Source organism: Marinifilum fragile, assembly GCF_963677365.1.
GTDB classification, from domain to species: Bacteria; Bacteroidota; Bacteroidia; order Bacteroidales; family Marinifilaceae; genus Marinifilum; species Marinifilum fragile.
This window is the reverse complement of sequence record NZ_OY781962.1, coordinates 1-115343: the sequence shown is the minus strand read 5'-3', so window position 1 is coordinate 115343 and position 115343 is coordinate 1. Positions and strand designations below refer to the sequence as shown.

General features: G+C 36.2%; 91 protein-coding genes (1 of these 91 running past the window's edge). 32 read left to right on the top strand and 59 right to left on the bottom strand.

The annotated features are described in order from the left end of the window. From ilvN to ACKPCA_RS00375, 17 genes are all read right to left on the bottom strand, one after another. Window positions 1-76, bottom strand: partial view of an acetolactate synthase small subunit gene (gene ilvN / locus ACKPCA_RS00455; RefSeq protein ID WP_054718418.1) — the 5' end (the start) only. The gene continues 440 nt to the left of window position 1, outside the view; 76 of the gene's 516 nt are visible here — the first part of the coding sequence; it begins with the start codon at window positions 74-76; its stop codon lies off the left edge, out of view. Between the two features lie 89 nt (window positions 77-165). Beyond that, window positions 166-1902: a biosynthetic-type acetolactate synthase large subunit gene (gene ilvB, locus ACKPCA_RS00450; RefSeq protein WP_321280698.1), complete on the bottom strand. Its 1737-nt coding sequence runs from the start codon at window positions 1900-1902 to the stop codon at window positions 166-168. A gap of 23 nt (window positions 1903-1925) precedes the next feature. Further along, complete coding sequence (gene ilvD / locus ACKPCA_RS00445) at window positions 1926-3761, bottom strand: dihydroxy-acid dehydratase (protein WP_321280697.1); 1836 nt, start codon at window positions 3759-3761, stop codon at window positions 1926-1928. Window positions 3762-4505: 744 nt separating this feature from the next. Beyond that, window positions 4506-4880 carry a NifB/NifX family molybdenum-iron cluster-binding protein gene (locus ACKPCA_RS00440; RefSeq protein ID WP_306741132.1) on the bottom strand — a complete coding sequence of 125 codons (375 nt, stop codon included), beginning with the start codon at window positions 4878-4880 and terminating at the stop codon, window positions 4506-4508. Between the two features lie 204 nt (window positions 4881-5084). Beyond that, on the bottom strand, window positions 5085-7490 hold the full coding sequence (locus ACKPCA_RS00435; RefSeq protein WP_321280696.1) for an ABC transporter permease: 2406 nt from the start codon (window positions 7488-7490) through the stop codon (window positions 5085-5087). 530 nt (window positions 7491-8020) lie between these two features. Continuing rightward, on the bottom strand, window positions 8021-8509 hold the full coding sequence (locus ACKPCA_RS00430) for a putative molybdenum carrier protein (RefSeq protein ID WP_321280694.1): 489 nt from the start codon (window positions 8507-8509) through the stop codon (window positions 8021-8023). A 309-nt stretch (window positions 8510-8818) separates the two neighbouring features. Then, window positions 8819-9388, bottom strand: coding sequence for an HAD family hydrolase (locus tag ACKPCA_RS00425; RefSeq protein WP_321280693.1), 570 nt, complete (start codon window positions 9386-9388; stop codon window positions 8819-8821). A gap of 110 nt (window positions 9389-9498) precedes the next feature. Next, entirely contained in the window at window positions 9499-10938 is a 1440-nt protein-coding gene (locus ACKPCA_RS00420; RefSeq protein ID WP_321280691.1) for a M20/M25/M40 family metallo-hydrolase, read from the bottom strand. Window positions 10939-11063: 125 nt separating this feature from the next. Further along, entirely contained in the window at window positions 11064-12452 is a 1389-nt protein-coding gene (locus tag ACKPCA_RS00415) for an alpha-L-fucosidase (RefSeq protein ID WP_321280690.1), read from the bottom strand. Between the two features lie 293 nt (window positions 12453-12745). After that, window positions 12746-13069, bottom strand: a complete 324-nt coding sequence (locus tag ACKPCA_RS00410) for a hypothetical protein (protein ID WP_321280688.1) — start codon at window positions 13067-13069, stop codon at window positions 12746-12748. Between the two features lie 100 nt (window positions 13070-13169). Further along, window positions 13170-15056, bottom strand: a complete 1887-nt coding sequence (locus ACKPCA_RS00405; protein ID WP_321280686.1) for a DUF262 domain-containing protein — start codon at window positions 15054-15056, stop codon at window positions 13170-13172. Between the two features lie 395 nt (window positions 15057-15451). Beyond that, window positions 15452-16378 carry a carboxypeptidase-like regulatory domain-containing protein gene (locus ACKPCA_RS00400; protein ID WP_321280685.1) on the bottom strand — a complete coding sequence of 309 codons (927 nt, stop codon included), beginning with the start codon at window positions 16376-16378 and terminating at the stop codon, window positions 15452-15454. Between the two features lie 1516 nt (window positions 16379-17894). Continuing rightward, window positions 17895-20072: a S9 family peptidase gene (locus ACKPCA_RS00395; RefSeq protein WP_321280684.1), complete on the bottom strand. Its 2178-nt coding sequence runs from the start codon at window positions 20070-20072 to the stop codon at window positions 17895-17897. A gap of 387 nt (window positions 20073-20459) precedes the next feature. Beyond that, entirely contained in the window at window positions 20460-21008 is a 549-nt protein-coding gene (locus ACKPCA_RS00390; RefSeq protein ID WP_321280682.1) for a transposase, read from the bottom strand. Between the two features lie 116 nt (window positions 21009-21124). Continuing rightward, window positions 21125-21634 (bottom strand): flavodoxin, encoded by a 510-nt coding sequence (locus tag ACKPCA_RS00385; RefSeq protein WP_321280680.1) that lies wholly within the window; start codon window positions 21632-21634, stop codon window positions 21125-21127. A gap of 23 nt (window positions 21635-21657) precedes the next feature. Continuing rightward, complete coding sequence (locus tag ACKPCA_RS00380; protein ID WP_321280679.1) at window positions 21658-23748, bottom strand: alpha-ketoacid dehydrogenase subunit alpha/beta; 2091 nt, start codon at window positions 23746-23748, stop codon at window positions 21658-21660. A gap of 2 nt (window positions 23749-23750) precedes the next feature. Continuing rightward, complete coding sequence (locus ACKPCA_RS00375) at window positions 23751-25046, bottom strand: dihydrolipoamide acetyltransferase family protein (protein ID WP_321280678.1); 1296 nt, start codon at window positions 25044-25046, stop codon at window positions 23751-23753. Window positions 25047-25326: 280 nt separating this feature from the next. Between ACKPCA_RS00375 and ACKPCA_RS00370 the strand changes: the two genes are divergently transcribed. Then, on the top strand, window positions 25327-25710 hold the full coding sequence (locus tag ACKPCA_RS00370; protein ID WP_321280676.1) for an SRPBCC domain-containing protein: 384 nt from the start codon (window positions 25327-25329) through the stop codon (window positions 25708-25710). A gap of 89 nt (window positions 25711-25799) precedes the next feature. Here the strand turns inward: ACKPCA_RS00370 and ACKPCA_RS00365 are convergent, their stop codons facing one another. The 7 genes from ACKPCA_RS00365 to recQ form a co-directional block, all read right to left on the bottom strand. Beyond that, entirely contained in the window at window positions 25800-26006 is a 207-nt protein-coding gene (locus ACKPCA_RS00365; protein ID WP_054722958.1) for an RNA-binding S4 domain-containing protein, read from the bottom strand. Window positions 26007-26153: 147 nt separating this feature from the next. Beyond that, window positions 26154-27386 carry a nucleoside recognition domain-containing protein gene (locus tag ACKPCA_RS00360; protein ID WP_321280674.1) on the bottom strand — a complete coding sequence of 411 codons (1233 nt, stop codon included), beginning with the start codon at window positions 27384-27386 and terminating at the stop codon, window positions 26154-26156. A gap of 31 nt (window positions 27387-27417) precedes the next feature. After that, window positions 27418-31356 (bottom strand): hypothetical protein, encoded by a 3939-nt coding sequence (locus ACKPCA_RS00355; RefSeq protein ID WP_321280673.1) that lies wholly within the window; start codon window positions 31354-31356, stop codon window positions 27418-27420. Between the two features lie 231 nt (window positions 31357-31587). After that, a complete protein-coding gene (locus ACKPCA_RS00350; protein WP_321280672.1) occupies window positions 31588-34140 on the bottom strand; it encodes an NACHT domain-containing protein in 2553 nt (850 codons plus the stop codon). A gap of 121 nt (window positions 34141-34261) precedes the next feature. Beyond that, a complete protein-coding gene (locus tag ACKPCA_RS00345; RefSeq protein WP_054714910.1) occupies window positions 34262-35029 on the bottom strand; it encodes a LytR/AlgR family response regulator transcription factor in 768 nt (255 codons plus the stop codon). Window positions 35030-35117: 88 nt separating this feature from the next. Continuing rightward, window positions 35118-37235: a S9 family peptidase gene (locus tag ACKPCA_RS00340; protein ID WP_321280669.1), complete on the bottom strand. Its 2118-nt coding sequence runs from the start codon at window positions 37233-37235 to the stop codon at window positions 35118-35120. 98 nt (window positions 37236-37333) lie between these two features. Beyond that, window positions 37334-39448: a DNA helicase RecQ gene (recQ, locus tag ACKPCA_RS00335; protein ID WP_321280668.1), complete on the bottom strand. Its 2115-nt coding sequence runs from the start codon at window positions 39446-39448 to the stop codon at window positions 37334-37336. 230 nt (window positions 39449-39678) lie between these two features. Between recQ and ACKPCA_RS00330 the strand changes: the two genes are divergently transcribed. Continuing rightward, a complete protein-coding gene (locus ACKPCA_RS00330) occupies window positions 39679-40860 on the top strand; it encodes a CD0519/CD1768 family membrane protein (RefSeq protein ID WP_054714904.1) in 1182 nt (393 codons plus the stop codon). 151 nt (window positions 40861-41011) lie between these two features. Next, the gene (locus ACKPCA_RS00325; RefSeq protein ID WP_321280666.1) at window positions 41012-41953 is read left to right on the top strand and encodes a hypothetical protein; all 942 of its coding nucleotides are present in this window, start codon (window positions 41012-41014) and stop codon (window positions 41951-41953) included. A 507-nt stretch (window positions 41954-42460) separates the two neighbouring features. Here the strand turns inward: ACKPCA_RS00325 and ACKPCA_RS00320 are convergent. The 5 genes from ACKPCA_RS00320 to ACKPCA_RS00300 form a co-directional block, all read right to left on the bottom strand. Then, window positions 42461-44968 (bottom strand): endonuclease MutS2, encoded by a 2508-nt coding sequence (locus tag ACKPCA_RS00320; protein WP_321280665.1) that lies wholly within the window; start codon window positions 44966-44968, stop codon window positions 42461-42463. Window positions 44969-45085: 117 nt separating this feature from the next. Next, entirely contained in the window at window positions 45086-46519 is a 1434-nt protein-coding gene (locus ACKPCA_RS00315; RefSeq protein ID WP_321280664.1) for a hypothetical protein, read from the bottom strand. 78 nt (window positions 46520-46597) lie between these two features. Then, window positions 46598-47266, bottom strand: a complete 669-nt coding sequence (locus tag ACKPCA_RS00310; RefSeq protein ID WP_321280663.1) for a hypothetical protein — start codon at window positions 47264-47266, stop codon at window positions 46598-46600. 211 nt (window positions 47267-47477) lie between these two features. Continuing rightward, complete coding sequence (locus ACKPCA_RS00305) at window positions 47478-48071, bottom strand: hypothetical protein (protein ID WP_321280662.1); 594 nt, start codon at window positions 48069-48071, stop codon at window positions 47478-47480. A 191-nt stretch (window positions 48072-48262) separates the two neighbouring features. After that, window positions 48263-50695: an alpha/beta hydrolase family protein gene (locus tag ACKPCA_RS00300; protein WP_321280660.1), complete on the bottom strand. Its 2433-nt coding sequence runs from the start codon at window positions 50693-50695 to the stop codon at window positions 48263-48265. 256 nt (window positions 50696-50951) lie between these two features. On the opposite strand from ACKPCA_RS00300, the gene ACKPCA_RS00295 reads away from it, so the two are divergent. Then, the gene (locus ACKPCA_RS00295) at window positions 50952-52622 is read left to right on the top strand and encodes an alanine/glycine:cation symporter family protein (protein WP_321280659.1); all 1671 of its coding nucleotides are present in this window, start codon (window positions 50952-50954) and stop codon (window positions 52620-52622) included. 123 nt (window positions 52623-52745) lie between these two features. Here the strand turns inward: ACKPCA_RS00295 and ACKPCA_RS00290 are convergent, their stop codons facing one another. The 7 genes from ACKPCA_RS00290 to ACKPCA_RS00260 all read right to left on the bottom strand — a co-directional run bounded on the left by ACKPCA_RS00290 (window position 52746) and on the right by ACKPCA_RS00260 (window position 56384). Further along, window positions 52746-53312 (bottom strand): pentapeptide repeat-containing protein, encoded by a 567-nt coding sequence (locus ACKPCA_RS00290; protein ID WP_321280658.1) that lies wholly within the window; start codon window positions 53310-53312, stop codon window positions 52746-52748. Continuing rightward, window positions 53312-54106, bottom strand: coding sequence for a PhzF family phenazine biosynthesis protein (locus tag ACKPCA_RS00285; RefSeq protein ID WP_321280656.1), 795 nt, complete (start codon window positions 54104-54106; stop codon window positions 53312-53314). The genes ACKPCA_RS00290 and ACKPCA_RS00285 overlap by 1 nt, the downstream gene beginning before the upstream one ends. Continuing rightward, entirely contained in the window at window positions 54103-54483 is a 381-nt protein-coding gene (locus ACKPCA_RS00280) for a nucleoside triphosphate pyrophosphohydrolase family protein (RefSeq protein WP_321280654.1), read from the bottom strand. The genes ACKPCA_RS00285 and ACKPCA_RS00280 overlap by 4 nt, the downstream gene beginning before the upstream one ends. A gap of 96 nt (window positions 54484-54579) precedes the next feature. Beyond that, window positions 54580-55296 (bottom strand): hypothetical protein, encoded by a 717-nt coding sequence (locus tag ACKPCA_RS00275; protein ID WP_321280653.1) that lies wholly within the window; start codon window positions 55294-55296, stop codon window positions 54580-54582. Between the two features lie 273 nt (window positions 55297-55569). Then, window positions 55570-55767: a PspC domain-containing protein gene (locus ACKPCA_RS00270; RefSeq protein ID WP_054714879.1), complete on the bottom strand. Its 198-nt coding sequence runs from the start codon at window positions 55765-55767 to the stop codon at window positions 55570-55572. An 11-nt stretch (window positions 55768-55778) separates the two neighbouring features. Then, on the bottom strand, window positions 55779-56033 hold the full coding sequence (locus tag ACKPCA_RS00265) for a hypothetical protein (protein ID WP_054714877.1): 255 nt from the start codon (window positions 56031-56033) through the stop codon (window positions 55779-55781). A 105-nt stretch (window positions 56034-56138) separates the two neighbouring features. Continuing rightward, the gene (locus ACKPCA_RS00260; RefSeq protein ID WP_321280650.1) at window positions 56139-56384 is read right to left on the bottom strand and encodes a hypothetical protein; all 246 of its coding nucleotides are present in this window, start codon (window positions 56382-56384) and stop codon (window positions 56139-56141) included. 730 nt (window positions 56385-57114) lie between these two features. Here ACKPCA_RS00260 and ACKPCA_RS00255 point away from each other — a divergent pair. From ACKPCA_RS00255 to ACKPCA_RS00230, 6 genes are all read left to right on the top strand, one after another. Further along, window positions 57115-57345: a DUF2061 domain-containing protein gene (locus ACKPCA_RS00255; RefSeq protein WP_054714950.1), complete on the top strand. Its 231-nt coding sequence runs from the start codon at window positions 57115-57117 to the stop codon at window positions 57343-57345. 12 nt (window positions 57346-57357) lie between these two features. Continuing rightward, window positions 57358-57834 (top strand): precorrin-2 dehydrogenase/sirohydrochlorin ferrochelatase family protein, encoded by a 477-nt coding sequence (locus ACKPCA_RS00250; protein WP_321280647.1) that lies wholly within the window; start codon window positions 57358-57360, stop codon window positions 57832-57834. Between the two features lie 3 nt (window positions 57835-57837). Further along, window positions 57838-59613 (top strand): assimilatory sulfite reductase (NADPH) flavoprotein subunit, encoded by a 1776-nt coding sequence (locus tag ACKPCA_RS00245; RefSeq protein WP_321280646.1) that lies wholly within the window; start codon window positions 57838-57840, stop codon window positions 59611-59613. A 16-nt stretch (window positions 59614-59629) separates the two neighbouring features. Beyond that, window positions 59630-61336 (top strand): NADPH-dependent assimilatory sulfite reductase hemoprotein subunit, encoded by a 1707-nt coding sequence (locus ACKPCA_RS00240; protein WP_321280645.1) that lies wholly within the window; start codon window positions 59630-59632, stop codon window positions 61334-61336. Between the two features lie 10 nt (window positions 61337-61346). Beyond that, the gene (gene cobA / locus ACKPCA_RS00235; protein ID WP_321280643.1) at window positions 61347-62165 is read left to right on the top strand and encodes a uroporphyrinogen-III C-methyltransferase; all 819 of its coding nucleotides are present in this window, start codon (window positions 61347-61349) and stop codon (window positions 62163-62165) included. Between the two features lie 179 nt (window positions 62166-62344). Further along, window positions 62345-63070: a head GIN domain-containing protein gene (locus ACKPCA_RS00230; RefSeq protein ID WP_321280642.1), complete on the top strand. Its 726-nt coding sequence runs from the start codon at window positions 62345-62347 to the stop codon at window positions 63068-63070. A gap of 41 nt (window positions 63071-63111) precedes the next feature. Here ACKPCA_RS00230 and ACKPCA_RS00225 read toward each other — a convergent pair whose 3' ends face one another. From ACKPCA_RS00225 to ACKPCA_RS00190, 8 genes are all read right to left on the bottom strand, one after another. After that, window positions 63112-63345 (bottom strand): hypothetical protein, encoded by a 234-nt coding sequence (locus tag ACKPCA_RS00225; protein ID WP_054714858.1) that lies wholly within the window; start codon window positions 63343-63345, stop codon window positions 63112-63114. Between the two features lie 343 nt (window positions 63346-63688). Then, complete coding sequence (locus tag ACKPCA_RS00220; protein ID WP_321280638.1) at window positions 63689-65818, bottom strand: Tex family protein; 2130 nt, start codon at window positions 65816-65818, stop codon at window positions 63689-63691. A 27-nt stretch (window positions 65819-65845) separates the two neighbouring features. Beyond that, window positions 65846-67036, bottom strand: coding sequence for a protoporphyrinogen/coproporphyrinogen oxidase (locus ACKPCA_RS00215; protein ID WP_321280636.1), 1191 nt, complete (start codon window positions 67034-67036; stop codon window positions 65846-65848). A 19-nt stretch (window positions 67037-67055) separates the two neighbouring features. Continuing rightward, window positions 67056-68279, bottom strand: coding sequence for a DEAD/DEAH box helicase (locus tag ACKPCA_RS00210; protein ID WP_321280634.1), 1224 nt, complete (start codon window positions 68277-68279; stop codon window positions 67056-67058). A gap of 76 nt (window positions 68280-68355) precedes the next feature. After that, window positions 68356-69543 (bottom strand): class I SAM-dependent rRNA methyltransferase, encoded by a 1188-nt coding sequence (locus ACKPCA_RS00205; RefSeq protein WP_321280633.1) that lies wholly within the window; start codon window positions 69541-69543, stop codon window positions 68356-68358. Between the two features lie 92 nt (window positions 69544-69635). Beyond that, complete coding sequence (locus tag ACKPCA_RS00200; RefSeq protein ID WP_054714842.1) at window positions 69636-70226, bottom strand: 3'-5' exonuclease; 591 nt, start codon at window positions 70224-70226, stop codon at window positions 69636-69638. A gap of 33 nt (window positions 70227-70259) precedes the next feature. Then, entirely contained in the window at window positions 70260-70889 is a 630-nt protein-coding gene (locus ACKPCA_RS00195) for a DUF5063 domain-containing protein (protein ID WP_054714839.1), read from the bottom strand. 131 nt (window positions 70890-71020) lie between these two features. Beyond that, window positions 71021-72928: a RecQ family ATP-dependent DNA helicase gene (locus ACKPCA_RS00190; protein ID WP_321280631.1), complete on the bottom strand. Its 1908-nt coding sequence runs from the start codon at window positions 72926-72928 to the stop codon at window positions 71021-71023. Window positions 72929-73109: 181 nt separating this feature from the next. Between ACKPCA_RS00190 and guaB the strand changes: the two genes are divergently transcribed. From guaB to ACKPCA_RS00160, 6 genes are all read left to right on the top strand, one after another. Next, on the top strand, window positions 73110-74579 hold the full coding sequence (gene guaB, locus ACKPCA_RS00185; RefSeq protein ID WP_054714836.1) for an IMP dehydrogenase: 1470 nt from the start codon (window positions 73110-73112) through the stop codon (window positions 74577-74579). 81 nt (window positions 74580-74660) lie between these two features. Further along, window positions 74661-76307, top strand: coding sequence for a peptidylprolyl isomerase (locus tag ACKPCA_RS00180; protein WP_321280630.1), 1647 nt, complete (start codon window positions 74661-74663; stop codon window positions 76305-76307). Next, on the top strand, window positions 76300-77139 hold the full coding sequence (locus tag ACKPCA_RS00175; RefSeq protein WP_321280629.1) for a hypothetical protein: 840 nt from the start codon (window positions 76300-76302) through the stop codon (window positions 77137-77139). The genes ACKPCA_RS00180 and ACKPCA_RS00175 overlap by 8 nt, the downstream gene beginning before the upstream one ends. 10 nt (window positions 77140-77149) lie before the next feature. Then, entirely contained in the window at window positions 77150-78502 is a 1353-nt protein-coding gene (locus tag ACKPCA_RS00170) for a peptidylprolyl isomerase (protein WP_321280628.1), read from the top strand. A 79-nt stretch (window positions 78503-78581) separates the two neighbouring features. Beyond that, on the top strand, window positions 78582-79547 hold the full coding sequence (locus ACKPCA_RS00165) for an AAA family ATPase (protein ID WP_321280626.1): 966 nt from the start codon (window positions 78582-78584) through the stop codon (window positions 79545-79547). Window positions 79548-79552: 5 nt separating this feature from the next. Then, complete coding sequence (locus ACKPCA_RS00160) at window positions 79553-81127, top strand: OstA-like protein (protein WP_321280625.1); 1575 nt, start codon at window positions 79553-79555, stop codon at window positions 81125-81127. A gap of 62 nt (window positions 81128-81189) precedes the next feature. On the opposite strand, the gene ACKPCA_RS00155 is transcribed toward ACKPCA_RS00160, so the two are convergent. From ACKPCA_RS00155 to ACKPCA_RS00145, 3 genes are all read right to left on the bottom strand, one after another. After that, window positions 81190-81411 carry a DUF2795 domain-containing protein gene (locus tag ACKPCA_RS00155; RefSeq protein ID WP_054714819.1) on the bottom strand — a complete coding sequence of 74 codons (222 nt, stop codon included), beginning with the start codon at window positions 81409-81411 and terminating at the stop codon, window positions 81190-81192. Window positions 81412-81468: 57 nt separating this feature from the next. Then, window positions 81469-82029 (bottom strand): cob(I)yrinic acid a,c-diamide adenosyltransferase, encoded by a 561-nt coding sequence (locus ACKPCA_RS00150; RefSeq protein ID WP_321280623.1) that lies wholly within the window; start codon window positions 82027-82029, stop codon window positions 81469-81471. 97 nt (window positions 82030-82126) lie between these two features. Further along, window positions 82127-82855 (bottom strand): hypothetical protein, encoded by a 729-nt coding sequence (locus ACKPCA_RS00145; protein WP_321280622.1) that lies wholly within the window; start codon window positions 82853-82855, stop codon window positions 82127-82129. Window positions 82856-82947: 92 nt separating this feature from the next. Between ACKPCA_RS00145 and recG the strand changes: the two genes are divergently transcribed. From recG to proC, 10 genes are all read left to right on the top strand, one after another. After that, entirely contained in the window at window positions 82948-85053 is a 2106-nt protein-coding gene (gene recG / locus ACKPCA_RS00140) for an ATP-dependent DNA helicase RecG (protein WP_321280620.1), read from the top strand. Between the two features lie 521 nt (window positions 85054-85574). Then, window positions 85575-86003, top strand: coding sequence for a SoxR reducing system RseC family protein (locus ACKPCA_RS00135; RefSeq protein WP_321280618.1), 429 nt, complete (start codon window positions 85575-85577; stop codon window positions 86001-86003). A 4-nt stretch (window positions 86004-86007) separates the two neighbouring features. Next, entirely contained in the window at window positions 86008-86958 is a 951-nt protein-coding gene (locus ACKPCA_RS00130; protein ID WP_321280616.1) for a Fe-S cluster domain-containing protein, read from the top strand. Window positions 86959-86973: 15 nt separating this feature from the next. Beyond that, complete coding sequence (gene rsxC / locus ACKPCA_RS00125; RefSeq protein ID WP_321280615.1) at window positions 86974-88302, top strand: electron transport complex subunit RsxC; 1329 nt, start codon at window positions 86974-86976, stop codon at window positions 88300-88302. 71 nt (window positions 88303-88373) lie between these two features. Next, window positions 88374-89369, top strand: coding sequence for an RnfABCDGE type electron transport complex subunit D (locus ACKPCA_RS00120; RefSeq protein WP_054714796.1), 996 nt, complete (start codon window positions 88374-88376; stop codon window positions 89367-89369). A 2-nt stretch (window positions 89370-89371) separates the two neighbouring features. Continuing rightward, the gene (locus tag ACKPCA_RS00115) at window positions 89372-89980 is read left to right on the top strand and encodes an RnfABCDGE type electron transport complex subunit G (protein ID WP_054714793.1); all 609 of its coding nucleotides are present in this window, start codon (window positions 89372-89374) and stop codon (window positions 89978-89980) included. After that, complete coding sequence (locus tag ACKPCA_RS00110) at window positions 89980-90564, top strand: RnfABCDGE type electron transport complex subunit E (RefSeq protein WP_054714789.1); 585 nt, start codon at window positions 89980-89982, stop codon at window positions 90562-90564. Before ACKPCA_RS00115 ends, ACKPCA_RS00110 begins: the two co-directional genes overlap by 1 nt. Window positions 90565-90575: 11 nt before the next feature. Further along, window positions 90576-91148 carry an electron transport complex subunit RsxA gene (rsxA, locus tag ACKPCA_RS00105; protein ID WP_054714787.1) on the top strand — a complete coding sequence of 191 codons (573 nt, stop codon included), beginning with the start codon at window positions 90576-90578 and terminating at the stop codon, window positions 91146-91148. 205 nt (window positions 91149-91353) lie between these two features. After that, entirely contained in the window at window positions 91354-94188 is a 2835-nt protein-coding gene (locus tag ACKPCA_RS00100) for a PAS domain S-box protein (RefSeq protein ID WP_321280611.1), read from the top strand. A gap of 509 nt (window positions 94189-94697) precedes the next feature. Beyond that, entirely contained in the window at window positions 94698-95504 is an 807-nt protein-coding gene (gene proC / locus ACKPCA_RS00095) for a pyrroline-5-carboxylate reductase (RefSeq protein ID WP_054714781.1), read from the top strand. A 24-nt stretch (window positions 95505-95528) separates the two neighbouring features. On the opposite strand, the gene ACKPCA_RS00090 is transcribed toward proC, so the two are convergent. The 8 genes from ACKPCA_RS00090 to ACKPCA_RS00055 all read right to left on the bottom strand — a co-directional run bounded on the left by ACKPCA_RS00090 (window position 95529) and on the right by ACKPCA_RS00055 (window position 106059). Then, window positions 95529-96479 carry an adenylate/guanylate cyclase domain-containing protein gene (locus ACKPCA_RS00090; protein WP_321280608.1) on the bottom strand — a complete coding sequence of 317 codons (951 nt, stop codon included), beginning with the start codon at window positions 96477-96479 and terminating at the stop codon, window positions 95529-95531. A gap of 109 nt (window positions 96480-96588) precedes the next feature. Beyond that, window positions 96589-96771 (bottom strand): hypothetical protein, encoded by a 183-nt coding sequence (locus tag ACKPCA_RS00085; RefSeq protein ID WP_157471262.1) that lies wholly within the window; start codon window positions 96769-96771, stop codon window positions 96589-96591. A 197-nt stretch (window positions 96772-96968) separates the two neighbouring features. Beyond that, the gene (locus ACKPCA_RS00080; RefSeq protein ID WP_321280607.1) at window positions 96969-98345 is read right to left on the bottom strand and encodes a TolC family protein; all 1377 of its coding nucleotides are present in this window, start codon (window positions 98343-98345) and stop codon (window positions 96969-96971) included. 10 nt (window positions 98346-98355) lie between these two features. Next, window positions 98356-101418 (bottom strand): efflux RND transporter permease subunit, encoded by a 3063-nt coding sequence (locus tag ACKPCA_RS00075; protein ID WP_321280606.1) that lies wholly within the window; start codon window positions 101416-101418, stop codon window positions 98356-98358. Beyond that, window positions 101415-102485, bottom strand: a complete 1071-nt coding sequence (locus ACKPCA_RS00070; protein WP_321280605.1) for an efflux RND transporter periplasmic adaptor subunit — start codon at window positions 102483-102485, stop codon at window positions 101415-101417. Before ACKPCA_RS00070 ends, ACKPCA_RS00075 begins: the two co-directional genes overlap by 4 nt. 191 nt (window positions 102486-102676) lie before the next feature. Then, a complete protein-coding gene (locus ACKPCA_RS00065) occupies window positions 102677-103252 on the bottom strand; it encodes a TetR/AcrR family transcriptional regulator (protein WP_321280604.1) in 576 nt (191 codons plus the stop codon). A gap of 82 nt (window positions 103253-103334) precedes the next feature. Then, window positions 103335-104678, bottom strand: coding sequence for a sensor histidine kinase (locus ACKPCA_RS00060; protein ID WP_321280603.1), 1344 nt, complete (start codon window positions 104676-104678; stop codon window positions 103335-103337). Window positions 104679-104682: 4 nt separating this feature from the next. After that, window positions 104683-106059 carry a sigma-54-dependent transcriptional regulator gene (locus ACKPCA_RS00055; RefSeq protein WP_321280602.1) on the bottom strand — a complete coding sequence of 459 codons (1377 nt, stop codon included), beginning with the start codon at window positions 106057-106059 and terminating at the stop codon, window positions 104683-104685. A gap of 228 nt (window positions 106060-106287) precedes the next feature. Here ACKPCA_RS00055 and ACKPCA_RS00050 point away from each other — a divergent pair, with 228 nt between their 5' ends. Together ACKPCA_RS00050 and ACKPCA_RS00045 are read left to right on the top strand one after the other, a co-directional pair. After that, a complete protein-coding gene (locus tag ACKPCA_RS00050; RefSeq protein WP_054714752.1) occupies window positions 106288-106998 on the top strand; it encodes an ABC transporter ATP-binding protein in 711 nt (236 codons plus the stop codon). 11 nt (window positions 106999-107009) lie between these two features. Then, entirely contained in the window at window positions 107010-109358 is a 2349-nt protein-coding gene (locus ACKPCA_RS00045) for an ABC transporter permease (RefSeq protein ID WP_321280601.1), read from the top strand. 279 nt (window positions 109359-109637) lie between these two features. On the opposite strand, the gene ACKPCA_RS00040 is transcribed toward ACKPCA_RS00045, so the two are convergent. The 3 genes from ACKPCA_RS00040 to ACKPCA_RS00030 form a co-directional block, all read right to left on the bottom strand. Beyond that, the gene (locus ACKPCA_RS00040; RefSeq protein ID WP_321280600.1) at window positions 109638-110684 is read right to left on the bottom strand and encodes a hypothetical protein; all 1047 of its coding nucleotides are present in this window, start codon (window positions 110682-110684) and stop codon (window positions 109638-109640) included. 164 nt (window positions 110685-110848) lie between these two features. After that, window positions 110849-111394 (bottom strand): PepSY-associated TM helix domain-containing protein, encoded by a 546-nt coding sequence (locus ACKPCA_RS00035; RefSeq protein WP_054714743.1) that lies wholly within the window; start codon window positions 111392-111394, stop codon window positions 110849-110851. Beyond that, window positions 111378-111902, bottom strand: a complete 525-nt coding sequence (locus ACKPCA_RS00030) for a hypothetical protein (RefSeq protein WP_321280598.1) — start codon at window positions 111900-111902, stop codon at window positions 111378-111380. Before ACKPCA_RS00030 ends, ACKPCA_RS00035 begins: the two co-directional genes overlap by 17 nt. A 468-nt stretch (window positions 111903-112370) precedes the next feature. Between ACKPCA_RS00030 and ACKPCA_RS00025 the strand changes: the two genes are divergently transcribed. The 4 genes from ACKPCA_RS00025 (at window position 112371) to ACKPCA_RS00010 (ending at window position 114362) form a co-directional block, all read left to right on the top strand. Further along, window positions 112371-112565: an ATP-binding protein gene (locus ACKPCA_RS00025; RefSeq protein WP_407660169.1), complete on the top strand. Its 195-nt coding sequence runs from the start codon at window positions 112371-112373 to the stop codon at window positions 112563-112565. Between the two features lie 10 nt (window positions 112566-112575). Then, window positions 112576-113034, top strand: a complete 459-nt coding sequence (locus tag ACKPCA_RS00020; protein WP_054714738.1) for a response regulator — start codon at window positions 112576-112578, stop codon at window positions 113032-113034. A gap of 278 nt (window positions 113035-113312) precedes the next feature. Beyond that, window positions 113313-113855 (top strand): class IV adenylate cyclase, encoded by a 543-nt coding sequence (locus tag ACKPCA_RS00015; RefSeq protein WP_321280595.1) that lies wholly within the window; start codon window positions 113313-113315, stop codon window positions 113853-113855. Between the two features lie 63 nt (window positions 113856-113918). Further along, entirely contained in the window at window positions 113919-114362 is a 444-nt protein-coding gene (locus ACKPCA_RS00010; protein ID WP_054714734.1) for a hypothetical protein, read from the top strand. A gap of 55 nt (window positions 114363-114417) precedes the next feature. On the opposite strand, the gene tsaD is transcribed toward ACKPCA_RS00010, so the two are convergent. Continuing rightward, a complete protein-coding gene (gene tsaD / locus ACKPCA_RS00005; RefSeq protein WP_321280593.1) occupies window positions 114418-115332 on the bottom strand; it encodes a tRNA (adenosine(37)-N6)-threonylcarbamoyltransferase complex transferase subunit TsaD in 915 nt (304 codons plus the stop codon). Between the last annotated feature and the right edge of the window lie 11 nt (window positions 115333-115343).

Genomic DNA, 115343 nt, shown 5'->3' with positions numbered 1-115343 from the left:
GAGAGAAAACTATTGTTACCTCATTCAACAATCCTATATTATTTTCGGAAAAAACCGTTATTGTATACTCTTTCATTTTCTTTAGTATTTAGTAACTAGTATCAAGTAGTTAGATTATTTACCGATTGTATAATCACTCTTTTAGTACTCATTATTAATTCTTAACTATTCGAGTCTCATTTCAGATACTGCGGCTCCCGGAGCAATCATTGGCAATACATTGCTTTCCGTTTCTACAACCACTTCAAGAAAGAAAGCTCCCGGAAAATCAAGCATCTCCTGAATCGCATCCTGTAATTCTTCGCGTTTGCTTACCCTTTTTGCTTTAATGCCATATCCTTCAACAATTTTCACAAAATCAGGATTGTCCATCTCTGTGTATGAGAATCGCTGCTCGAAGAATAAATCCTGCCACTGGCGTACCATTCCAAGGAATGAGTTGTTCAATACAATCGACTTCACCGGCAACTTGTACTGGCGAATTACCGCCAATTCCTGTATGGTCATCTGGAAACCACCATCGCCCGAAACCGAAACAACGGTTGCATTTGGATCTGCAATTTGAGCTCCAATTGCTGCCGGCATTCCAAAGCCCATGGTTCCCAATCCACCAGAGGTAACCTGTGTATTTGGATTCTTGAACTTGTAATATCTTGCACTTGTCATTTGGTGCTGCCCTACATCTGTACAAAGTACTGCCTCACCATTTGTTTTTTCCGACAGACAATCAATTACCTCCGCCATATTAATTCTCTCACGAGATGAGTGCGTTTGTTTTTCAATCACCTTTTCATACTCCAATCGGTAATAATCTTTGAAAGACTGCATCCACTCTTCACGTTCAGAACCACTTACCACTTTATTCAGTTCTGTTAATGCCTGCTTGGCATCTGCCAATACCGGAACATCAACTCTAATATTTTTGTTATGCTCAGATCTATCAATATCGATGTGAATGATTTTTGCTTGCTTGGCATATTTCGATGTATCCCCAGTTACACGATCATCGAAACGCATCCCAATAGCGATCAAAACATCACATTGGTTGGTGTTCATATTAGGACCATAGTTTCCATGCATTCCCAACATTCCAACATACAATGGATGATCAGTAGGGAATGAAGACAAGCCCAATAAAGTACAAGCAACTGGTGTATTTGTCTTTTCCGAAAACTCCATCAACTCCTGCTCTGCTCCCGACAATAAGATTCCCTGACCGGCAAGTATCATAGGTTTCTTGGCAGAATTAATGAGCTCAGCTGCTGCGGATATCTCATCCATATTTAGCTTTGGTACCGGCTGATACGAACGAATCCCTTTACATCTTTCATACTTGTATTCAGCTTTTTGAACCTGTGCATCCTTTGTGATATCAATCAATACAGGTCCTGGTCGTCCTGTGCGAGCAATGTAAAATGCCTTCGCCATTACCTCTGCAATCTCTTCTGCTTTCGTGATTTGGAAGTTCCATTTGGTAACTGGCATCGAAAGTCCAACCATATTTGTTTCCTGAAAGGCATCTGATCCCAATAAACCACTAGGAACCTGTCCTGTAATTACAACCATAGGAGTCGAATCCAAATAAGCATCCGCCAAACCAGTTATTAGATTGGTAGCTCCTGGTCCCGAAGTGGTAAAGCAAACGCCTGGTTTTTTTGTCAATCTGGCATAAGCCTGAGCACTGTGAGTTGCACCTTGCTCATGACGCGACATATAATGTTTTAGTTCTTTCTGATAATCATACAAAGCATCGTAAACAGGCATAATGGCACCACCTATGTATCCAAACATGGTATCAACACCTTCTTGTATTAAACTACGAACCAATATTTCTGCCCCGGATAAGGTTTCACCTGTATTATTCATCTCCTTGATATTTTCTGCTTTTGTTGCTGTTTCCATTTTGTTCGTTTTTTGCTGTTCCATTACAATTGTCGTATCGCTCCTTTGTCTGCCGAGGAGACTAGTTTTGAATAAGCCTGCAGTGCTTTCGAAACAACTCGACCTCGGCCTCTTGGCTGATATGCCTCTTTTCCGAATGCTTCCTCTTCGGCTTTTCTTTCCTGTAGTTCCTCATCCGAAATACAAACATTGATACTTCTGTTTGGGATACTGATTTCAATTTGATCTCCATCTTTAATGAGTGCGATAGATCCTCCCGCTGCTGCTTCCGGAGAAACATGCCCAATGGATAAGCCTGAGGTTCCTCCTGAAAATCTTCCATCTGTAATGAGTGCACATTTGGCTCCGAGGCCCATGGATTTCAAATAGGAAGTTGGGTACAGCATCTCTTGCATGCCTGGTCCTCCCGATGGTCCCTCATAACGAATCACCACTACATCACCTGCTTCTATTTTTTTGGTAAGGATCGCTTCACAAGCATCACGTTGTGATTGAAAAACTTTTGCCGTTCCTGTAAAGTTGAATACCTCTTCGGCAACTCCTGCTGTCTTCACAACACAACCATCCGGTGCAATATTTCCAAACAGTACAGCCAGTCCACCATCTTTGGTGTAAGCATTTTCCATGCTTCGGATACATCCCTTTTTACGATCTGCATCCAAATCAGCATATACTTCATTCTGAGATGCAAAACTCAAGTTTCTTCCCTTTTTACCTGGGCTTGAATGGTAAGTAGACAAAGCTTTATCGCTTACCGTCTTCGAGTTTAGATTGTAATCGTTCAAGGCTTCCTGCAATGTAGAGTAATCCACTCTACCAACATTGGTATTCAACAATCCGCCAGCTGCCAACTCTCCAAGAATACTCATGATTCCACCAGCACGATTCACATCTTCGATGTAGTATTTATCCGAGTTTGGTGCTACCTTACAAAGGTTTGGTGTCTTGCGCGAAAGCTCATCCATGTGATTCATGGTAAAATCAACTTCTGCCTCGCTTGCAATTGCCAACAAATGCAGAACCGTATTGGTTGATCCTCCCATTGCAATATCCAAAGTCATTGCATTCTTAAAGGCTTCGAATGTTGCAATTGATCTAGGCAAAACGCTCTCATCTCCATCCTTGTAGTAGGCATTGGTAATCTCGACAATGCAGTTTGCAGCATCCATAAACAGGCGCTTGCGATTGGCATGAGTTGCCAAAACAGTACCATTTCCTGGCAAAGCCAATCCCAGTGCTTCATTCAAACAGTTCATCGAATTGGCTGTGAACATTCCTGAACACGATCCACAAGTTGGACAAGCAGATTCTTCAATCTCCTGCAATCTTTCATCGCTTACGCTGTCGTCTCCGGCTTTTACCATGGCATCTACCAAATCCAGCTTTTCACCTTTCGATTCTCCAGCCTCCATTGGACCTCCTGATACAAACACAGTTGGAATGTTCAGTCTCATTGCTGCCATCATCATTCCTGGCGTAATTTTATCGCAATTCGAGATACAGATCATAGCGTCTACCTTGTGTGCATTACACACATACTCCACACTATCAGCAATTACTTCTCTTGATGGAAGTGAATACAACATGCCATCATGTCCCATGGCAATCCCATCGTCTATGGCTATGGTATTGAACTCGGCAGCAAAGCAGCCCGACTTCTCAATCTCCTGCTTTACCATCTGGCCAACATCCTTTAAATGAACGTGTCCGGGTACAAATTGCGTAAAAGAGTTTACTACAGCAATTACAGGTTTGCCAAACATCTCTTCCTTCATTCCGTTGGCACGCCAAAGGCTTCTGGCTCCCGCCATTCTTCGGCCCTGTGTGGTTTGATTACTTCGTAACGGTTTCTTATACATTTCGGTTAATAGTTAAATCGTTTATCTTGTGTTTGTTCTCACTTACAGATCAAAAAAAGCGCCCTTCCTTTTGGGAAGAGCGCTCATAAATTCGTTTGTTTCGAAGTTATTGTATATGCACGTCTTCCCTGATCCTCATTCTAATAATGACGATAGAAATAATAATGACAATAATGATTACGTTAAATGATAACATACAATAACCTGATCAAAAAAAAGCCCCTTCGTTTTGAAGAGGCTTTAGATATTTTGTAACAATTAAATTCGTTTACTTAAACATGCAAAGCCCCGTTCTGTGTCCTAGAAGGACAAGAATAATGACGTTAATAATAATGACTGTGCTTAAACGCATGTTGTAATTTTTTTTGTTTGTTTTTAATTTTGTCAACGAACATTTACAATCACTTTCGATCTGATTACGCTGACAAATCTATGCGACAAATGTATGTGAAAAAATCTTTTTTTTCCAAATCCTACGATTCCCAATTCCTGTTTTTACGAAAAATTAATTCTAAATAAAATTCATAACTAGCTGATTTTCTGTATTTATTATTTTTATAGGTTTTTTCTGAAAATGTTAGCTTCAATTCAATTTTATTACTCCAAACTTATTTTTCGCAAAGCTTTGCGCTGATATTTTCTCATCCAAAATCAATAAAAAAAGAGAATCACAATACAATTTTTTTGATGTATCCACTATTCGATTTAAACAAATTAACACATCAAATTTGGCTTTTTCTTTTTTTAGTGATTGCATGAGTGTCCATCAGCTCCATGTTGATGATTACATGTTTCTCCACTATCTTCTACCATTCCTGAAATAAATTGTTGAACCAATTCATCGGCATTACCAGAACATCCTCGAACCACTTCAATACCATTGTTGTAAAGTACATTAATGGCACCTTGACCAATCCCTCCTGCAAGCATTACCTTTACGCCAGCTTCTGCCAATAATGGTGCAATATTCGACTTACAACCACAACCTTGCGGCGAATCCATGATTTCACTGCCTACAATCTCGTTTTGCTCTGAAATCGTATAAATATTATAAAATTCACAATGTCCGAAATGGCCATCAACCTGTTTGTTACTGGTAACTGGTACTGCAATTTTCATATTTGTTTTATTTTCTTTTGATTAAGTATTACTAAATGAGAATATACTCATTTCAGACCTCAAAAGTACAAAACAATAATAATCGTGCAAACTTCTGTGCTTTCTATTTGTATTTTACCGATTAATAAGATGATTGAGAATAGGTTTCTGCATCACATTACCTTTCTACTATTCTACCATTTTACTTTTCAACCTTTGTTCCTTTTATTCATATTTTATCGAATCCACAGGGTTTAAATTGGCAGTTTTGTAGGACTGGTAACTTACCGTTAAAATAGCAACGATTCCCACTACAAACACAGGCACAATAAACAGCAATACTGATATTTCCATTTGTGAAGCAAAACCATTCAACCAATAGTGAATGCCAAAGTAGAACAATGGTAACATTACGACTGTTGCAATAATTAAAAGTCTAAAATATTCCTTTGAGAGCATCAGTAATATGGTTTTAACACTTGCTCCCAAAACCTTACGAACTCCGATTTCTTTTTTGCGCTGATTGGCTGTAAAAGCTGACAAACTCAACAAGCCCAGAGTGGTGATGATAATCCCCAATAAGGCAAATATTCCAAACACTTTCCCAAATCTGATATCATCCTGATATTGTGCTTCGTAAGCCTCATTCAATACATAATAGTTAAAAGGATTTCCCTCAAATAAAGTCTGATATTGATCCTCAATAAAATGGATCAACTTCTTGGAAACAGGAGCCTCTAGTTTTACAGACAGACTGCCCAAAACACCAGGTTGAGTAAGAAAAATAATCGGCTCATATTCTTCCTTTGGAGTTTGGTGTGCATAGTCCCTGATCACACCAATCACTTTTTTCTTTTCCCTACTCAGAAATATATTATCTCCGACTGCATCGGATGGATTATTGTAACCCAAATGGTAAGCTGCTTTCTCATTTATTACCACAGCCTTACTATCCGAAAGATGCAGTTTCGAGAAATTTCTTCCTTTTAACATTTGCATTTCGTACAAATCCAAGAACTCCTCGTTTACCTGGATCAACCTGTAGTTTTTACTGGCTGTGGGTTCATCGCCTTCGCGGTAAATACTTCCCAAATTCGATTTGATATCCTCTCCCGGCACATAAGAAGAATAGGAAACCGATTTAATTTGCGGGTGGCGTTCAAGCTCTTCCCTAAAGGCATCTCTTCGGTGAATTAAAGTAGAATCGCCCACCATTGGCGTACTCAACACAATGATATCATTCTTGTTAAAACCCGGATCCAACTTGTGCATATGGTTCAACTGCATCATCACACTTAAGGTTCCTGCAATCAATACAATCGAAATGACAAATTGCAACAGTACCAGACCTTTTCGAAGTACCAATCCCGCCTTACTTCCCTGGTATTCTCCTTTCAGCATTTTATTCATATCCGTAAAGTTCAATCCCCAAACCGGATACATTCCTGATATGAATACCCCAATAAAGAGCATGGCAAGTAAATTCCAGTAAAACCAATTCTGATGCCAAATGCTGTATTCTACAGGAATGGCAGTCAAGTTTTTAAATCCAGACATGAAAAGCTCAATGAATATCATAGCCAGACCAACAGCGATCAGGTTGATGAGCAAAGACTCCATCAAAAATTGCAATATCACTTTGGTTCTGGAAGCTCCTACTACTTTTCGTAGGCCTACTTCCTTGGCTCTTCCAATGTATGATATGGTAGACAAGTTTAGGAAGTTAACCCAGGCAATCAGAATGATAAAGTAAGCAATGATGTATAGAAAGCTTACTGTTTTTTTATCTCCATTGGTTTCCAACTCCTGCATATAGTGAGAACTCAGATGGATATCCTTAACGGGTTGCAAGTAGAAAAACATTTCCAATTGGAATTTCTTTAGCACCTCACTGATTTGATTCTTGAGCAAAGCTGGAACCTTGGCCTCAACCTGCTTGGGATCGCTTCCTTTTTTTAATCTTACGTAAGTATAAAAACCACTGTACAGCCACGATTTCATTACCCTGGGCCCATAAAGTCGAGCCAAAGTTTTGTAAGAGAGCAAAACATCTGTTTTACAGTGTACATTCGCAGGTCTATCCCTAAAAACCCCATTCACTTCCAAAGTCAAATCCTTATTCATCTTCAGAAGTTTACCTACAGGCTCTTCATTTTGGAAATACTTTCGGGCGATACTTTCCGAAATTACTACTGAATTTTCGGCAATCAATGCAGTCGCTCGATCTCCTTTCACAAACTCGAAGGAAAACATGTTTAAATACTCATTGTCTACCCAATAAGCTCTGTCTTCCTGAAAAACCTTATCCTCATATCTAAAAACACCATGGGCATTGTAACAATGAGCAAGGGCTTCAACCTCTGGAAATGATTCTTTTAACGCTTCTCCTACAGCAGGACAAGCTGATGCAAAACGAATCTCATCTCCTTTTTGAGAGTGTCGTTCCCATCTCACACGGTAAATATCATTTACATCATCATAAAAATTGTCGTAACTGTTGTGATAATTCACATACAAGGAAATGAACAAACAAGCGGCTATACCAATGGCGAGTCCAAGTATATTTACCAAGGTAAACACACGGTTCTTTAACAAATTGCGCCAGGCAATCAGGAAATAGTTTCGTATCATAAGTTTGGGTTTTGATTCGTAATCGACATCAAATACCACACCAGTAATTACTTAGCATTAAATATCAATAAATTGTAAAATACCATCTTTGAATTCCTACTTAAAATCTGTTCACTAACGAACAATAAACTGTACGGTTTTCAGCATTCTTCACATTTCAACTCAGGTTCTTACACATACTTCCCGACTCCTAATGCATTCCCCTATTTAGACCATTTGACTGTTCGACTATTTGACTGTTCGACTGTTGGACAGTTGGACTGTAAAAAAAAAAGAGCCCCCAACGAGAGCTCCTACAACAACAATAACCTAAACTAATGATTCATCTGTTTTATAATCAGACATAAGTACATTGCAAATATGGTTTTTCTTTTCTCTTGCAATGTTTGCTTAGTGTGAAGTCTGCTTTAAGTTTATGGGATAAAAACGAACAATTTATAACATGAGGGTTTCACTGGAAGGAAGGCCTCATTTATCTTGCAAGGATACCCTCACTTTGAGCGAGAGCATCAAAGAGGCACTCCTAACATTTACAATGAAAACAGACTTTGCAAAAGAGCTTTTGCAGCATCCTGAATTCCCGGAGCATTTGATTCACTTGGCCCTGCTACATTCAAAACAGATGGTCTGTGCTCTTTCAACCAGTTTTGAATAATGTGCTTGCTCCCCTTTTCGTGTGGATCACAAATCAGATAAGCCTTATTCATTGCAGTACAACAATCAATGGTCCATTTCGTTCCAGAATCAATAAGATGTGAAGTTGGCATCAAAATCAAACTGGCATCCGCATCTCGCACATTCCATTCGGTTCGCAGGGAACGTGCTACATGACTTGCTGCATTGCTGCGCTCATATGGACTTTCCTTCAAGTCTAATTCTATGGGAATCTTTCCATCTTCCGCTTCCCGATTGGGCGGACACCACCCACCAATAGAAATTCCCAATTCCCGTGCTGCCTGCAAAGCACCACGATCAACCCCAGTTTGACCTCCTGATATGATTTGTTTGGGAATGTGCATCTAATGTGTGAATTGATTCTTTACCTACAAGATAGCACAAAAAAGCAATGAAGTTTGTAATTCATTTTCCATTACCATTGGGAAACTTTGAGAAGGAATCTAAACATGCTTAGCATCTTTGAGATGCTTAGCATATAACAAACACAAACTTATCCGACATAAAATATGATGAAATTTGAATTTATTGATAAAGAAGAATAGTTTATGATATAAGGGTCTCACTCAAAGTGAGGCTCTCATTCATTGTGTACTGATCCCCTCAATTGAAGTGAGAGCATCAGATCTTTTTTATTCATTTCTCAACAACAATCACCCAATTCGCTCCAAGATGATCTCCTTCACCTCATCAATATTGCTGCCATCATACACCACCACATTCTCATGGGTAAATCCCTTGTTGTACTCATTCAAAGGCATTACAACCAAACCTCTTGGGCGGTGCTTTAGCCATGGCATGATGTAACCAGGATAGTCATCCACCAATATCTTTCCGTAATGCCTGCTTTTATTTCGGGTCATGGTAAACTCTATTTCTCCATCTATGTGATTGATGATCCATTGTAGTTTACCCGCCAAGGCTGCCGGATTCCTCCTTGGAGCCTGGGTTAAAATCTCATTGTGATAGCCCAACTCTTTGGTCAGCTTAAAAATATCAAAGCCCAATTGGTATTTCGGAAGATTGGCCCACCACTTCTCATCCGATTTGATCAACTCCATTCTGTCCCATAGGTACTGATATTCGGGTGCATCACCCACCACAAACGGATCTACAAATGGCTCATTGGGTGCTCTCAATTTTTCCAATTCCAATTTCATCGAACCAACATAGTCACAAATGGTTCCGTCCATATCAAATAAGGCTATTTTTTCGCTATCCATAACTTCATTCATTTTGCATGTAACATGAGGGTCTCACTTCAAGTGAGGCTCTCATTCATCTCATATTGATACCCTCACTCTGAGTGAGAGCATCAAAGTATATTTATTCATTAGTTCTTACTAACAAGCGCATTTCTCCAAATGCATTCAAAAATCATTCTGCTTATTTTCTCCATCCTTTTGTAATTGACTTTATTCACTGTATCCGTTGGCTTGTGCAAGTCATGGTTTTTACCATCGAAGAAGAAAATACTTGGGATTCCTATTTCCGAGAATGATTTATTATCTGAATAATCTGTAATTGATGAATAGTTAGACGTTAGCTTGTATTTTTTACTAAGCTGCTTCTCTTGAGTATAAAGAGAGTCTGCCAAATGTTTACCAATAAAATAGAAATAGCCCGGATCATTCTCATGATGATAATCCGCACGTCCGATCATATCGATATTGATCATGAGCTTCACCTGCTCTTTATTTTCAAGTCGATCTGCAAAATACTTAGAGCCCCATATCCCACCTTCTTCTGCCGAGAAAGCAGCAAATATGATGTTCTTTTCAGGTTTGTATCCATCTTGATAAGCTTTCGCGAATGCTTTGGAAAGTTCTATCAATGCTGATACCCCAGAAGCATTATCATCAGCACCATAGTATATTTTATTGTCTACCGTGCCCAAATGATCGTAATGAGCTCCTATAATAATCGATTCATTTGCATTTTTTCCCGGAATATATGCCACAACATTGTTTTCTACAATGGTATCCACCTTCATTGGCTCAACCGAAAGTTTTATTTCTCCAATAGGCTCATTTCCTACTATAGCTTCATTTTTCCAATGCTGTATACTTTTGCCTGTTAATTTCTTTACACTTTTAGAGCTAATGGTCATATACCTGTGATTTGGCAAACCGCTCATAGCATCCTCCATATCAATAGTATTGGGCAATCTGCATTTCTTAAACCTGTTAAAATCTTCGAATTGCAAGGCAATGCTTTCAAATTGATTGCTGCTTTTCGGATTGGCTACTATCGTAAGTTCAGCACCATATTCTTTAGCTATTCTGGCATTTCTGACTGCTGCTCTCAGATTATCATTCAAAGTGAATACCGCTTTTCCTTTCACGTCCAGATTTTTGTAGTCTTCCTCTCTGCCATAACCAGCAAATACAAGTGGAAGTTCTTTGTTGAAATCATCAAACCAACCTGAATACATAAAGTCTTTCTCAGAGAAAAGCTCTGTGTTGTTGGTTTGTAAGTGGGGCACTTTCTTTTCAAAAGTGAGCAAAGGGAAAGCTTGTAAGCAAGTCTTTTCAAAATAAGCTTGAAGTACGTCATTTTCTTCCCACTGAGAAACAATATAGTCGCGAGCAATTTTAATTCCCAAAGTTCCAACCTCTCGGCCAGCACACGAATCCGATGCTAAAATGTAAACATGCTCTTTCAAATTTTTAGCCTTAATGTCTTTGCTATACAAATCAGCATGGCTTTGCGCTCTGATGGCTGTAAATGATAAAATGATTCCAATAAATGCTAACAATATTTTCTCTTTCATTGTGTATTAATGATTTCATTTTCATTCATTTCATCCTATCTTTCCAATCACGAATGCTTTCTCTTACCAGTGAAAATTATAAGCTAAAATCCGCAAGTTCTCTCTATCTGGGGTAACCAATTACACTATTGATCCGATTCCACATTTTTCAGTTCCAGTCTAAAAACCGTATCAATATCATCAGGCAACTGATACGCAAAATGAGGATAGGCTTTTACATTGATGAAGAAATTATCCTTATTCTGATTTCCCCACCAAGAGGTAAATGTGTGTGCCTCGGAACCATCATGCAACAATATTACCTGCTTTGTTTTTTCGGCATAGCCTTTTATATTTATTCCTCCCAGGTGCGGATACATCCAGTGTGCATACAACTTATTGCCATTTTGTGTATAACGCCCCCAATCGGTTTTAGGCAATTCCGGTATTCCGCAAGCATATATACTTTCTCCATTTTTAGACATCCATTTGCCCACTTCCTGCAAAATTTTCACTGATGGTTCAGGAATAACACCTTTGGCATTCGGCCCCACATTCAGCAGCAGGTTACCGCCTTTGCTTACGCAATTTACCAGCGTGTGAATAACAAGTTGTGGACTTTTCCAGTCACTGTCAGTGGCTTTATATCCCCAACTATTATTCAGGGTAAGGCATGTTTCCCATGGAATCAAATTTCCGTATTGATCTTTTATAGGAGCCTCAGGAATTTGTTGTTCGGGTGTATTGAAATCGCCCAGCGGATATTCTGCATCAAAAATACTACTCCCTCCATCTCCTACCAATCTATTGTTTAGTATGATATCAGGCTGATGCTTACGAACCATTTCAATCAGTTCACGCGATTTCCATTTCTCACCTTTGTATTCGCCAAACGAATAATCGAACCACATGATGTCTATATTGCCATAGTTTGTAACAAGCTCTTCAACCTGGCCGTGCATGTATTTTAAATAATTGTCCCAATCGAATTTTTGCTTGCCATATCCTTCATCCTCTCTTTGAGGATGGTTCCCAACATTTGGATAATCTTTGTGATGCCAGTCGATTACCGAGTAATACAAACCCACTTTCAAGCCTTCGGCCCGAAAAGCCTCCAAATACTCCCGTACCAAATCTCGTTCGGGCATGTAAGTTGAGATTTTATAATCTGTTAATTTGCTATCGAACAAACAGTAGCCATCATGATGCTTGGCAGTAAGCACGGCATATTTCATTCCGGCTTCTTTGGCTAGCTTTGCCCATTTCCTGGCATCAAACAAATCAGGATTAAAATCATCGATATATTTCTGGTACTCCTCCGTAGTCAATTTTTTATTGGACTTAAACCACTCGCCACTTGCAGGAACTGCATAGGCTCCAAAATGAATAAACATCCCGAATCGTGCTTGTCGCCACCATTCCGTACGATTCATAATGGTTTCGTAATTGCTTTGATAGCTCTTGTTTGGAAAATCCTGTGCACTAGCAGTATTAACCACAAAGCAAGTTAGAATAACTAATAGGTACTTTTTCATTCGCTTCGTTTTTTCATTCTAAAATTTCCTACCATAATGAGGAGTAGGTTTATTTTTACCTGGTGGTTGATATGATAATCAATCCTTGCTGGTTCGAGTTTGCAATTCGGATTTTGCCCAATGCAAAATATACCTTCTTCTTCATAACAGAACTCAAGCGAAACACTCTCGCCATCAGAGGCAGTCAAACATGCTTAGCATCTTAGAGATGCATAGCATATAGCCATCTGGTGTAATCCTTATTCAATTTTCACCTTGTTGTCGATATAATGATCACACCATCTTCAGCACGATTACCATACAAAGCCTCTCCCTTTTTCCTTGGCAAAGAACCTATGCTTACTTATGGTATCTGCGTAAACTTTAAGAGTCTTTTCTTTCTTCAAATCATCATATCGATACGGCTTACCATCCAACACAATCAGTGGATTTTCTTTAACCCTTGATTGCCCCTTATACTGACTAACCTTTTCATCAATAATCCTCTCGTATTTGTCAAGCTGAAAGTCAATTAATTTGGGCATGGGTTCTGCTTCTTTTTCCTGACTGGCTTTATTCTGACAAGAGAAAAGTGAACTTAGTATTAATAGGAGTATGAGTTGTGATATGATTCTCATGTTTACAATCTTTGGAAGTAATTGCTAGTTTTTGCATTCGCAAAGCACGAGCTGCAAGCTCGCGCTATCTGGGTTTATGAGCCATTGTTGTATACCGTTATTAATTAAAGGGCATGACTATTTTTGAATTATCATATTTTGACACTTTATCCTTAATCGCAATTACAGCCTTGACACTATTACCTAAATAATAATCTTTCAAAATTTCAAGTACTCTATAATGGTTTTGTTTAACTGCAAAAATGTTCCAGACACTATTATTCATAAATACAAAATTTGTATTCGCCCTAGTTTCAATAGCCCCTTGATAACGAATTTTCTTTTCATCAAAAAGTCTGTTACTTAAGGACGCATTTTTTCGTCTGTCAATAAGAACAAGGTTACCTAGTCTATGTAACCACTCCATATGTTCTTGCGAATCAATATCCCAAGATGTATCTTGTATTTTTCTAGGTATTAAATGCTCAACAGAAGAATTATTTTTGTTGAACTGTATACTTGTATTAAAATTCCCTAACAATAAGTCAAGTTTTAATAGAAGATACCTTGTTTTATTAATTCTTGTTCCAGCATAACTCCCCCAATTTTCCTTATCTAGGATTGCAAATAGTTCGTTAATATCTAATTCTGTGGACGCTTTTTCGTCTTGGTAATCATATTTTAAATATTCACTTTCAAGAAAATTATCAGCTGCAGTCTCAATTGATGCAGTATCATAATTACTTCCTTTAAATTCATTCATTTTTCTCAGAATAATAAAAACCCTTGTTTGAGAAGTTCGTTTTCCTGTCAACCATGGGATTGAAAGTAAATTATCAAGTTTGATGATAAAATCTATAATACGATATTCTCCAAAACATTCTCTATAGTACATCAATGGTGTCATATATTGGTTACCAAATACTGAAGTCAGAATCATATTTAGATTTGAGAACAAGCAGCCCGTTTCTTTTGAAGTAATGCTACCATTGGTTATTGCTTCATAGTGCCCAACATACTTTTCAACAAATTCAAATGTAGAAACTCCTTTTTTTAACATGTTACGCTTCCACATAAACTCGAAAGCTTTGGGTAAGCTTTGGTTATCATCACTCCTGTATTTCATATTGATAAAAACCAATGACCATAAAAAATCATCAAAACTTGAGAAAGGTTCTCCTATATTATCCTCAAAGCTTGTCCACTTTTCTGCGTATTTTTTACGCTCCTTATCATCTGAAATTATTCTCAAATTTTGGGCTCTTAAAATATCACTTACTTGTAACTGTAAACCTCGACTATTTAATACCGTAAATAAGTTGTATGCATCATCCAAATTATTTGGAGTTGCTAGGTATAAAACTAAAACCTTTGATGAAAGATACTGAAAGAACTGCTGCACAAACTCTTGATATTCATCATTATCACCCTTTGTCTTGCTTAAGTTTTTCCACCATTTCCTTATTGACAAAATGGATAATGCCATATTCCGAACTGATGTTGAATTAGTTTTTGTATTTGCAAGTTTTGACAATTCATCTTCGTTATCAGTGCCTCCTTCTTTCAATAAATATTTGTCAAGAAAGTCTTTATCATCTCTAATTTCAAATACAATTCGATTCCTTTCTGGTACACCATCATAAACATCTTCTTCCTGCCTTAGTCGATTAACGACTTTCTTTTTTAATCTGTTGTCATCTGATAAATCTCTAATTACACCATGCAATAAGAACAGAGTAATAAATCTTTGTTGTCCATCTAGTATGTCTTGATAAGTATATTTAAGTCCATTTGATTGAACTGTCTTTGTATTCCAAATCATACAGCCTAGAAAATACTCTTTATTATCATCATGCTCAATCGCAGCTGTTAAGTCATCTAGCAGTGCTGTTACTTGGTCATTGCCCCACACGTATGGTCTTTGATATTCTGGTATATTGTAAAAGCATTCAGGAGCAAATACATCTTTTATATATCGTTTTCCTGTGTCTAAATTATAATTATCCATTCTTACACTTGTTTATGTTATTCTTATTATTTTTTATCTTTTGCGACTGTTCAGCAAAGGCATACAACATAGGTATAAAGTGCAATGCTCCTTGCTCCACTTATCCATTCATTTTCACTTACTCCTGGCATTCTTATCCTTACACACTTCACCCTTATAAAATTCCGATTCTATTCATGCAAGATTAAAATGTATCTCTATCAGCAATAAGCAATAACGAATTTAACCAATAATTATCTATTTACATATGCAAACACACATAGATTCACTTTAAATAATAAACAAGCTTGTAAACTATTGTATTCATTAACACAATCTTCTCAATCCAAACAAAAAGCCACCAATCACTTGGTGGCTTTAAAGCATAGGCAAAACAACAGAGAGTTAAGAGCAGGCTATTCCACTGGCACTGCTTCTTCTACTTTAATGGTATTTAGTACCACATCTAATGTGGTAGTTTTGTCGGGAACAATCAGTATGTTCACCGTCACACTTTGGTACGACTTTCGGCTAAAGGTCAACTGGTGTTCACCAGGTGTTAGGTTTTGGAAATTGAATCCTCCTTTTTTACCTCCCCGAATCACTGGCTTGGACCCATCAACCGAAACCCTAACCTTTCGTACCGGAGCACCTTTTTCGTCCAGAATCGTGCCCACCAATGCTTTTCGTCGCTTTGGTATGGCATCTACATCTACCGCCAAGGCAAATGCACTGTACAAATCAGGATTCGATTGCTGGTACTTGGAACGCATGTAATCCTTAAGCGAATTGTTCATGATGTTCCTGTAACGCTCCAAGCCATCTTCCAACTTCACGGTAATGTCGTGCTGACTTCTTCTAAACTCCTGCGGAATGTCGATTACAGCCTGCGCAGCCGCAATGGCAGCCTTTAAGGCGGTAATGTCCTCAGCACTAATGGTTGCCTCAGTCACCTCCGTAGGATTTTCCTCCATAATCATCACCACTCTTTCAGCACGAATCAATACCTCTACATCCCTACAACGCGAAAGCTCGGTTTTGGAGCAACCTTCGATATTGGTAAATACTTTGAAGTTCGTGTAGTTGCCATAACTACTCATCACTTCACAAATCTTCACCGTAAGCTCAATCAAGCCATTAATTTTACTTGATTTTTCCTGAGTCAAAGCCTTGCTGTTTCTATCCTGCTGGCCCAATAGCTCACTAATACTTTTTTCGATACTCTCAATATCAGTAGCCATTTTCACCAACAAAGGATTCTCAGCAATCTCTGTCTCATGCTCTTTCTTAAAAGTCAGGAAGCTTCTCATCTGCCTGACCAATTGTTGTTGTATGTTGTTCATATCAGAACGGGTTTAATTGTTACTTACATCTTATACCAATTATATATTAAAATGCGCTGGTATAATGCCGATACATATTTAAAGGGCCTTTAGAAGTGATACGCTCTAAAGGCACATTTTGAATAGTAATCGGTATTATTAGATGTTTTTTTTGGTTTGCATACGAATGGGCCTTGTTTCCATTCGCTTGTTGTTTTGCCTAACTCTTATTTTTCTATTTTCCTTTTATCTTATTTTGCTTTCCATGCATTCACTCCTTTCGTTTATTGTATGTGCTACCCACACATGTTGTTGGTACTACCAGCTTTCATTGTAGTCTTTCCATGGCTTTATGTATTCACTCCCAGCTATTCTTGTATGTACTACCAGACTTCATTGTATCCACTACCAGATGTTCATGTATGTACTCCCATCTTTACATGTACATACCACCAGCAATTCATGTATCCTCTACCATGTTTTATTGTAAGTACTACCAAGACTTCTTGTATTTTGCTTTTTGTTAAGCTGTTCACAAGTCACATGCCTTTGTATCCCTTACAGAATAGCAGGTATACCGATTATTAATTCGTAAAAGTCATTTATTTGAATCAGTCATTGCTGACCGCCTTCCCTGGTTTATGGGAAAAGAGTAGGTTCGGTAGGATGCGAACACATAACAGACGAGCTCACAAGAATCTCATGATCATTTTCATGATCAAAACAAGTATTGTGAAGCTTTAAATAACAGATTGGCGAATGAATTTGTGCCTTGACAAGATTCATTCAGCGACGCACCGTGCTCAATTTTTCAAGAGTTTCTTTCGGATGAGTACTTGCCAGCTCTATTGGCTTGCAAAGCTCATAACATGTAGAATTCATAAATAACTCAGTTTAGTTTGCGTTTGCTTATTTATAGTCCCACGGCAAACGACATTTATAATTTTCTTCCCTATCAGACCATTCATTGAGTCAGGTGAATGAGTCTGTCATTTCAAATCAATATACAATATAATTATTTTTATTCTGTAAACAAATGAATATGTATTTTTTTAACAGTTTGATTATGAAATACACCTCACCTGCCCTCTCCTTGAGGAGCAATGTCATTAAATTAAGGCTGAAAGTCTTAAAGCATTAGCAAAGGGCATCGCCCTACTCTATTGCTGACGCCTCTTCGAGGCTACACGTAATGACATTGCCTCAAGGAGAGGGAAATGGCTGCTACATATTTATACAACCTATAACTTTTAGTTCCTTCTCCTTATAAAACAATATTTTTAAGTCAGCAACCTTTCCCACCCACACCCTTAAATCCCTAAAGGGAACAACGCACAGGAAAAGCCCCTTTAGGGGTTTGGGGTACATTCTTTAACAATAAACCTCCACAAAAAAAGAGGCGCATCAAGCGCCTCCTTATCCCCCTTTATTTGTTCAAGCTACCAAAACATTGGTAACTGTTTACTGATAACCGTTCATTGATTACTGCTAACTGATCATTCTTAATTGATCATTGTTAATTGCTAATTGTTCCATGCTATAGGTTTTCTTTTAGGAAGTCCACCATCTTGGTAAACAAATGCAATCTGGTTTGTCCCCCGTAAATGCCATGATTGCGATTCGTATACAAGTGCATGTCGAACTTTTTGTTGTGCTGTACCAATACCTCTGCCAGCTCCAATGTATTTTGTACGTGAACATTATCATCCGAAGTTCCGTGGATCAACAAGAACTTTCCTTTCAACTGATCCGCAAAATGAATGGGTGCATAATTGTCGTATCCTTCCGGATTCTCCTGTGGTGTTCTCAGGTAACGCTCCGAGTAAATGCTATCGTAATAACGGTAGGTAGTTACCGGTGCCACCGCGATTCCTGCTGCAAACACATCAGCTCCGCGGAACATACAAAGCGAAGACATCTGTCCACCAAAACTCCATCCATATACCCCAATTCTATCGGCAGCAATGAATGGCTGTTTTGCCATGTACTTTCCGGTTTCAATCAGGTCGATGGCTTCCAGGTTCTGAATCTGCATGTATGTACATTTCTTGAATGCCTCTCCTCGTCCACCGGTTCCACGGTTATCCACTACCACAACCACAAAGCCCTCTTGTGCCAAATATTCCAGCCAGTCGAATTTATATCTATCCAAAACTTGCTGAGAACCAGGACCACCATAAAAGTGCAAGAGTGCAGGGTATTCCTTGTTTTCATCAAAGTCAACTGGTTTCATCATCCAGGCATTCAATTTCACACCTTCTGATGTTTCGAACGAGAAAAATTCACGCTTTGGAATCTTGTACTCCTGCAATCTCTTTTTCAATTCTTGGTTGTCTTCCAGAGTACGAATCAACTTGCCTTTGGCATTGTGAAGCGTTACCACTGTTGGCACGCCATTGGCCGAATAGTAGTTGATAAAGTATTTGAATCCCTTGCTGAAGTTCGCAGAGTTTGTTCCCACCTGCTCACTCAATTTATGGGTTTTCTTTCCTTTGATATCTATCGAGTAGATTTCTCTTTGCAATGGAGAAACGGCTGCAGCCTCGTAGTAGAATAATTTCTTGTCCTCATCATATCCCAGGTACTTGCTCACTTCCCAATCGCCTTTGGTTACCTGGCGAACCAACTCGCCTTTCATATTGTACAGATAGATGTGGTTGAATCCTGATTTTTCGCTGGTTACAATAAAGTGCTTGTTGTCTCTCAAGAAGGTCAAATCATCGTTCACATCTACCCAAGCCTTGTTCTTTTCTTCATACAACAAATGGGTTTGGCCATTGTCAGCATTTGCCAGCAACAACTCGTAATGATTCTGATGTCGATTCATTCTCACCAAGCTTAAAACCTTCGGATCTTGTGTCCATTTGATTCTTGGAATGTACTGATCGATTTCTTCTCCCACATCAACGCTAGTGGTTTTCCCATTTTCCAAATCGTAAACATGAACACTAACCACCGAATTCTTCTCTCCTGCCTTTGGGTATTTGAAAGTATAGTTTTCAGGATATAGTGCGTTTGATTTCTTTTCAGGATTCAAGCCTTTGAACACAGTCATATTGAACTGTTTCACTTCACTTTCATCAAAGCGCATGTAGGCAATTCGCTTGCCATCAGGCGACCACTGGTAGGCTTGCCAAAACGAAAACTCCTCTTCGTATACCCAATCTGGCGCACCATTAATAATGTGATTGTATTTTCCATCGAAAGTGAACTGTGTCTCTTTTCCTGATTTCAAATCTTTCACAAATAGGTTGTTTGCTCGGTAGAAACACACCTGGTTTCCTGATGGAGAGAAATCTGCCAATTGCTGTCTTCCTTCCGATAGTTTTTCCAGTGTCTTTTTGTCTCTGTCATACACAAAAAACTCTGCCGAGAACGAATGACGATAGATGTCCTCACGATTTGTTGTAATCAAGATCTTTCTTTCGTCTGCCGAGAATTGGTAACCATCAATGCGCTTTACCTTTTCGGTTCCTACATCCGATAGACTGAAAATTGTTTCTTCAAACTCACCAGTTGCATAAGCAAACTGCTCTATTTTGGTTCCATATTTCAAAACGGTGTAGCTTTCGCCGCTTTTCATCGATCTTAATCCGTAAACCGATCGGGCATAGAAGGTTCCATTGTTGGTGATATCTTCAAGCTGAAAACTTTTTTGTGCCTGTACACCAAATACGCACAAAAAGGCAAGTAATAGTAATGTTAGTTTGTTCATTGTTGATTTTGGTTCATTAAAATACAACCCACTACTACATCCATATGAGCGTGAGTTTCTTATTTTTAGTTAATTAGTTCTAGTTGGGAATTAGCCATACAAGGCTAATCTATCTCTGTGTAGAGATGGAGAGGTGTTGCTGTATCAACAAATCCAGCATTCGTAAAGACCTTTGTATGATCTGTTTTGCAATATGATTGTAATGTCGTGCATAAGTATCGGTAAATCTATGAATTTTTCGGCATTTTAGATTCTATTGATTTTTGTACTGTCGTGGATTTATAATGATTCTAATTAATTGTAATTGTAGAGACGCACGGCCGTGCGTCTATGCGATATTGGGTGGCATTATTTAGACGCACCGCCGTGCGTCTCTACTGTACGCCCCTACAAATTTCCTTTGTACAATTTATCCTTCTGCCAATTGCTTGGATTATCGATGATGTAATTTTGAATTCGATGATATTCCTCAAAATCACGAATGATGTGATCGTAAAAACGGGTTTGCCATACCGGCATTGTTGATTGTCGGTATTGATTGATTTTATTGGTTGCTGCCGATTTAAAACCTGCAACAAATGATGATATGGATTTTGGTGGTCGATATGCCACCCCTTGTAGAGACGCACGGCCGTGCGTCTCTACGGGTTCATTTCCATTATTTTTGATTTGCAAAATCGCATGAATATGATTCGGCATGATTACATATTCTTCGCAATACAATTCATCGCGTATTGAAAATGATTTTAACCACTCTTCTTCAACAATCTTGCCTATTGGCGATAAAATCATTTGTTCCGATTCAATTTCACCAAACAATATTTCCTGATTCTGGGTACAGATGGTAATAAAATACAAACCTTCACTGGAATAATCCCACCATGTTGCCCTTGCCGATGGAATTCTATATTTGTTTTGAAATTTGTTCGTTTTCATTAGCTGATATGAATCATATGTCTTTTAAATTTAATGGTTTGATACGGTATAAAAAAATAGAGACGTACTGCCGTACGTCTCTACTGATAATTTCATTAATTAATATCTGCTATCGTTTAGTTGAACTCTCCTTTCAATTGCTCAACCCAATTTTTGATTCTATCATTGCTCAATGCTGCCTGATTTTCAATATCCAGTGCAAGACCTAAGAATTTTCCATCACGCAAAGCTGCCGACCTTTCAAACGTGAAGCCTTCAGTCGAAGTCAATCCAATCAGTTTTGCTCCTCTTATTTCCAAGGCTTTGGCCAAAATTCCAATGGCATCCACAAAATTCTCTGGATACCCAACCTGATCACCTAATCCAAACAAAGCAACTGTTTTGCCTTTTAGTTTCAGGTCTTCAATGGCTGGCATAAACTCATCCCAATAGTTTGGCAATTCGCCATCGAACCAGGTAGGAACGCCTAGCACCATATTGTCGTAGCTAAGAAATGTTTCCTCGTCTATTTCTTCAACATTTACTTTGTCGATATCTACAGCATCACCAAATGCATTCTTAATCTTCTCTGCATTCTTCGCTGTCTTTATTGTATTGAAACTATAGAATAATCCTATCTTTTTCATTTGTTTCACTATTTAATCAAGAATTAGTAATCCAACAGATCTTTAGCTGCTGCATAAATCTTATCGTTGTTTGGAAGAATTGCTCTTTCCAGAATTCTATTAAATCCTACAGGAGTAAATGTTGATCCCACACGTTTTACTGGTGCATCTAACTTTTCGAATGCCTCTTCAGTAATCATGGCCGAGATTTCAGCTCCAAATCCTGAGAATACTTTGTCTTCGTGAACCACAAGTACTTTATTGGTTTTTGATACCGATTTCAATACCGTTTCTTTATCCAAAGGAATTAAGGAACGAAGGTCAATCACTTCAACCTGCTTGCCTGATTCTTCCGCTAACTTGTCAGCAACCTCAACACACATGTGAGTAGTATTTCCGTAGGTTACGATAGTCAAATCAGAACCTGCTCTTCTTACACGTGCCTTACCAAAAGGAACTTCGAAATCTTCCGGTACCGGAGTGGCTGCCTTAGGATCATTGTACAAAGCCTTGGGTTCCATGAATACAGTCATACCTTTCGAACGCATACTGGTTCTTAACAAACCTGCAGCATCATCGGCATATGATGGGTAAACAATTCTAACCCCTGGGAATGTGGTTAATGCACCTTCGATGTTTTGTGAGTGATACAATCCACCACCAATGTATCCACCTGATGCCAAACGAACTGTAATGTTCGGAGAGTATTGACCTTTCGATCTCCAAAAATCGTGAGTAGTCTCAACAAACTGTTCCATTGCCGGCCAGAAGTAATCTGCAAACTCAGCACCTTCAACCACAATTCTGATCTTATCGTTGAAACGGCTCATACCATTGGCTGTTCCCATGATATAGTCTTCGGCAATCGGAGCATTAAATACTCTCTCCTTACCAAACTCCTGTTGCATTCCTTTCGAAACATTGAAAATACCACCCTTGTCCTTGTTGGCAATATCTTGTCCCCAAATGTAAGTATCAGGATTGTGTCGGAATTCTGCTTTTAGGGTTTCGTTCAAACCTTCAATCAGCTTTTTCTCATTCCCTGTATAATCATGCGTTCCTTCCGGATATTTTTCTGATACGTAAGCTTCAGGCAATACAAAATCATAGATGGATGCCGGATCTGGATCCGGAGCAGTTAAACCTGCCTTATGCGCTTTTTTAACTTCCAGCTTTACTTCTGCATCAATGGCCTGAAGTTCTTCTTCGGTAAATCGCTTGTAGCGCACCAACATTCTACGGTACTTCGCTAGCGGATCATACTCCTGCACGTAGTTCAACTCAGCATTATCACGATATAGCTCATGACGATCGGAGTTGGAATGTGAACCCATTCTTACACAGTTGGCCTGTACAATAACAGGAGTTGAATTTGCCAATGCATATTCTTTGGCTTCCAACATGGCATTCATCGAATCGAATACATCCTTACCATTACAGTGAATAATTTTAAGGTATTTCAATCCACGAAAGTTGTCTGCTACCTTACGATTTGCAGTTTGATCTTTCTTAGGAACGGAAATTCCATAACCATTATCCTGGAAAACAAAAACAACTGGCAATTGCTCATTGGTTGCTCCGTTAATGGCTTCGTAAACATATCCTTCCGATACCGATGATTCTCCCTGCGAGCTAAACACAACACCTTCGTGCTTGTACTTCTTCATGGCACGACCAACACCTACTGCATGCAGCGTATGGTTTCCTGTACATGATGATACATTGTGAATGTTCCACTCTGGTTTTGCAAAGTGATTCGACATGTGTCGTCCACCACCTGCAACATCTGTATCTTTCGAAATTCCGTTAAAGATTACCTCTTCGGCTGTTAATCCAGCTGAAATTGAGGTAAGCATATCTCTGTAATAAGGGAATAAATGATCTGTTTCCTTGTCGAACACCTGACCAATGGCCAACTGAATTCCATCATGTCCTGCATATGGTGCATGGTATGACCATCCAATTGCCTGCTTCAGATAGTTAGGTGCTTTTTCGTCTAATGCTCTACCAAGAGTCATTAAATGATACCAACGACCCAACAATTCTTTGGAAGTGTTCTTAATACTAAATTTTTTCGTCTCGGTCATCTCGTTATTCTTTTCTTTCTCAACTGAGGTTAATTCTAATGTTTCCATAATTAAATAGATCTGTTGATATCAATTTCTTCCAGGTAGTCTGCAATTTTTCTTAGGAATGCTCCTCCCAAAGCTCCATCTACAACTCTGTGGTCGTACGATAAAGACAAGAACATCTTTTGGCGCGGCACAATCACATCTCCTGCCGGAGTTTCCATTACCGCTGGCTTCTTTTCAATGGTACCAACTGCAAGTATTGCAACCTGTGGCTGATTAATAATTGGTGTACCCATTACATTCTTAAATGATCCAAAGTTTGAAATGGTGAATGTTCCACCTTGAATGTCATCTGGGTTTAGCTTATTATTTCTTGCATTATCGGCCAACTGGTTCATGTCATTTGCCAAACCAATCAGGTTCTTGTGATCAGCATTTTTAATTACTGGCACAATTAGGTTGTTACTTGGCAATGCAACTGCAACACCAATGTTTATATCTTTCTTTAAGATTACATTATAACCATCCACCGATGCATTGATTCCTGGGAACTCTCTTAATGCCTTGGCAACTGCTTCAATAATAATTGGCATGAAAGTAAGCTTGGTCTTCTCTTTCTTAAAGAATTCATCTTTAACTTTACTTCTCCAGTTTACCATATCGGTTACATCGGCTTCAACCATTGCTGTTACGTGAGGGGAAGTTTGCTTCGACATTACCATATGATCAGCAATAATCCTTCTCATTCGATCCATCTCCACAATCTGATCCTGTGCTCCAACTGACATGGAAACTTTTGGTTTTTCGATTTCCTGAGCTGCCGGTTTTTGTTCTTGCACAGTTTTCTCAACAGGAGCAACAACAGAGCCATTTCTCTGAGATAAGTAGTTTAATACATCTTGCTTTTGTACTCTACCATCCTTACCCTTTCCTTGAATCGAATCTAATTCTTGAATGGAAATATTCTCATTTTTCGCAATACTCTTCACCAATGGAGAATAAAAGCGACCACTTTCCGATTTAAAATCATCTACCTCTTCGGCAACAACAGTTTCTTCAACAAGCACCTCTTCTTTGGCACTCTGTTCTGCTACAGGACTATCTGCAACATCATCAGCATCACCCATTGCAATTACTGCAACAACTTCTCCAACAGGAACCAAATCATCCTCCTTGAAACGAATTTCAACTATTTTCCCTTCAACGGGCGAAGGAATTTCCGAATCAACTTTGTCCGTTGCAATTTCAAAAAGCACATCATCTTCTTCTACTTGATCGTTCAGTTTCACGAACATTTTTGTGATAGTAGCCTCTTGCACACTCTCACCCATTTTGGGCATTAGAATTTCAAAGCTAGACATATAACTTATCGTTTAATATTTATACTCATATTTAAATGTATCGATACAAATATAAACTTTTATTCTTATTTAGACTTGTTTAAGATTGAATATTTTGCAATCTCTACATTGCAATTTTTTATCAGCATATCGATTTTATAAAATCGCAAAGTTCTTTAAATCTGAGAAGTCTTTATTTGCTATCGATTACCGGACTTTTAAGCCCTCTAGAATTAATTACAATTAACTAAAGGAATTGTTAGCATTTTGAGTTAATTTTGCATTCACAAATCAGAAACTCATGAAAGATTTTACCTATCAATTTAATATTAGCGCTAGCCAGGAAGAAGTTTATAATGCTTTAACCAATTCTTTTCAAATTGAATTATGGACTGGATACCCTGCCACAATGGATGATAAAGTTGGAACTGTTTTTTCTCTTTGGGAAGGAGATATTTCAGGATGCAATTTGGAGATGGTTAAAGATTATAAAATTGTCCAGGAATGGTTTTTTGGGGAAACTGAAAATCCATCAATTGTTAGCATGGTCTTGAAAAAGGCAGGAAAAGATACTCGTATTGAATTAACTCATACAAATATTCCTGATGATGCTTATGAAGAGATTGTAGAAGGTTGGAAGGAATATTACCTGGATTCAGTGAAGAACTTTCTTGAATTCTATTAATGGCTATTAGCTTTTGGCTATGGGCCTTTAGCTAAAAAAAGCGCAAGAACCATTTAAGTTCTTGCGCTTTTTTATATCGGTCAGTTGTATTATTCTACGATAATCACCTCATCGAATATTTCAATTTTATCTCCAGGACGAATCTTTGCACGTTTTCTGGTTTCTACTTCACCATTTCGCAATACAATTCCATCTTCTACAAATATTTTTGCCTGTGCCCCACTTTCACTCACACGAGTTGCTTTTAAAAGCTTAATAAGTTCGATGTATTCCGTATCTATTTTAAATGTAATCATGATTTTAAATTTTATACCTCTTAAATGCTAATATACACATAGGGATAATGCCGATAGATTGTTAATACTCAATTAAGAGCATAGCGATATAAGTAGTATTTTAACAACTAATCGGTATTAGAGCAACAAAAGTAGTCAAATCATTTTCTAATGAAAGAACAAATAAGCTATTAATATGGCTGCAATAATTCCTGCCAAATCAGCAATTAAACCACAAGTAACCGCATATCTCGTATTCTTGATCCCAACCGCACCAAAATAAACCGCAATGATATAAAATGTGGTATCCGTTGCTCCCTGTAATGTAGATGCCAATCTTCCCACAAAGCTATCTGCTCCATGCGTTGTCATTGCGTCCACCATCATTCCTCTTGCTCCACTTCCACTCAAAGGCTTCATCATGGCTGTTGGCAAGGCTTCAACAAAATCAGGATCTACCGAAATTAACAAGCAAAGTCTTCTCATGCCTTCCACAAAAAGATCCATTGTTCCTGATGCTCTGAAGACACCAATGGCAACCAATATGGCTATCAAATACGGTATGATTTTCACAGCAATATTGAATCCTTCTTTGGCTCCATCGATGAAACTTTCATATACATTCACCTTATTTTTAGCTGCCAATAGAATAAATGCAATAATAATCCCAAACAGAAACACATTACTTACAACCGTTGAAACTGTTGTGATTTGTTCTTTTTCCAGACTTGAAAAATATGTAATGATTCCTACAATAATGGCAGTCAATCCACCCAAATAAGCCAATATAGTTCGGTCCCACAACTTGATTTTCTGCACGACTGATACACTGATTAAACCTGCAATGGTAGAAAAATAGGTAGCCAATAGTATTGGTATAAATATATCCGATGGATTCGCAGCTCCCAACTGAGCACGATATACCATAATGGAAATCGGAATGATCGTCAGTCCCGAGGTATTTAAAACCAAGAACATGATTTGAGCATTCGAAGCTTTATCTTTATCGGGATTGGCTTCCTGCATTTCCTTCATGGCCTTTAAACCAAGAGGCGTGGCCGCATTATCCAAACCCAACATGTTAGCTGCAAGGTTCATCATGATTGAACCATGTGCCGGATGACTTTTAGGCAATTCCGGGAACAATTTGTTAAAGAATGGTCCTATCAACCTGGAAAAGACTCTTACAATTCCACCATTCTCTCCTATTTTCATGATTCCTAGCCAAAGGGTTAATACACCAGTTAATCCTAAAGAAATATCGAAGCCTGTTTTGGCCATATTAAAGGTAGAGTCAATCATTGCTGGGAATACATCCATGTCTCCCCAAAAAATAAGCTTGATTAAACCTACAACAAAGGCGATCAGAAAAAAGAAAATAAAGAGATAGTTTAATGCCATACTGTGTTCTTAAATAGAATAAAATACAAAATTACTTTTTGCTTCGTTTAGATTGAATCATTTTAAGCCTTTCTTTTGGATAATCTTCGCCTGATTTTAATTGAAGTGCTTTCTTGTAATAAAATCTGGCTACCGTTAAGTTTCCTTTATCAAAGGCAGAGTCCGCTTTTGTTATGACTTCCTCATACTCCTTATCCAACTTCATGTCTTTCTTCGATTTCAACAACTCATCAATCTTCTTCAGTTGATTTTTAGGATATTTCTCCTTTTTATTCAAAGCGATTGCTTTATTGTAATAAAATTTGGCAACCGCATAATGATTCGCGGATAACTCCTCGTCACCTTTTGCAATCAGTTGTTTGTATTCTTCTGATAAAGCAGAGTTCCTCTCATCTCGAATTAATTTGTCAATTTCCTTCAGTTGTTTCTTCGGATATTCTCTATCAAACATCCCCAATGCTCTTTCATACATCACTTTCGAAACCGTAAATTGAGAGTTTTGAAAAGCATTGTCTGCTTTTTGAATCAATTCTGCATATTCTCTTTCTTTGATGATAGAAAGTTTCTTCTCAAAGTTGGTTGGGTTGTTTGCAATGGCTTCTTGTTCTGCATTTTTTAAGGCCTGCAATCTCTCATTGATTTCCTCTAGCTTCTCTTTTGGATATGTTTCTTTAGGCTTAATCTCTAATGCTGCTTTGTAATGATGTCTGGCGACACTGAACTGCTCATTTTTGAAAAAATCCTCTGCCTTTTCCAGCTCTTCACTATACTTTAAATTCAACTCTTGTTCTTTTTTTTCCGCTATTGCTCTGCGCTCCAAAATCACTTCAATTCTCTTGATTTGAGTTTTTGGATACGACTCTTTTGGCATTAATTCCAAAGCCTCTTGATACTTCAATACTGCAAAATCATATTCCTCATTAGCATATTGCTTATCCGCTATTTCAATTAATTTGTCATACTGATTTTTCAGTTCTGATTTTGCATTCGCTTTTCTTTCCAACTCAGCTAAAATCGCTTCAATTTCATCAATTTTACTTTGTGGATATTGCTCTTCTGGTTTTAACTTTAGTGCTCCATGATAATCTCTTGCCGCAGAATTCCATTTCTCCGACTCAAAATATTCATCCGCCGATTGAATTAACTTCAAATATTTTGTCTCATTTAATTGTTGCTGTGCCAAAAGTTTTGCTTCTTCCTCTGCTTGTCTCTTTTGCATAGCAAATATTTCCGATATCTTCTTTAATTGTTCCCTTGGGTAAAGCTCCGCTGGTTTCATATTTAGCGCATCTTTATAGCTTTCTCGCGACAAATTGTATTCCTGATTTTCAAACTGAAAATCTGCTAAAGCAATAATAGCTGCATATTTCGCATCCATGGCTTTCTTTTCTGCGGCCAAGCGCAAAGCTTCTTCTGCCTGCTTCTGCTGATCTGCCAAAAGCTCATCAATCATTTTAATTTGTGATTTTGGATATTCTTCCTCTGATTTCAATGCCAAGGCATCCGAATATGAAGTTTTCGCTGATGTATAGTCTCCTGATTCAAATTGGGAATCTGCCAAAGTGATGATGGATGCATATTTATCGTCCAAGGCTTTCTGCTCGGCTGCCAAACGAGCAACTTCTTCTGTCTTTCGTTCTTGTTCTGCAGCTAATCTTGCTGCGAGTTCTCCTTGTCGTTGCTGTTCTGCCAAAAGTTCATCAATCTTTGCGATCTGTGACTTTGGATATTGCTCTTCTACTTTCAACGCCAAGGCATCTGAATACGAAGTTTTCGCTGATATATAATCTCCTGATTCGAACTGTGAATCTGCCAAAGAAATGATAGCTGCGTATTTATCATCCAAGGCTTTCTGCTCGGCTGCCAAACGAGCAGCTTCTTCTGCCTTCTTCTTCTGATCTGCAGCTAATCTTGCTGCAAGTTCTGCTTGTCGTTGCTGTTCTGCCAACAACTCATCAATCTTTGCAATCTGTGATTTTGGATATTGTTCTTCAGATTTTAATGCCAAGGCATCCGAATATGAAGTTTTCGCTGATGTATAATCCCCAGTTTCGAACTGAGAATCTGCCAAAGTAATGATAGCTGTGTATTTCTCATTCAAGGCTTTCTGCTCGGCTTCCAAACGAGCAGCTTCTTCTGCCTTCTTCTTCTGATCTGCAGCTAATCTTGCTGCTAGTTCTGCTTGCCTTTGCTGTTCAGCCAATAGCTCATCAATCTTTGCAACCTGTGACTTTGGATATTGCTCCTCAGCTTTTAATTCCAAAGCATCTGAATATGAAGTTTTCGCAGATGCATAATCTCCTGATTCAAATTGCGAATCCGCCAAAGTAATGATAGCTGCATATTTCTCATCCAAGGCTTTCTTTTCTGAAGCTAATCTTGCAGCTTCTTCTGCCTGTCTTTGTTGTTCTACCAACAACTCATCAATCTTTGCAATCTGTGACTTTGGATATTGTTCTTCAGATTTCAATTCCAAAGCATCTGAATATGAAGTTTTCGCAGATGCATAATCTCCTGATTCAAATTGCGAATCTGCCAAAGTAATGATAGCTGCATATTTCTCATTTAAGGCTTTCTGCTCTGCTGCCAAACGTGCAGCTTCTTCTGCCTGTCTTTGCTGTTCAGCCAACAGCTCATCAATCTTTGCGATCTGTGACTTTGGATATGGCTCCTCCGATTTCAATGACAAGGCATCAGAATAAGAGGTTTTCGCTGATGCATAATCTCCTGATTCGAACTGTGAATCTGCCAAAGAAATGATAGCTGCGTATTTATCATCCAAGGCTTTCTGCTCTGCTGCCAAACGTGCAGCTTCTTCTGCCTGTCTTTGCTGTTCTGCCAACAACTCATCAATCTTAGTTATCTGATTTTTTGGATATGGCTCCTCTGTTTTCAATACCAAGGCATCTGAATAAGAAGTTTTCGCTGATGTATAATCTCCTGATTCGAACTGTGAATCTGCCAAAGTGATGAGAGATGCGTATTTTTCATCTAAGGCTTTCTGCTCTGCCGCCAAACGTGCAGCTTCTTCTGCCTGTCTTTGCTGTTCAGCCAACAACTCATCAATCTTTTCGATCTGTGACTTTGGATATCGCTCCTCTGCTTTTAATTCCAAAGCATCTGAATATGAAGTTTTCGCTGATGTATAATCTCCTGATTCGAACTGTGAATCTGCCAAGGTAATGATAGCTGCATATTTCTCATCCAGAGCTTTCTGTTCTGCCGCCAAGCGTGATGCTTCTTCAGCCTGTCGTTGCTGTTCTGCCAACAACTCATCGATCTTTGCTATTTGCGATTTTGGATATTGCTCTTCTGCCATAACTGCTATGGCTTCATTATAAGCCATTTTGGCTTCTTCATACTTCTTTCCTCTAAAGTTAATATCGCCTTTTTGAATAGCAGCCTTATATGCTTTTTCTTTAGCCAATCGCTGCGCTTCCAGTTCCGCAGCTCGTCTTCTTGCTTCTGCCTCTGCTTTTTGTATTGCATCACGAATCTGAGAGTCGTAACCTCTGTCATAATCAAAATTATCCAATTCTTTGTCATACATGATCATACCCATAGGTTGATCAAATATGGATAAATCAAGACCTTCGTATGCTGGAAACAATGAAACTGTAAATTTAAAGGGAGGAAATTGACTATCTCGGCTTAATACTTCTTCTGGAACAAATGTGGATACACTAACTTTCTTGGTCACGAAGCCTTCCTTTGAAAATTCAAATATATAATCATTCCCAAAATCTAAATCACATGTAAATTTTCCATTATTATCAACAAGTTTTGATTCCAATTTAACTGCATTTTCATAGATCGTTATAAAAGTATTATCAATACTTCCATTTTCTATTTTCACCTTTCCGGTTACAGAATATTTCTCTTGTGCAGAAATAGAAAAATGACAGAAAACCAGAAAAATGACAGCACTCAACTTAATTATGAACTGCAGGTTATATCGAGAAAAATTCATATTCATGGATCATTTAAGGATACGTAAAAGCTAACTATTGCTTTCAACGTTTTATTCATATACTTATTATTCCTGATTTAAAAGTAGTTCCCATTTATTCCCTGGAATCTATTCCTAAATCGCAATAATCGTAAAGTTATAATTTTGAAACGGAATTGGAATATAATAAACAAAATAAAGCTGTTTGCCTAAACAAACAGCTTTATAATTAAAGTGAATTTGTGAAGAGTATTATACTAACAATGCCGCTAAAGTATAGCTAGAAGCATATTTCTTTAATAAATGTGTCTCCTCAGAGATACAAATTTGTTCTTTGGTCTTTTCATTAATGCCATTGTAAAAACGTGCCATTTTTCGGTAAAGACTTGCTGTACATGAATGATAATTTGCAAATTCGCTTAGCTCAATTGCTTTATTAAAAAATTCCTCAACTTTTTGAATCTTGTTCTTTTCCTGATAACAAGTACTCAAAAATGAATTGTAATATATTTGGAGGTAGTAATTTTGCGATGAGTTAACTTCACTTTTACTATTTAACAAATAGTCAATTTGTTCTTTGTTTATAGTCATTCCCAAAGAATACTGCGCAAAAATCTTGTAGCATTGTAACAACCTGTAATTGGAAGACCAAGTCTTATCACCTTCACTTTTGTACAAATGTTCCGCATCATCTACCAATTGTAAAACCTTATGGTATGACTCCATATAAGTTAATGCCATACAAAGAATTAATTCAAACTCTCCGTCAATTGCACTATTTACTTCCGCATATTTTAAATATGCCATTTCTCTATAATAGAACAATTTGAGAAGTTCAATATCATCAGTATCATTACCTATAAAATGATTGTACATTAAAACAGCGGCCAATCGTATTGCTATCGTAAAACCAGAACAGCTTGTATCAGCTTCTTCCTGCGCCAGCTCATTGTAATAAGTGGTTGCCCTGTCTGATTCATAACTAAATATTGCAGACATGAGCAGTAAACTTAAAGATCTAATTCTTAGATTTTTTGTAGCACCATTTTTTGCAAATATTTCCAAAACTTCCTTCGATTGATCCTTAATATTTAACGTATCAGAAAATGCTTTCGAAAATATTTTCTCTGACTTCTTATTTTCAGCCAGATGTTGAATCAATTCAAATTTGTATTTTTCTGTATAAATTGAAGAGTTAAAGATGGTTTCCAATACACATGGAGCAGAGATGGTATCATCACTTAACTCAAACAAGTTCTTCAATTCCATATGTTTACCACTCAAAAATGCTGACTCCAGCAAATAAGAAACCAACCTGTTTTTCAATTCATAGCCCTGATAATTCTTGTCAACATTTTTAATCAACTCGAAATTAAGCTCTCCATTCTTCTCAATAAGACTTATTCCAATTAATGTTTCGAAAAGTACCTCATTGGTAATCTTTACATACTTGCAATAATTATTCTTCTTATTGGTAGAGATATATTCTGTGATGATTCCAAAAGATAATAGTTCCTGATAAGCAGCATAGTAATCTCCTGCTGTTTTTAAATGAATTGGATATCTTTCTCTAAGTTCCAGTTTTTTTGCTGAAGTTCCTTCCTTACCATGATTTATTAAATCCAAAATAGAATACAGAATATCAATTTTTTCTTCAGAATAACGTGAGTAGTAAACTTTATTCTTAACATACTCACGCATCAATTCATATCCCTTAGTTAGTTTATGAATGTTATTGGGTGAAAATAGTTTGATAAACAATTCAAGAAAAAATGGATTAGAAATCACCTTTTTTTGCAAGTATGTTAAATCATCAACGCTAACATTCGGTGCATATTGAAGATTTAATGTTTTTTCGAACACTCTTTGAATCTCTTTATGACTTAAAGGTGGTATGTTTGCCTCATTTATTTTTTCCGATTCATCATTTAAATCATACCAGCAATCCTTTAAAGCATTTGATTGAAAAACAAATGGCATTGCAAACTTTTGCCATGTTGTATTTCTTGATGTCAAAATCAACTTAACTTTACCTGAATCCTTGAAATTTAAAATAAACTGCTTCAGCTGCAAGAACACCCTCTCCAACTTAAAATTGTCATATGTGATTTCATCTAAAGCATCAATCACAAAAATAATTCTACTCTCACAAGCATTCGGATGTTCAAGGAAATATTTTAGAGAATCCTTCTGGGTAAACTTAAGCTGATCCTGCAACCAATCTTCCAGTTTAAAATCTGCATTCAAGAAACTGATCATCATGGATGCATTCAAAAACAGAACTACATCATCGTTTTTCTTATTAAGCCATTTTCTTTCAAACCACTTGGCAATCATTGTTGATTTTCCAAATCCACCTGGAGCAATAAATGCCAAGGCACTATTGGCTGATTTCAAAAACTTTTCTATTCTCTGCTCTGCTTCTTTTCTCGGAGTTACGGCTTTAAACGGAATTCCCGATTGACCTGAAATGTACTTATATGTTTCTGTACTAAATGAAATTGCTTTATTGTAAAAATCGGACCAATCTTCTTTTGGCTCAATTTCTTCTTTAGGCTGATATTCCCAATAGTTACAAAAATGCTCCCAGTTTTGATATCCTAAATAACCAGATAAAATATTTAGTGTATACTTGGCAGGTGTCGTAGTGCTTTTTAAAAAACCGAATAATCTTCTAATCGTAGTAGTACTGATTCTACTTCCTGTTTCTTCGCAAATTGTATCTGCTAAAAATTTGCAATCTTTGGTATAAACCAAATCTTCACCAAATTTCTTAAGAATTTCAGATTTTAGCTGTTCAATCATAGTTGTGGTTCTTCAATTTCACAGTGAAAATACAGAAGAAAAACAGCCTTTTCAATGAATAATTTGCCACTACGTAATACTAATTTCTGAATACGTAGTTTGAGTTTGTGAATGCGGAATTCTATTTTTTAGAATCGGGTAAGAAATCAGCTATATTCTTTAATCTTTTTAGAAACTCAGCTTTTCTGCCTTCCGATATTTCAATTTCCTCTTTATTTTCAAGCACTACTTTTCCTCCTCTTCCTTTTACGTAATTGTCCACAAAATTTAAGTTGATCAAATGCTTGTTGTGTACTCTACAAAATATATCTGAAGGAAGTAATTCTTCGAAATTCGATAAGGCTTTTGAAACCATAATAGATTCCTCATCTAAAAAATAAAAATGAGTATAACTACCATCAGCTCTGCAATAAACAATTTTTTCGATCTCGACTACTTTTAAGCCATTTGAAGTTGGCAATACAATCTTTTTATTTTGATTGTTCAAACTATCAAACAACACTTGAATCTTTTCATTCAAATCCAAATCTTTATGATTTTCCTTATAGCGTCCAACCGCAGCTTGTAACTCTAGGTAATTAATTGGTTTTAACAGATAGTGTAAAGCTGAAAATTGAAAAGCTTTTATCGCATAATCATTAAAAGCGGTTGTGAATACTACTGCGAAATCTCGATTTTTGACTTTTTGCAATACTTCAAATCCATCACCATCAGGCATCGAGATATCTAAAAAAACCAAATTCGGCTTCAATTCATTTATTGATTCAACTCCTGATTTTACATTATGCGCAAACCCAACAATTTCAATCCCAGTACAATATTTCTCAAGCAATTTATGAAGAGTTGCCTGACTCTTCATCTCATCATCAATAATTAAGGTTCGAATCATAAGTGTATTTGTTTTGGTCAGAATCGAATTTTAAATATACAAAAAAGCGCCCTAAACGAGCGCTTTTCCATTAACATTCTTATTTTTTTTATTCATTAATTCCTATTTGATCAAAAACAAAAGCATATTCTAAAGCTACCTCTTTTAATCTTTCAAATCTACCCGATGCTCCTCCATGCCCAAAGTCCATATTGGTTTTTAACAACAATGGATTATCATCAGTTTTCATATCTCGAAGTTTAGCCACCCATTTAGCTGGTTCCCAATACTGTACTTGCGAATCATGCAAGCCGGTTGTTACCAGTAAAGCCGGATAGTTTTGCTTTTTTACATTATCGTAAGGCGAATAGGATAGCATGTAATCGTAATATTCTTTGTTCTTAGGATTTCCCCACTCATCGAACTCTCCTGTTGTTAAAGGAATGGATTCATCCAGCATGGTAGTTACCACATCTACAAATGGAACCGCAGCAATTACTCCTCTATACAATTCTGGTTTCATATTCACAATTGCACCCATTAGCAAACCTCCAGCGCTTCCTCCCCAGGCAAATACTTTGTCTTTTGCTGCATATCCTTCTGCAACCATATGTTCGGCACAGGAATTAAAATCGGTAAATGTATTTTTCTTTTTCAATAGCTTACCATCTTCATACCAGTATCGTCCCATTTCCTGACCGCCACGAACATGAGCCGTTGCAACCACAAAACCTCTATCCAATAGACTTAAGCGAACCGAACTGAAGTAAACATCCGAACTAGATCCATATGAACCATAAGCAGATAACCAAAGAGGATTCTTCCCTTTTTGAAATTTATCTTTTCGATACACCAAAGAAATTGGCACCTTTGTTCCGTCTTCTGCGGTTGCCCACAAGCGTTTGGCTTCGTAGTTATCTTTATTAAAACCACCAAGAACCTCTTGTTGCTTCATGATTGTTTTCTCTTTTGTTCCCATATTATAATCTATGGTAGAACTAGGCGTAGTTAGCGAGGTATATCCATAACGCAATACATCTGATTCAAATTCCGGATTAGCAGAAATCCAAGCGTCGTAAGTTTCCTCACCAAAATCGAGATAATGCTCCTCACCGGTTTTCCAATTTCGAATTCGAATTTGATTTAAACCATTTTTACGTTCGCCAACCACAAGGTAGTTTTGGAAAATTTCAAAGTTACTTAGGAAAACATCATCTCTGTTTGGAATCATTTCAATCCAATTCTCCTTTGTTGTTTTGTTAACAGGAGTTTTCATCATACGGAAATTCTTCGCCTGGTAATTCGTTCTGATATAAAAATGATCCTTATAATGAGCAATTCCATATTCCAAATCTCTTTCGCGAGGCTGAATTACCTTAAATTCACTGTTTGGTTTGCTTGCATCAATATATCTGTATTCTGAAGAAACGGTACTACTTACCCCAATCATGATATATTTTCTTGATTTGGTTTTGTAGCAAAAAGTATAGAAAGTATTGTCCTTCTCTTCATAAACCAATTCATCATTCTTTGCTGAAGTTCCCAAAACATGCTTGTAAACTTTATATGGCAAGAGGGTTTCAGGATGTTTAACCGTATAAAAAACAGTTTTGTTATCGCTGGCCCAGGTTATTCCACCTGTTGTATTTGCGATTTCATCGGTATAAACTTTATCATCAACCAAGCTCTTAAACTTTATTGTGTATTTTCTTCGGCTTAAAGTATCCTCTGAGTAGGCTAAAATTTTATTATCCTCGCTTACCGAATAACTACCAATGCTGTAATAACTATACCCTTTAGCCATTTCAGGAACATTTAACATGATTTGCTCCTCAGCATCCAACTCTCCTTCTTTTCTGCAATACAAAGGATATTCTGCATCACCTTCAGTTCTGCTATAGTAATAATAACCGTTTGATTTTGCAGGAACTGACTCATCCGTCTTTTTAATGCGAGCAACCATTTCATCGAAAAGTTTCTTTTGAAACTCTTCCGTATGTTTCATCACCGCATCGCAGTAATCATTTTCAGCAGTCAAATAATTAATAACTGTAGAATCTTCGCGTTGATTTAACCAGTAATAATTATCGATTCTGGTGTGATCGTGAATTTTTAGTTCTTTGGGAATTTTTTGAGCAACCGGAGGATCTGGCAAGTTAACTTTCTGATTGCATGCCGCCATAAACATAGCCATTATGGCAATGCTTAAAATTGATCTTGTTTTCATGTTTAGTTAAAATTTAAAGGTACAGGTTAAATTAGATTGAAACCTAAATTTAACAAAAACATTTCAATGATCAATAATTATTTTCTAATAACACAAGATTATGAAGAAGTTACTTTGAGATATGAAATGGCCAATCGTATTTTGTAATACTCTATTTCCTCGCCCATATACATGTATAATTCTTTGATATTCTCGGTATAGTTTAGGGAACGAAATGCATTTTCAATCTGTTCCAATTCTCGTGAACTGAAGAATTCATACAAATCGATATCAGCTCCCTTTTCATACAAAGAGGCCAAATGAGAATATATTGTAACCGGATTTACTTTTCGGATACTAGCAATTTCATCTACCGAGAAACCTTGCTTGTAATATTCATACGTTTTGTAGAATGACTCTCCGCTTTTTTTGGCTTCGCGATTCTTGCTTTGCTGAAAGTTTAGGATTTCATTGATAAACAACTCTCCATAAAGCTGATATTTGCGAACACCAACTCCTGAAATCATTTTCATCTCGAATTCACTGGTTGGCTTATCCTGTGTCATTTCATGCAATGTAGCATCCGAGAAAACCAAATATGGCGGAATATTCTCCTCCCTGGAAATTTGCAATCGAAGTTTACGAAGAGCTTCGAATAAACCTTCACGATCAAGTTGCTTACTTGTCTTTTTCTCAATTGGTTTAATTACTGGTTCTGATTTCATTGAAGCCAAATGCACAAGCTTCACCAATCGTTCGCCAAAAAGAGCCTCTTTGGCTTGCTCGGTTAATCGCAATGCATTGCCATGATCGTAAGCAACAGTTATATATCCAAGATTTAATAGCTGAAGCAGATATTGCTGCCAATCCTGATGAGCAATGTCCTTTCCTGCTCCATAGGTTTTGATTTGGTTGTATCCTTTGCTAATGATATCCTGACGTGAAGAACCACGTAAAACATCAATTAAAGTTCCTGCTGCAACTTGCTCTTTTAAACGAACTATTGCAGAAAAAGCCTTTTGCGCAATTATGGTTCCATCAAACAACTGAGGTGGATTTTTACAAACATCACAGTTGCCACAGTCCTCTTCCAGATGCTCACCAAAATAACTCAACAAAATTTTTCGTCGGCATATTTGAGCATCACAAAACTGCTGGATACGTTCCAATTTGGCATGCGAAACCTCTTTAAGCTTCGATTCATCTATAAATTTACGGTGCACAATTACATCCGAAAAGCTATAAAATAAAAGTGTATCTGCTTTTAATCCATCACGTCCGGCACGACCAATTTCCTGGTAGTAGGACTCTATATTTCGAGGCAAGTTATAATGAATTACCCAACGCACATTTGATTTATCGATTCCCATCCCAAATGCTATTGTCGCACAAATAATAGGTACTTCATCATTAATAAAATCCTCCTGTCGTTTGGCACGCTCTTCGGCTGATAAACCTGCGTGATAATAAGAAGCATTTACTCCTGCATTTCGTAATTTTTCAGACAAACCTTCCGTTGCTTTTCTGCTTAGGCAATAAATTATACCTGCTTGATGTGGTCGCTGACGAAGAAATCCCAATATGGATTTGAACTTATCACGCCCGGGAGCAACGGTTAAACTTAGATTTGGTCTGTCGAAAGAAGAGATGAATCGTTCAGGATCTGATAGATTCAATTGTGAGACAATATCCTTTTGTGTGAGATTATCGGCTGTAGCCGTTAATGCAACAATGGGTACATGAGGAAACTGCTTCTTTAGATAGGCCATTTTTGTATACTCGGGACGAAAATCATGTCCCCAAACCGAAATACAGTGAGCCTCATCAACAGCAAACAAATTTACTTTAAGCTGTAGCATCAGATAATAGAAATCCTGGCTTACCAGTTTTTCCGGAGAAACATAGAGTAATTTTATTTTACCAGCAATAAGGTTTTCAATTATTTCACCCTGTTCACCAGTGGTTTGCGAACTATTCAAATAATCCGCTGCAACTCCATTGGCTCTTAGGCCTTCTACCTGATCTTTCATTAGAGCGATCAGAGGAGAAACAACAATGGTAACTCCCTCCATGATAATAGCAGGAATCTGATAGCAAATGGATTTTCCACCTCCTGTTGGCATAATCACCAAAGCATCGTTCCCTTGCAAAACAGAATTGATTACCTTCTCTTGCAATGGACGAAATTTATCGTATCCGAAATATTTTTTTAATGCGTTTGATGCTGCTGACATGCCGAAATTTTAATTGGGATGACAAAGCTAGCACAAATCAACTGAAGAATAAAGAAGAATTTATCAACAAGCCATAATTGAACTGTGATATCAACTTAAAATATGACTAAAATCAGCATGATTTTGCAACATATTAAAGCTTCTAAAAAACTGATAAAGATCATATAAAAAAACTGCCTTAATAATATACATTTGCAGCGAATAACAAACTCAAACATACAACCTAAACTATGAACGCAATTAAATCTATCAAGGAGACAGATTTTTTAAAGAAACGAAGGTATGAAGCCGTAATGTTTCTTCTGACATTTTTCGGAATTTTTGGATACATTGGCCATACAATGGGTGTTTCCAATATGCTGAATACCATCATGCAAACTGCATGGGATTTGCTGATGAATACTGTATTCTACATTATGGGAATTACCGTACTTTCAGGCGCTTTGGGAAAACTATTAATCGAATTTGGTGTAGTAAGATTATTGGAGAAAATACTTGCTCCATTGATGAAACCTTTATTCAATTTACCTGGAGTTGGAGCTCTGGCCGGAGTTCTAACATTTCTATCTGACAACCCAGCTATCATTAGCTTGGCAAACGATAAAAACTTCAGTAAGTATTTTAAAAACTACCAATTGGTATCATTAACCAACTTTGGTACTGCTTTCGGTATGGGTTTGATCGTGATTACCTTCATGTCTACCCTTAAAGTTCCTGGAACTGATGAAAGCATGTTTATTCCAGCATTAATTGGTTTAGTTGGAGCTCTGTTTGGAGCTGTAGTATCAACCAGATTAATGCAAAGATTAATCAAAGGAAAAATTCCTGTTCGTACTGATAATGATTTTGAAGGGGCAACCGAGAAAATCAGCTTTAAATCGGAAGGTAGTGTTTTCTTAAGATTCCTTAATTCAATTTTGGATGGTGGTAAATCAGGGGTTGATCTTGGTTTGGCAATTATTCCTGGTGTTCTTATCATTTCGACAATGGTAATGATGCTAACTTTTGGTCCAAAAGATCCTACAATGGGATACCAAGGATTAGCATACGAAGGTGTACCATTGCTACCTAAACTAGCTGGACATGTTTGGTGGTTATTCGAAGGATTGTTTGGATTCAAATTTCCTGAATTGATTGCATTTCCAGTTACATCATTAGGTGCCGTTGGAGCTGCTTTATCACTAGTAAAAGCATTCTTGGCCAAAGGAATTATCGATGGAAATGTTGTAGCCGTTTTTACCGCAATGGGAATGTGCTGGAGTGGATATTTAAGTACACACACAGCAATGTTGGATACATTAAATTATCGAGAACTAACTTCTAAAGCCTTACTTTCTCATACCATAGGAGGTATTTTAGCGGGTACATTTGCCCACTACCTATATGTTCTGGTAAGTATGGTGATTTATTAAAATATTATCACACCTAAATGATTATGCCATCTCTACAGAGATGGCATTTTTTTTATACATTAATAGCTATTATTAAGGATTAAGCAAGAATTAACTCTTCCATTAACTCCTTAACTGTAGTTTTGAGCATCAATCATTAAATACATATCAAATGACAATTCTAAAAAAGTTATTCTACATTTTAATTTTAATTGGTGTTGCCTCATGTAATTCTTGCGACAAATCGGATAGCAATACTGATGTGAAAAAACAGGAAGTACCGACTGCTCCTGCAGGAAAATATTCAGCAATTTTTGGAGGAGGACCATTTTACACCGGAGGAATGGAAGTAATCAATGATTTAAAATCATCAGGTTTCTCAACTGTAATTTTATGGACCATTCATATCCACGAAGATGGAAGTATGAATTACAACGATACCCCAATTATCAATGCGGAAGGTGAATTTATTGGTGATCCTGAATGGAAATCGAGATTGGAACAGTTGACAACAGCTCCAACTTCGGTTGATAGAATTGAATTGGGAATTGGAGCCTGGGGAGCCAAATCGTGGCAAGTGATTAAAGACTTAATTGCCAAAGAAGGTACAGGACCAGAAACAAAATTATATAAGGCATTACAAAAGTTGCAAGATATAACTGGTGCTACAGCGATTAACTACGATGATGAAGTTACTTTTGATGTTGCTTCAACCGTTGACTTTACATTAATGTTGGCTGATATGGGATTAAAAGTTGGTTTGTGTCCTTACAACGAAACTGAATATTGGAAATCGGTTTACGAACAAGTTGAAGCCAAAAAGCCAGGAACCATCGACCGTGTTTATCTTCAATGCTATGCCGGAGGAGCAAGAAATAAACCTTCAGAATGGAACCAATACTTTGGAAAGCTAAAAGTATCGTATGGACTTTGGAGCAGAAATGGTGAAAACTGCCAAGATGGAGATAATCCTGCTGCTATTCAAGAGAAAATAACGAATGAGAAAGCCAATATTGATGGAGGATTTATTTGGTTGTATGATGACATTCAAAAATGCGCAGCTTATGGAAAATCAAGCTCCTATGCGAAAGCCATTAATGATGGATTAAAATAGTACCGAAAAACTTATATAAAAGTAAATGCCATCTCCATGGAGATGGCATTATTTATTCTTTATCATTTGTTTTTTCACAAATCTGAGTTTCTGAAAGAATCATTTGTTGAAAACAGCACTTCGCTGAATTTCTGAAAGGAAATTTTCTTGTTTTTTTGGAAATCTGAGTTTCTGAGACTTTTTACAAGGCATTTTTCAAAAATCTGAGTTTCTCAACGCAAATTTCATTGTAAAATTGAATTCTCTGGATTTCTCAAAGCATTTTTCCTTGAAAATTTAAAAATCTGAATTTCTTACTCCCATTTTCGAGAAGAATTTGGTTTCTCTGGATTTCTCAGAACATTTTTACTTGTAAATTTCATTCTCCAGGTTTCTGAGTGAAAATTACAAGGACTATTCAACAAATCGGAGTTTCTCACTCCCATTTTCAAGGAAGCAATCATTCCGCTTGATTTCACTCTGCTATTTGCATGCAATTTTTCCTGCGTCAACTAATTTTTACAGTGATTACTCCATCGTAACCACCGTAATTCCCGATCCACCCATTTGAATTCTTTCGTCTTTAAAATGACGAACCAAGTCAACGGTTTGCAGGTAATCGCGAATCAATTGACGCAGAATTCCATGTCCTGTTCCGTGAAGAATTCTAAATTCCTTCACGTCCAGCATAATTGCTTCATCTACATGATCCATTACAATTTGCAATGCCTCATCGCCACGCATACCTCTCACATCAATATCCTGGCGGAAATTTAATTTTCTTTTCGAGATACGTTCCTGAACCAAAGCCGAAGTTTGATTGTACGTTTTCTCCTGTTTTTTCAACTGCGATTTAGAAACCTTTGACAAGCGTTTGGCCTTTACCGAAGTTAAAATACTTCCAAAGGCAACCACAGCGGTTTTCTCATTAATCTCAATTACTTCGCCAATGGTATTCTGATTATCCAACTTCACCATATCACCTTTCTCAATCACATCAGGATTGAATTGCATTTTAGCTTTGGCAATTGGTTTCGAAGTTGAAACTTTATCTGTCGATTCAGTTACTTCTCCTGTTTGGCCTTTTCGCTTTTCGCGATTTTTCAGTTTCTGGATTTTGCGGTTGATACGCTCCTCCTCTTCCAACTCGGCTTGAGTAAGCTGTACCTTAGTTTCCTCGAACTGTTTTCTTGCCTTCTTGGTTCTTTCCTTTTCGGCCTTACTTTCTTTAATTTCGCGAATGGTCTTTTCAATGGTCTTATTCGCGCTTTGCAGTAAATCCTTAGCTTCTTGCTGAGCCTTTTCGATAATTTCCTTACGAAGCTTACTTGCATCCTTCAGCTCCTTATCGTACTGTTCAACCAGTTGGTTCAACTTTTTATCGTTGCGACGGATCTTATCGCGCTTGCTTTCCCAGTAACGCTTGTCGCGAACAATATCACGCAAGTGCTTGTCGAAATTGATATGATCTTCACCAACTTTCTCGGTTGCAGCTTTTAGAATTTCTTCTGGCAAACCAATTTTTCTTGCAATCTCGAATGCAAAAGACGATCCTGGCTTTCCCACCTGCAATTGGAACAATGGGCGCATTTGGTGCGAATCGTACAACATGGCACCATTTTCAATTCCTTCTGCTTCCGATGCAAAGTGTTTCAATCCTGAATAGTGAGTTGTGATTACCCCACAAACTTTTTTCCTGTTCAGTTTATCTAATATTGATTCAGCAATGGCTCCACCCAAGGCAGGTTCAGTTCCCGTACCAAACTCATCAATCAACACCAAAGTATCCGTATCTGAATGACGCAGGAAGTGTTTCATGTTCATCAGATGAGAACTGTAGGTACTCAAGTCATTCTCTATGGATTGCTCGTCACCTATATCAATGAAAATTTTATCGAAAATACCAATTTGTGACTCCTCTTCCATCGGCACCAAAAATCCACACTGAAACATGTATTGTAACAATCCAACGGTTTGCAAACAAACTGATTTACCACCAGCATTTGGTCCTGATATCAGAATAATTCTCTGTTCGGCAGATATCTGAAGGTTCAAAGGAACAACTTTTCGCCCTTCGTTTTGTAAGGTTAAGAACAACAATGGATGTGTAGCCTTTTCCCACAACAAAGTTGGTGTATTAACCATTTTAGGCAATAATGCTTTTACCTGAATGGCAAACATGGCCTTGGCTCGAATAAAATCGATTTTAGCCATAAACTCATAGGCCAAAAATAAATCATCGATATACGGGCGAAGTTGGGCTGTAAACTCCTGTAATATTTTAATGATTTCGCGTCGCTCGGCGTACTCCAACTCTCTAATTTCATTGTTGGTTTCAACAATTTCCGAGGGTTCTATATAAGAAGTTTTACCAGTTGCCGATTCATCGTGAACAATCCCTTTTATCTTTCTTTTATAGGCCGAAGGTATAGGAATTACAATACGGCCATCGCGAACAGAAAGTGCTACATCCTGATCCACCCAACCTTCTTTCTGAGCGGCACGAAGCATAGACTGCATTCGTTTTGAAATGCTAGATTGCTTTTGAATTAAAGAGCTTCTGATATGCTGTAATTCAGGAGATGCATTATCTTTTATTCTCCCATTTTTCGTGATAATTCCATCAATTCTATTAAAAATGTAAGGGTACATTTTCACGTTCCCTGTCAATTTCATCAGGTATGGATATTCACCTTCATCCTTTTTTTGAAAAAATCGCAAGATTGAAGAAATGGATTCTAAAGATCGCTTCAAATTGTATAGTTCTTCCAATTCAAGATAAGTTCCATCAATTCTAACTTTCTCTAAACTTCCACGAACATCAATAAAGTAGCCCAAAGGGAAGTTCTCCTCCTCTAAACAAATGGTTTTAAATTCGTTGGTTTCGTTCACCATTCGATTCACATTCTTAAATGAATTCGAAAAGCTAATCTCGTCAACCAAATCCCTTCCCAAGGAACTTAAACATTGTTTCTTAACCAGTTCTCTTACCTTGTCGAACCTTAGTTTTATCTCAAAATTTTCCGGATATATCACGCGTTATCTTTCTGTCTTAGTTTATTCCTTGCAAAATTAACAAAAGTGATGGATAGGCAAAAAGAAAGGAATAATACAATATTGTATTATTCCTTTTATTTCATTCCTTTATGAATCTTAGTAAAGATCTATGAAATTCCCTTTTTTATCCATCCTAAAAATGGAACAATACCTTTTGCTGTTGCCTTTATAGTCATATTCATATATTCCATACTTCTGGGTATTGATTAACAACAAATAAGAGTCATCCGATTCAAACACCCAATCTACTTTAAACGAATGTTCAATTTCGAATATTTTGGTTTTTTCATGAAGTCTACCATAACCTTTATCTACAAGTCTTTGATTTTGAAACAAGGAGACATTATAATCCTTAAACTGCCATCCCCAAATTCTCCTGTCATGACAATAATTAATATCTTCATCATAAAGATCACAGAAATAATCATCACTAGAAAAAACATTAGACGAGTCAAAAGAAAAATTCCGTCTTAAATTAATCTGATACTTCTTATTATAATTTCGTTGAACAAGTTCCCCATCATATAAAGCATATAGCATAACACCTGTTTCTCTTGAATTTATTCTCACATCAGAAGTGTAATGGTTGTAATCTGCAAAATATTCAAAATCACTAACCCATGTTTCATTATCATCATTAACTTTCAATGAAAATCTTTTTTGCTCAATGTGCCTTGCCTCATTAAAACCTCCATCAATCTCACAAAGTATTACAAAATCATTCTCATTTAAAAAGCCAATATCTTTAATCTGAATTTCATCCTCGTCCTTATAAATAGTTTTCTTTTCAATTAATTCTCCTGATATTTTTCTTCTCTCAAGAATTGCTTTGTGCCCTTTAATCCCAACTATCAATAATTCTTCACTATCAAAGCTAACTATATGTGCTTTATCATATGTCATATCCTCAATTACTCTTGTCGAATTATCTGATGGATTTACAAGAACAAAGCCTACATTAGTAAGAAAAAGAATATTACCATCATCCATCATTTTAGCTTCAAGAATCTGATTTACATTTTCCAGATAATCAGACTTCTCCAATTCACCATTGGTATATTTATATAGAAATACACCTGCGTTTGTAAATGACTTTCTTTTTTTGGTAGCGATATAAATGCTGTTGCCACTTTCAACCAGAGCACATCCCACTTCATCCTCTTCAACTTCAGTTACAACTTTACCTATTACATTAATCCAGATAAATGTTTCTTTTGCAGAATATCTTGAGCTGCGAAGATCAAAATAAATGCGATACAAACCATTTTTATCAAAGCTAATTGTTTGATCCATGGAATGAAAATCCCTTTCATCATCCGTATACCAATAGATTTCTCCAGCTTCTTCAATATTACATTTTGCCTGAAAACGAATGGGAGTGTTCACGGGTAGATATACGATATCACCCTGAATTTCTGCAGGACTTATTAATTCAATTTCTAATAGTTCATTGGTATCATCATTCGAATCCTCGTCGCAGGACACAAACACAAATGCTAATAGCATCAATAAAACAACAATACGATTCATTACAGTGATTATTATAATATTAAAAAGGAAGATGTTCAGTTATAAGTAACTCCTCCTATTTAATAACCTTCATTAATTCTATTTCTTTTCTTCACAATTTTTTTCCCAACACTCTTTGGCATAATCCGACCCCAAGTCCATACCAGATTTCCAGTCAGTACATGCATCTTCTTTTCTACCCATTTGAAACCAGCAAATTCCTCTGTTTACATATGCAGCAGTATATCCTGGCTTTAATTTTATTGCATAAGAATAATCTATGACAGCAGAAGACAGTCTTTTTTTCTGGAGACTAATGCTAGCCCTGTTGAAATAGTAATGGGGAACCAAATACAATTCCTCCCCATTCTTTTTACTATAGCTGATTGCCTTGCTATACTCTAAAAACGCCTTATTCAATTCACCTTTCATCCGGTAAATTTCACCTATGTAATAACAAATCTCATCATCTTCCTGAAACAATGAATAGGCTTTGTTAAGCAAACACAAAGAAGAATCTCTATATTCCTCGCACTTGGAGGCTATGGTATACAAGTACAAATACGGCTTTCTAAGCGTAGAATCTAATTGGATGGTTTGTTTTATCAATGGAAAAGCTGCTTTATACTCCTGATTTTGAATTTTCTCAATGGCTTTATTTCCAATATCAATCGCTAAATTTCTTTCTGCTCCGGTAACATCTCTTTTCTGAGCAAAAGTCACGGTTGTAATAAATACAATACAAATAGTTGTTAAAACTAATCTCATGAAAAAATTATAAATATTCTTGCTTACTCTTAAGATTTTCAGCTTCCTCTTTGTCAATGTTAGTTAAAATCAATCCTAACCGAAATTATTCTTCTTAATTCTTAACAATCGATAAATAAGTAAGAAAGGAATAGCTCTTAAAAGAACTATTCCTTTTATAAGTATCGTAACGATCAGACAATTAATATAGCTATATGAATATTACCGGCTTTTAAAATCTATATGCAAGTGATATTCTGGCATGATTATTTGAAAATTCCCAACTATGTCCTTTAGTTTCGTGAATTTTTTCATCATTTATTTCACTTTCATTTTTATACCAACTGAATGCAGGAGTTACTTCAGCTCCCAAGACAATATGATCATTAATTGGATAATTTACTCCTAAAACAAGATTCACTCCATAGTTTTTACTTTTATTTTCCAACTTATTGCCGCTAACCCATAAGTTATTTACAACATCTTCTTCCTTATGCTTACTAAAACCATAAAAAACATCCCAACCATACTTAAATTGGAATTTAGAAGATAATGGACTGTAATACTCTTTCCCTAAGCTAAAATTAAAACCCATATTTTTATACTCTTCATCCATTTCTCCTTCTCGCTCTAGATCACCTTTTGAATTGTTTAGTGAAATAACATTGAACCTCCACATTGATTTTTCATGCCCAATTTTATATACAAAACCAAATTCATCAAGATCACTAAAAACAAGACCAACTTCTTTGAGTCTTTCCTTTTCTTGTCCAAAAGTCAGCAAGGAAACTGACAAGATTGTCATTAATAAAAATATTTTTTTCATGTGTTAAAAGTTTAAGTTTTGCTTACTCTTAAGATTTTCAGCCTTCTCTCCTTTAGAATTATGTGCAATAAATATATTTATTATTTATGATATTTAAAATCTTTATTACATATTTATTATAATTCTAATTAATAGACAATAAAAAAGCTCACACAAAATTGTGTGAGCTTTTATGAGTATATCTCTATCAATTACTTTTCAGCAATTTCTTTTTTGCGGTTTTTAACATGTTTTTCAAGCCATTGATCTTGCTCCCAAAGCATGTGCATGATATTCTCTTTAGATCTATAAGAGTGACTCTCTTTTGGTAACATCACCAAACGAACTGTTGCTCCTAAGCCTTTTAAGGCATTAAAATAACGCTCACTTTGCATTGGATAAGTTCCCGAGTTGTTATCTGCTTCACCATGAATCAGCAACAATGCGTTGTTCATTTTTTCTGCATGCATAAAAGGTGACATGGTATAATATACATTAGGTGCTTCCCAGTAGTTTCTTTCTTCACTTTGGAAACCAAAAGGAGTAAGCGTTCTGTTGTAAGCACCACTACGAGCAATACCTGCTGCAAATAAATCGGAATGTGTTAGCAAGTTAGCAACCATAAATGCACCGTAACTATGACCTCCACAAGCTACTCTGTTTCTATCGATATACCCCATTTCATCAACAGCATCGATAGCAGCTTTTGCATTGGCAACTAACTGAGTGCGGAAAGTATCATTTGGCTCTTCATCTCCTTCGCCTACAATTGGAAAAGCTGCATCATCCAAAACAGCATATCCTCTGGTCAACCAGAAAAGTGGCGATGCCCAATACAAGTAAGTAAATTCATTCGAATTTGCAGTGGTTTGTCCTGCACTTGCTTTATCCTTGTATTCGGTTGGATATGCCCATAAAATCATTGGAACTTTTTCTTTCTTCTCCATATCATATCCTACTGGCAGATATAAAGTACCAGAAAGCTCAACTCCATCTTCTCTTTTGTATTTGATAACTTCTTTATAAACCCCCTCAATGCTCTTAAATGGATTCTCAAATGATGTAAGCTGCGTTAGTTTCTTCCCTTTTAGTTTTCTGAAAAAGTAATTAGGATACTCAGAGCTAGATTCGATTCTAACCAAAAGTTCTTTTTTCTTGACATCAAAGTTTCTCAAATCTTCAACTTTATCAGTGTATTTCGACTGATATAATCTTTGTGTTTTTTGAGTCTTTAAGTTGAACTTATCCAAAAATGGGAATTGTCCTTCTTTAGAATACCCAGCACCCAAACGGAATACATTATCCCCTTCCATGGCCAATGTATATTTTCCAAATTGGTTTCGGGCAGTTACAAATTCTCCTGGATCACTATATTTATCCTGGTAATTTCTATCACTAATTTTTGTTGGAGCTACAGTAGCATTAGAAGGATTGAATGTATAAGTTTTTGTATTTCTGGTATTCCACCAATAATCATGTGCTATTGCAATGTTCTCATTCCCCCAATCAATTCCTGCAAAACGATTTATGGTTTTCAAAATACTTTTTCCATTGCCTTTAAATGGAGCTTCTAACTGAAAAACTTCATCACGATAATCCACTTCATTTGCAGGATCACCTTCATCTAATGCTTCTACATAAATTAAAGATGCAGGCATATCTGAACGCCAGCTCACATTTCTTCTTCCCTGGCGAACTGCCATAAATCCTTGTGGAAGATCTTCAATCAATGGAACTGTCAAAACAGCTTCAACTTTCTTTGCTTCCTTTGTATATACTGTGGTTTTTGAAGGGAATCTGTAATAAGGAACCAGATAAGAGAAAGGCTTTTCAACCACCGAAATCATAACGTAATTTCCATCTGGAGAGAAATTAACACTTTTGTACATTGCTGATGGCAACCACTTTTCATCACTTCCATCCATTTTAACCTTGTACAATTCGGAAAGTGCCAATTGCTCAAAATTGTTCTCATCATTTTTATTTTTCAACAAATCCTGATAAGTTCTGTTTTGAGCTTTTTTACCAGCATTTTCAGAAATGGTAGGACCTGTTGGAACCGAACTCTTAGTATTAATTAATTCCTTTCTATTTTCTGGAACAAATTTTACAAGAACAGCTTCACCACTTTTAAACCAATTGATTGGATCTTTCAAGTTGGCATTAACTTTTGGTTCTGTTATTTTCGAGGCCGATGCTGATGCAACATCTAAAATCCAAACGGCAACACCTTTGCTGCTAGTATTTGTAAAGGCCAATTTAGATTGATCCGGAGAAAAAATAAAATTGCTTAATCTTGGATTCTTTGGCAAACCACTTACCTGTATAGCTTCGTCTGATTTAGACTTTAACCTTCTTAATTTAATGTTATTACTGTAGCTGGTTCTACTGCCTATATTGGTTTTAGGATCAATTCGTAATCCTCCCAAACGCATTTCTTCCTGCGACAATTCCTCTATTGTTTTGTATGCACTTCTATACAATAGAATCATGTTCTCTTTTTGGTTATCTAAAATTACCGATGGAGCTCTCTCCACATCAGCCAATTCCAAAATCTCTTTTGGAGGCTTTTGAAAATCGATATTATTTTGCGCACTAACATTAAGCGCTACAAAAAATAACAATACGTAAATTAATCTTTTCATTTTGTTGCTTTGATATAGTTAAAAGTCCACAAGGACGGTTGGTTCGCTATAAGGAAAAAATCAAAAACTTAAATTTATGGATTTAGATGCTGAATTCAATTTCTTTTCGACAAAATTATGATCACGGACGATTAACTTAGGCATCCACTATATATTCATTGCAACTTCATAAATATGGCAATTCAAAATAAACTCTTATCTTAGATAACTTTCACAAAAAATAATCAATTAACCCATTACCAATAAAGCTTTCTTTATGCATAACCTTAATGATTTTCTAACTTTAATTGAAGGATTTTTAGGAGGAAGCCAATGGTTTCCAATTTTATTAATAGGAACTGGCTTGTTTTATACCATTTATTTAAAGTTTCCCCAATTTAGATTTTTTAAACATGCCTTAAAAGTTGTTACCGGAAAGTATGACAAACCAGGAGAAAAAGGTGATGCGTCTCACTTTCAAGCATTAACCACAGCGCTTTCGGGAACCGTTGGAACCGGAAATATTGCGGGTGTAGCTTTGGCAATTTATTTAGGAGGTCCAGCAGCATTATTTTGGATGCTGGTAACCGCCTTTTTAGGAATGACAACCAAATTTGTAGAGGTGACTCTTTCTCACAAATATCGCGAAACCGATGAAAAAGGATTTATTTCTGGTGGACCAATGTACTACATGAAAAATAAACTGAACATGAAATGGCTGGCAGGTTTCTTCGCAGCCATGACCATCTTCTCATCTTTTGGTACAGGTAGTTTACCTCAAATTAACTCCATTTCCAACTCAATGTTTGCAACATTTGGATTTAATAAGATGTTGGTTGGAGGAGTTCTTTCTGTATTGCTTGCTTTTGTAATTTTAGGTGGAATTAAACGTATTGCCAAGGTTACAGAAAAGCTGGTTCCTGCCATGGCCATCATTTATTTTATTGGAGCATTGGCAGTAATCTTTTACAATTACGAAAACATTATTCCTTCTTTCGTGTCAATATTTACCAATGTATTTACAGGAACAGCTGCTGTTGGCGGTTTCTTGGGTGCCGGTTTTTCTTACGCACTAACCAAAGGTGTTAACCGAGGTTTGTTTAGTAACGAAGCAGGTCAAGGGTCTGCGCCAATTGCCCATGCTGCTGCAAGAACCGAAGAACCTGTTTCGGAAGGTATGGTAGCCATTCTTGAACCTTTTATCGATACCATTGTAATTTGTACCCTTACAGGCTTGGTAATTCTTTCTTCTGGAGTTTGGACTGAGAAATTGCCTAATCAGTTTCAATCAACCGATATGGTGGTAATGGCAGATCAATACAACGATACCAATGATACTGATCGCAAAAAGTTATATCATTTCCTGAATGGTAAAAGTGATCTTCCTGTCTTCTCAGGTGATTTGACTGTAGAAAATGGAGAAATTAAGAATGAATTAAGCATTATTAATGCACGCTCGGTTGCCGAAAATGTTAAAGTTTACGATTCGGAAAACAAACTATACAGTGGTAAAATTGAAATCACGAACGGAAAATACACTTCAGAAAATGGAATAACTTTTCAAGGAAATTCTCTAATGCATTCAGCACCATTAACGGCCGAAGCATTTACCCGAAGCTTATTAGGCGATTGGGGAAAATGGATTGTTTCCATTGGCTTGCTCTTATTTGCCTTTTCAACTGCAATTGCATGGGCATATTATGGCGGACGATCGGTTACCTATCTATTTGGCGTTAAAGGAGTACTTCCCTATCGTATCATTTATTGTATTGGATTTTTCATTGCATCCTTTGCTGATACAACAATTATTTGGACAATTTCTGGTATTACAATTGTTCTAATGGCACTGCCTAACCTTATCGGGATATTAATGCTGCATAAGGATATGAAATCAACATTAAATGCTTATTGGGATAAGTTCAAAAAAGAATATCCTTCGGAAGTATAAAAAACACAATAAGCTTGTAGTAAATAAGCTCTTCTGCCAATGGAAGAGCTTATTTTTTTTGATCATCCATCATACCAAGAGAAGAATCTATTGGAATTTAAGGAGTATGAATTTATTGCTGATTTATTTTATCACAATATCATATTGCTGTAACAAACCAGCCAAATCTTGTCTAGAAAACTTAGCCTTTTTTATTTTATTCGACTCGGGATGAATGGAATAATTGCTAGCTGAACTCAAATCTGCTTTCTCCAAATTGGTATATTCAAACACGGCACCTGCCAAATCACAATTCGTAAATACAGCTTGAGTCAAATCAGCCTCTGTGAAATCAACTTCATTTAATTGGCAGTTCGTAAATCGAATAGACTTTAATTTAAGCTGATAAAACGAACTAAGGTTTAGCATACAATTAGAAAAAGCAAAGGAAAGTAATAACTTCTTGCAATCCTGAAATGCAACGCCCAACATTTTACATGATTTAAATTGAACATCTCTGAATGCAGTATGATTCACATTGGCATTACTTAAATCACAGGAATCAAATGCACACTCTAAAAAAATAACTTTCGATAAATCAGAGTTGGCAAACCTGCAGTTTACAAATCGGCAATTGTCATATTCAGCCTTTGGTAAATCTGCTGTCGAAAAATCTTGGTTCTCGAAAACTTCTTCATCAATATAATCCATTAGTCTTGTTTTAAATAAATTTCTCCAACGCTATAACTTACTGCATATCCAGCTATTTTTACACGATCATCACAATTTGTACAATACAGCACTCCTTTTCGATCTGACAATTGATTGGCCGATAATTCATTCTTTCCAAGTTTTTCACTCCAAAAAGGAATTAGTGAACAATGCGCCGATCCGGTAACTGGATCCTCGAAAATACTTGCTCCTGGAGTAAAAAATCGAGAAACAAAATCAACCTCTCGACCAAGTGCCGTACAAACAATTCCTCCATGTCCCAAATCAATGCCTTTTAACTTATTCTCGTCTGGCTTCAAAGCTACAATATCGTCTTCATTTTCATAAAGTAATACGTAATCTCTAGCCTGAAATATCTCGAGTGGTTTAATATTCAAACTATCTTCAATAATGGATGGCAAAGAGGTTGGAACAGGCATTCTAGATGGAAAATCAAGAACATATCTATCACCTTCAAAAGCTACTTCTAAATCCCCACTAGCTGATGTAAAACGAATTTTATCCTCAAGGTAATTCAAATGTTTACGAATGACATGAGCCGTTGCCAATGTTGCATGTCCGCACAAGTCCATTTCTAATTCAGGAGTAAACCAACGAATATGAAAGCGGTCGGCTTCAGGAACGAAAAAAGCAGTTTCTGCCAGATTGTTCTCTTTGGTAATATTCAATAGTAAATCATCTGAAAGCCACTCTTCCAAAGGAACTACACATGCTGGATTCCCTCCGAATAGCTTATCTGTAAAAGCATCTATGTGATATTTTTTCAGTCTCATTTGTTTATAATTTTCTTGATATCTGGTTTTGTGTATAAATTTGATTTTATCACCTTACCATCTTCTCTGTATAAAGGTTTTCCATTCTCGTCTAATTTGCTCATGTTGCTGCGATGAACTTCTGAAAAAATTTCAGCGTATTTATCCTGTAGACCAAATTCTAAAACCGTTCCCATAACTACATAATGAATATCTGCTAAAGCATCGGCAACTTCAACGATATTACCCGATTCCCAAGCTGCTTTTAATTCATCAACTTCCTCCTGGATGATTTTTTGTCTTAACTCACAGCGTTCAAGACTTGGAATATTAGGTTGTTCTTCCACATTTACCCCAAAGGCATTGTGAAATTCATGTACTTTATCTAATGCTTTCATTCAAATTCTTTTTGCAAAGATTAAATATCACCAATTCTTTTAAAACAAAAAAGGCTTCCCTAAAAGGAAGCCTTGCAAATATTATCAAACCTGATCTTATTTCAATGTAACTGCGAAAGTAAGAAATAACTTTTCTGTTGCTGGATTCAGGGTTAATCCACCTCGAATAGGCAATGAAAACTTATCTGTTAATTTGATTTCATCATACATGGTAACATTAACATTTACCACATTAAATTTATCATCATACATTCCTTTAAAAGGAGAAAAACCTAGTGCATAAGAGAATTTTTTTCCACCAATTAAGTTCGAATATCCCAATTCAAAATAAGTAGAGTAATTCTGGTCTCCATTTTCATCTTTATCAAACTCTCCGTAGAAAAGAACAGATCCCATTACAGAAACAGGAAACTTTGCACACCCCTTATACTTTGCTGTAGCATCGAACAAATGAACACTGTTTTCACTATCGAAATCAAAGAATTTTGATTTTTCGAAATTAGGACGTGGACAATAAAAATCGTACACACTAAATTGGAAAAGTGGAGTATTATAAGAAACATACAAGTCAACCTCCTGATAGCTATCATCAGTTGCATAAGCTCCCCATGCACCAAATGTAAAACGACCGGTTTGAATCTCCAACGTTGGTTCAATAGTAGGTGCTGTACCACTATTACTACCTCTCCATAAGTGTTTACTAACAAAGTCAATACTGCGATTAACTTTGGTTTTTGATGGAAGTTTTTCAGCATTAACTCCCAAACAAATGCATACCAACCCAATTAAAGGGATCAGTTTTTTTAGGTTCATCTGTTAGAATCTTTAAGTGTTTGTGTTTGTTTTAAAAAGAAAGGATATTTCAGACTTAACCAGCTATTTATCACTGCGATTAGGTACATGATTTATCCATCTCTAAAAATCGCAGCAAAAATAGAAGATTAGAATATTTGAAATCATGACAAATGTGGTCTTTTTACAGAATTTTTCGCTGTTCTTTAACACAAAACATAAAATGCCGAAAAGTTGGGGTACAAAAAAAGGAAAGCTAATGCTTTCCTTTTTATATCTTCTAGTAAAAAATCTTTATAACACTTCGTAATAATCCGGCATTACAAACCATAAAATAACATAGATCAGTAGTCCCGGAAATCCTGCGCTAAAAATAGAAATTAGCACATACAGAATTCTTACAAGCGTTACGTCTAAGCCCAGGTATTCAGCAATACCCGCACAAACACCTGCAATCATTTTATTAGATGATCGCTGTAGTTTTTTACTCATTATATCCTTAATTAATCGTCGAACTCTTCGTCGTAAAGATCCTCTTGGTTTTCTAACTCATCATTGTAGAAGGTTTCAGCCTCATCCAACAAATCTTCAATCAAATTCTGATCTTCAGGTGTTTTATCCATCCAGTAAATTGTCTGGTTTGAATTAAAATCTTCTACATCACATTCGATAATACACTTAGGTGAACGTGTATGAACAATGAATAGAGTATCTGGTAACTCCTGCGAATTGTCTGCTAATAAAAACTTTGGTAGCATAGTATTTAATTATTAAATGTGCTGTAAATATAGGAAGAGATTGAATTCCAAGCAACAAAAATGAGGTGAACATCCCATAATTTTTACAACTCTTGTAATGGCTTCTTACAAATCAGACTCTTGACCACTTACTTCTTCCTCCATATCTAAGCCAAAATCATAGTCAACATCCACTTTTACGAGGATATTGTACTCTTCGGTACTTATCGGAAAAGCGTAAAAGCTCTTACCTGGACCCAATTGATAAGATTTTATATCATCTTCAAATCCATAGGGATAAAAATTCTGAACCAAATTCTTTAGTTCAGAATCCAGTTTCTTAAAACTTACAATTCTATTTTTCTTTGTCATTATATGAAAATTATACTCTGTCAATTTTAGTTTAATTCAACTTTGAGGATGAAAATTAATTGCAAAGTCTTCTTTATTAAATCCTTTATTTTTTTCCAATAAAAAATCATCTATTCGTAATATTACATCTTTTCACCCTCGATTGACTCTCTGTAAGGCTAGTATTTTTAGGGCAAGTGCTTATTTATTTTTGGTTTCAGTCTAAGTAAACGAAAACGTTTTCACAGCAATGTATACATTCAATTTTGGAAATATTTTTACATCAACGGTTTGTAATATTCAAAATGAATTCCTAAAATTGTACCCGAAATAAAGATCATTTTATCCTATTTAAACAAAACAATGAATAACATTCTTGGAAATACAATCACTTCTTCTTTTGCAAGTACAACTTGTTGTTGTATGTGTATGGATTGTATTAAACTGCAAGAAGGAGTTGTTTAAATTTATAGTAGGACAGAAATAACAACACTAGCCTTTTTGCAACAGCAGAAAGGCTTTTTTTATGAATTTACCTATAATCGAAACAAAAAATTTATTCATCAATTGTAACACAAATGCAAAACGAAAAATCATATCTCATTCATTCCTCATATCAAATGATGTGTTGTTGTATGTGTATGTTATGGTATCCACCTTAGCAGATTTCGTTGTGCATATAAGTGAACTAGCATACCGAGCCTTTCTGCGAACCAGGAAGGCTCTTTTTTTTATGAGTAAGCTAAAAAAAATGAAAGAAAAAACTTACAGAAGTATTGCAAAAACCATTTCGTGGAGAACCATTGGAACAATTGACACGGTGCTGATTTCATGGTTCGTGATTGGAGACATCACTTGGGCCATGTCGATTGGTGGCGTTGAATTATTCACGAAAATGGGACTCTATTTTTTACACGAAAGAACCTGGAACAAAATAAAGTTTGGAAAGGAAGATAAACACCCTGTCGATTACCACATTTAAAAGCAAAGTATCATGTCGAAGAAACAATTTTTACCCATAGCAATAGATATTACCAACAAGAAAATACTAATAATTGGTGGTGGCGAAGACGCCTATAAAAAATTAAAGATTTTACAGCGAAGTACCGATTTGGTAGAAGTTTTGGCTCCAAATATCATTAGCTGGATTAAGAATACAGGGATTAAATATCATGAACAACAGTACAATAAAGATGTTCTGAAAGATTACTATTTGATTTATAGTTGTGTTGAGGATCCTGCCTTTGTGCGACAGCTCATTCGCGATTGTAGAGAAGCTAATGTGCTACTGAATGTCCACGACCAACCTGATTTTTGTGAATTTGTTTCTCCGGCAATCTATAAACAAGATAATATCAGCATTGCTGTAAGTTCCAATGGCGAAGATGTATTTAAATCCATCAAAATTAGAAATCAACTAAAGGATTATTTCGAAAACTACAGACTTCAAAAACTCTTAATTGCAAACTAAATCATGACAAATCAATATCAAATAAATAACGAACAGCTTACCAAAATTAATGAGCTGGTAAAAGAACTAAACCAAGAACAGTTGGTTTGGTTGAACGGTTACATCTCTGGACTGATTAACGGTGACACCAGCAGTACAAACACACTGGCAACGGCACCCTCAAAATCATCAGAAAAGATTACAATTCTGTATGGTACACACACCGGACACAGCAAAGAAATTGCTCTGGACTTATACGATAGAGTTAGTTCCTTAGGCTTTTCACCTTCGCTTAAAGCTTTAGATGAATACAAGAAAAATGATTTGAAGAAAGAACAATACCTCTTTCTGATTGTAAGTACCCACGGTGAAGGTGAACCTCCTATTCAGGCAGAAGAATTTCATGAGTATGTGTTAGGCAACAAAGCTCCAAAGTTGGAAGGAACAAAATACTCGGTGCTGGCTTTAGGTGATAAATCATACAAGAAATTTTGCCAAACTGGTGTTGATTTCGACGAAGCATTCAAAAAGTTAGGAGCAGAAGAAATCGTTCCTATTCAGAAAGCAGATGTTGCATATGAAGAAATAGCCAACAATTGGATTGATTCTGTAGCAAATGAACTTCAAAAAATTCAGCCGGCAACAAATCCAACTGTTTCTGTTGAAAATTCTCCTGCGAAAAAGAAGAAATTCAATCGAACCAATCCGTTCTATGCCGAAGTTCTTGATAAGGTTCGAATTACAACAAAACAATCGGAGAAAGAAATTTACCATGTTGAAATATCGCTGGAAGATTCAGAAATAGAATATCAAGCTGGTGACAGTATTGGGGTTCTGCCTAGCAACCCTATTGATTTGGTTGATTTGATCATCAATCATTTTGCCGATGATCCTGAACGAATGGTTCAAGTTGGAGGTAAGGATGTAAGTTTGTTTAGAGCATTGCAACACAAGCTTGAAATAACGGTTTTAAATCGTGAGGTTCTTGAGAAGTACAACGAAATCGTAAAAAACAAAGAGCTCGCTACTTTGTTGGAAAATGAAGAGGCTCAGGATCAATATCTTTATGGAGCGGATGCGATCGACTTATTGGAAGACTTCCCTGGAGAAATTCAGACTGATGAATTCCTCGGAATTTTAAGGTTGCTTTATGCTCGCCTCTACTCTATTTCTTCTGGTCCGACTCAAAATCCCGAAGAGGTTCATATCACAGTTGCTTCGCTTAGGTACAAGCACAAGAAAAGAGAACGAAATGGTGCATGTTCCACTTACATTTCAGATCAAATAAATGTAGGCGATCACATACCAATTTTTATTGAGAAGAATGAATCTTTCCGATTGCCAAAAGAAACAGATAAGCCTTTGATTATGGTTGGAGCAGGTACAGGAGTATCCCCATACCGAAGTTTCCTGCAGGAGATTGAGCAAAACAACAAGCAAACCAACAGTTGGCTATTTTTCGGGAACCAGCGTTTCAAAGAAGATTTTCTGTACCAGGTAGAATGGCAAAAATATTTGCAAAAGGGAGTTCTAAACAAATTGGATGTTGCTTTTTCAAGAGATCAGAACGAGAAAGAGTATGTACAGCATAAACTCAAACAAAAAGCATCTGAGGTGTTTCAATGGTTAGAAAACGGTGCTCACTTTTACATCTGTGGTGATAAGAATTACATGGCAAAAGATGTGCAGGAAACCTTAAAGGAAATCATTACCAGCGAAGGTGGAATAACAGCAGAAAAAGCAGATGAATATCTGAAAAAATTAAAGAAAGAGAGACGTTTACTTCTTGATGTTTACTAGAAAAAAAAGCAAAATCATGTCAGATCAAAATATAAATTGGGCAGACTTGTCCGAAGTTGAAAAAATTAAAGTCGATAGCAATTATTTGCGAGGAACATTGGCTGAAAGTATTGCCGATCCCATTACAGGAGCAATTGCAGTAGACGATCGACAGGTATCAAAGTTTCATGGCATTTACCAGCAATTCGACAGAGATACCGAAAGGGAAAGAAAAAAGACCAAACTGGAACCTGACTACTCTTTCCTTATCCGAGTAAGGGTGCCAGGTGGATTGGTGAATGCCGATCAGTGGTTGCAAATGGATCAAATTGCAGATGTATACGCCAATGGTACGCTAAAGCTCACTACCCGACAAGCCTTTCAGTTTCATGGTGTTTTAAAGGGAAATCTGAAACCAAGTATTCAATCCATAAACAAGGCACTATTGGATACCATTGCAGCCTGTGGTGATGTAAACCGAAATGTAATGGCCAGTCCTCATCCGTATAGTTCCAATGTGTTCGATCAGGTTCAGGATTATGCCAACAAAGTAAGCGATCATCTTACACCGCGTACGCCTGCCTATTACGAAATTTGGTTGGATCAGAAAAAGGTAGCCGAAGGATCGCAGGGAGAAGTTGAACCTTTATATGGTCCGGTTTATTTGCCTCGCAAATTCAAGATTGGTTTTACCATTCCTCCTTTTAACGATACCGATGTATTTACCCAGGATATCGGCTTTATAGCCATAGAAAACAATGGTGTGCTTGAAGGTTTTAATGTTGTTGCAGGTGGTGGATTGGGAACCACTTTTGGCGATGCTGAAACCTATCCCCGACTGGGAACTGTATTGGGCTTTGTAAAAGCGGAAAATACGGTAGATATAGCCGAAAAAATTGTACTGGTTCAAAAAGAACAGGGGAACCGAAAGATCCGAAAAAATGCACGTTTAAAATATACCATCGACCGATTGGGCATAGATAAATTTAAGGAACTGCTGCACGAAAAGTTAGCTTATGAACTGGAAGCTGCACGAGAATATGCCTTAATCAGAAATGGTGATAAGTTTGGATGGCATCAAAGCGTGAATGGCGACTGGTACCTTGGATTATTTATTGAAGGTGGTAGAGTGAAAGATGTTGAGAGTGTGAAGACCAAGACTGCTTTGCGGGAAATCGCTGACTTGAATATTTCAGATTTTCGTCTTTCTGGGAATCAGAACCTGATTCTTGGAAAAATTAAGGGCGAAGACAAAAACAAGATCAATGAAATCTTGAAAAAGTACGATTCACTTCCCAGTACAATATCGGGAACAAGATCGAATTCAATTGCCTGTGTGGCTTTGAACACCTGTAGTTTAGCTTTTGCCGAGGCAGAAAGGTATTTGCCGGCTTTAATCGATAAAATTGAAAGCAGTTTAAGCGATTTTGGTTTATTCAAAGATGAAATTGTGATTCGAATGACTGGCTGTGCCAATGGTTGTGGAAGACCCTATGTAGCAGAAATAGGATTTATAGGAAAAGGTCCGGGCAGGTATAATCTCTACCTGGGAGGAAACTTTAACGGAACAAGACTAAATAATCTGTATCGAGAAAATGTAAACGAAGAGGAAATTCTTCAAGAACTTCGCCCAATACTGGAAGATTATTCGCAAAATAGAACTGAAGGAGAACCTTTTGGGGATTTTGTGATCCGAAAGCAATACGTAAAGGAAATCGTAAATCCTAAAGATTTTAAACACTAAACTTTGTGCAATGAGTCAAGGAAAAATATGGATTGTAGGTGCCGGACCCGGTGCCTCCGATCTTCTTACCATACGAGCTTTAAGAGTATTGGAATCGGCAGATGTAATCCTTACCGATGCCCTAATAACGGATGATGTTCGCAGTCTGTTTCCTGAAAAATCAATTGTTATAGAGGTTGGGAAACGTTCGGGTGATGGGATAAATCCAATGGAAAGACAACAAAACATCCACAATCAAATGATCCTATATTACAGCTTGGGTTATCAAGTTGTAAGACTAAAGTCAGGCGACCCGATGGTTTATGGCCGAGGCGTGGAAGAAATCAGGTTTTTATTGGAATCGGATTTAGAGTTCGAATTGATACCTGGAATTAGTGCAGGAATGGCTGCCGCAAATGAATTTTGGGTTCCACTTACCGAAAGAGGAAAATCATCAGGCATTCACTTTCATTCGGCTATTAAAGTTGGAGGAGAAAAAAGCGATTTAGATGGTATAATCAAGGAAATAGAAAATAACGATACGGTTGTTATTTACATGGGATTGGAACGCTTAAGCGAGATGGCCTATGAGCTCAACCAAAGACTTTCGAAAGAAACCAACATCAATGTGGTGTCCAAGGTAAGTTATGCCGATAGTGATATTTTAAGTGGTAACACCAAGTTTTTTAGCAAGATTGATCAATCAGATCTACCTGCTTCACCAGCTGTTATCATACTGGGAAATCACACAAAAGTGCCAGGAAAAAGAACCTCCCAAAGGATAGACAAGAAATCACTAAAAAGCCGTGTGAGAAAATTATTAGCACAGCCATTCCTGAATTTATTTTAATTAATAAAATTTTCATGCAACTGTAAGAATGAGCTTATCGTCTTTACATCAGATCATTTATAGGCCGAAGCTTCATAAACAAACCATTTTATTCAATTCACCTGTAACTTGAAGCCAACACTCGGCGTCATATAATATGAGAAACCTGGAATAAACTATTTCATTAAAATCTTATACGCATGAAAAAATTATTGAAAAAAATGTCCCTTACACTAATTGCGTTAACTATGGTATTTTCGTCGACCGTAAACGCACAATTCTGGGGAGAAAAAGGCAATGGAAATGTAAAAAAACAGGATAGAGAAATTGGTTCTTTTTCTGCAATTTCGTCTAGCAGTGGCATTGATGTTTACCTAAGACAAGGTGATAAAGAATCGGTAACTGTTGAAGCAGATGAAAATCTTCTTGATTTGATTGTTACCCGTATTAAAGGTGATGAGCTGATTATAAAAACTGAAGATCCTATTCGCAGAGCCAAGAAGTTGAACGTTTATGTGACCTTTGTGAAGGTAAATGAAATTAGCGTTTCGAGCGGTTCCGATCTTGAATCGAGCCACTTGCTTAAATTCGAAGATCTCGATATTTCGGTTAGCTCTGGCGCTGATGCAAAACTTGAACTTCAGGCAGAAGATCTTACCTGTTCAGTAAGTTCTGGTGCAGATGCTAATCTTTCGGGCACAGCGAATTCTTTCTATGGAAAAGCAAGTAGCGGTAGTGATTTAAGAGCAGCTGATTTAAAAGCTAAAATTTGTAAGGCAAAAGCCTCAAGTGGTGGTGATGTTTCAGTTTATGCAATTGAATCTATCGAAGCATCAGCAAGTTCTGGCGGTGATGTAGATTACTATGGTGAACCAACAAAAGTAAATGTGAGCAGCTCCAGTGGTGGAGATGTTAACAGAAGATAATACAAGAAAGAGCAGCAAAAATGCTGCTCTTTTTTATATGCCTATTTTTTTCTTTTCGCTTCTACTTCTTTCAGGTATTCATCCAATCCCTCAAAAGGCTTATAGTTTTTAGGAATACCCAATTTTGCCGATGGATCGTTTGCCGATAAATCAACCTTAGCTCCACACTCCGGACAACTTACCGTATGATGATTGGTGATCTCTAAAATCTTTACAATCATTTCCTTTTTGCATTTCGGACACTCTATAATTACATCCTGATCGTTAAAATCCATATTCTTGTACGTTTTATTATCGAGTTTCAAAAATAGCGAAAACTTCCTAAAAGCAATTTTTCCCAACTCATAAAATTTAGATAATCACTTTAAACTACAGCATGCTTATGAACAAGCTTGTAAATGTTGCTGCAGATTGCAGGAAGCTTTACAAGGGTATTTTAATCGGTGCTGCAAGTTGCAGGAAGCTTTACAAGAGGCTTGCAATCGATGCTGCAGGTTGCAGGAAGGTTTACAAGAGGCTTGGAATTGATGCTGCAGATTGCAGGAAGCCTTACAAGGGTCTTGTAAATGTCGCTACAGATTGCAGGAGTAAAAATACACCTTTACAAGCCTTCCTTATCTACTGCTCACAATCTTTCATCGATAGTTGGATGCGTTTTCTGGCCATATCAACCTCAATTACCTTTACATTTACATGCTGATGAAGCTGAACCACATCAGCCGGATCGGATACGAATCGATTGGCCAATTGGGAGATGTGTACCAAACCGTCCTGCTTCACACCCACATCAACAAAGGCACCAAAGTTGGTGATATTGGTAACAATACCTGGCATTTCCATTCCAACTTCAAGCTGTTCTATTTTGTAGATTCCCTCTTTAAACTGGAAAACTTTAATGGCAGTTCGCGGATCACGTCCCGGCTTTTCAAGCTCTTCCATAATGTCCTTCAATGTTGGCAAACCTACTTCATTGGTCACATATTTGTTCAAATCGATTTGCTTGCGCAGATTTTTATCGGCAATCAAATCGGCAACGGTACAATTGGCATCCTTTGCCATTTGTTTTACAATGCCATACGATTCGGGGTGAACCGCCGAATTGTCCAATGGGTTTTCGGAATTTGGAATTCGTAGGAAACCCGCACATTGTTCGAATGCCTTCGCACCCATTCGTTTCACTTTCGTGATCTCCTTACGGGATGAAAATGCTCCATTCTCGGCACGATAATCTACAATATTTTGAGCCAATTGTGGTCCCAAACCCGATACATAGGTCAACAAGTGCTTACTGGCTGTGTTCAAATTCACGCCTACTTTATTCACACATGATTCCACTACCTGATCCAAACTCTGTTTTAATAAATTTTGATCCACATCGTGCTGGTATTGGCCTACCCCAATCGATTTTGCATCGATCTTTACCAGTTCTGCCAAAGGATCCATCAAGCGTCTACCAATGGATACTGCTCCACGAACCGTAACATCATACTGAGGGAATTCCTCACGAGCCACTTTCGACGCAGAGTAGATTGATGCTCCTGCTTCGCTCACCACAAAAACTTGTACTTTTCTGTCGTAATGCAAATTGGTCACAAATCTCTCTGTTTCTCGACTTGCGGTTCCATTCCCAATGGCAATGGCTTGTATATTGTAAGTTTCCACCATATTGGTCAGCTTTTTAGCTGCCATTTTTCCCTGATTTTGGGGTGCATGCGGGTAAATGGTTTCGTTGTGCATTAGGTTTCCCTGTGCATCCAGGCAAACCACCTTACAACCTGTTCTGTATCCCGGATCAATAGCCAAAACACGCTTCTGTCCCAGTGGTGATGCCAACAACAATTGGCGCAAGTTTTCGGAGAACACACGAATGGCCTCTTTGTCCGCTTCCTCTTTCGATGATTTGGCAAACTCCGTTTCAATCGAAGAGCCTAGTAATCTTTTGTAAGCATCCTTGACTGCCACCTCAACATGATTGGAAGCTTCGGTATTTCCTTTTACAAAGATTCGATTCAACCTTTCCAATACCTCTTCTTCGTTGGGCGCAATTTCCAATCGTAAAATTCCTTCAGCTTCTCCCCTTCTCAATGCCAACATTCGATGCGACGCACATCTTTTCAATGGCTCTTCCGATTGGAAATAATCTTTGAACTTTTCTCCTTCTTCCTCTTTTCCTTTAATTACCTTTGAGCGAATTACGGCCTGACGTTGGAAAATGCTACGAACCGAGTTACGTGAAATTTCATTCTCGTTTACCCACTCTGCAATAATATCACGTGCTCCTTGCAATGCTTCCTCCTCATTGGCAACCTCATCGTTTACAAACTGACTTGCTCTGGATTCCACATCGCGTTCAAGCTGCTTCATCAGGATCTTAGCCAGAGGTTCCAATCCTTTTTCTCTAGCCTTTACTGCTCTTGTTTTGCGCTTTTGTTTGTACGGCAAATACAAGTCTTCCAATTGATTCAGTTCCGTGCAAGCTTCAATTCTGGCACGAAGTTCGTCAGTCAGCTTTTCTTGTTTATCAATGGCCTCTATAATGCTTTCCCGTCTCTTGTCAAGCTCTGTTAATCGAGCCAATTCCTCCTTTACATTGGCAATCTGAACTTCGTCCAAGCTGCCTGTCATCTCTTTACGATAACGAGCAATAAATGGCAATGTGGCTCCCTCGCCAAGCAATTGCATGGTATTTTCAACCTGAAAAGCCTGCAATTGCAAGCTTTTCGATATTTGATCTATGTATTTTTTCATTCTTTTGTAAGTATCAGGTACTGGGTATTAGGATTTTGAATAACGCTCAAATTCTTGCTTCGATCGTTCTACACAATCCTCCAAAGAAAGGCCGTTAAAGTAGTTTCCAGTGATGTAAATTCCTGTTTCTTCGGCCAACTGCTTAATCTTTGCCATTCTTTCGGTATGGCCAATCTTGATCAGTGGTAATTTGTGCTTGGTCTCTGCAATTTCAGCATCCACAGAATCAAGGCAAAGCAGTTCTGCCATGAATTTTTCCTGCTCCTCCTTGCCAATATGATTTTCTTCAAAATGGAATGCAAATCCTCTCATATTGTCATGAGTCATTACATCGCGCGTAACCATTGAAAAGCAAGGACCTTGCAATGGAATAATAAAGCTCACCGGATCGAAATTCAACTTTTCTTTAGGCAAAACAACAGCTCTCGACTCAATATTTTGAATCGGATAATCCGCTAAAACATCTGATAAATCAACATTCAAGTCTTTGCATAGTTCCGAAGCAAACTTAGGAGAAACAGCCAGTGCAATGTCTTTGGAAGTAAACACATCGCCTTCTTCTGACTTTACCTCAAATCCTTCCTGATTTTTAGTAATCTGACTGATTTTTGTATGGAGCTGAATCTTGATATTCTCATGCGAAGCAAGAGCTTCCATAAAACTCGACATCCCTTTTTTAAGAATAAAACTCTTAGGATGTTCCTTGCTTTTGGTTTTGCGTCGTTTTAGAAAATATTCTGCAGAAAAATTATCAGCATTCTGCACAATTACCGCACTAAACATGCGAGTAAAAACATTGTCGTAGTTCTTTCGACCTACAATTTTTCCAAAGTATTCCTTAACGGTTTTTCCATCTCGTTTCGAGAAAAACAAATTTGGAACCGATCGTATTAACTCAAATTTATTTACCCCAGACATGATTTTCTCGTGCTTATCGGTAAACACTTTCATGCCAACCTTTTCGCGAGCTACAATGTCCTGTTCCAACTCATTTTTCTGAATCAAATCGATTAGATTGGCGTAGGTCGCATAAAAGGTATGCGCTCCCATCTCAACCCAAAAATCATCTTTGTAATAAGTATTTAAACATCCGCCTACCTTATTGGCAGCATCAACAACTAGTACTTTTTTTCCCGATCGGGCAATATGATTTGCGAGGCTTAATCCACTTATTCCAGCGCCGATCACAATCATGTCGTAAGATTCAGCTTGGGTCATTTTAGTTTGGTTAGGGTTATTATTTTTTATTGTTTGTTCTATTTGTCTTTTTTCGTTTAAAGAACTTGCGCTTGCCGTTTGATTTGGGTTTGGTTCTGGGATTGTACTCAGGTGCTTCTCCCAATTCAGTAGGAACCGGAATCTTGAATACATCCGACTCAATCAGATCTTCGATTTTCTTAAAGTCGTTCTGATCCTTTTCTGTAATAAAAGTCAAGGCAACTCCTTCCGATTCTGCACGCGCTGTACGTCCAACTCTATGCACGTAATCCTCAGCATCGTTCGGAACATCAAAGTTGATTACCAAATCAATTGAATCAATATCAATTCCCCTGGCAATAATGTCTGTAGCAACCAATATTTGATGCTTTCTATTTTTGAATTCGCGCAACACTTCTTCTCGCTCACTCTGTTCCAAATCGGATTGTATCCCTGCTGCTTTAAAATTGTGTTTTTTAAGGTCTTTTGTAATGGCCTTTACATTCACTTTTGTGGATGAAAATATAATTACACTTTTCAGGTCTTTTCCTTTCAACAAATGATTGATCAAAGGAATCTTCTGATCTTCGTAAAGCATGTAGGCAGCTTGTAAAACTCCCTCAGCAGGTTTCGAAATTGCAATATTGATACTTTCCGGATCAACCAAAATCTCCTCGGCCAGTTCCCTGATTTTTGGAGGCATTGTAGCCGAAAACATCAGATTTTGTCTCTCTTTGGGAAGATAACTCACAATTTGCATCAAGTCATCAAAAAAACCCATATCCAACATTCTGTCGGCCTCATCCAAAATCAAATGCTTCAATTTTGAAGTATCCACATACCCCAAATTCAGGTGCGAAATCATTCTACCAGGAGTAGCAATTACTACATCTGCACCTTCCATCAAACCCTTTTTCTGCTGATCCCAAACCGATGAATCACCACCTCCATAAACAGACAATGAAGTGATGGAAACAAAGTATCCAAATCCTTCCATTTGCTGATCGATTTGCATAGCTAGCTCTCTTGTTGGAACCAATATCAAGGTACTAAAACCCTCAATTTGATTCTTTTGGATTTGATCCATTACCGGAAGAAGATATGCTGCCGTTTTTCCTGTACCCGTTTGGGCACAAACGATCATATCTTTTTTTTCTATAATCTTAGGGATAGATAACTCCTGAACTGGAGAAGGTGTCTCGAAGCCCATGGCCTCCAGCCCTTCCATTATCTCAGGAGAAAAATCAAATTCGGAAAATTTCAACTAGTTTCTATTTAGTAATTAATACGAAGAGAGTTTTGCTCTCCTTTTAAACCATATTGAAGATACAAAAAAATGTCTATTCAACATACAAAACCAAACCTTTCAGGTATTCTCCTTCTGGATGGTAAATATTTACTGGATGATCGGCAGGCTGTGTCAATTGGTGTAACACACGAACCGTTCTTCCTGCATTAGCTGCAGCTACAAAAACTGCTTTTCTGAAATCTTCCTTGCTAACTGCCTGCGAACATGAAAAAGTGAATAAAATTCCTCCTGGCTTAATCTGTTCAAATCCTTTCTTATTTAATCGCTTGTATCCTTTCAAAGCATTATCCAACACTTTCTTGTGCTTTGCAAATGCAGGTGGGTCAAGTACAATTAAATCATATTTTTGAGATGATTGATCTAAAAATTTAAATGCATCCTCAGCAAATGCCTCGTGGCGCTTATCGCCCGGAAAGTTTAGCTCAACATTTTCTTTTGTAATATCAATTGCTCGGGAAGAACTGTCAACCGAATGAACCAATTCTGCTCCACCTCTCATGGCATAAAAAGAAAATCCCCCTGTGTAGCAGAACATATTTAGTACTGATCGTCCTTTTGAATATTGCTCCAAAAGACTTCTGTTCTCACGCTGATCGATGAAGAATCCTGTTTTTTGGCCTTTTAACCAATCCACTTTAAATTTCAATCCATTCTCTAGTGCAGTAAACGAATCTGTTTCGCCGAACAAGTATCCATTCTTTGGCTCAATTCCTGATTTAAAAGGAATGGTTCCTTCAGATTTGTCAAAAACAGCCACCAAATCATCACCAAACACTGTTCGTAATGCTTCTGTTATTTCTTCACGGTGCAAATACATTCCAACCGAATGACACTGAATTACTGCTGTTCCAGCGTAGAAATCAATAATCAAACCTGGCAATCCGTCACCTTCTCCATGAACCAACCTGAATACATTATTGTCTTCTCGGCCATAAAGATCCACTGCCTTTCTCATTTGACAAGCAGAGCGGATTTTTTCTACCCAAAAGTCCAGGTTAATTTCTCTCTCTTCGAAACTTAAAATGCGAACTACAATTGAACCAATGGAGATATGTCCAATGGCTAAAAATTCATTTTGATCATTATAAACTGAGACCAAATCGCCTTCTTGTAAGCCTTCATCTACTTTACTTACCGCTCCTGAAAAAATCCACGGATGGAATCTTTTTACAGAATGTTCCTTTCCTTTTCTCAGGTATACTTTTGGATAATCTATCATTTAGAAATGTGTTTTTTACTGGTTAACGAATATTGACCTTTGCATATTCGTTGTTAATTGACTGTAAGCAATCAAGGTATTTTGCGAAAGGCTTACAAGTCTTGCTCTGTAGCTTTCAATCTTTCAAAAATCTTTAAAGATACCCATGCATCAGTTGCAGCATATCTTAACTGACCAGGACTCAATGTTTCTGCTTCCCAATTGGATACCTGTTGTCTTTTTGAGATTCTAAAATTCAAGACAATTGCCGATAATTTTTTTAAAGAAAAACTTTCGATTCCGAAATTCGACACATAATCCTGCAATTCCAAAAAACCATTGGCATCAAAGTCATTCAATTTTTGCAATCCTCTGATATCATCTTTTATTGCTGCCCCAACTTTCACAATATTTGGATTCTTAAGCAAGTCAATAATTTCTTCGGGTAGTCCTATTTTATTGATTCTAAACAAGAATGTTTTAGAGTTAGCTGCCAATTGTAGCAAAGCAACATCGTTTACTTTTCCTTTTTTAAACGACGGTCGGGTTTCCGTATCAAAACCTAAAATAGAATAGTTATTCAGGTATTGAATAGCTTCGTACAGATCTTTATACTCATCAACAAGTATGATATCTCCTTCGAAAGCCTTTAACGGCATTTTGTTTGCTTCTTCGCTTGTAATTGATTTTTGAAATGGCAACATTTACTACTCTTTTACTCCGGAAAACTGTTTTCCTTATTCATTTTCTTCGTCCCATTCTCTCTGACGTTGCGAGAAAATAGATCCACTCATGTCTATGTTATCGATATTTGAATCAACATCTAATTCCGATTCATCATCTAAATTAATTTTATCGGCTGCCAATTTGTGTATCGCTCTTAGCGAATTAACTAATTTTTGGCCCCAATACTCGTAAAAATGGTTATTTAAATCCCAAAGTGCATCATTCATTACTTCCAATGTTCCAATCTTATATGAAGTAATAAAATCTTTAAGATCCTGATAAATATCGGCAAAATTTTCAGAAACGGAGGCTACCAATGGGGTATCGCTATACTCCATATCGTTCTCGAACACTTCTAAAAACTCGTCGTGAGCACCCATTTTATTTTTTACCGAAGAGTGAATGAATTCCCAATCTGATTCAGTCACAAATTTTTCAACTTCTTCCTCTAACTCATTCTCATTTCTTGGCAACATACATGCTTTTAAATAAAGCAATGGTAATAATTTTTGAGCTGTTTCTACAAACTCAATTTTCGAAACTTTTGAACTTGATTCCAATAACAAACAAAACTCGTTTGCTACCGTTACAAATTCAATAACATTTTTAGAATATACTACGTGTTCAAATTGATCTTCCATCTTTATTTTTTCCTACAACCTTGCAAAAATAACAAGATTTTACGAATAATAAATCCTTAGTTTCCAGTCAGCACATAAGATTTGACGAACAAGCCTGTTCTGTACCCTTATATTATTGGTTAAGTTTCGAACTAGATTGGAATGTATTTTATTCGATTACCACTTTGGCAATCTACTTCTTCGTTGTCTTTTAGATGCTGAATTACTTCCAAAATCTTATCATCCTTATAATCTAAGCGATCCACAAGTTCATCAATGCTTAAAAAATCATTTTCGATTAAATTCAAAATCGCATAATAGATTTCTTTAAACTCCTGTTCACTCAACACTTTTTCTTCTTTGCTTTTACAGATATCGCACATTCCACAATCGGGGGCATATTTTTGTCCGAAATATTCCAATAAAAATTTCGATCGACATATATTTTCCGATTCTGCATAATCAATCACCGTTTGAATTTTACTTTCAAGATTCTCCTTTCTGTCCTGGTAAACCTCTTTACTCAATTTTATAAAGCTGATAGGCAATCTCTCCTGAGTATATAATATAAAAGGTGTTTTCTTTCTTGGAATATATTTTATGATACCGTACTTCGATAATTCTTTTAGGTATTCAACTATTAATTCTTTATCGGCTTTAATTCTTTTGGACAAAGTATCAATATTAAAAGGAACGTAATCGGTAAACAAACCTGTATACGATCTTAAGAGTATCTTTATAAAGGTATCAAAATCATTATTGGCAACCTGGAACTTATACAGATCATCGCGTTGAACCACAAAATGTATTCTGGATTCATGTTCCAAATCATCTGTCAATTCAATATATCCTGCTCGTTGTAAAATCTTCAATGCACTAAAAGCCTGAAGAACATTAAATTTAAAATTCTGACAAAACTGTCCCAAATCAAAATCGAAAACCGCATCCTTGCCAGCGCCTTCAGCCACTTGCAAAAAGTTCCCCAATGCCTGATAAACTCTAACAATCATATCCTTTTCGGGAAATGATGTTTTGATTCTCTTCAGTAACTGTACCTTATCGGGATTCGAATACAGCATTACAGCATACGCTCTTTTGCCATCTCTTCCTGCTCTTCCTGCCTCCTGAAAATAAGCTTCCAATGTATCAGGCAAATCCATGTGCACAACGGTACGCACATCCGATTTATCGATTCCCATACCAAAAGCATTGGTTGCTACCATAACTTGCACGATCCCTTTCCGCCATCTTTCCTGACGAAAGTCTTTCACCTCATTTGGCAAACCTGCATGATAGAATTCTGCTTTTACTCTATTATTTTTTAAAAACTCAGCTAACTCCTTGCACTTTTTCCGACTGCGTACATAGACAACCGAACTTCCCTTTTGCTTGTTTAGAATCTTGAGCAAATATTTGGGTTTGTCCTCAGTTTCTCTAACCAGATAAACCAAATTTTTGCGTTCGAAACTTTTACGGAATACGTTCTTCTCAGGAAATCCAAGTTTTTCCTGAATATCAGAAACTACATCTTTTGTTGCTGTTGCGGTTAATGCCAAAACTGGCACATCAGGCAAAAGCTCTCGAAGTGAGATTATTTTTAAATATGAAGGCCTAAAGTCATAACCCCATTGCGAAATACAATGCGACTCGTCAACTGCAATTAAGCAAACATTCATTTGCGCAGCCTTCTTTCTAAATATATCTGAACTTATTCTCTCTGGAGATATGTATAAAAACTTCACATTTCCGAACAAACATTTATTCAGAATATTTTCAATTTCATCCTTTGAAAGTCCAGAATATAACAGCTCCGCCTTAATCCCCTTTTCTTTTAAGTTTTGAACCTGGTCTTTCATTAAAGCAACCAAGGGTGAAACCACCAGACATATGCCTTCCATTGCCATAGTCGGAACCTGAAAAGTTAACGATTTACCTCCTCCTGTTGGCATTAAGCCTAAAGTATCTTTTCCTTCGGAAACCGATTTAATAATTTCATCCTGCAAAGGACGAAATGTACCATATCCCCAATATTTTTTCAGAACATCCTTAAATCGATCCATTTATTTCTTTCCCAGTTGATTTGTGCTCCTTTTATTCAATTTTTCTATCAATAAAACAGTTTAAAAATACTAACTTTTAGGTGGAATTAATCAATTAACAATTTTTAGTATTTGTAATCAAGTTCTATTCCGCTATTTTTTTGTATTTTCGCATGCAATTTAAATCTAAAATTATTGCATAATGTCATTCGTATCTGATAAAATTATTTCTGACGGTCTAACGTTTGATGATGTTCTCTTGGTTCCTGCTTATTCTGAAGTACTTCCTAGAGACGTAAGTTTAAAAACAAAGTTCTCCCGTAACATTACTCTTAATGCTCCAATGGTGTCTGCTGCGATGGATACTGTTACCGAATCTGCTTTGGCAATTGCCATTGCTCGTGAAGGTGGTATTGGTGTAATTCACAAGAACATGAGTATCGAAGCTCAGGCAAAACAGGTGTTAACTGTAAAAAGAGCTGAAAACGGGATGATTTACGATCCAATTACAATTCCTCCTTACAAAACTGTAAAAGATGCTTTGGCATTAATGAAGGAATTTAAAATTGGTGGTATTCCTGTTGTTGACACAGATAAATCACTATTAGGTATTGTTACCAATCGTGATTTACGTTTCGAATTGGATATGGATCGTCCAATATCAGAAGTAATGACAAGTGAAAATATTGTTAGCACTTCCGATTCTACAGATTTGGAAAAAGCTGCAGAAATTCTTCAAGCTCACAAAATTGAAAAACTACCAGTTGTTGATTCAAAAAACAAACTAATTGGTTTGGTAACCTATAAAGACATTACCAAAGCAAAAGATAAGCCATTGGCTTGTAAGGATGAGAAAGGTCGTTTACGTGTTGCCGCTGCAGTTGGTGTAACTGGCGATACATTGGATAGAATCGAAGCATTGGTTCAAGCAAATGCAGATGCTATTATTATTGACACCGCTCACGGTCATTCAAGAGGAGTTGTTGAAGTTCTAAAAACTGCAAAAAAGAAATTCCCTGACATGCAGTTTATTGTTGGTAACATTGCTACCCCTGAAGCCGCTAAAATGCTTGTTGAAGCTGGAGCTGATGCAGTTAAAGTTGGTATCGGACCTGGTTCTATTTGTACAACTCGCGTTATTGCTGGTGTTGGTGTTCCTCAGTTAAGTGCAATTTACGAAGTATCAAAAGCTCTGAAAGGAACTGGTGTTCCTGTAATTGCTGATGGTGGGTTGCGTTATTCTGGTGATATTGTAAAAGCAATTGCTGCTGGTGCAGATTGTATCATGGCAGGATCACTTCTTGCTGGTGTTGAAGAATCTCCAGGAGAAACCATTATTTACAACGGTCGTAAATTTAAATCGTATCGTGGTATGGGTTCTGTTGAAGCAATGCAACATGGTTCAAAAGACCGTTACTTCCAGGATGCTGAAGATGATATCAAGAAATTGGTTCCTGAAGGAATTGTAGCACGTGTACCTTATAAAGGAACTCTTTATGAAGTAATCTATCAGTTAATTGGTGGTCTGCGTGCAGGTATGGGATATTGTGGTTCTGCAAGTATTGAAGAATTGCACAATGCCAAATTTGTTAAAATTACAGCTTCGGGAATGGCAGAAAGTCATCCACATGATGTTGCGATTACTCGCGAAGCTCCTAACTATAGCAGATAATTTTATCGCATATATTTCGGTAACCCGTTATGGTACGGGTTACCGTTTTCTTTTTTAGAATATTTACCATATAATTGCTGAATGAGGAAGGGTTTATTATATCTGATTACAGTTTTATATTGCTCGTTAGTAAGTTACGGGCAATATAGTACTACAGATACCCTTTTTAGAATTGATGATACAACCTACCCTTCTGCTCCATTTGTAGAACTTTTCGAGAGTAATAAGCTTCGCGACCAACACAACCAACCATTATCGCTTACCAAAGCTTTAGATTTATACATCGATTTTTACCTAAAAGCAAGAGAAGCAAAAAAATTGCGGTTCGATACAATTCCAGAAGTGATTCAGGAAATTGAAAACCATCACAATCAAGTATTCAACCCTTATTTATATCCTGTTAAGATCAATCAAAATCTTCTAGAAGAAACATTTGAAAGAATTAAATATTTCATAAAGCCACGTCATATTCTGGTTAAGATTGAAGGTAGAGCTACTCCAAAAGATACACTTAAAGCCTATCAGGAAGCTACAAGAATCTATTCTTTATTAAATCAGGGCAAGAAATTTGCAAAACTTGCCAACCAATTCTCTGATGATTTGTCGGCCCGAAAGAATAATGGTGAAATAGGATACATTACCGCTTTTGATATGGATTACGCCTTTGAAACTGCTGCCTACAACACAACCAAAGGAGAATATTCCATACCAGTTCGTTCACCATACGGATATCACATCATACAGACTATTGACAAGATAAAAAATCCGGGGAAGGTTAAAATTAGGCATCTTATGCTTGAGTTTAAAAAGAAAAATGAAAAAGGTAAAATCAAAGCAAAAGCCGATTCTATTTATCAACTTCTTCAATCAGGTGCTGATTTTTCTGAGTTGGTTCAGAAATATTCAGATGATATTAGTTCCGTAAAAAACAATGGCATCTTGCCTTGGTTTGGACTATTTGAAACACATCCAACAATTGAAAAATCTGCTTTTGAATTAAAAAAGAAAGGAGATTTTTCACCTCTAATAAAAACCGACTTTGGGTATCACATCATCCAACTTTTAGATAAAAAGGAATATAATACTCTTGAAGAATGTAAGGATGAATTAATAAAACTTTTGGAAGAAGACAGCAGGTCAAGAATTTCAGAAAGTAAATTAATTCAAAAACTAAAAGAAAAATATCAATTTAAAGAAAATAAAAAGCTACTATCGAACTTTTACTCTATCCTAGATTATGCTTATGCAGAACTATGGGAAACTTTATTTTCGATAGAAGACAGAGATTACTCTCAAGAAAAGTTTGCTGAATTCTTAAGTGAACAAGCTTCGAAAGATATTTATGAAAATTTTGAAGATTATATCAACAGATTATATGTTAATTTCTCAAACACTTGTATCTTAGCATACCATAAAAATAAACTTGTAGAAAAACATCCTAAGCTTAAGACATTACTGGATGAATACGAAAATGGAATTTTAGTTTATTTTATTACAAAAAAAACAATTTGGGATAATACAACAGATAAAGAAAAAATAAAAGAATATTACACTAACAATCAGTACAAATACGATACAGATGCTGATTACAAAACGGTTAAAGATATAGTATTGGAAGATTACAGAGCTTGGCTTGAAGAAAAATGGTCGGAAGAGCTTCGAAAGAAATACTCTGTAAAAATCAATCATTCAGCTTTAACAAATTTGCGAACAATTTATAATGAATAAATACATACTTACAATATTTTTACTTGCAGGCATGCTTGCTTGTAATTACAATCAGGAAGAAGACAAGGCTGTTGCTAAAGTAAATCAAAACTTTTTATACATGAGCGAAGTAGCGGCTATTGTTCCCAACGGAAGCACTAAAGAAGATAGCATATTAATTGCCGATAACTACATTCACCAGTGGGTAAAAAAACAGTTGATCATTTCGAAAGCAGAACTTAACCTTTCGGCAGAAGACAAGGATGTTAGCAAAATGGTTGAGGATTATCGTTCCTCTTTAATTATTCATAAGTACCAGCAACAACTTTTAGAGCAGAAACTTGATACCACTGTTACAAACTTTGAAATTGACAATTATTATCGTCAAAACTCTGGCAACTTCATATTGAATAGAAACATTATCAAAGCATTATACATTCAAATTTCAAAGCCTGTTCCTGATTATAATAAAATTAAAAAACTCTATAAATTAGAAAAAGAAGAAGATTGGGACGAATTGGAAGACTACTGTTTTCAGAATGCCACAAAATTTGATAATTTTAGCGGGCAATGGGTAAATGCGAAAGAACTATTAAATAGAATCCCGTTCAAATTTAGTGATGAAGACAAACTTTTAAAAAGCAGAAAACACATTGAAACAGAGGATTCAACCTATAGATATTTTGTAGCTATTAAAAATGTTGAGTTCAAGAATAATATTGCACCTCTTGATTTTGTGAGAGATGACATTAGAAAAATAATAATCAATAAACGAAAAATAGAATTCATTAAAAACCTCGAAGAGAACATCTACAGAGATGCGGAATCGAAAAATAAATTCAAAATTTATTAAACCATAAAATATGCGTTACATTTTTAGAAAAACTTGCACGGTGTTAACACTGTTGTTCCTGAGTATTCTTACTCTTAATGCTCAAGACAATGTGGTAGATAAAATTATTGCCGTGGTTGGTAATCAGGTTGTATTAAAATCGGATGTTGAGCAAAGATTTATCAGTCTTAAAGCTCAAGGATACACATCGGGTAGTGTTGACTTGAAAACCGAAATTTTTGAAGATCTATTGATTCAAAAACTTATGATTGCCCAAGCTGCGATTGATAGTATTGAGGTGACCGAACAAGAAGTTGAAGAGGATCTTTCTCGTAAAATGGAAATGTATATTCAAAGAATAGGTTCTAAAGAAAAATTGGAACAATATTTTGGCAAATCAATTCTTGATATGAAAAATGATTTGCGAGAACCTACCAGAGATGAAAGAATTAAAGAGAAAATGCAGGCAGAAATCACAAAGGATATCCACATTACTCCAGCTGAAGTTCGTGATTTCTACAATAAACTAAACAAGGACAGCTTGCCTACAATTGCTGGTAAACTAGAGGTACAACAAATTGTTAGGTATCCAAAAGTTACCGATGACGAGAAAGACCGAATCAGAAAGAGATTAAGAGATTTTAGAGAAAGAGTACATAAGGGTGAGAGCTTTTCTACACTAGCAGTTCTTTATTCTGAGGACCCAGGAAGTGCTCGTCAAGGTGGTGAATTAGGCTATACTCCTAGATCTAGTTTGGTGCCAGAATTTGCAAACGTAGCTTTCAATCTAAAAACAGATAAAGTTTCTAAAATTGTAGAAACTGAGTATGGATTTCACATCATTCAATTCATCGACAGAAAAGGTGAAAGAATTAATGTGCGCCACATTCTTCTTAAACCAAAAATTGAAGAAGAAAAAAGAAAAGAAGCCACTACACGCTTAGATAGTATCGCAGATCTAATTAGAAGTGAAAAATTGGAATTTGGTGAGGCTGCATTTTATTTCTCAGCTGATAAGGATACCAGAAATAATGGTGGTTTGATAGTTAATCCATATACTGGATCATCTAGATTTGAAAAAGATAATTTGCCTCCTGCAATTGCTCAACAAATTAACAGCTTAAAAATCAATGAAATTTCTGAGCCATTCTTAGATGTTTCCGGAGGAAAAGATGCTTACAAAATCATCAAGATAAAATCAGAAACCAAATCTCATATAGCGAACCTAGATGATGACTGGAGTATTTTTGAGAATATGCTGACCAATCAAAAGCAGCAAGATGTTCTTGATAAATGGATCAAAGAGAAACAATCTGGCACTTACGTTCACATTGATGATTCATACAAGAATGCAAAATTCAGATTCAAAGGCTGGCAAAAATAATTAAGCTAAAAATATTTAATCAGACACAGCCTTTTTGCTGTGTCTGATTTTTTCAAGGAAATCCAAATACTAAATCCTTATGAATTTTAAATCAGAAGTTGAAGCTGCAAATTCCTTACATGCCGATTACAACAAGCTGCTTGAGGAAATTGGCAAAAAAATTTATGGTCAGGATGAAATCATTAAAAAAGTATTGATTTCGATTTTTAGTAATGGACACTGTTTACTGGTTGGTGTTCCAGGACTTGCTAAAACGTTACTTGTAAATACAATTGCGCAGGTTTTAGACTTAAAATACCAAAGAATTCAGTTTACACCAGACCTAATGCCTTCTGATATTATAGGAACCGAAATTTTAAATAACGAGCGTAAATTCAATTTTATAAAAGGTCCTTTGTTTGCCAATATCATACTCGCTGATGAAATCAACCGTACTCCTCCCAAAACTCAATCGGCTTTATTGGAGGCAATGCAAGAAAAAATGGTAACGGTAAATGGCAAAAATTACGAAATTGCTAAACCATTTTTTGTTCTGGCTACACAAAACCCAATCGAACAAGAAGGTACATATCCTCTTCCCGAAGCGCAATTGGACCGTTTCATGTTTAGCATCTATTTGGATTACCCAAAATTAGAAGATGAAATTTCGATTGTTGAAAACACTACATGTGGCAAGGAAATTGCATTAAACAAGATTATTTCGGGTGAAAAGATTTCTTATTATCAAAAATTGATACAAAAAGTACCAATTAATCGAAATGTATTGGAATATGCTGTAAATTTGGCGGCAAAATCAAGACCTAATACCGAGTTCGCGCATCCTATGGCCAATGAGTATATCAATTGGGGAGCTGGACCAAGAGCGTCGCAATATTTGGTTATTGGAGCCAAAGCACATGCTCTTCTTTCCGGTAAATATTCACCAGACATAGAAGATGTAAAGGAAGTTGCAGTTTCTATTCTAAGACATAGAATCATGAAAAACTACAAGGCCGAAGCTGAAGGAATTAGTGTGGAAGATATTATAACAGAATTATTAAAATAAAACGAATGCCTTGCATCATTACAAAATATAAATCGATTATTCTATTTGTAGCAATTTTCTGCCTTTTCTCTTTTACATTAAAAGCTCAGAAAAAATCATTAATAGAAATTAAAAACTCCGATGATATCAGAGCTGAACTAAAATCAGAATCCCAACTTACTGTTTTCAATGGCAACGTATTTATAACCCATGAAAACATTAAGATGTACTGCGATAGCGTATATCAATTCAGAGCTGACAATAGAATTACTGCATATGGTAATGTTCACATTATTAGTTCGGACACAGTTCATATTTATGGTGATGTCCTGAAATACTATGGAAACACCAAACTGGCTGAAATGCGTGACAATGTGAAGCTTAAAAATAAAACAGTTACTGTTACCACTGAGTTTCTTGATTTTGATATGAACGAAAGTGTAGGTTACTATTTTAACGGTGGAAAAATTGTAGACACAGGCAATACACTTACCAGCAGCATAGGAAGATATTACACTCGACAGGATTTGTTGTTCTTTAAAGATAGCGTTGAGGTTTTAAGTAATGACTACACTTTAAAATCAGACACATTAAAATACAACACGGTTAGCAAAACTGCTTTTATTTTAGGTCCTACTACCATCGAGAATGAAACTGAAACACTTTATTCGGAAGATGGATGGTACAATACAACTAGCGGAATTTCGCAATTTTTTAAAAACACTACTCTTAATAGTAAAGCATATCAAATTAAAGGTGACAGTATTTACTTGGATAAAAACAATGAAACCGCTAGAGTATTTGATAATGTAGAACTACGAGACACGGTTAATAATATCATCTTACAAGGACACTTTTTAGAAACTTTTAAGAATACCGAAGAAGCATTAATGACAGATTCTGCAGTATTTATTCAAGTTGCAGAACAGGATTCATTATTCCTACATGCAGATAGCCTTACAATATCAAAAGATAGTGCCGATTTTGAACTAATAAAAGCTTTCCATCACGTAAAGTTTTTCAGACCTGATTTACAAGGTAAATGCGATTCTTTGGTATATACCATGCAGGATTCCACAATTAGATTGTTTAATAATCCGATTTTATGGGCACAAGGTAACCAAATGGTTGCTGATACCATTGGTATTGAAATGCAGAACCAGAAACTAAAGTATCTTCACTTTAGGGGCTCTTCATTCTTAACCGCCAAAGAAGACAGTACATTCTATAATCAGATAAAAGGAAAAAACATGCTTGGACATGTTAAGGACAATAAGATTTACAAATTAGATATTGATGGCAATGGCGAGACCATATATTATCCAAAAGACAAAGGAATAATCATGGGGATGAATATTGCCAAGAGTAGTGATATAATAATACTCATAAAAGAAAATAAAATCGATCAGATTAAATTTATCAAGAAACCTGATGGCAAAATGTATCCTCTGTTCGAGGTAGAAAATGAAATGTTATTCCTGAAAAATTTCCGTTGGTTTGATGGTGTCCAACCAACATCAAAAGAAGATATATTTATTTGGCGCGATGCGCCTCCACATACAGCTAAAAGTATATTAAAGGGTGAATCTACAGATTTATAAACTAATTAAAACATGAAATAAAAAACGAGGTTTTGTAACAAAACCTCGTTTTTTATTTTTTTTTAGTATTCATCTTCGTTGAATAAAAAATCTCCTTTGCTAGGGTAATCAGGCCAAATATCCTCAATACTCTCAAAAATCTCTCCCTCTTCCTCGATTTCCTGCAAATTTTCAATTACCTCTAGCGGCGCACCAGAGCGAATTGCGTAGTCAATCAACTCATCCTTGGAAGCCGGCCATGGGGCATCTTCAAGTTTTGTTGCTAATTCAAGTGTCCAATACATAAGTTCAAAATATTTTTAGGTTCCTTTATTCTGCGAATATAATTTTTTTTTCCGAATTTACAAGTCCGGCTCCCATTTTATTTCAACGGCCCCAACATCCTTTAAAACCTTGCGCGACAACACAAACAAGTAGTCCGACAACCGATTTAAGTACTTCAACAATAAGGGATTTATGTCAATTTCTGCTGACAATTGATTGGCTCTTCTCTCTGCCCTACGGCAAACGGTTCGTGCAATATGACAAAATCCATTTAATGGACTTCCTCCAGGCAGCACAAAATTATTCAATTCAGGAAGTTCATCATCCATTCGATCCATCTCCGATTCCAATAATAAAATATCATCTTCACAAAGATTTAGCTTTTGTTTTAAGTCTGACTTTTCATCATCTGTAGCCAAACGAGAACCAATCAAAAACAACTTATTCTGTACAATATTTAATACTTCCAGAGTTTTTGCCTCTATTTGATGAGATCGAATCAAACCGATGTAAGAGTTCAATTCATCCACAGTTCCGTAGGCTTCTAATCTCAAATGATATTTAGGAACACGAGTTCCACCAATAAGCCCGGTAGTTCCCTTATCGCCTGTTTTTGTATATACTTTAAATTTATCCATTGCTATATTTTTAAGCTAATATTTACATGTTTGGCAGTAAATATCTGCAGCTATAACAAAGATAAAATTTTTTATTATTTAGAACGATTCTAAGAATTTATTTTTTCTGATCCCGTAAAGAAATTGAAATTCCAACAGAATGCATATTCAGGCAAAAGTCAAATTTACTATCCTGGTTTAGCTTTTTCCAAGCTTCCAATAAAACAGGGTTTCTATTCATATTCTGAAAAACAAGTACAGAAGTTCTGCTCAAAAATTGTTTATACTGCTTTTTAAACATCTCAATGTCTGCATTATTTGCTAAATTCGATATTACTAAAAAATCAATATTTTTTAACTCCTCAAAATGTAAAGCTTCAATATTCTCAATATTAAGTTGCCTTTTGAATATTTTATCATTTATCTCTCCATTTTTAAGGCAATCTCCAATACAATAAAGTTTAATTCTTGAATCGACCTTGGCCATATAAGCTTTCGTATACCCAAATCCATTCCCTATAAACAATGGCTTTTTTACTTGATAATAATTCATCAAGCGAAAAATTAAACGATCCACATCCTTTCCTCTTTTTAGGTTTACGATTTCCTCCTTCAGATAATTTGCACGACTAGCATTAAGGGCAGATGATTTACAAGATGATCTAAGCAGCTTTATCGCCAATTCTCTGGTTTGTTGAAGGTCATGAAAAGCATAATAATGAAGTTTAGCTCCAAATACATTAGTTATCAAATCAATTGCAATTGGCAAATGTTCTCCAAACCCCTTTCGGCGATATTTTTTTAAACGAATTAATCTTTTTTTTAATTGATAACGAATTCCACTCATGCTAGTGTTTAAGTATATTTGGCGAATTAAATTGTACATTTGAGTTACTCAAAAATTAAAATTATTAGATTTTTTCAACTTTCAATATTTAAATGTCTGAATTAGCTGGTCTGGATATAAAATTTTTAGCTGGAGTTGGTCCCAAAAGAGCTTCCATTTTAAACCAAGAATTATCGATTTATAGTTACGAGGATTTGTTGTATCATTTTCCTTACAAATATATCGATAGAACCAAATTCTACTCAATTAGAGAAGTCAACTCAAAACTACCTTACATTCAGGTAAGAGGCCAAATCACAGGCATCGAAACTTTGGGCGAAAAGCGTCAACAACGTTTGGTTGCGTATTTTACCGACGGTGAAGATACCATGGAATTGGTCTGGTTTAAAGGCATTAAATACATAAAAGGCAATCTAAAGCCAAATACAGATTATATTGTTTTTGGAAAACCTTCTGAATTCAATAGAAAAATTAATGTTGTTCATCCAGAAATAGAAGAAACCAGTAAAAGCAATGGAAAGATTAATGCGTCGCTTCAATCTTTTTACCTGACTACTGAAAAAATGAAAAACAGCTTTCTGAATTCAAGAGCAATTCAGAAACTACAAGAAAATGCACTCAAATCAGTAAATGGAAAAATACCGGAAACTTTACCTGCACCACTAATCAAAAGACTGGGGTTAATCAACTTGCACGAAGCATTGTTGCAGATTCATTTCCCGCAAAATACCGAAATTCTTAAAAAAGCGCAATATCGCTTAAAGTTTGAAGAGTTGTTCTACATCCAACTCAACATACTTAAAATGAAAATGAAACGGAAAATCCTATACAAAGGGCATCCGTTTTCAAAAATAGGAGAATACTTTAATACATTCTACCAAAACAATTTACCTTTTGAATTAACCAATGCACAAAAGCGAGTAATTAAAGAAATCCGTAAAGATGTTGGTTCTGGTAAACAAATGAATCGCTTGCTACAGGGAGATGTAGGTAGTGGTAAAACCATGGTTGGCCTGATGTGTATGCTTATGGCTCTTGACAATGGTTGCCAGGCATGCCTAATGGCACCTACCGAAATTCTGGCAACACAGCACATGGAGAGCATTTCTGAATTTCTGGAAGGAATTAATGTGAATGTTGCTTTGCTTACTGGTTCCACAAAACAAAAGGACAGACGCCGAATACATGAAGATCTTAAAAGTGGCGAATTACAAATTCTGATTGGTACACATGCCTTGCTTGAGGATGTTGTACAGTTCAATAATCTTGGTTTGGTAATTATCGATGAGCAGCACAGGTTTGGTGTAGCACAGCGTGCGCGATTATGGAAAAAGAATAACATTCCTCCTCACGTACTGGTAATGACGGCAACTCCAATTCCAAGGACTTTAGCCATGACCTTGTATGGCGATTTGGAAGTTTCGGTAATCGATGAATTGCCTCCGGGAAGAAAACCCATCCAAACGGTTCACTATTTTGAGAACAAAAGACGACAGGTTTATCAGTTCATGAAAAAGCAAATCGATTTGGGAAGACAAATCTATTTGGTATATCCGATGATTAAAGAATCGGAAAAAATGGATTATAAAAATCTGGAAGAAGGATATGAAAGTGTAGCCAGTTTTTTTCCTCCTGAAAAATATGGCATAAGCATGGTTCATGGAAAGATGAAACCAGCCGAAAAAGATGCGGAAATGCAAAGATTCGCACAGGGCGAAACCAAAATCATGGTGGCAACCACAGTAATCGAGGTTGGTGTTAATGTCCCCAATGCATCGGTAATGGTTATTGAAAGTACCGAAAGGTTTGGTTTATCACAGTTGCATCAGTTACGTGGTCGTGTTGGTCGTGGTGCCGAACAATCATATTGTATTCTAATGTCATCCTATAAGATTTCCAATGAATCGAGAAAAAGAATTGAAACCATGGTAAGAACCAATGATGGTTTTGAAATTGCCGAAGTAGATTTAAAACTGAGAGGTCCAGGAGATATTGAAGGAACTCAACAAAGTGGAATTTCATACGATCTAAAAATAGCTAATCTCGGTAAAGATGGTCAGTTATTGCAATATGCACGAGATGTTGCGCAAGAAATTCTTAACAATGATCCGCTTCTGGAAAAAGAAGAAAACTTCACTTTAGCCAAGCAAGTAAAAAGACTTAGTAAGACTAAAATCAACTGGAGTGTAATTTCATAGATTAGAATTTTCAAGAAAAAACCACGTATTATAATCAGCAATAACCGTTATCTATATTTTTTTCTTTTTTCTTAATATCTCAAACAATAGCAATAGACTAACTTACAATCGTTTCTTCGTGATTTTTAAATTCATAGAGAATATTAAATTATCCATGATTTATTTTAGTTTCATTACTTACAATAACAGATTGTTTACGTTCAATTCATTCATGAAATGCTTTATGTATCGAATTATTTACAAACATTCTAAATTATCAAGCTCGCGGAAAACACTAAAATTAGCGATTTTTTTCTTGAATAGCCGAAACTTGCTGTAATCAATACAGATACATGAAAAATTGTAATCTCTACATTACAAAAGTAAGGAAGTCCCTCTATTTAAACACGCTATAAATAGACTTTTTCAGGATGGAATGTGCCCTAAAGTGTTAATTTTGTTGCCATGTGTTAAATAACATACCTATTTAAAGGTACTGATATACAACAAACAAGCACATACTAAATAAAAGGGGCTAAATCATGAGTAATCCCAAACAAATTGATCACGAGGGGACTATCCTGGAAATTATGGATGGTAAGATTACGGTCGGAATTGTTAACGTTTCGGCTTGTGCAGGATGCCATGCCAAAGGAGCATGCACGATGTCTGATATGAAGGAGAAATCAATTGATGTTATTGATTACAGCAACAAGTTTTCAGTTGGAGAAAAAGTTAGGTTAACCTATCGCGAGTCTTTAGGATGGTTTGCTTTAATGTTGGCCTATGTAATTCCTTTTGTTCTTGTACTACTTGTCCTTTTTATAGCAACAGCATTTACTAACGACGAATTAATAAGTGGATTATTGTCATTGGCAATTTTACCTCCTTATTATATCATATTGTCCTTTTTTAAAGGACGACTAAAGAAAACGTTTTCATTTACAATAGAAAAAATCGTAAACATTTAATTCTATGAGCATTATAGCTATCACTATTCTGGCTTTGTGTGCGATTGGTGTTACAGCAGCAATTATCCTGTATTTTGTAGCCCAAAAATTCAAAGTATACGAAGATCCTCGTATCGACGAGGTTGAAGAAGCATTGCCTGCAGCAAACTGCGGTGGTTGTGGTTATCCGGGTTGTAGAGGTTTTGCCGAAGCATTGGTAAAAGCCGACGACATCTCAAACTTCAACTGTCCTGTTGGTGGAGCAGCAGTAATGTCACATGTAGGTGCCCTTTTAGGACACGAAATTAAAGCAGCAGACCCAACTGTTGCAGTTGTTCGTTGTAACGGAACTTGCGAAAATCGTCCGAAAACAAACCAGTACGATGGAGCAGCCTCTTGTTCTATCGCTGCATCACTTTACAGTGGCGAAACTGGTTGTCAGTATGGATGTTTAGGACTAGGCGAGTGTGTTGAAGCATGTAATTTCGATGCAATGTACATGGACGAAGAAACGGGGCTTCCTGTTATCATTGAAGACAAGTGTGTTTCTTGTGGTGCTTGTGTTAAAGCTTGTCCAAATAACATTATTGAGCTTCGTAAAAAAGGGCCTAAGAGTCGTAGAATCTTTGTTTCATGTGTTAATAAAGACAAAGGTGCTGTTGCGAAAAAAGCTTGTAATGTTGCATGTATTGGTTGTCGCAAGTGTGAGAAAGAATGTCCTTTCGATGCTATTACCGTAGAAAACAACCTTGCTTACATCGACTACAACAAATGTAAATTGTGTAGAAAGTGTGTGGTAGTTTGTCCTACAAATGCAATACATGAATTAAACTTCCCTCCTCGTAAAGAGAAGCCTGCTGCAAATCCTGATGTTAAAACAGTAAAACCTGTAGCTACTAAAGCGGAAGTTCAAGATGCTCCTAAAGCTGAGCCTAAAGCAAACGATTCGAAGGATGAAACATCTGATAACAAATAAATAGGAGGATAATCAGTGTTAAAAACATTTTCTATAGGAGGTATTCATCCAGCAGAAAACAAACTATCTGCTGAAAGCGCAATCCAGGTATTGCCAATACCCCAAATGGTTAGCATTCCAATTTCACAACATATTGGTGCTCCTGCTACACCAATCGTTAAAAAAGGCGACGAAGTAAAAGTAGGACAACTAATTGCTAAATCTTCAGGATTTGTATCTGCAAATATTCACTCTTCTGTTTCCGGAACAGTATTTAAGGTGGATGAAATTATGGATGCCAGCGGTTTCCGCAGAACATCAGTTATCATCAATGTTGAAGGTGATGAATGGTTAGAACATATCGATCGAAGTGAAGAATTGGTAAAAGAAATCAGCGCAAGTAAAGAAGAAATTATCAAACGAGTTGGCGATGCGGGTATCGTTGGTTTAGGTGGTGCTACTTTCCCTGCTCATGTTAAACTTTCAGTTCCTCCAGGAAAAACTGCTGAAGTTTTAATCATTAATGCCGTTGAGTGTGAGCCTTACCTAACCTCTGACCACAGAATCATGTTGGAAAAAGGAGATGAAGTATTGGTTGGGACTCAAATCTTGATGAAAGCACTTGAGGTAAACAAAGCGATTATCGGCATTGAGAATAACAAACCCGATGCAATTGCTAACCTTACAAAACTTGCTGCAAACTATAATGGAATTGAGATTTGTCCATTAAAAACACAATACCCTCAAGGTGGTGAAAAGCAATTAATTTCTGCAACTATTAAGCGTGAAGTTCCATCTGGAGCTTTACCAATTGAAGTTGGTGCTGTTGTTCAGAATGTTGGTACTGCTTATGCAGTTTACGAAGCAGTTCAGAAAAACAAACCTTTAATTGAACGCGTTGCTACCATTACTGGTAAATCATTGAAAAATCCTTCAAACTGGATGTTCCGTATTGGTACTCCAGTAAAAGATATCATCGAAGCTGCAGGTGGAATGCCTGAAGATACTGGTAAAATTGTAGGTGGAGGTCCAATGATGGGGAAAGCATTATCAAGTATTGATGTGCCATTGACAAAAGGTAGTTCTGGATTATTGCTTCTTCCTAGAGAAGAAACTGCTCGTAAAGCTACCAAAGCTTGTATCCGTTGTGGTAAGTGTGTTTCTGTTTGTCCTATGGGACTTGAACCATACTTGCTAATGGTATGTGCTGATAAGAAAGATTACGAGCGCTTAGAAAAAGATGCAGTAATGGATTGTATCGAATGTGGTTCTTGTAGTTACACTTGTCCTGCAAACCGTCCTTTATTGGATTATATCCGATTGGGAAAAGGTAAAGTAGGCCAAATTATGAGAGCACGCAAATAATTAGCAATTAACAATGAGTAATTAATAATACTCATTCACTCATTTACAAATAAACTAATTAACAAATAGATATGAACACCAAAGTACTTGTCGCACCATCTCCGCATGTTCATAGTGGAGATTCCATACAGAAAAATATGTATGGTGTGGTATTTGCGATGCTTCCGGCGCTGCTATTTTCGTTCTTTTACTTTGGATTAGGAGCACTTGTTGTTACCCTAACCGCCGTAGCATCATGTTACTTATTCGAATTCTTAATTCAAAAATACATTCTAAAGACTGAAGTTACTATTAACGATGGTTCTGCCCTTATTACTGGTATTCTTTTGGCCTTCAACGTACCATCAAACCTTCCAATCTGGATCATCATGATTGGTGCATTGGTTGCAATTGGTATTGGTAAAATGACATTTGGGGGATTAGGAAACAACGTATTCAACCCAGCATTGGTTGGTCGTGTTTTCCTTTTGATTTCTTTCCCTGTTCAGATGACCAGCTGGCCAGTGTCTAAAGGTTTAACCAGTGGATATATTGATGTAGAAACTGGAGCTACTCCTCTTGCCATCATTAAAGAAGGATTGAAAAACGGTCAATCTCTTTCATCATTAATGGACAAAATTCCTTCAAACATGGACATGTTCCTTGGAAACATGGGAGGCTCTATGGGTGAGATTGCAGGTGCTGCTTTAATTCTAGGCTTGGCTTACATGTTGATTCGTAAGATCATCACCTGGCACATTCCTGTTGCTGTGATTGGCTCTGTAGCTATCTTCACAGGCATTCTTCACATGGTGAATCCTGAAGCTTATGCAGGACCTATGTTCCATATTTTAACAGGAGGTTTACTTTTGGGAGGTATTTTTATGGCTACCGATTACGTAACTTCTCCAATGTCTAACAAAGGAATGATCATCTATGGTATAGGTATCGGTGTCCTTACTGTAGTAATCCGTGTATTTGGAGCATATCCTGAGGGAGTTTCATTTGCCATTCTTATTATGAATGCATTTGTACCACTAATTAACGTATATGTTAAACCTAAGCGTTTCGGCGAAAAAAGGAAATAATCATGGCTGGTAAAAAAGAATCTACATTTATAAATATGGTTCTGGTGTTGCTTATTGTAACACTGGTTGCCTCAGCTGCTTTAGGTGGACTTTACGAGTTAACCAAAGAGCCTATCGCCGCTGCTAAATTGGCTAAGAAATTAAAAGCGATTAAGGAAGTAGTTCCTGAATTTGATAACAACCCAAGCGAGGAAATGTATTCTGTTGAGATGCCAACAGGCGACCTTTTGGAATTCTATCCTGCTAAAAAAGGAGACGAATTGGTCGGCACAGCCGTTAAAACATTCACAACCAATGGTTTTTCCGGATACATCTGGATCATGGTGGGTTTCAAACCTGATGGAACAATCAACAACTACTCTGTCTTGGAACACAAGGAAACTCCTGGTTTGGGAACCAAAATGGCAGATTGGTTTAAACCTACCGATCCTGCTAAAGCAAAAGCTAGCGTCATCAATAAAAATCCTGGTAAAACCAACTTCACTGTAAGCAAAGATGGTGGTGATATTGATGCAATCACAGCTGCTACAATTAGCTCCAGAGCTTTCCTTGATGCAGTTCAAACTGCATATAAAGAGTATAACAAGAAAATGGAGGGAGGAAATAAATAATGACACACAAAGAAAATTTTCTAAAAGGTTTTTTCAAAGAAAACGCCGTATTCACATTACTTTTAGGGATGTGTCCTACTTTAGGGGTTACCTCATCTGCCATCAATGGTTTGGGTATGGGATTGGCTACAACTTTTGTACTAATCATGTCAAACCTTGTTATTTCATTGGTAAGTTCACAAATTCCTGATAAGGTAAAGATTCCATCATTCATTGTAATCATTGCATCCTTTGTAACCATGGTTGACTTGGTGATGGCGGGTTATGTACCTGCTCTACACGAGCAATTGGGGGTATTCATTCCTTTGATTGTTGTGAACTGTGTTGTATTGGGACGTGCTGAAGCTTTTGCATCAAAGAACAAACTGGTTCCTTCAATTATAGATGGAGTTAGTATGGGATTGGGTTTTGCTATGGCATTAACCATGCTAGGTGCAATTCGTGAATTTTTTGGTTCGGGAAAAATGTTTGGAGTAACATTGTTCAACGAAACCTATGGAATGTTAGTATTCGTATTGGCACCTGGTGCTTTTATCGCATTAGGATACTTAATTGCATTTATTAACCGAGTAAGAAAAGCATAAGGAGAATCATCATGGAATTTATTGTAATTATAATATCAGCAATCTTCGTTAACAACGTAGTATTGATGCAATTCCTTGGAATTTGTCCTTTCCTTGGAGTATCGAAGAAAGTATCTACAGCGGTAGGTATGACAGGAGCAGTTACTTTTGTGATGATTCTGGCAACTATCGTAACTTATTTAATACAACATTATATCCTTAATCCATACGGAATTGGATTCATGCAAACCATTTCTTTCATTTTGGTTATTGCATCCCTTGTACAATTGGTTGAGATTATTTTGAAAAAAGTAAGTCCTGCATTGTACCAGGCATTAGGTGTTTTCTTGCCTCTTATCACTACCAACTGTGCTATTTTAGGTGTGGCTATCATGACCATTCAGAAAGACTACAACCTGCTTGAAGCTGTGGTTTTCTCAGGAGCATCGGCAATTGGTTTTGGTTTGGCATTGGTATTGTTTGCCGGATTGAGAGAACACTTAGACTTGGTTGAACTACCAAAAGGAATAAAAGGAACCCCAGCCGCGCTAATTGTAGCTGGATTATTGGCAATGGCCTTTATGGGATTCTCTGGAATCGTATAAATCAAAATACAATTGATTATATTTCATAGGCAGCTCAAAATGAGCTGCTTTTTTTGTTGCATAAATTTCCCTCTACGTAAGCAATAATAGCACCTTTATCAAAAATCTTGTGTAAATCCATAAGAATAACTAACTTAGGAATGGAAGTCGCTCAAATGTGACCATAATCAACCACTAATTACACACTAAATACAGGCGAAGCTAAATGCTTAATAAGTTAAAATTTCGTACTAGAGTGCTTGCCGGATTCGGACTTATTCTACTGTTTACGGTATCATTTTTCGTCCTCTCTATTTTCCAAGTAAAAAAACTTCGTTCAGAATCAGAATTTATTTATAATCACGCCTATACAGTAAGCAATAGTATTCGAGATATCAATACGCACATTCAAATCATGGAGAGTGCTATGAAAGATGTCTTGCTTGCTACCACTCAGGAGGAGTTCGATCAAGCAATTGACACCATTAACCTATATCACCTTAAGGTGGAAGCTGAATTTGACATTGTCTATAATAATTTTTTAGGCAATGGAAGAGATGTTGGTGAAGCCCACCGTGCCTTTATGGATTGGGAAGATATCAGAAATCAAATTATCGATTTAAAAGTTAGTGGCAAAGAACTTACAGCAAAGAAAATGGTTGATGGCATGGCAGCAAACCATTTGAATAAGCTTAAGGAAAAAACCAAAGTGCTGACTGATTTTGCAGAAAACAAAGCTGATTCCAGCTATAAAGAAGCATCGGAAATGCATAACGCCACGTTGTTTTGGTTTACGATTATATCGGTGATAATTGTACTGTTTTGTATCGCTATTACCTATGTAATTTCAGATAGTATCTCCCGACCAATTAAGAATTATATTTACAAAGCTCAAGCCATTTATCAAGGACAAGGTCATGGCTCGGTAAAAAGAATTAGCGAGGAAAGCTTATTAAACCATTCTATCACTGAATTAACCGAAACCTATACCAAACTTCAGAATGAAATATTGGAGCGTGAGAAAGGCGAACAAACCATTCGCGAACAATATCAGGAAATTCATGATTATTCAGAACAATTAAGATCATTTAATGAAAAACTGGAAGAAAGGGTTAAAGAAAGAACTACTGCCCTTGCAACAAGTGAAGAAAAGTATAGAAATCTAATTAATGGCAGTACTGATATCATTTTGGTAAACGAATATTTAGGTGATGGTTCTTCCAAGTTGATCGAAGCAAATGATACAGCCTGCATATTACTGGGCTATTCTCGTGAGGAATTGCTGCAACTTACGCTTCACGATTTCATTGAAAATTTAGATAATGACTACATTGTAGATTCTATAAAAAGACTTACTCGCGAAAAGCAATTTACCAGTGAACAAATGTTTATTTCCAAGTATGGTAAAAAAACACCGATGGAAACAGTGAATCAACTGGTAACCTTACAGGGAAAGCATGTAATTCTTTCCACTGCGCGTGATATCACCGAAAGAAAGAATGCTCAGCAGGCAATTATTTCCAGCGAACGCAGATTGAAGAAGATGATTCACAAGTCACCTCTTCCTATTGTAATTACTGATGAAAATAACGATATCGAATTCTTTAATGATAAGTTTATTGAGCAGTTTGGCTATAGCTTAAATGACATTCGAACTTCTGAAGAGTGGTATGCGAAGTGTTATCCTGATGAAGAATACAGAAAAACTGTTATTACCAGTTGGGAAAAAGCCACCGAAAAGGCAAAGCAGGACAATACGGATATCGAGAAACAAGAATTTCACATTAGCACTAAAAATGGAGATCAAAGACATTGTGAATTCTTCATGGTCCCTTTCGATACCTCTTCCATGATTATCATTAATGATATTACTCCTATCATTAATTCGCAAAGTGAATTGGTAAAAGCTAAGGAGAAAGCCGAAGAAAGTGATCGTTTAAAGTCTGCATTCCTTGCGAACATGTCACACGAAATCAGAACCCCAATGAATGGGATAATTGGTTTTGCCGACATGCTTAGAAAGCCTGGAAAAACCGATGAACAACAAAATGTATACATCGACATCATTTACAAAAGTTCAAATCAGTTATTGAAAATTATCAATGATATTCTTGACATTTCGAAACTGGATGCCGGACAAACCATTATCAAGGAAACTCAATGCTCGATAAATTCAATTTTAGATGATTTGCATCTGCAATTCAGCAAAGAGAATATTGCTGATGATGAAATTGAATTTAGAGTTATTAAATCATTGCCAAACGAAAAAACTCTGGTAGTAACCGAAGAAAGAAAACTGAGACAGGTGCTTTCTAACCTTCTGAATAACGCATTTAAGTTCACCTCATCAGGATCCATTGAGTTTGGTTATAAGCTTTTAAAAGACAATCTCCTGGAGTTCTATGTGAAAGATACTGGTATTGGTATTCAAAAAGAGAAACAAGATATCATCTTTGAACGCTTCCGTCAGGTTGAAGAATCCTTTACCCGTAAATATGGCGGAACAGGTCTTGGTTTGGCCATTTCGAAAGGTTTTGTAGAGTTAATGGGTGGAAAAATAAGAATGGCAACTGTGGAAGACAAAGGAACAACATTCTTCTTTACCATTCCTTATAAACCAGTAGATACCGATAATGTTCCAGTTAAAAAGATCCCTAAGAAAAAAGATTACAAATGGGATGATAAGCTGATTTTGGTAGTAGAAGACGACGAAACCAACTACAAATATATCGAAGCAGCTTTAAAACCAACAAAGGTTAAAATTCTACATACCATATCAGGGAACAAGGCAATTGAATTAAGCCTACGAAACCCAACCATCAACTTGGTTTTAATGGATCTGCGTTTACCTGATATCAATGGCTTGGAAGCTACACAATCCATCAAAAAGATGCGTGATAACCTTCCTATTATCGCACAAACGGCAAATGCTTTCAGAGAAGATAAGAACAAGAGTATTGAAGCAGGTTGCGACGACTTTATTGCAAAACCATTTGATGAAAAGAAATTACTGGAAACCATTAACAAATACTTCAAAAAGAAAAAGAAACTTAATGTATGATGTATTAAGTTATTGAAACAATTGCTCTTTTTTGGTAAGCAATTTCCATGTAATGATGTTTTAACTACTATTACAACGACGTTTTAATAAGTATTGTAGCATCATTTCAATTACTATTAAAAAGACATTTTAATTGGTGTTAGTATTACGTTACCGTCGTAACCACTATTACGTCGTCTTCACAACTAGGCTTGCGTTACCAACAAGCCTATGCACTCTTAGGCAAAGAGTGTATATACTCGTCACCTCAGTAATCATGCACTCTTAGAATCAGAGTGTATGTACTCTTTATCTCAGTAATTCTTCCCAGTGTATTATTAAAATAATTCTACCATTATTATATCTGATATACTCCCTAAAACTCCACAACACTGGTACGTTTTTGAAAACCTAATACCAGACCAGTTGAATAACACAAAAATCACTACAAATAGTTAGTCATATAAATGGCAATCTTCATTAGTTTTGCTGCCGCAATTTTAAACGATATTTACAAACACAGCTTAAAAATGAACTCAAAGAACATTACAATTATTGGAGGAGGAAATTTGGGATCCTCTATTGCAAAAGGATTAGTTCAAAGCGGTTTATTAAAACCTGAACAAATTACGGTTACCAACCTTGAATTGCATTTAATTCAGCATCTAAAAGATGAAATAGGTGTGAATATTACAACCAATAACCTTGAGGCAATTAATAATTCGCAAATTGTTATTGTTGCAGTAAAACCAACTGTTGCAAGAACACTTCTGAACGATATTAAAGAACCTTTACAAAAAGGCAAACAAGTTTTGATTTCGGTTATCTCAGGAATTAAAATTCAAGATCTTGAAGATATCTTAACGGATGTTCCTGTAATTAGAGCTATGCCAAATACTGCAATTGCCATTCAAGAGTCGATGACTGCATTGTCTTTTAACGAAAAAGGATTAGAGCATAAAGATGAAGTTGTTGAAATTTTCGATCAGCTTGGAGCAACCATGATTATCCCAGAATCACAAATGCCAGCTGCAACGGTTTTGGCTTCTTGCGGTATTGCTTTTGCATTAAGGTTTATGAGAGCTGCTTCGCAAGGAGGAATCGAGATCGGACTTTCTTCTAAGCAATCATTAGAAGTGGCTGCACAAATCATGAAAGGCGCTTCAAAATTGATCATCGAAAATGGAACTCACCCTGAACCAGAAATCGACAAGGTAACTACTCCGCTAGGAGTGACCATTAAATCATTAAATAAAATGGAGCATGAAGGATTTAGTTCTTCTCTTGTTCAAGGAGTGGTTAGTGGTCATAAAAAAATCTTAGAAACCGAATCATAAGAACTCAATAATTACAGCTCATTACTAACATATTTTATATAGTGCGGTAGTGAGCTGTTTTCCATTTAATAGTACTGTTCCCAAAGGTTCGCAATCACCATCAAAATATTGGTTCTCTTTCAACTCATTAATCAGGTTACCCGATACCAAAAGCTTGGATTGATAGGAATTGCATAGGCCCTGAATACGTGATGCCGTATTAATTGCATCTCCATGATAGGCAATTTCGGACTTTAATTCTCCCACTTCAGCAACCATAACCTTTCCAGAATGCACTCCCGCCTTAAAGACAGGAATAATTCCATATTCCTTTTGATAATAGTCACTTTTATTATGCAGTTCTTCCATAAAATCAAAGAACACTTGCAGACATCTGTTGTTTTTCAATCCGTCTTTCAGTTTCCAGGTCAGTACCACTTCATCACCAACAAACTGGTAAATTTGAGCCTTGTTTTTCTCTATGGAAGAAGAAATATCTTTAAAACAATCCTGAATTAATCTGCTGTACTTAAAGTGTCCCAATTGCTCAGCATAATAGGTTGATGATTTTAAATCCATAAACAAAAACACTCTCTCCTCTTCCTTGGGTTTATAATATCTTCCCAGCAAGAACTTCAAAAGCACTCCTTTCCCTAAGCGCTTATCTATTTCGAAAAAGATCTCAATTAAAGATCCTACAATAAAGAAATAAGCTAAAATGGAATAAAACATCTGTGAGTTATAAAGATCCAATAGCTGTTGAAAACTATTTGGAAACTCTTCAAAAATGAAAATATCACTTAAGTGATATATCAAATAGATCAATAAATAGGCACTTAATACATTGACGCAAAAAGAAAGTAAAATCGTTAATGAGAAACGAGAAAGAAATTTTAGAATATAGCGTGATATCTTAAAAATTACCCCCCAAATAATACCTGCGAACAAACCCGACCAAAATACATTGTTTAAATTAGCTATTCTTGAAACTGACATGACATTGTTTTCATCGACCTGAAAAGTGGTTAAAAAGAAAAATGCCACAATCCAAGTAAGAATTATAGTTCCAAAATAAGTTATGGTCTTATAAATATGTCGCGACAACTTATTTTCCATTATTGCAATTGATATAAGTTACCAAATCATTTATTTGCTCTTTGGTATTAATCACATAGTCATCATTTACTTTTAAACAAAACAAGTGTGTTTTTATAATTTGCATATTGGTTTTTGAGGGATTTTTTAAACTTCTTATCGCCTCTTCATAAAGCAAATCTCTATCTTTCATCTGTTTAAATTTTTCTTTTATTTGTAAGATGAAACCTGCAATGAATATTAACACTCGATTCCAATTCGAGATTAAAATTCATGTTCGTTTCATATTTATATGATTTATTAAAGTAAGAGAGGATGAATTACAAAGTTGAGAGAACCACCAATCAACAACATCCTACGTGTAATTCATACCTCTCTCTTCCCACTATTTTAGTCTGCTAATTCTCCAATTGCTTTTAGGAAACCTGATTCTTTTAGTTTAAAATTGATTTTCGCATCAATTAGTTCGGTATGTGCGTGCTGCCAAAACGCTTGAGCATCCAGCATTTCTGTAGCATTGGCCAAACCTTCATAAAAACTATTCTTGGTTATGGAAACATTCTCTTCAGCCTGACTCATTGATATTTCAGCCAATTTCTTTTGCTCGTATGCCTCCTGTAAATTGAAATAAGCTTGTTGTACTTCAAGGCTAACCAAATCCTTTGTCCTGTCTAATTGTAGCTCTCGTTGCTTTGTCTGATATTTTTTTGCCGCTACCTTATGCTTTCTTTCATTCCAGTGGAAAATAGGGACCTTTAAACTTGCCTGCACAGACAAGTTTTGGCGTGAATCCATCAAATTTTCAATTTTACTTGTATAACCATAAGAAGCTCCAACACCCAATTGAGGCAAATAATCGGCAAGTGTACTTTTTTCCTCTTGTTTATCGATTTCCACCTGCTTTCCAAGCATCAAAATTTCAGGTCTTTGTTGCATTGCCTTCTGAATAAAGTTGGTTTCAACATGTTTATTCTCAACCGAAATAATTGTATCTGAAGCTGTTATTTCGCTTTTTAAATCTCTACCAATTACCTGACACAATGCCATTCGCGAAAGTACATGAGCATTTTTAATTCTGAACAAATCCAATTTTGCCTGGTTTAACTGTACTTGAGCCTTTAACAATTCATTTTTAGTAGTCAACTCCAAATCAAAGGCATTTTTTAAATCAGTTACCAACTGATTCAACATTTCTACATACTTTTCAGCCACTTTTACTCTTTCCCTTACCGATACAAGATTCCAGTATGCTTCATCGGTTTCAAGAATTACTTCAGAAGCTTCTAATTGGCGATTGAATACAGATAAATCGGAACCCAACTTTGCCATATTGTAATTGCTTCTTACTTTACCTCCAGCATAGATTGGCTGACTTAAGATCAAGTTTGCAGAATAGTAATCAATATTCCCCATTTCAAGATTTAGACCAGGAAAATAAACATCACTGGTGCCTGTAAAGTTTCCCAACTTTGCTTCATCCAAACTATTAGCCGTTTTTAGAAAAAATCCTGGTAAGGAAATATCATCTATATCATGCAAATAATTATAGTTACCTTCTGCACTAAGGTTAGGCAAGAAATGGGTAAATGCAAACTTTACATTCGATTGACTTTCTGAAATTAACTCGTCAGCAATCTTAATTCTCTGGTTATATTCCAAGGCCAGCTTTCTACTTTCCTGAAGGGATAATATCTCCTGCCCGATTCCCTGAAATGATATCAGGGAAACAGCAAGAATTGTATATATTTTGAATTTTAATAATTTCATGAAAAGTGTATTATAAATCAATAACTTCTTTAGTATTTATGCGATAGAATACCGCATACAATACTGGAACAACAATTAATGTAATAATTGATCCTATCAATAATCCGAACATAATAGCAACCGCCATTCCTCCAAACAGCTCATCAGGAATTAAAGGAATCATACCTAAAATGGTCGTAAAGGATGCCATAATTACCGGACGCATTCTGGATACTGCTGAGTCTATAATCGCTGTTAACGCATCTTTCCCTTCACTTATATCCAGGTTAATCTGATCGAGCAGAACTACTGCATTTTTAATCATCATTCCCATTAGCCCAAGTGTTCCAAGTACTGCCATAAATCCAAATGGCTTCCCTGTTAACCATAAACCATAACTAACACCGATAAATGCCAACGGTAGAATTGTTAAAATAATAATTGGCTGTCGGAAGTTATTAAACAACATCATGATAATAATTACCATTAATAAGAATGCCAATGGTAAAAATTTCGCTATGTTTTCATTTGCATCAGCACTGTTTTTATGCTCGCCCAACCATTCTAAATCATAACCTTCAGGCAATGGAATCGCTTCAATTTTTTCGTGAACTTTATTAAAAACATCAGGAGCGTTGTATCCAGGAGCAGGATCGCACTGTGCCTTAATGGCTCTGCGTCGATCATATCTTTTGATTACAGGATCTTCAAACTCGATGTCAATATCAGAAACAACTTGGCGCAATGGAATACTTTGAGGTTTAGCTCCCCAAACTGGCGTATTTTCAAGAGATTCAACATACTTATCTTTTTCAACTGTTGTTTTTAAATAGATAGGTAAAATATCATCTGCTTTTCTGAATACTCCAATTGCCAATCCATTGGTAGCACAAGCCAAAGCATTAGAAACATCGGAACGATTGATTCCTGTTACTCGCGATTGTGCCTGAGAAAAACGAGGGTTCCAAACTTTCACTTGATTTTTCCAATTGTTGGTAACCTTCACAGCTGTTGGTTCTTCCTCCATAATTTTCTCTGCCTTTTCCGACAACTCTCTTAAAACTTTTGGATCCGGACCAGAAAATTTAGCCTCAATCATTGATTCTGTAGAAATAGGAGAATAATATCTTACTCTTGCTCTAGCCCAAGAATAATTCTCATCTAAAAATTCTTGTAACTCAGCACCAAATCGAACTGTAGTTTCATAATCTTTAGTGTCGATTACCAACTCCCCATAGTTTGCATGACTATTGTTAAAAGGTCTAACCAAAGTATAGCGAGCAGGTGTTGAACCCAAACTGGTAGTAACATTAAGCACATCTTCCTGTTTAAGCAAATAGGCTTCCAGGTCATTCAAATCACTCTCTACTGTTTCAATATCCGAACCTTCAGGCAACCAATATTCAACAATAAATTGATTGTACTCAAGATTAGGCATAAACAATTGTTTCACATACTTAAACACAAAAACAGAGGAAAAGAACATCAACACTGTTACTGATAAAATCATGGTTTTGTGTCGAAGAGAATATTTTACAAAGTGACGAAACTTCTGATAAAATTTCCCGGCATAAGGATCCGTTTGTTCATCTTCACTTTCTTGTTTCTCATATTTTTTGCCCCTTAAAAACAGATCGCAAAAATATGGAGTTTGTGTTAGTGCTAAAATCCAACTAAGAAATAATGAAATTGCTACTACCTGGAACAAGCTAGCACAAAACTCTCCAGTACTATCTGGCGAAAGATAAATTGGAAGAAATGCAAGAATTGCAACTATCGTAGCCCCCAATAAGGGCATTGCAGTTTGTTTTGATGTTCGGCTCATAGCTTCATCGCGTTTCAAGCCTTTTTTCAGATCCACCAAAATTCCATCGGCAATTACAATTGCATTGTCCACCAGCATACCCATTGCAATGATTATGGCTGCAAGACTTACACGTTGTAATGTAATGTCTACACTTAACATTACGATGAATGTTCCTAAAATAGTGAATATCAAACCACTTCCGATTAAAAGTCCGGTTCGGAAACCCATAGCCAATAACAACACAAATACTACAATTACAACTGATTCAATCAGATTTATCATGAATTGCTCAATGGCTACACTAACACGTTCTGGTTGATAAAAGATACGATTGATGCTGATACCAACTGGAACATTAGTCTTTAGCTCATCAATCCTATTCTGAACTCTTTCTCCTAATTCGATCACATTGCCACCTTTTTCCATTGCAATAGTAAGTCCAATGGCAGGAACTTGATTGTACTTCATTTTACTCGTAAATGGTCGTACGTAATCTTCCTTTATCTGAGCAATATCTTTTAAAAAAATTGGGTTTTGATCGTTTGCCGAAATCAAGATGTTCTTTAAGTCATCCAATTCGTGGAAACTTCCATCTGAAGCAATTCGAATTCTATCTCCACCAACTTTCAAGCTTCCAGGATTTACCATACTATTCTGCTGATTCAGGATCTGAATAACATGCGCTGGATGTATCCCCAAGTATGCCATTTTCTCTTGCGAAAGCTCAATGTTAATACTGGTTTTCTGTTCACCGAAAAGATTAATTCTTTTTACTCCATCAACCAAAAGCAATTCTCTTTTCATGTATCGGGCATAATCTTGTAACTCTTCTCCCGAGTATCCATCACCACTTAATGCCAGAAATATCCCATATACATCGCCAAAATCATCTACAACCATTGGTTTTGATGTACCCTGGGGTAAAGCTGGAGTGATATCATTAACCTTCCTTCTAAGTACATCCCACAATTGAGGTAATTCCTTGCTCTTAACTGATTTCTTAATATTAACTGTGATTTCGGAATATCCAGCCATGGACCGCGATTCGATATCATCGATATTATCCATTGCCTGTATGGCCGTTTCCAAAACATCCGTTACACGAAGTTCGACTTCATGTGGCGATGCACCTGGATATTGAGTAATTACCAGTGCAGATTTTACACTAATTTCTGCATCTTCAAGTTTTCCCATCTTGAAAAATGAAAAAACCCCACCTATAGTCAATGCGATTAGTACAAACAGCAATACTTTTCGCTGTTTTAATACTACTTCTGTAAAATTCATAATTGACCTCCTACATTGGTATTAGACTTCTTTACCAACATTTTTACTTTTTGACCTTCGCGCAAGGAGTGAACTCCAGCTGCAACAATCATTTCACCATTGGAAATTCCCTTGCTCAAATTCACCATTCCGTTAGAATCAAACCCCAACATTTTAACTTCTCTTTGTTGCACACATTTCTTTGAGGTATCGAAAATCCAAACGTAAGATTTGCCTTCATCACTAAACACTGATTCTACCGGCACCTTATAATTTTCTTCTCCGTCAGCTTTTATAAAGACTGTTACGCTAGCCACCATTCCCGGAACAACTTGCTTATTATTGGCATCAAGTTTCAATCTCATTTTAAAGAAATTATCACCATTAGGTTTCCTTTCAATATCAATTAAGCTAAGGTCAAACTCGGTATTCTTGAAATTATCAAACTTACATGTGAAAGAATCAAATGAATTTCTAATCAGGAAATCGTTCTCACTTAAGGCAACAGTAACTTCCAAATTATTTAAATCTAAAATTGAAACGATAGGTTGTCCCGCAGCTATTTTTTCGAAGTTTTCCACAAACATTCCCTGTATGTAACCTGTAAAAGGAGCATGAATTTTGGTATCTCTTAATGCATTTTCTGCCGCTTCTTTTTGTGCTTTGGCTAATTTATATGCCGCTTGCATCTGATCATAAATACTTTTCGAAGTGCTCTTTTTTTCATACAAAGCAGCATAACGTTCTGCCTGTAATTTCGCATTTTCATAATTGGCATTGGCGGACTCCAGATTTACTATAAAATCTCTCTTATCAAGTTCAGCGATAACTTCTCCTTGTTTAACGAACTGCCCCTGATCTACATTCAATTTAACCAACGATCCTGGTACCTGGAAAGCCAATCGCACTTCTCGGGATTCCTTCACAAAACCTGTAAAAACCTTCTTATTCAGCTCATCTACATTAGCATTCACCTTGTAAATCTTCACAGGCTGAATAAGCTCCTTCTTACTCTCTTTTTTGTCTTTACACGAAAAAAGACCTGCCGAAATAACAAACAGCAGAATTAAGACATTAGAAATTTTCATTATTTTCATTTTTAACACCATTTGAACCCATTGTGTTCATAGAGTTCATTTTTAAACAAAAAATATACGGAGTATAACTACTCCATCATTATTTAAATTACTTTTTGAACTTTAAAAGTCTACTCAGTTCATTTTTATCACAAAAATAAGAAGTATGAAACAATACTCCTTAAACTATAAATTATTTAATTCTAAATCTCTATTCCCATTCCCCTCAACATACATGTAAAAGATTCACGTAACCTTTCAATTGCTTCTTGTTCCGAATAATTACCCATAATATATATTTCATCTAGTGCAGTTAAAGCATCTATACAATAATCCACATTAATATCCTGTCTTATCAACCCCTTTTCTTGCCATTCATTGAGCTTATCAGAGACAATTTTTACTTCACATTCAAATCTATCATCAACCTCTTTTTCAATCAAAGGATATTCTTTATAGATCTGTTGATTAAGAATTTTTTGTGCTGAAATTGCATAATTTAAATAATTATCCAGAAATTCCTTAACGACTTCAACAGGATCGTCTTTCGTTTTATATGGCTCAAGAATCCGGAGCATATTAACATCTAAGATTTGAAAAGCAATTTGCCTAATTAAATCCTCCTTTGTTCCGATGATTTTATATAATGTAGCTTTCGCTAAACCACACTCCCTGGCAAGTTCAACCATATTTAAACCACGAAGCCCAAATTTCATCATCATCTCCATGGCAACATGTGTCACTCTCTCCTGAATTTCTATTTTGTCCGTTTTTGCCACAATTGAACTCTATTGGTATTTCTGGTACAAATATAGATGTTATTTTGAATTATAAATTCATTTTTAGTTTTTTTAACAATATTCACGAATTAAATTGAAGCTTAAATATTGTAGGACCTCCTTGTCTTGAAGTAAAAGTTAATGATCCTTTATGTAATTTCATTAATTGACGAGATAAACTCAAACCAACACCTGATCCATTCTCCTTGGTTGTAAAAAACGGTATAAAGATTTCTTCCCTATTTTCCTCAGATATACCACATCCATTATCTTCTATATCAATACTTGCCTTTTCCGTTTCACTTATCCGAATCTCTATTTGCTTATTATCACAAGTTCTTAATGCCTGAATTGAGTTGTTGATTAGATTTAATAATATTTGATCAAGCATTGCAGGATCAGCATTAACTACAACACCATCCTTGGGATGAACTACATTTACCTCTATGTTCTCGGATTGTAAATTTTCTTTCAACAATTTGAGTATTTGATTTACACGATCTACCAAATTGACAAGTTTAAATTTCGGCGATGGAAGAAGGGTTAAATCTCTAAAGCGACTCACAAAATCAACCATCCCAATGGTTCTCTCCTCTATTATTTCCAGGCCGGTCACCACATCATCACTTTCTTCTTGATTAATTTGCCCTCCCTCTTGTTTTCTATTTTTAAAAATTTCTGATATTGTTCCAATAGAGGAATTTATTGGACTCAGCGAATTCATAATTTCATGCGTAAGAACTCTTATCAACTTCTGCCAGGCATCCAGTTCTTTTTCATCAAGTTCCTGCTGAATATTTTGAAAGGAAACCAATTTTATTTCCTGTCCACTTAATTTTAATTTGGTTGCTTTTATTGCAAGTTGAACCAATTCATTGTTTCTATGGAGAGAAATTAACCGTTTTTGTAAAGGTTCAATTTCCTGAATCTCAGTACTTAGTCCTTCTTGAATTCTATCCAAATCCTCAATCCTATACAGGTGAATTCTATTGAAGATATCTTGCGCTGCCTTATTAAAGAGTAATACTTTTCCATTCGAATCAATAGAAATAAGTCCTATGGCAACATGTTCCACCAAAGCCCTAAAATACTGATCTTGATTCTGATTCTTAATTTTAATCCCAAGTATGTCCTTATTGATCAGATCAAATTGTTTGTATAGGTTACGATATTCCTTTGTTCGATTTGAGCCAAATTTTACGCTTGTATCGCTATTTCTAACTGTACTAAAGAAATGTTCTAAATCGCGATTAACTTTATTCAACCTTCGAATAAATAATATAATCTGTACTATTAGCAATACAACCAAGTTAACAAGGAGTACAATATCCCGATATTCATACCAGATAAATGCCAACATTAAACTGTTTGCCAATATTCCGAGTACTCTTACAATTACAACAATATACAGTCGACGATAGATCATTTTATTAGTGTAAAATATTATACTTCTCAATTTTGCGATATAAAGTTTGGCGACCAATGTTTAACTCCTTAGCCACCTGACTAATATTACCCCGATTTCTTTTTAATGAATTCTCAATGATCACACGCTCGCCTTCTTCCAAACTTATTGGTTTTGTACCAAAACCAAGCTGAGTATCCTTTTGTTCCAGTTGAAAATCATCAGCAAATAAAACTTCAGAATCTACTAAAATAATAGCTCGCTCCATACAATGACGCAATTCTCGAATATTACCAGGCCATGAATAATTAACAAGTTTCTCCTTTGCATCAGGATGAATTACTGGTAATTTTTTTCCATACTTTTTAGAAAATTGCTTCAAAAAAAACTCCCCAATTATCAATACATCATTTCCCCTATCTCGTAAAGGTGGTAACTCAATGGTAATGGTATTGATTCTGTATAATAAATCCTCTCTAAAACTATCAGTCGATATCAATTTCTGAATATTTGCGTTTGTAGCACAAATCAATCTTACATCAATTTCATCTTGCTGATTTGAGCCAATGGGTGTAACAACTCTATTCTGTAATACTGATAAAAGTTTGGCTTGCATTGGCATGGATAAATTTCCTATTTCATCTAAAAAAATTGTTCCCTTATTGGCTGCCTGAAACCTTCCTATTCTATCCTCTTTTGCATCCGTAAACGATCCTTTTACATGTCCAAACAATTCACTTTCAAATAAATTATCACTCAAAGCTCCTAAATCAACTCCTAAAAAGATGTTCTTTTTTCTACTCGACAATTGATGAATTTCTCTGGCGATTAATTCTTTTCCTGTTCCATTTTCTCCCAGTATTAAGATATTGGCTTCTGTTGCAGCAACTTTTTTAACCGTATTTAAAACCTCTTTAATGGCATCCGATTCTCCAATAATATTTACAAACTGTTGATTTAAATCTTTTTGCAGATAGTTCTTTTGTTGCTCCAGTTTTTCTACTTGCACTCTAGTTCGATGCAACTCAACACCACTTTGCAGTGTTGCCAACAATTTTTTATTGTCCCATGGCTTTAAAATAAAATCTGTTGCTCCCTCTTTCATCGCATTAACTGCTAAATTTACATCGCCATATGCTGTAAATAAGATTACTACCAACGAAGTATCCAGCTTCAAAATTTCACGCAACCAATATAATCCTTCATTCCCAGAATTCACTCCAGCCGAAAAATTCATATCCAACAGTACAACATCATACTTGTCCTTTGTAACCAAACCTGGTATCTGATTGGGATTAGAACAAGTATCCAACAATTCAAAATGATGTTTAAGAAAGAGCTTTAAAGAACTTAAAACACTTTTATTGTCATCAACTATTAGGAGCTTACCATTTTTTTTCATTATGAAATAATTATAATATGCGTATCATTCATCTCGGATAAAAATAATACAAAACATTATATTCAGATAAAGTATTGTTCCATTTTGGTACATCTACTGGATGATTTTGAAACAGTTTAAATTTACCTCAAACACAATAACACCTCTTTCATTCTCTTTTACTTTTAGTTACAACTTTTGGCACAAGTATAGCTATAAGCAAAACAAACCCAATAAATACAGACAATCATGATACAAACATCCAATTTAAGTAAAGTTTTCAGAACTGAAGAAGTAGAAACTTTAGCTTTATCGAATATTAATTTACACATAAAAAAAGGCGAATTTGTTGCCATTATGGGACCTTCAGGTTGCGGCAAATCAACTTTACTAAACATTATCGGTTTGCTTGATAATCCTTCAGCCGGCAATTTTAGATTTCTTGAAAATGAAGTTGCGCATTATACAGAAAAACAAAGAACTAAATTGAGAAAATCCAACATTGGTTTTGTTTTTCAGAGTTTTAATTTGATTGATGAACTTAGTGTTTACGAAAATGTTGAATTGCCTTTGGTATATCAAAAAGTACCTGCATCAGAACGAAAAAGAAAAGTTGCAGAAGTTCTAAAACGGGTACAACTTGATCATAGAAGTAAACATTTTCCACAACAATTATCGGGTGGACAACAACAAAGAGTGGCAATTGCAAGAGCTGTAGTTTCGAATCCTAATTTAATTTTAGCCGATGAGCCAACCGGAAATCTTGATTCAGCAAATGGTAGAGAAGTTATGGACTTGCTATCCGAATTAAATCAGGAAGGCACCACAATTGTAATGGTTACTCACTCGAGCAGCGACGCAGAAAGAGCAAGCAGAATCGTACAACTATTCGATGGCCATATTGTTAGCGAAAATCACAAAAAACAAGTTACTAAAGCAGTCCAAGCTGAAATCCTTTAAACCAATCAATCATGATTATTAACAATCTTAAAATTGCATATCGAAATCTGATCCGAAATAAAGGATACAGTTTTATCAACATCGTAGGTTTGGCTATTGGTATGGCATGTACCATATTGCTATTGCTTTGGGTAAATCATGAAATGAATTACGATACATTTCATAATGATGCTGAACGAGTGTATCAGGTAGGAAACTATCAGACCTGGAATGGCAAGCGAAATGCAATGCCCAATTTGCCAACCCCATTAATTGATGCCTTAAAAGAAAAATATCCAGAAATAAAATATGCTACACATTTTAATGCTTGGGGAGAAAATTTACTTCTTGAATACAATGGTAAAAAGCAATATGAAAGTATAAAAAGTGCTGATCCCGATTTTTTCAAAATTTTCAATTTTCCTTTGGTACAAGGAAATATGGAAACCTGTTTGAATGATATTAATTCTTTGGTTCTAACAGAAAAATCAGCGAAACGAATATTTGGGAATGAAAACCCTATTGGCAAAACCGTTAACATTGATAATAGACAACCTCTAACAGTTACTGCAGTTGTTAAGGATATCCCAAGTAATTCATCAATAAAGTTTGAGTTGTTAATGCCATTCGAGTTGATGAGAAAGGCAAATCCCTGGTATGAAAATTGGGGTTCGCATAATTATTTTGGATATGCAAAAATTGCTGAGGGAACTGATATTGGCATTCTAAACGAAAAATTAGATCAATTTTATATCGATCATGTTGATAAGGAAAGTGATAAATACGCCTTCTTATTTCCATTGCTTAAAAGACACCTGTACTACCTTGATGGTTCACCAACCAAAATTACCCAGGTTAAGATGTTCTTCATGATTGCCATTTTTATCCTGATTATTGCTTGTTTCAATTTTATGAATCTTTCTACTGCGCGTGCAGCTAAAAGAGCCAAAGAAATTGGTCTAAAAAAAGCAATTGGAGCTACTTATCCGCAATTGATCAAGCAGTTTATTGGGGAATCATTACTAATCACAATCATATCAGCAAACTTCGCAATCATTCTAGCACACCTTTTCTTACCACAATTCAATTCTTTAATGAGCAGAAACCTTATTCTGGATTATTCATCTATAGAATTTTGGTTGATTATTCTGGGAGTTACCTTGGTGACGGGATTAGTTGCCGGAGCATATCCTGCCTTTTACCTGTCTTCCTTTAATCCAATCATGGTATTAAAAGGTACATTTTCAGGAGGAAAAGGAAGCAATCGCTTTAGAAGAATTCTGGTAGTAATTCAGTTTATATTGGCATCATCTCTATTGATTTGCACCTTAACCATTGTTTTACAAACCAGGTATTTATCTAATATGGATATTGGTTTAAACAAAGACAATGTGATCTCGATTAATATCAATCAACAGATGCAAAAAAAGATTGAGACGATAAAAAGTGAATTGATGAGAAGTACATTTGTCGAAAATGTCTCCTATGGTTCACATATTCCGTACTCCGTTTTTTCAAATGGATGGGGTGAAAATTGGGAAGGTAAAGATCCTGAATTTAAGCCTTTGATAACTTATCCTTATGTAGATGCAGAATTCTTTGATGTTTTTAAAGTAAAATTTCACTCAGGAAGACCTTTTAATGCGGATAATCCTGCTGCAGATTCCAGTTGTGTGATTATCAATGAAAAATTTGCCAGAATGATTTCTGACGAATCGGTAATTGATAAAACGATTCGTACTGGAAATAACCAGGATTCAAGAATTATTGGTGTTGTTAAAGATTACCATTGTACGCCAAACACTCGCAAATTACAACCGTTTATGCTTCGCTTATGCGACGACCCAAGATTCTTGTTTGTACGATATGTTGAAGGAAATGCAACAAAAGCAGTTCAGGAAATTCAGGAAATTTGCAATAAATACAATCCAGAATTTCCATTGATTTATAATTTCCTTGACGATCATTACGACAACTTGTATGTAAGTCAAAGAGCTACAATCAGCACTTTACTATACGCATCAATATTGGCAATTATAGTTTCCTGTCTTGGACTTTTTGGCTTGGCTTCGTTTAATGCAGAAGAAAGAACTAAAGAGATTGGTGTTCGTAAGGTTCTTGGTGCAACAATGAATCAATTGATTCTTATTTTCAGTAAAGATTTCAGCAAATGGATTCTAATTGCCTCAATAATTTCATGGCCAATAACCTATTTTGCTATGGAAGAGTGGTTCCTTAATTATCCTTTCAGAATTGATTTCCCATACTGGTTGTTTATTGCTGTGTTTATGCTTCTTACTGTTATATCAACCATAACCGTAGCATATCAATCCTGGAAATCTGCGACAAAGAATCCAGTTGTAAGTTTAAAGTACGAGTAAATTTAACCCAATACCTATATACAAACACAAAAAACCACCTTGGAAATTACTTCCTTGGTGGTTTTATTTATTACTTCTTCTTACAAATCGATTACTTCTTTCTACTTACGCATTACTTCTTGCTACAGATCGATTACTTCTTTCTACTTACACATTACTTCTTGTTACAGATCGAGTACTTCCTCCTACTTACACATTACTTCTTGCTACAAATCGAGTACTTCCTTCTACTTTAAGCTTCCTTATTCGTTAATTTTGGCAGAATAAAGATCGGTAGCTTTACCTTCTAAGCAACATTGCTTCGTAAGTTTTTACCAACTTCTCAAAATCAGGATAAACCTCTCTCCCATTCTTTATGGTTTGATTTTCCAAAAGTTTTTTCAGCTTGTTTTTTCCTCCTTTATTCAACAAAAACTCAATAAAAGCAGCTCCAACCGGATAACTTAAATTGCGCTCATACTTCGTAGGATCTTCCCATAATTCAAGAAGCGAAAATTCCTCTTTGGGTACTCTTTTTCTGGCAATGGCAAAAAGATTTTTGTCCATGGTATCGAAATATACAGCCAAACCTTTATCCAAAAGCATACTTTTATACTTTGGTTTTAACACCATTTGGCTTAGCATATGGCACAACTCGTAATCATCTTCCTGCTGATCCCAAACATTCACAATACACAGATCTGAATTATAAAATCCCAAAGGTTGATCAAGCTTGCGAAAAGCCTCATTCCTATCATGCCAAACAAACACATCTACTTTTTTGGGAGAATCGATTCCATAAAATGATGCCATCCTATTATAATTTACTTTTAGGCGCTCCATATAAGCATCGGCATTTTGTGATTTTTGCCTATCCTGAAAATGAAATCTTATTTTTTCGGATTCAACCACTTCCCAAGTTTGATAATAAACTCCTGTTTGAAACAAATTTAAGTATCGGTATGCATATCTACTTGCCTCTTTGGAAACTCTGTCATTCTGACATTCTTTTAGATAAGTAATGGCCTTTTGTTTTTCGCCAGTTACAAAATAACATTTGGCCAGATAAGCCTTACTAAGAGCCTTAATTTCTTCGCTGGCAGAATCACTTAGCATGGATTTCTCAAGATATGGAATTGCCTTGGTAAATTGCTTTGAATTGGTATAGGCTCTACCCAAAATCGAATTTAGAACAGGATCAGAGTCATTCTCTACCAATAGAGTTTGAGCTTTTTCAATCAACTGATCGTATTTTCCTTTTGAATACAATTTTTTCAATTCTTTATTCTGACTCATTGAGCCAAACTGCATCAGAACTAAAATTAGGGCTAGTAGAATTTTATTCATGGTACTAATGTTTTAAGGCTTGACAATTTAACGGATTATTTTGATTGATAAAATAGCCATTAATTGTTTTCGCCTTCTTTGATCAATTATCATTCCAAAGGAGTCTTCCTGACAATTTATGAATTTTCATAAAAAAAGGCACTGAAAAATCAGCACCTCATTTTTTATAGAAAAAATAAGAAAGGAAGGACAATACCTATGGCAATTAACCATTTCCCTCTTCCTGTTATTCCTTTTTTTCCTGGAACCATAAAAATGCCTGAAAGTGCAAACAATAGCATGGCAACTGCAAATACATCAGCCATAAGAGTCCAACCCTTTTTGCTATTGTAATGAAGCTTATTCATAAAATAAACCCACTGCTTTTTCTCATACACTTCAAATTCCAATTCTCCACTCATAGGGTCGTATTTACCTAAACCACCCTTTAAATAAACATCGTAATTTTCGGAATTAGGAATAATTCTATTCAATTGATAATCTAGAAAATTATTCCCCCAATAAGATTTAAGTTGATCCGGACTTAAATTGGCTTCCAGTTTATAATTCTGTTTTATAGTACGGTAAGCTGGATCTTCTCCATTTTTTTTATGATTCAGAATGATTCCCGAAACCGCATAAATAATTGTTATTCCTACAAAAAAATAGCCCAAGTCACGATGAATCAACCTAAGCCATTTTCTCCAAAATTTCTTACTCCACAATTTCATAAGCTGTTCCGTCTACGTAGTAGATTGCATAGTAATCTTTATTGTTTTCTTTCATCCAGTCACGCATATCTTTAATGTTAGCCATTTCAGAACTGCAATGCTCACCTTTTCCTTCATCAACTTGTTTTGCTTTCACATCAGCTTCCCATTTGTCAATAGAACTGGTATCCAACCTCTTTTCTCTTAATGTTCCTGTTACAATAAGATCGTTACCAGCAAGTTCCCTTGCAAATCCCTCCAATTTACCAGTTGCTTCCACTCTAATCGATAATTTGCCATCGGCAGTTTTTAGAATACAACGTTTGCCTGAGTGAGCACAAACATGATTAACAGTACCTTGGAAGTAAACTTCTTTGCCAACATTATCAGCAGCAGTTTGCATTACTTGCTCAATTGATAAAGCAGTTTGTTTGATTTGAGAAAGCTTTTTCTCTCCAGATTTTTCCTTCTGAACTGAATTACATGACAACATCATAATACACATTGCCATTAAACCTAAGTATTTCATCTTTTTTTTGGATTTAGGATTAATTAGTTGTTTGATTTTGTTTATTTATAACAAACCTATTGCATATCTAATCATTATCCAAGCCTAATAACATTTTATTAACAAAATACTATTCATTTTTCTATTACTCTTTATATTTCTAACCAAAGGGGAAAGACATTTTTTCACTTCCACTAAAATTCGCGGAAAAATATCATTTATTCACACTAAAAAAGTAACCATTCACTAGGAAAACCGTATCATCACCGATGATTCAGAAAACTGAATCTTTTTTAACCCTAACATTTAAATTGAAAATGTTGAATTCTATATTAAACAAATAACTGACACAATCTATCACAAGCTTAATTTTTAGTCGATTGAAGAAGCCATAGTGTTTAATATTGAAAATAATGTAATGAAATTACACATAAAGGTTTAGTATTATTATCTGTAAAATGTCTTGAAAAAACCAATCAATATGTATCTTTGTTTTTTACGATAAAAGATAACGGAATAGGAATTTCGAAAGACGCACGGAAAAAACTATTTAAAGAATTTACTCAATCAGATAGTTCAACAAACCGGATATATGGAGACTCTGGACTAGGATTAGCAATTTCGAAGAATTTAACCAACTCTATGGAAGGTAAAATTAATTTGAAAAAGAGAACCAGGTGTTGATTCAGGGTTTATGTTTGAACTAAAATTTGGATACAAAGACAAGGAGGCGGATATGTTTAAAAATGAAGACGTGGAAATTCCAAGACAATTATCAATTCTTATAGCAGAAGACAACCCTATTAACCAAAAAGTTGCCGTTCTTACCTTGCGCCATATGGGCTTACATTGCGATGTAGCAAAAAATGGTTTAGAGGCATTTGAAATGCAAAAAGAAAATAACTACCAGGTTATATTGATGGACATGCAAATGCCTGTTCTAGATGGACTCAATGCTACTCAAAAAATACGAAATTTTGAGTCTGATCATCCTGAAATGGATAAAGCTTTTATTATAGCATTAACGGCAAATGCTTTTGTGGAAGATAAAAAAACATGTTTGGAAGCTGGAATGAATGACTTTATTAGCAAACCACTCAAAGAAGAAGCATTAAGAAAAATTCTAAGCCAAATTACCAAAAGCATTGCCTAAAGAATTGAGTAAAATAAATCTTCAGTAATTAATATAGAAATTCCTAATATTTCAGGAAGTTGTGTATCTGAAATACAGCTACAATTTTAGGGATTACTCCAAAGCTCATGTAAAGAGCGGATTATTACACAGAATATCTGCTGGTCGCTTAACGCCATCCCGAACATGCAGAAAAAACTGCTTCGAAAGCATGAATTTTAATTCATTTTCACCTTAGTAATTTCTTGAATTTGGATCATTTTTTTTACGATATTTCGGACGAATTAAAAAGCGAAAAAATGCCAGTAACTGTAGAAATTAAAGCCCACTGTAAAAATCAAGATAAAATTCGTGAAATTTTAAACTCGAAGAATGCCGATTTTAAAGGAGTTGATCATCAAATTGACACCTATTTCCATGCCAAATCGGGACGCTTAAAATTGCGAGAGGGAGAAATTGAAAACAACCTAATTCACTATTTTCGTGAAGACCAAAAAGCTTCAAGAGAAAGTAAAGTGAACTTGTACCAAACCAAAGCTGGTTCTGCCTTAAAAAAAATACTTGAACAATCGATGGGCAGCAGATGTGTTGTCGATAAAAAAAGAGAAATCTACTTTATTGAGAACGTAAAATTTCATATTGATGATGTAAAAGGGCTTGGTAAGTTTGTTGAAATTGAAGCAATTGATCTGGATGGCAGTATTCCAAAAGAAAAGCTACAGGAACAATGCAATTTCTATATCAAGTTACTGGAAATAAATGCCAAGGATTTAATTTCCCAATCATATAGCGATTTGTTGGAACAGAATAGTTTATTCAATCAGATTCTAGTAGAAGAATAAATTTTTATTTACTAAAATCTTCTTTATTTAGTAACTTTAAGCAAGACTCTTAATAAAACAAAAATGCTCCAGTTCGAATTCGACATCAGAGATCATAAAATCAATAACAACGAAGCAAAAGGAAAACAGCTGGCGTTGGCCATTGCTTTTTTGGTTTCCGCAGTTTTGTTGTATGCTTTCAACCGTTATTTTAATTTTTTACCACATGGTAACTATCTGATTTTTGTTCTTGCAACTTTGGCTGTTTATTTTATCGGTTTGCTTCTGGGATGTAAAATCCTGTATCCCAAAGAGTATCTTACTATCAATTCAAGAAAACTGAAATACAAAACAGGTTGGAAGTCGAAAGAAATAAAAGTTTACCTGAAAGATATCAATGATATTAAAATCGAAAATCACAAAATGACCTTAAAACTAAAAAATAAAGAGGTGTTAATTCTTGATTTGACTCATTTTAATGATCATTCAATCTCGGTTTTGAAAAACTATCTAAATATTACGGAATAAAAAACGGAAGCCAATTGGCTTCCGTTTCTTGTTATATCATAAATGATCTGTATAATTATTTAATTGTCATTCTTGCAAATGGAGCCGTATCCTGACCAACAAATTCATTCTTTAAATATTTAAAATAGCCTGTAATCGCAATCATGGCTGCATTATCCAAAGAGTAACCCAATTGAGGCACATATACCTTCCAATTATATTTGGAAGCGGCTTCGTGAAGCGCATTTTGCAAACCTGAGTTTGCGGAAACTCCACCAGCAATAGCAACCTGCTTAATTCCAGTTTCACGAGCGGCTCTTTTAACCTTATTCATTAAAATATCAACAATCGTGTATTGTAAAGATGCACACAAATCATTCATATTATCCTGTACAAAGTTTGGATTTTCTTTCACTTTATCACGAATAAAGTAAAGGAAAGAAGTTTTCAAACCACTAAAGCTATAATCCAATCCCTGAATTTTAGGTCTGCTAAATTCAAACGCATGTGGATTTCCCTGTTTTGCATTCCTATCGATAATTGGACCTCCAGGATAAGGCAATCCCATAACCTTGGCACACTTATCAAAAGCCTCTCCTGCAGCATCATCAATAGTTTCACCAATTACTTCCATTTCCAAATGATCCTTTACAACAATAATCTGTGAGTTACCTCCAGAAACCAGCAATGCCAAAAATGGAAACTCAGGATGATCGTAAGTATTTTTTAAATCATCGATAAAATGAGCCAAAATATGAGCTTGCAAGTGATTTACCTCAATCAAAGGAATGTTCTTTGCCATCGCAAATCCTTTTGCAAATGAGGTGCCCACCATTAAAGAACCTAACAAACCAGGACCTCTTGTAAATGCCACCGCATCAATTTCATCGGCAGTAACCCCTGCTTTCTGCATAGCTTGATGCACAACAGGAATAATATTCTGTTGATGAGCACGAGAAGCCAATTCAGGCACTACCCCACCATAATCCATATGTACCGTTT

Excerpts from the sequence above, each read along its gene's own strand:
- ilvB (WP_321280698.1), bottom strand. The coding sequence starts at position 1,902 with ATGGAAACAGCAACAAAAGCAGAAAATATCAAGGAGATGAATAATACA.
- ilvD (WP_321280697.1), bottom strand. The coding sequence starts at position 3,761 with ATGTATAAGAAACCGTTACGAAGTAATCAAACCACACAGGGCCGAAGA.
- ACKPCA_RS00440 (WP_306741132.1), bottom strand. The coding sequence starts at position 4,880 with ATGAAAATTGCAGTACCAGTTACCAGTAACAAACAGGTTGATGGCCAT.
- ACKPCA_RS00435 (WP_321280696.1), bottom strand. The coding sequence starts at position 7,490 with ATGATACGAAACTATTTCCTGATTGCCTGGCGCAATTTGTTAAAGAAC.
- ACKPCA_RS00430 (WP_321280694.1), bottom strand. The coding sequence starts at position 8,509 with ATGCACATTCCCAAACAAATCATATCAGGAGGTCAAACTGGGGTTGAT.
- ACKPCA_RS00425 (WP_321280693.1), bottom strand. The coding sequence starts at position 9,388 with ATGGATAGCGAAAAAATAGCCTTATTTGATATGGACGGAACCATTTGT.
- ACKPCA_RS00420 (WP_321280691.1), bottom strand. The coding sequence starts at position 10,938 with ATGAAAGAGAAAATATTGTTAGCATTTATTGGAATCATTTTATCATTT.
- ACKPCA_RS00415 (WP_321280690.1), bottom strand. The coding sequence starts at position 12,452 with ATGAAAAAGTACCTATTAGTTATTCTAACTTGCTTTGTGGTTAATACT.
- ACKPCA_RS00410 (WP_321280688.1), bottom strand. The coding sequence starts at position 13,069 with ATGAGAATCATATCACAACTCATACTCCTATTAATACTAAGTTCACTT.
- ACKPCA_RS00405 (WP_321280686.1), bottom strand. The coding sequence starts at position 15,056 with ATGGATAATTATAATTTAGACACAGGAAAACGATATATAAAAGATGTA.
- ACKPCA_RS00400 (WP_321280685.1), bottom strand. The coding sequence starts at position 16,378 with ATGAACAACATACAACAACAATTGGTCAGGCAGATGAGAAGCTTCCTG.
- ACKPCA_RS00395 (WP_321280684.1), bottom strand. The coding sequence starts at position 20,072 with ATGAACAAACTAACATTACTATTACTTGCCTTTTTGTGCGTATTTGGT.
- ACKPCA_RS00390 (WP_321280682.1), bottom strand. The coding sequence starts at position 21,008 with ATGAAAACGAACAAATTTCAAAACAAATATAGAATTCCATCGGCAAGG.
- ACKPCA_RS00385 (WP_321280680.1), bottom strand. The coding sequence starts at position 21,634 with ATGAAAAAGATAGGATTATTCTATAGTTTCAATACAATAAAGACAGCG.
- ACKPCA_RS00380 (WP_321280679.1), bottom strand. The coding sequence starts at position 23,748 with ATGGAAACATTAGAATTAACCTCAGTTGAGAAAGAAAAGAATAACGAG.
- ACKPCA_RS00375 (WP_321280678.1), bottom strand. The coding sequence starts at position 25,046 with ATGTCTAGCTTTGAAATTCTAATGCCCAAAATGGGTGAGAGTGTGCAA.
- ACKPCA_RS00370 (WP_321280676.1), top strand. The coding sequence starts at position 25,327 with ATGAAAGATTTTACCTATCAATTTAATATTAGCGCTAGCCAGGAAGAA.
- ACKPCA_RS00365 (WP_054722958.1), bottom strand. The coding sequence starts at position 26,006 with ATGATTACATTTAAAATAGATACGGAATACATCGAACTTATTAAGCTT.
- ACKPCA_RS00360 (WP_321280674.1), bottom strand. The coding sequence starts at position 27,386 with ATGGCATTAAACTATCTCTTTATTTTCTTTTTTCTGATCGCCTTTGTT.
- ACKPCA_RS00355 (WP_321280673.1), bottom strand. The coding sequence starts at position 31,356 with ATGAATTTTTCTCGATATAACCTGCAGTTCATAATTAAGTTGAGTGCT.
- ACKPCA_RS00350 (WP_321280672.1), bottom strand. The coding sequence starts at position 34,140 with ATGATTGAACAGCTAAAATCTGAAATTCTTAAGAAATTTGGTGAAGAT.
- ACKPCA_RS00345 (WP_054714910.1), bottom strand. The coding sequence starts at position 35,029 with ATGATTCGAACCTTAATTATTGATGATGAGATGAAGAGTCAGGCAACT.
- ACKPCA_RS00340 (WP_321280669.1), bottom strand. The coding sequence starts at position 37,235 with ATGAAAACAAGATCAATTTTAAGCATTGCCATAATGGCTATGTTTATG.
- recQ (WP_321280668.1), bottom strand. The coding sequence starts at position 39,448 with ATGTCAGCAGCATCAAACGCATTAAAAAAATATTTCGGATACGATAAA.
- ACKPCA_RS00330 (WP_054714904.1), top strand. The coding sequence starts at position 39,679 with ATGAACGCAATTAAATCTATCAAGGAGACAGATTTTTTAAAGAAACGA.
- ACKPCA_RS00325 (WP_321280666.1), top strand. The coding sequence starts at position 41,012 with ATGACAATTCTAAAAAAGTTATTCTACATTTTAATTTTAATTGGTGTT.
- ACKPCA_RS00315 (WP_321280664.1), bottom strand. The coding sequence starts at position 46,519 with ATGAATCGTATTGTTGTTTTATTGATGCTATTAGCATTTGTGTTTGTG.
- ACKPCA_RS00310 (WP_321280663.1), bottom strand. The coding sequence starts at position 47,266 with ATGAGATTAGTTTTAACAACTATTTGTATTGTATTTATTACAACCGTG.
- ACKPCA_RS00305 (WP_321280662.1), bottom strand. The coding sequence starts at position 48,071 with ATGAAAAAAATATTTTTATTAATGACAATCTTGTCAGTTTCCTTGCTG.
- ACKPCA_RS00300 (WP_321280660.1), bottom strand. The coding sequence starts at position 50,695 with ATGAAAAGATTAATTTACGTATTGTTATTTTTTGTAGCGCTTAATGTT.
- ACKPCA_RS00295 (WP_321280659.1), top strand. The coding sequence starts at position 50,952 with ATGCATAACCTTAATGATTTTCTAACTTTAATTGAAGGATTTTTAGGA.
- ACKPCA_RS00290 (WP_321280658.1), bottom strand. The coding sequence starts at position 53,312 with ATGGATTATATTGATGAAGAAGTTTTCGAGAACCAAGATTTTTCGACA.
- ACKPCA_RS00285 (WP_321280656.1), bottom strand. The coding sequence starts at position 54,106 with ATGAGACTGAAAAAATATCACATAGATGCTTTTACAGATAAGCTATTC.
- ACKPCA_RS00280 (WP_321280654.1), bottom strand. The coding sequence starts at position 54,483 with ATGAAAGCATTAGATAAAGTACATGAATTTCACAATGCCTTTGGGGTA.
- ACKPCA_RS00275 (WP_321280653.1), bottom strand. The coding sequence starts at position 55,296 with ATGAACCTAAAAAAACTGATCCCTTTAATTGGGTTGGTATGCATTTGT.
- ACKPCA_RS00270 (WP_054714879.1), bottom strand. The coding sequence starts at position 55,767 with ATGAGTAAAAAACTACAGCGATCATCTAATAAAATGATTGCAGGTGTT.
- ACKPCA_RS00265 (WP_054714877.1), bottom strand. The coding sequence starts at position 56,033 with ATGCTACCAAAGTTTTTATTAGCAGACAATTCGCAGGAGTTACCAGAT.
- ACKPCA_RS00260 (WP_321280650.1), bottom strand. The coding sequence starts at position 56,384 with ATGACAAAGAAAAATAGAATTGTAAGTTTTAAGAAACTGGATTCTGAA.
- ACKPCA_RS00255 (WP_054714950.1), top strand. The coding sequence starts at position 57,115 with ATGAAAGAAAAAACTTACAGAAGTATTGCAAAAACCATTTCGTGGAGA.
- ACKPCA_RS00250 (WP_321280647.1), top strand. The coding sequence starts at position 57,358 with ATGTCGAAGAAACAATTTTTACCCATAGCAATAGATATTACCAACAAG.
- ACKPCA_RS00245 (WP_321280646.1), top strand. The coding sequence starts at position 57,838 with ATGACAAATCAATATCAAATAAATAACGAACAGCTTACCAAAATTAAT.
- ACKPCA_RS00240 (WP_321280645.1), top strand. The coding sequence starts at position 59,630 with ATGTCAGATCAAAATATAAATTGGGCAGACTTGTCCGAAGTTGAAAAA.
- cobA (WP_321280643.1), top strand. The coding sequence starts at position 61,347 with ATGAGTCAAGGAAAAATATGGATTGTAGGTGCCGGACCCGGTGCCTCC.
- ACKPCA_RS00230 (WP_321280642.1), top strand. The coding sequence starts at position 62,345 with ATGAAAAAATTATTGAAAAAAATGTCCCTTACACTAATTGCGTTAACT.
- ACKPCA_RS00225 (WP_054714858.1), bottom strand. The coding sequence starts at position 63,345 with ATGGATTTTAACGATCAGGATGTAATTATAGAGTGTCCGAAATGCAAA.
- ACKPCA_RS00220 (WP_321280638.1), bottom strand. The coding sequence starts at position 65,818 with ATGAAAAAATACATAGATCAAATATCGAAAAGCTTGCAATTGCAGGCT.
- ACKPCA_RS00215 (WP_321280636.1), bottom strand. The coding sequence starts at position 67,036 with ATGACCCAAGCTGAATCTTACGACATGATTGTGATCGGCGCTGGAATA.
- ACKPCA_RS00205 (WP_321280633.1), bottom strand. The coding sequence starts at position 69,543 with ATGATAGATTATCCAAAAGTATACCTGAGAAAAGGAAAGGAACATTCT.
- ACKPCA_RS00200 (WP_054714842.1), bottom strand. The coding sequence starts at position 70,226 with ATGTTGCCATTTCAAAAATCAATTACAAGCGAAGAAGCAAACAAAATG.
- ACKPCA_RS00195 (WP_054714839.1), bottom strand. The coding sequence starts at position 70,889 with ATGGAAGATCAATTTGAACACGTAGTATATTCTAAAAATGTTATTGAA.
- ACKPCA_RS00190 (WP_321280631.1), bottom strand. The coding sequence starts at position 72,928 with ATGGATCGATTTAAGGATGTTCTGAAAAAATATTGGGGATATGGTACA.
- guaB (WP_054714836.1), top strand. The coding sequence starts at position 73,110 with ATGTCATTCGTATCTGATAAAATTATTTCTGACGGTCTAACGTTTGAT.
- ACKPCA_RS00180 (WP_321280630.1), top strand. The coding sequence starts at position 74,661 with ATGAGGAAGGGTTTATTATATCTGATTACAGTTTTATATTGCTCGTTA.
- ACKPCA_RS00175 (WP_321280629.1), top strand. The coding sequence starts at position 76,300 with ATGAATAAATACATACTTACAATATTTTTACTTGCAGGCATGCTTGCT.
- ACKPCA_RS00170 (WP_321280628.1), top strand. The coding sequence starts at position 77,150 with ATGCGTTACATTTTTAGAAAAACTTGCACGGTGTTAACACTGTTGTTC.
- ACKPCA_RS00165 (WP_321280626.1), top strand. The coding sequence starts at position 78,582 with ATGAATTTTAAATCAGAAGTTGAAGCTGCAAATTCCTTACATGCCGAT.
- ACKPCA_RS00160 (WP_321280625.1), top strand. The coding sequence starts at position 79,553 with ATGCCTTGCATCATTACAAAATATAAATCGATTATTCTATTTGTAGCA.
- ACKPCA_RS00155 (WP_054714819.1), bottom strand. The coding sequence starts at position 81,411 with ATGTATTGGACACTTGAATTAGCAACAAAACTTGAAGATGCCCCATGG.
- ACKPCA_RS00150 (WP_321280623.1), bottom strand. The coding sequence starts at position 82,029 with ATGGATAAATTTAAAGTATATACAAAAACAGGCGATAAGGGAACTACC.
- ACKPCA_RS00145 (WP_321280622.1), bottom strand. The coding sequence starts at position 82,855 with ATGAGTGGAATTCGTTATCAATTAAAAAAAAGATTAATTCGTTTAAAA.
- recG (WP_321280620.1), top strand. The coding sequence starts at position 82,948 with ATGTCTGAATTAGCTGGTCTGGATATAAAATTTTTAGCTGGAGTTGGT.
- ACKPCA_RS00135 (WP_321280618.1), top strand. The coding sequence starts at position 85,575 with ATGAGTAATCCCAAACAAATTGATCACGAGGGGACTATCCTGGAAATT.
- ACKPCA_RS00130 (WP_321280616.1), top strand. The coding sequence starts at position 86,008 with ATGAGCATTATAGCTATCACTATTCTGGCTTTGTGTGCGATTGGTGTT.
- ACKPCA_RS00120 (WP_054714796.1), top strand. The coding sequence starts at position 88,374 with ATGAACACCAAAGTACTTGTCGCACCATCTCCGCATGTTCATAGTGGA.
- ACKPCA_RS00115 (WP_054714793.1), top strand. The coding sequence starts at position 89,372 with ATGGCTGGTAAAAAAGAATCTACATTTATAAATATGGTTCTGGTGTTG.
- ACKPCA_RS00110 (WP_054714789.1), top strand. The coding sequence starts at position 89,980 with ATGACACACAAAGAAAATTTTCTAAAAGGTTTTTTCAAAGAAAACGCC.
- rsxA (WP_054714787.1), top strand. The coding sequence starts at position 90,576 with ATGGAATTTATTGTAATTATAATATCAGCAATCTTCGTTAACAACGTA.
- ACKPCA_RS00100 (WP_321280611.1), top strand. The coding sequence starts at position 91,354 with ATGCTTAATAAGTTAAAATTTCGTACTAGAGTGCTTGCCGGATTCGGA.
- proC (WP_054714781.1), top strand. The coding sequence starts at position 94,698 with ATGAACTCAAAGAACATTACAATTATTGGAGGAGGAAATTTGGGATCC.
- ACKPCA_RS00090 (WP_321280608.1), bottom strand. The coding sequence starts at position 96,479 with ATGTCAGTTTCAAGAATAGCTAATTTAAACAATGTATTTTGGTCGGGT.
- ACKPCA_RS00085 (WP_157471262.1), bottom strand. The coding sequence starts at position 96,771 with ATGAAAGATAGAGATTTGCTTTATGAAGAGGCGATAAGAAGTTTAAAA.
- ACKPCA_RS00080 (WP_321280607.1), bottom strand. The coding sequence starts at position 98,345 with ATGAAATTATTAAAATTCAAAATATATACAATTCTTGCTGTTTCCCTG.
- ACKPCA_RS00075 (WP_321280606.1), bottom strand. The coding sequence starts at position 101,418 with ATGAATTTTACAGAAGTAGTATTAAAACAGCGAAAAGTATTGCTGTTT.
- ACKPCA_RS00070 (WP_321280605.1), bottom strand. The coding sequence starts at position 102,485 with ATGAAAATTTCTAATGTCTTAATTCTGCTGTTTGTTATTTCGGCAGGT.
- ACKPCA_RS00060 (WP_321280603.1), bottom strand. The coding sequence starts at position 104,678 with ATGATCTATCGTCGACTGTATATTGTTGTAATTGTAAGAGTACTCGGA.
- ACKPCA_RS00055 (WP_321280602.1), bottom strand. The coding sequence starts at position 106,059 with ATGAAAAAAAATGGTAAGCTCCTAATAGTTGATGACAATAAAAGTGTT.
- ACKPCA_RS00050 (WP_054714752.1), top strand. The coding sequence starts at position 106,288 with ATGATACAAACATCCAATTTAAGTAAAGTTTTCAGAACTGAAGAAGTA.
- ACKPCA_RS00045 (WP_321280601.1), top strand. The coding sequence starts at position 107,010 with ATGATTATTAACAATCTTAAAATTGCATATCGAAATCTGATCCGAAAT.
- ACKPCA_RS00040 (WP_321280600.1), bottom strand. The coding sequence starts at position 110,684 with ATGAATAAAATTCTACTAGCCCTAATTTTAGTTCTGATGCAGTTTGGC.
- ACKPCA_RS00035 (WP_054714743.1), bottom strand. The coding sequence starts at position 111,394 with ATGAAATTGTGGAGTAAGAAATTTTGGAGAAAATGGCTTAGGTTGATT.
- ACKPCA_RS00030 (WP_321280598.1), bottom strand. The coding sequence starts at position 111,902 with ATGAAATACTTAGGTTTAATGGCAATGTGTATTATGATGTTGTCATGT.
- ACKPCA_RS00020 (WP_054714738.1), top strand. The coding sequence starts at position 112,576 with ATGTTTGAACTAAAATTTGGATACAAAGACAAGGAGGCGGATATGTTT.
- ACKPCA_RS00015 (WP_321280595.1), top strand. The coding sequence starts at position 113,313 with ATGCCAGTAACTGTAGAAATTAAAGCCCACTGTAAAAATCAAGATAAA.
- ACKPCA_RS00010 (WP_054714734.1), top strand. The coding sequence starts at position 113,919 with ATGCTCCAGTTCGAATTCGACATCAGAGATCATAAAATCAATAACAAC.
- tsaD (WP_321280593.1), bottom strand. The coding sequence starts at position 115,332 with ATGGATTATGGTGGGGTAGTGCCTGAATTGGCTTCTCGTGCTCATCAA.